Below are 111,807 nucleotides of genomic sequence, written 5' to 3'. Positions count from 1 at the left end.
AGGCGACGATCGCGTGATCGCGTCGGGCGTCGACTACGTGATCCTGCGCCCCGGCCCGCTCACGGACGATCCGGGTGTCGGCAAGATCGCGCTCACCGACGCATGGTTCGATGGCGCCCCACCCGTGTCGCGCCAGGATGTCGCCTGGGCCGCGATCGAGGCGATCAAGCTGGGCATCTCGCGCAAGATCGTCGGCTTCGTCGGCGGCAGCGTGCCGATCGAGCAGGCATTGCGCGCCTAGCGGCCTCTCGCGCCGCCGCTCGGGCGGGCGCGTTGCTCCGTACCGGCGGCCCGCAGGACGGGCCGCTTTGCCGTGCGGGCCGCCCGATTACTGCTTCGGATGCGCGTCAGCCCACGCCTTCACGGCGGCGAGCGTGTTCTCGACGTGCTTGTCGGGCGACATGCTCGTGTATTCGTAGAGCACCTTCCCTTCCGGCGAAATCACGTAGGACACGCGGTTCGCCTTGTCGATCGCCGGCAGCTTCGCATCATATTCCCGGATGATCTTCGCATCCGGATCGGCCGCGACCGGGAACTTGCTCCGGCACTCGCTCACCGAGAACTTCGTCAGCGTGTCGATCTTGTCGGCCGAGACGCCGATCACCGTCGCGCCGTAAGCCTTGTAACGGTCGACCGCGTCCGCGAACGCGTGCGCCTCGATCGTGCAGCCCTTCGTGAACGCGGCCGGATAGAAATACAGCACGACCGGCCCCTGCTTCAGCGCGTCCGCGAGCGAGTACGTGTAAGTCTTGCCGCCCAGCGACGCCTGCGTCGTGAAATCGGGCGCCGCGGCACCCGGCTTCAATTCCGCCTGCGCCATCAGCGCATGGCCGGCCACCAGCGCCGCCAAGGCGGCGCCCAGCAACAGTTTTCGCTTCATCTGCGTCCTCATTTCTTATAAAGTCAGCCTCGATGTAGGCCCCGCCGGCGTTCGCCTGTCGAACACCCGCGTGGCCGATCCGGTCCAGCGGCAACGCCATCCGCGGCCGGTCCGTTAAAGATTCCGCACAGTCTGCCGTTATTCCTTCCGGACAACCGGTTCCAGCCCTTCACGTCAGCGAGAAACATGGAAGCCAACAGGAAACAGACGTCACGCAAGGGCTCCTGGCGCAGCGCCTTGCATACGCTGCGCCGCTTCGCCTGGTCGGGCGGCGCGCTGATGCCCGCGCGCGCCGGTGCGCCGCGACGCGACGACTCCGTGCGCAACTGGCTGGAACAGACGGTCGGCACGGTGGATTTCCTCGCCCATGTCGACCGCGAACTGCGCTTTCTGTACGTGTCCGATGCGAGCCTGCGCTTCATCGGCTACCACCGCGACTACCTGCACACGCTGACGTTGCGCGACCTGATCGCCGAACAGGATACCGCGGCGCTCGAAGGCCTGCTTGCACGCGCCGCGCGTTCCGGCCAGGTCGAGAAGGCGACGATGTGCATCGTCAAGTCGCTCACCTACCCGCTGGACGTCGAGATCCGCGCGTTCAAGAGCCGTCACCACGGCGTCGACGGGTTCGCGATCGCGGCGTTCGACGTGTCGTCGTGGCGCGCGCTCGAGGCGCGCCTGACTTACGAGATGCACCACGACCCGATGACGGGGCTCGACAACCTGTCCGCGCTCGTGCCCGCGCTGATGCGCGCGCAGCAGGCCGCCGACGGGGACGGCTCCTGCGCGGCGCTGCTGCTGCTCGACCTCGACGACTACCAGCGGATCAACCGCGCGCTCGGCTACGACGCGGGCGACACGCTGCTGCGCGAGACCGCGCAGCGGCTGAAGGCGCTCGTCACGCCGAACGAGCAGCTCGCGCGCGTCGCGAGCGACAAGTTCGCGGTCGTGCTCGGCGCGCCGAACCGCACGCAGGCGAGCAATGCGGCGGACGCACTCGCACGCCGGCTGCAGGCCGCGGTGCGCGAGCCCTACGTGTACCAGGGGCAGACCGTGCACCTGTCCGCGAGCATCGGCATCGCGCTCTACCCTGACGAGCGCTCGGCGCCGCACCGCGCGCAGCACCACAGCCCGCTGCTGCGCCGCGCCGACCACGCGCTCGCGCAGGCGAAGGCGTCGGGCGGCAATGCGCTCGCGTTCCACGCCCCCGTCGACGATCCGGCCGACGCCGAACGGCTGAAGCTCGAGGCCGACCTGTACGACGGCGTGCGCAACGGCGAGTTTTCGCTCCATTTCCAGCCGATCACGCGCAGCCAGTCGGGCGCGGTGGTCGGGGTCGAGGCGCTGATCCGCTGGCGCCATCCGGTGCACGGCCTCGTGCCGCCGGCGACCTTCATTCCGCTCGCCGAATCGATCGGCCTGATCAACTATCTCGGCAACTGGGTGCTCAAGGCCGCGTGCATGCAGCTCGTCGCCTGGGACCGTCAGGGGCTCGCGCTGCAGTACGTGGCGGTCAACGTGTCGCCGCAGCAGTTCCGCGACCCGCGCTTCACGCAAAGCGTGCGCGAGGCGATCGCGCTGACGGGCATCGACCCGCGCCGCATCGTGCTCGAGATCACCGAAAGCCTGCTGATGCACGATCCCGCGCAGGCCAAGGGGCTGCTCGAGGAGCTGACCGATCTCGGCATCCGCTTCGCGATCGACGATTTCGGCACCGGCTATTCGAGCCTCGCATACCTGCAGCGCTTCCCGCTCGCGAAGCTGAAGATCGACCGCAGTTTCGTCGAGAACCTGCTGACCTCGCGCAATGACCGCGCGATCGTGTCGGCGGTGGTCGGCCTCGCGCAGACGCTCGATCTCGAACTCGTCGCCGAAGGCGTCGAGACCGAGGCGCAGCGCGAATTGCTGACGGAGATGGGCTGCAACCATATCCAGGGCTGGCTCGTCTGCCAGGCGCTGCCGTCCGAGGAGCTCGCGCGGCGCTTCGAGGCGCAGCAGCTGCACCTGCACGCCGCCGCCTGACGCGCGCGGCGAACCGGACAGATCCGTATGTCAATCACCGAACACCTGCCCCGCACCGCATTGCTCGACAAGCTGTGGGCCCGGATGAACGAACGGGGCGATTTCCCGCTGCTGTCGGAATCGCTGCGCGCGACGATGGCCGCGATGAAGAACGACGACCTCGACTTCACCGCGCTCGTGCGCGTCGTGCTGTCGGACTTCGCGCTCACGCAGAAAGTGCTGCGGCTCGCGAACTCCGCGATGTACATGGCGTTCGGCGGCAACATCACGACCGTGACCCGCGCCCTGATGGTGCTCGGCATGGACGCCGTCGGCCACCTCGTCGTCGGGCTCAAGCTCGTCGACCATTTCCACCACAGTACGCCGCGGCGCATCGACGCGAAGCTCGAGCTGAACCGGGCGCTGCTGTCCGGCTGCGTCGCACGCAAGCTCACCGAGCGCGCCGAGCTGCGCGCGGGCGAGGAAGCCGTCGTCTGCACGCTGATGCGCCAGGTCGGCAAGCTGCTCGTGGTCTGCTATCTCGACAGCGAATGGGACCGGATCCGCCGTCGCGCGGCCGAGCTGAACGGCGACGAAGCGGCCGCCTGCATCGACGTGCTCGGCGTCGGCTTCGACGAGATCGGGCTCGAGGCCGCCGCGCGCTGGCGCTTGCCCGACGTGATCCGCGCGGGGATGGCCGATCGTGACCACGTGGTCCATGCCGACGCGTTCGGCAACGACGATGACGATCACGACGCGGGCCGTGCGACCGATGACGGCCCGGCCGACCGCGTCCGCTGGCTGCGCGCGATCAGCCGCTGCTCGACCGACGTCGCGGGCGCGCTGGTGATGCCCGCGAGCCCGCAGCGCGACGCGCGCATCGCGGCGCTCGCGCAGCACTACGGTGCGGAGCTCGACATGGAATCCGACGCGCTCGTCGAGATCGCCGAGCGGCTCGCGCGCGAGGAAGCGAGCGACACCGTGATGCGCGAGATCGTCGAGCTGCGCGCGAACGCCGATGCGATCGCGCGCGCGCAGGCCGCGCCCGAGGCGTGCCTCGAAGCCGGCCTCGCGGACCTGCGTGCGCTGCCGTCCGAGCACGTGCTGACGCCGGTGCTCGCGCTCGCGTCGGAAAGCCTGCTGGCCGGCCTCGCGTTCACGCGCACCGTGATGTTCGTGCGCCACGACGACGGCATGTTCGCCGCGCGCCTCGGCTTCGGCCCCGGCGTCGATACGACGCTCGACCGGCTGCGCTTCGACGAGCGCTTCGAGCCGGACGTGTTTCATCTCGCGATCTCGAACTCGGTCGGCATCTTCATCGAGCAGGCGCAGGAGCCGAAGATGCTCAAGCGCCTGCCCGCGTGGTATCTCGACGCATTCGACGACACGCGCGCGTTCGTGCTGCTGCCGGTGCGCGTCGGCACGACGACCGTCGCGCTGCTGTACGGCGACTGGGCCGGCGCGCAGCCCGCGCGCAAGATCACGCAGCAGGAGATGGCCGTGCTCAACGAGCTGGCGCGCGAACTGGGCCGGTTCTTTCCGGCCTGACGCCACCGCCGGCCGCTGCCGCGCGGGTTCCCGTCCGCGGTTTCCCGTCGTCCGCGGTTTTTCGTCATTTCCCGCCCCCAAAAACAAACCGGCCGCATCAGCGGCCGGTTTGCTTGCATCGTGCGATCGAGCGCAGCGCTTACTTGAGCGTCACGGGCACGCTGAAGTACTTCTTCGCGAGGTTGTCGATCGTGCCGTCGGCCTTCAGTTCCTTCAGCGCCTGATCGAGCGCGGTCTTCAGCGCCGCGTCGTTCTTGCGCAGGCCGAAGCCGACGCCCGAGCCGAGGATCTCGGCGTCGCTCACGGTACCGCCCGCGAACGCGAAGCCCTGGCCTTGCGGCTTCGTCAGGAAGCCCTTCGAGCCGGCTTCCGCGTCCTGGAACGTCGCGTCGAGACGGCCCGACTTCAGGTCGGCGTAGGCCAGGTCCTGCGTCTGGTACGGCACGACTTCGACGCCGGCCGGCGCCCACTTCTTCTTCGCGTACGCTTCCTGGATCGTGCCCTGCAGCACGCCCACGCGCTTGCCCTTCAGCGATTGCGGGGTCGGCAGCAGGCCGCTGCCCTGCTTCGCGATCAGCTGGTTCGGGATCGTGTAGATCGCATCGGTGAACGCGATCGCGTGCTTGCGCTGGTCGGTGATCGTCATGTCCGAGTTGATCGCGTCGAACTTGCGCGCCTGCAGCGCCGGGATCAGGCCGTCGAAGTCGTTCTCGACCCACACGCACTTCGTCTTCAGCTTCGCGCACACCGCGTTGCCGATATCGATGTCGAAGCCGGTCAGCTTGCCGTCGGGCGTCTTGTATTCGAACGGCGCGTACGAGGCTTCGACGCCGAAACGGATCTCTTTCAGATCCGCTGCCATCGCGCTGCCTGCCGCCACGGCCGATGCCGCCACCACCGCATGCGCGGCCACTTTACGCCAATCCAACTTCATCAGGTGTTCTCCTCGATACTCGAATGTTCCGGAACTACGGGCGCATGCATCATTGCAGGGTCGGATGACCACGGCAATGCTGTCGCCGCGCCGTGATGCGGCGCAACAGCCGCAAGGCCGCGATTGTACCAATCCGCGCGGCCCGATATGGCAAAGCAGCCGCCGGCACATGATGCTGCGCTGCGGGCGCCGACGTCAGCCGGGCGGCCCGTCGAACTTGCAAGACGATGTCGCAAATACGCAAGCGCGGCCCGCGGGCCTTCTGCGCGGCGGGTAGGCATTATCTCGAAACAGGAATGGTGGCCGGGCGATGCGCGGGCCGCGGGCTGCCACGGCCACGCGCAGTCGGGCACCGTCAGACGAGCGCGGCGACCGTCTCGCGGGTCGTATCGACGACGAGCAGGCCCGCGCGCAAACCCGGCTTCACCGATGGATTCGGGAACACGATGCGCTCCTCGTCGTGCGTCACCGTGTAGCGGTAATCGCCGTCCTGCGCGAGCACCGTGCCGCGTGCGAAGGCGGTGAAGTTCGCGACGTCGGCCGCGACGAACAGCTCGAGCGCGTCGCTCTGCTTCGTGATCTGGTCGATCACCGTGAAGACGCGCGGCAACGGCGCGTCGGCCTCGCAAGCGGCGCCCGACACGAGCTTGCGCACCGCGCGGTCGGCCGGCGCGAAGCGCGCCAGGTCGTTCTGGCCGAACGGGCGCACCTTGCCGAGTTCCAGCGTGCACGCGAGCGCGCCGCAATGCTCGGCCGTGAAATGCGAATACGTGTTGCCCTTCGCGGTATGCAGCAGCACGGCCGCGATCCGCGCGTCGCCGAGCCATTCGAACATCGTGCGTGTCGGCGGCATGCCCGTGTGCGGCAGCAGCGCGAACTGCTCGAACACCGACGCGCGGATCGCCGTGTGCATGTCGATGTGCCAGCGCGCGGCGCCGGCCGGCGCGGCCGCGAAGAATGCAGCGGCGGCCGCTTCGAGCTGCGCGGCGCGCGGCGCTTCGCGGCTGTCGGGCACCTGCGCGTGACGGCCGCTGAACAGGCGGTTCAGGTCGTCGTCGAGATAGCGTTCGCCGGCGCGCATCGCCGGCACGTTGCCGAGCACGACGAGCAGCCGGCACGCGAGCGGCAGCGCGCCCGATGCGAGATCGCGCACGAGCATCGACAGCAGCTCGATCGGCGCCGTCTCGTCACCGTGCACGCCGGCCGACACGAGCACGCTCGCGCGCGCCGCGCCGGCGGCCTCGGCCGCCACCGGTTCGAGCGCGAGCAGCCCGTCGGCGCGCCATTGCCAGCGCACGGCGCCGGCCGCGCAGGTGCCGTCCGTCGCGGACGGTGCGCCGCCGGTCAGCGTGAACGCGAGGAAGTCGTCGAGCAGCGCGCCGGCCATGCGGGAATCAGCGCTGGAAGTCATACAGCGAACCGACGCGCAGGATCTGCGTGAGCTCGTCGAGCGCGGTGCGCGATTCGTCGAGCAGCGCCGGATCGGCGAGGTCTTCCGGTGCGAGGCGGTCGCGATAGTGCCGGTCGATCCACGTGTCGAGCGACGCGAACAGCGTGTCGTTGATCCACACGTTCGACGTGACGGCCGCGCGCTCCGCTTCGTTCAGCACGACGCGCAGGCGCAGGCACGCTGGGCCGCCGCCGTTCTTCATGCTTTCGCGCAGGTCGAACACGAGCACGTCGTGAATCGGGCCGTTGCCGGCCGCGAGTTCGTCGAGATAGGCCGCGACGTTGCCGTTCTCGCGGCATTCCTGCGGCACGACGAGCACCTGCGAGCCGTCCGCGCGCGACAGCAGCTGGCTGTTGAACAGGTACGACGTCACCGCGTCGTTCACGCTCACGGCGGCCTCGGGCACCTCGATCACGTTCAGGCGCGCCCCGCGTGCGTCGAGCGCGGCGGTCAGCGTGTCGTAGATCGCCTGCTTGTTGACGAACGCGCGCTCGTGCGTGAACAGTGTGTCGCGGTTGCCGACCGAGATCACGTCGTTGTGGAACACGCCCGCGTCGATCACGTCCGGATCCTGCTGCGCATAGACCGTCGCTTCTTCGTCGAGGCCGTGGCGATGCGCGACCGCGCGGCTCGCCTCGAAGGTCTGGCGCGCCGGGAAGCGCTTCGGCTCGGGGCCGCGGCGGTACTCCGCGCGGCCGTACACGAAGAACTCGATGCCCGGCTTGCCGTATTCGGCGCAAAAGCGCGTGTGGTTCGCCGCGCCTTCGTCGCCGAGTGCCGGCGTGCCGGTCAGCGCTTCATGCACCGCGAAATGCGCGGGATCGGCGAACAGCGTCGACAGCGTGCGGCGCGTCGCTTCGTGCTCGATCGCGCGATGCAGCTTGCTGCACAGGTTCGCCGGCGTGAAGTGCACGCGGCCGTCGCTCGTATCGGCCGACGGGCTGACGGTGGCTGCGTTCGCGGTCCACATCGCCGATGCCGAGCTCGCCGCGGCGAGCAGTTCGGGCGCCTGCTTCGCGGCCTTCGCGATCACGTCCGCGTCCTTGCCGGAGAAGCCGAGCTCGCGCAAGAGGCGCAGCGACGGCCGCTCCTGCGGCGGCAGCACGCCTTGCGCGAAGCCGAGATCCGCGAGCTGCTTCATCTTGCGCAGCCCTTGCTTCGCGGCGGCTTTCGGATTCGCGGCCGACTTTTCGTTGTTGAGCGACGCCACGTTGCCGAACGACAGCCCGGCGTAGTTGTGGGTCGGGCCGACGAGCCCGTCGAAATTGGCTTCTTGTGCGTTCATCGTCGTTCCCTCGATCAGAAATGCAGGCCCGGCGACAGGCTCGCGGGCAAGGTCAGTTGCGTGCTTTCCACCGACGCCATCGGATACGCGCAATAGTCGGCCGCGTAGTACGCGCTCGGACGATGGTTGCCCGAGCGGCCGGTGCCGCCGAACGGCGCGGCGGACGACGCGCCGTTGGTCGGCCGGTTCCAGTTGACGATCCCGGCGCGGATCGTGCGGCGGAAGTGTTCCCACACCTTCGCGTCGTCGGAGAGCAGGCCGGCGGACAGGCCGAACGCCGTGTCGTTCGCGCGCTCGATCGCTTCGTCGAACGTCGCGTAGCGGACGATCTGCGCGAGCGGGCCGAAGTGCTCTTCGTCCGGCAGGTTCGCGACGCCCGTCACGTCGACGATCGCCGCGTTCACGAAGCCGAGGCGCGGATCGCGCTGCGTCATCGCGATGATCGGCTTCGCGCCCTGCTCGATCAGGCGCGACTGTGCGTCGACGAGCTTCGCCGCCGCGCGTGCCGAGATCACCGCGCCCATGAACGGCTGCGGATCGGCGTCGAACACGTCGGCCGTGATCTTCGACGTCACGTCGGCGAAACGCGCGAGGAAGCGGTCGCCGAACGCGCCCTGCGGCACGAAGATGCGGCGCGCGCACGTGCAGCGCTGGCCGGCCGACAGGAACGCCGACTGGATCGTGTGATGGACGGCCGCGTCGATATCCTCGACTTCGCCGATCACGAGCGGGTTGTTGCCGCCCATCTCGAGCGCGAGCACGATTTCCGGACGGCCGCCGAACTGCTTGTGCAGCAGCGTGCCGGTATCCGAGCTGCCGGTGAAGAACAGCCCGTCGATCTGCCGATGGTTCGCGAGCGCGATGCCGGTGTCCTTCTCGCCCTGCACGAGGTTCAGCACGCCGTCCGGCAGGCCGGCGTCCTTCCACACCTCGACCGTCGCGCGCGCGACGCCCGGTGCGAGCTCCGACGGCTTGAACACGACCGCATTGCCGGCGATCAGCGCGGGAACGATATGGCCGTTCGGCAAGTGGCCGGGGAAGTTGTACGGGCCGAACACCGCGACGACACCGTGCGGGCGATGGCGCAGCACCGCGACGCCGTCAGCCATGTCCTGGCGCTTCTCGCCGGTGCGTTCCTGATAGGCCTGGATCGAGATGCCGACCTTCGCGGCCATCGACGCGACTTCCGTGCGTGCTTCCCACAGCGGCTTGCCCGTCTCGCGGCCGATCGCGGTCGCGATCGCTTCCTTGCGTTCGTTGAGCAGCGCGGCGAAACGCTTGACGATCGCGCAGCGCGATTCGAAGTCGAGCGCCGACCAGCCGGCGAAGGCGCGGCGCGCGCTTGCGACCGCACGATCGACGTCGGCTGCCGACGCGCTTTCACCTTGCCACGCGATCTCGTCGGTGCCGGGGTTGCGCGAAGCGAACACGGGGCCCGAGCCTGCGACCCAGGCGCCGTCGATGAAGAGTTCCGTCATGATTCGTTTATCCCTGTTTGACTTTGAGCGGCAGCACGCGCACCGGATCGCCGGCCTTCACGTCGAGCGCGACGGCATCGTCGGCCGACAGCACGAACGAGCCGTTCGCGACCACGCCCGGCGCGACGCCGACGCGGAAGTCGGTGAGCGACGTGTTCGACACGAGCGACTTCGGGGCGTCTTCCCGCGCATCCGGCACACCGATCGCGACCGGCACGACGACGCTCTCGCGCACCGTGCGCAGGTCGTTGACGTGGCATTCGAGCACGGGGCCCGCGTCGAAGATGTCGACGTGATTCTGGTAACGCAGCCCTTCCGCCTCGAGCATCTTGCGGGCCGGCAGCGTATCGCGGTGCGTGAGGCCGACCGCGTCCTGCGCGTCCTGCGGCAGCAGGTCGACGTACACCGGATAGCGCGGCATCAGTTCCGCGAGGAACGACTTGCGGCCGTGCGAGCTGAGATAGTCGGCCGCGTTGAAATCGATCTGGTAGAAGTGCGAACCGACTGCGCGCCAGAACGGCGACGTGCCGTCGTCGTCGAAGTGGCCGCGCAGTTCCGCGCAGATGCGTTCCGGAAAGCGCTCGCGGAACTGCGCGATGAACATGAAGCGCGAGCGCGACAGCAGCCCGCCCACGCCGCCCGTGCGATAGCGCGGGCTCAGGAACAGCGAGCACACTTCCGCGTAACCGGTCAGGTCGTGCGAGATGTTCAGCGCGGACATCCGCGTCCACACGCCGAGCTCCTGGCTCGCGTGCACGACCGTGCTCACGCGGTAGTTGTAAAATGGCTGTTCGAGGCCGACCTGCGTCTCGATCCCGCACACGCCCGCGATGTCGCCCGTCTTCGACTCTTCCATCACGAAGAAGTAGCCGGCCTCGCCGGCCGCCGCCTCGCCCGCGAGCGTGCGGCGCGTGCGCTCGATGCGCGCGGCGAGCGCGTCGCGATCGGGCTTGAACGTGGTCAGGCCCGGCCCGGTTTCCTTCGCGAGCGACACGAGCGCGTCGACGTCGCCCGTTTGTACGACCCGAACGACGATCATGCTGCGTCTCCCTTCAAATCTTCATCGTCGCGGCGGTGCAGCGGCACGCAGCGCACGACATCGCCATCCTTCACATCGAGCGCCGCGCGCACGTCGCCGGCCAGCGGCGCGTCATCCGTCTCGCCCGGCAGCTCGGCCAGCACGCAGCGGAACGATTCGCCGCTGCCCGTCGACACCATGTAGGCGACATCGCCCTGCTGGTGCGCGGCCTCGCGCACGGTGCGCTCGGCGCCGTGCTTCACGCACGCGGTGCGGTCGACTTGCGCGGTCAGCACCGGGCCCGCGTCGAAGATGTCGACGAAGCGGTCGGGCTCGAAGCCTTCCTCGAGATGGATGTCATAGGCGAGCAGCGCCGATTCGTTCGGCTCGCCGAGCACGCGCTGCGCGGCTTCCGGCAGCAGCGGCACGTAGAGCGGATACGCCGGCATCACTTCCGCGATGAAGGTACGGCTGCGGCCGCCCGACGCGATGTCGACGTCGGTGAAGTCGCGGCCGAAGAACTTGCGGCCCACCGCTTCCCAGAACGGCGATGCGCCGGTGCCGTCGCTCACGCCGAGCAGCAGCGTGAACACTTCCGGCGTGAAGCGGCGGCGGTTCGCGGCGATGTACATCATCCGCGCACGCGAGATCAGGTGCGCGGCCGCGTCGCCGCGCAGCGACGGATCGACGTAGAAGCCCGCCAGCCGGCTCTTGCCGGTCAGCTCGTGCGACATCGTGAGCGCGTGGATCTTGCGGTTCACGTGCAGCTCGCGCGACGCGTGGATCAAGGCGTCGTTGCGGAACGCGTAGAACGGTTCCGAGTAGCCGGCCGCGGCCACGATGCTCGCCGTGCCGAGCAGCTTGCCGGTCGACGAATCCTCGAGCACGAAGAGGTAGAACTCCTCGCCGGCGAAGTCGACGTCCGCGCGAAACGAATCCTCGGAGAGCGCCACACGCGCTTCGAGCGCCGCGCGGTCGTGCGGCAGCGAGTGCAGGACCGGCTGCGCGGTGCGCGCCATGTGCGCGAGCGCATCGAGATCCGTGAGTTTGCCGGGGCGAACAAATAGCATCGTCGTTCCTGTCTGCGATGGGTGCGCCGATCAGCGCGCGGTGGCTTCCTGGGCGGCGAGCACTTGCTCGACTGCCTTCTCGAAGCGCTTCATGCCTTCGTCGAGCAGGTCGAACGGGATCACCAGCGACGGCACGAAGCGCAGCACGTTCGGGCCGGCGATCAGCATGATCAGGCCGTTTTCCGCGGCGGCGGTGACGAAGTCCTTCGCGCGGCCGTCGAATGCCGCGGTGAGTTCCGCGCCGACGAGCAGGCCCTTGCCGCGTACGTCCTTGAAGATGCCGAAGCGCGCGTTGATGCGCTCGAGCGCGCCTTTCAGGCGCACGCTGCGTTCGCGCACGCCTTCGAGCAGCGCCGGGTCGCTGATCAGTTCGACGACCTTGTCGGCGATTGCCGAGGCAAGCGGGTTGCCGCCGTACGTCGTGCCGTGCACGCCGACCTTGAAGTGCGCAGCGAGTTCGTTCGTCGTCAGCATCGCGCCGATCGGGAAGCCGTTGCCGAGCGCCTTGGCGGTCGTCAGGATGTCCGGCGTGACGCCGGTATCCATGTAAGCGTAGAACTGGCCGGTGCGGCCGACGCCCGTTTGCACTTCGTCGAAAATCAGCAGCGCGCCGTGCGCGTCGCACGCTTCGCGCAGTGCCTTCAGGAAGGCCGGATCGGCCGGGATCACGCCGCCTTCGCCTTGCACGGGTTCGACGATCACCGCGCAGGTTTGCGGGCCGATCGCGGCCTTGGCGGCTTCGATGTCGTTGTACGGCAGGTGCTTGATGCCTTCCGGCACGGGGCCGAAGCCTTCCGAGTACTTCGGCTGGCCGCCGACGCTGACCGTGAAGAACGTGCGGCCGTGGAACGACTGCACGAACGAGATGATTTCGGCTTTATCGGCGCCGTGGCGATCGAATGCGACGCGGCGCGCGAGTTTCAGGGCGGCTTCGTTCGCTTCCGCGCCGGAGTTCGCGAAGAACGCGCGGTCGGCGAAAGTCAGCGATTCGAGGCGCTTCGCGAGGCGCAGCACCGGCTCGTTCGTGTAGCCGTTGCCGATGTGCCAGAGCTTGCGGCCTTGTTCGTCCAGGACTTTCAGCAGTTCCGGGTGGCCGTGGCCCAGCGACGTCACCGCGATGCCGCACGCGAAGTCGATGTACTCGCGGCCGGCCGTATCCCACACGCGGGAGCCCTCTGCGCGATCCGGCACGAACGGCGCGGGGGAAAATACCGGCACCATCACTTCATCGAATGTCTGGCGGGTCACGGTCGAGGTCGTCATGGTCGTTCCTTTCGGTTTCGTAAGAGGGTTCAACAGGATCAAGTTTAGGTAAGGGTGACGCAAGCGTCTTGCGGAATTGCGACGGGTTCTATCGGAAGCGGATAGTGCGGTTTGTTTTTGCCCTTCCAGGCGGGGGCTTCGGTTTTGGTGGGCGTATTTTGAGGCTTTTTGGGCGGTTCGCTTGCGGTTGGCGTGAAGCACCTGTTGTCTTAGCGGTCTATTAGCGTCGCCCCTGCGCGGGGCGGCGGTTACTTTTCTTTGTCTTGCCAAAGAAAAGTAACCAAAAGAAAGGCGCTATGAGAACGCAAGACCTCCCGGTGCCGTGGCACTCGGAGTGGATCGCGCCTAAGTGTCCGCGCCAGTCTAGAGCGCGGAGTGGTTCGAGCAATGGTTCTGACACCTCCCACCACCCTACAGAGCGGTATACCGCCCGCTAGCTCCGCCCTCGCTTCGCTCGGCCGACAGGGACACCCCCTCCAGTAACATCTGAGGCCAATCAGCTCCAGCAATCACATGCGAGCACCCCGGACTCAGCGAATCAAGGCTACCCTCATTCGTCAGGAAAAAGGGACGCAGCATGCACTCTACGTGCCCATACCGTTATCCAACACTCACCGATGGCAAGCAGTCCGATCGGTACGAATGGTGTGAGAAAAGAGGGTTGCGTGCTTTGCTGATGCTGCGCCGGCACAAGCAGGGAGCGCATGCAACGCGACGTGAAGTACCTTGCAGCCGAGCGTAGCGAGGATGGAGCTGGCGGGCGGTATACCGCTCTGTTGGGTAGTGGAGGATGTCAGAACCATTGCTCGAACCACTCCGCGTTCTGGACTGGCGCGGACACTTAGGCGCGGTCCACTCCGCGCACTACGGCACCGGGAGGTCTTGCGTTCTCACAGCGCCTTTCTTTTGGTTACTTTTCTTTGGCAAGACAAAGAAAAGTAACCGCCGCCCCGCGCAGGGGCGACGCTAATAGACCGACAAGACAGCAGGTGCTTCACGAAAACCGCAAGCGAACCACCAAAAGAACAAAATCACCCCTTATCCCCGCGCTCGACAAGCGCGCCCCCACGAGGCTCGCCGCCGCCCCCGGTCTGCTTCTCGAGCCAGGCTCGCCGATCCTCCCGAGGCGTGACTCCAAACCTTTCGCGGTAAGCGTTAGAAAAGTGCGCAGCAGAAGAGAACCCACAGGCGAGAGAAACTTGAACAACCGACTTGCTAGTCCGCTGCAACTGAGTCCGAGCCTTGAGCAACCGAAGATTGAGGTAATACTTGGAGGGCATCGCCCCGAGATACTGTCGAAAGAGCCGTTCCAGTTGCCGGCGTGACACGCCAACGAGCTCGGCGATTTCATCGGTGGTCAACGGATCCTCGACATTGGCTTCCATCAAAAGCAAAGCGTCATTCAACCGAGGATGCCGCTCGCCCGGCGCAGTCACAAAAGGAATCCGCTGCCGCTCCTCGCCGCTCCGCAAAGTCCCGGCGCCGAGCGCATCGGCGATCCTTTCCGCGAGATCCGGCCCATGTTCCCGGCCAATCATGGCCAGCATGAAGTCAACGGTGGCTTGCCCACCCGCACAGGTAGCCCGATCGCGATCGATCTCGAAGATCTGCTGCGTGACGATCGACCGCTCGAACTGTTCGGCGAACTGCTGATACGTCTCCCAGTTCACGCTCACGCGATACCCGGAAAGCTGCCCGGCCATGGCCAGCCACCAAACGCCATGATGAATGCCGGTCACGACAGGCGTGCGCTGCCCCACCCTCGCGAGACTCGCGAGAAACAACCGATAGTCGGCAAACTGCTGAAACCGCTCCGACACGACGATGACCCAGTCACACGCGATCGCATCGTTGAACGCCGCATCGGCATGCCACTGCGCGCCGCCGGCGAGCGGCACCGGCCGCCCGTCCCACGAACACACCTGCCAGCGATACAGCAGCCGCCCGTCGATCTCGTTCGCGAGATTCAGCGCATCGACGATCGGACCCACGCCCGACATCGACACGGGCGGCAATGCAACGATCGCCACCTGCGTCGTGCGGGTGGCGCCTGCGGGACGAGACACCGGTACCACGGTCGAAACCTGCCCTGTCGCGTTACTTGAGACTGCCCGACAGGAACTGCTTCAGCCGCTCGCTCTGCGGGCGGACCAGCACTTCCTTCGGATCGCCCTCTTCCTCGGTCCGCCCCTGATGCAGGAACATCACGTGGTTCGACACGTTGCGCGCGAAACCCATCTCGTGCGTGACGACGATCATCGTGCGGCCTTCCTCGGCGAGCTTCTGCATCACCTTCAGCACTTCGCCCACCAGCTCCGGGTCGAGCGCCGACGTCGGCTCGTCGAACAGCATCACGTCCGGATGCATCGCCAGCGCCCGTGCAATCGCCACGCGCTGCTGCTGGCCGCCCGACAGATGCGACGGATACTGCTTCTCGACGCGCGGCGGCAAGCCGACCTTCTCCAGGTACTCGCGCGCCCGCTCCTCGGCTTCCTTCTTCGAAATGCCGAGCACGTGCACCGGCGCTTCCATCACGTTCTCGAGCACGTTCATGTGCGCCCAGAGATTGAAGTGCTGGAACACCATCGCGAGCTTCGTGCGGATGCGCTGCAGCTGCTTGTGATCGGCGACTTCGAGCGCACCGGCGCGGTCGGTCTTCGTGCGCACGGCCTCGCCGTCGACGACGATCTGCCCCGCATTCGGCCGCTCGAGAAAATTGATGCAGCGCAGGAACGTGCTCTTGCCCGAGCCGCTCGCGCCGATGATGCTGATGACGTCGCCGGCCTTCGCGTTCAGCGACACGCCCTTGAGCACTTCGTTGTCACCGTAGCGCTTGTGAATGTCGACCGCAGCAAGCTTGGTGGAAGCGGCAGCGCTCGTTTGAGTGATCTCGGCCAACTGGCTCTCCTCGAAGTGATTCAATGACGGGCGGCCGCGAGATACGCAAGCCAGTGGCGCTCCGCGCGGCGAAACGCCGCGACGAGTGCGAACGATACCGCAAGATAGATCAGCGCGGCGATCCCGAACGACTGGAACGCCATGTAGGTCGCGGAATTCGCGTCACGCGCGACCTTCAGGATGTCCGGCACGGTCGCGGTGAACGCGACAGTCGTCGCGTGCAGCATCAGGATCACCTCGTTGCTGTACAGCGGCAGCGCGCGGCGCAGCGCCGACGGCAGGATCACGCGGCGATACATCGTGAACGGCGACATCCCGTACGCCCGTGCAGCCTCCACTTCACCGTGCGGAATCGCGCGGATCGCACCCGCGAAGATCTCCGTGGTGTACGCGCAGGTATTCAGCGCGAACGCGAGAATCGCGCAGTTGAAGCCGCTGCGGAAGAACGCGTCGAGCAGCGAGTGCGTACGCACGAACTCGAGGCTGTACATGCCCGTGTACAGCAGCAGCAACTGCACGTAGAGCGGCGTGCCGCGGAACACGTACGTGTAGAACCGCACCGGCGTCGACACCCACTTGTTCTTCGACACGCGTGCAACCGCGAGCGGCACCGCGCACACGAAGCCGAGCGAAATCGATGCGACGAGCAGCCACAGCGTCACCGCGAGGCCGGAGAGGCGCTGGCCGTCCCAGTAAAGGAACGCCTGGCCGAATTCCTGGAGAATTTCGATCATAGATCTGCGTGCCGCACGCCCATGGAATAACGCTTCTCGAGCTGGATCAGCACGAGGTTGGAAACGGTCGTGATCGCGAGATAGATCAGCGCCGCGACGAGGATGAAGAAGAACATGTTGAACGTGCTCTTGCCGGCGTCCTGCGCGGCCTTCACGACGTCCGCGAGGCCGATGATCGACACCAGCGCGGTGGCCTTCACGAGCACCTGCCAGTTGTTCCCGATCCCCGGCAGCGCGAAGCGCATCATCTGCGGAAACATGATCCGCGCGAACACGCGCGCGCCGCTCATCCCGTACGCCGCGCCGGCTTCGAGCTGGCCGCGCGGCACCGACAGGAACGCACCGCGGAACGTCTCGGTGAAGTACGCGCCATAGATGAAGCCGAGCGTCAGCACGCCGGCCACGAACGGGTCGATGTCGATCTGGTCCCAGCCGACGAAGTCGGTGAACTGGTTCAGCCAGATCTGGATGCTGTAGAACAACAGCAGCATCAGGACGAGATCGGGCACCGAGCGGATCAGCGTCGTATAGCCGGTCGCGATCGCTCGCAGCACCCGGTTGTGCGACAGCTTCGCCACCGCGCCGATCAGCCCCAGCGCCACCGCAGTGGCGAGCGACAGCACCGACAGCTCGATGGTCTGCACGGTGCCGGCCCAGAGGACAGGACCAAAGCCGTAAAGGAACACGCGCGTCTCCAGAGTTGGAATGGATGCCGACGCGTCTGCCTGTCCCGCGCCGGGCTGACGCGGATAGTCGCAAGCGAAATTGATTGCCTCAAACCACCTTGCGCGTGATTGCTGCGTCGCAACAATCCGTCCCATCATTTGCAACCACGGCGTACGCCGCTGTTTCAAAAGGAAAAAAGCCGCTTCCTGACAACCGGATAACCGGCGGGGAAGCGGACTTTTTGCAATTTTCCGGTCGCTTTTTCGATATAGCGCCGAAGGAGGCTGCGGCTACGCCTATCGCCCCTTCAGGATGTCGGAGCGCGAAGTCGTATAGACAAGCCCGTCCGGGCCGAAATGGACGTTGAAGAATGCGTCGGTGTTGACGCCGTCCTCGAGCCAGCGCCAGCTCCAGACGATCTCGGGCTTGAGCGGATACTGCGCGATGTCGCCGGGCTTGCCGAGCAGGCGCCGCACCTCGTCCTCGTTCATCCCGGGGCGCACCTTCGCGAAATTCTCGGCGGTCAGCACCTGCGTCGCGCCCGTGTAGCGGCCGTTCGCATCGAGATCGACGAACCACGTCTGGTTGCCCATCGGGCCGCGCGGGTATTCGAGCCGCTTCGAGCCGTCGGTGAAGTCGCGCTCGGTCTCGGGCTTGCCCATCGTGCCGCGCACGTCGGCCTCGGTCGATTCGCCGACCTTCAGCCCCTTCAGCAGCAGCGGCGCGGGCTTGATCGCGTTGAAGAAATCCCTGATACGTTGCACGTCGAGATTGCCTTGCTTGTCGTCGCAGCCGGTCAGCGCCAGCGCGGCGGCCAGCATCGTCACGGGAAGCAGCCGGAAACGGAAATTCATCGGAAGAAATGCGCGTCGAGAAAACACGCGGCAAGGATACCCGCGCAGCGCCAAAAGCGCGAGACGGGCGCGCGGCCCGTCTCGCGTTCAATGCATCGTTTCGGTTTCGGTATCGGCCCGGGTCGTGCGGCTCGTCGCTTGCGGCGCCCGTGGCACGGCCGGCGGCACGTCGATACGGCGCCGCGTGCGCATGAGTTCGGCCAGTTGCCACGAACCGAGCGCCAGGCAGCCGAACAGCACCTCGCGGCCGCGCTTGACCAGCGCGAGCGACAGCGCCGTCTCGCGGTCGACGCCGAACATCTGCGCGAGCAGCACGACGGTCGCCTCCTGTACGCCGAGGCCGCCCGGCACCATGAATGCCGCATGGCGCACGGCCTGCGCCATCGCCTCGATCGCGATCGCGCCGCCGATCGACACCGGATGGCCGAGCAGCGCGAGCGCCCAGTAGATCTCGAGCGCGCCGAGCACGTAGCCGGCCAGCTGCCAGAAGAATGCGCTGAACAGCAGGCCCGTGCGCGACATCAGCCCATCGATGTCGGCGTCGAGCCGCTTGCCGTCGACGCCCTGCAGCAGCCGGTGCGAATCGCCGAGCAGGCGGCCCGCGAAACGCTCGATCGCATGGAAGATGCCGCCACGGCGCATCAGCACGACGCCGAGCACCGGCAGCGGCAGCGTGAGCAGCAACGCGAGACCGATCGTGCCGCCGCCCATGCTGTCCGTCGTCGCGAGCAGCAGCACGAGACCGAGCGCGGCGAACGCATACTGGACGACGATCGTCACGAGCAACTCGACGATCACCGATGCCGTCACGCGGCTCGCGTCGGGCACCTGCCAGCGCGCGAGGCGGATGCCGACGATCTCGCCGCCGATCCCGACCACCGGCAGCAGCCGGTTCACGGCCTCGCGCACGGTCGCGATCCACCACAGGAACGGCAGCGACGAGCGCTTGTCGAGCAGCAGGTGCCACGCGTAGGCGTCGAGCAGCAGCGGCAGCGCATGAAACGGCACGAGCCACAGCAACGCGTAACCGGCGCGCGCGAGCATCTGCGACACGTCGCCGATGCCTTCGTGCAGCCCCAGCGCGAGCAGGATGCCGATGCCGAGCGGCCAGCCGAGCCATTTGATCCACTTGGTCATGACGGCTGCGCTCCCGGTGCGCGCGACGCCGGCGCGGCGCGCCGTGCGGCGGGCTGGCCGAACACGTCGGCAAAGCCGCCGGTCGCGACGCCCGCCGCCTTCAACGCGGCCGCGACGCGCGGCGACAGCAGCGCATCGAGTTCGTCCGCCGGACGGTAGCCGGCCATCGTCGGCGTGATCGGGCCGTCGCCGGCTTCGGCCGGATGGCAGTAGATCTCGCCGACACCCGGCGGCAGCTTGGCGAGCGCATCGAGCAGCACGGCCTCGTCCATCGCGCCCGTATGCTCGATGCCGACCACGTAGTCGTTGTGCGCGAGCCCCGCGCGGTCGAGCCGCGCGCGCACGAGCGCGATCCACGGCTTGAGCAGCGCGGGCGCGCTCGTCTCGTACGGCAGCCGCACCGCGCGCAACCCGTAGTCGCGGCCGATCTCGATGATCAGCGACAGGACGGTCGGATGCAGATGGAAATGCTTGTGCGCGTTCACGTGGTCGAGCGGCAAGCCGCTCGCCGCGAACGCGTCGAACTGCGCGCGAATCTCGCGGCGCAGCTGCGCCCGCACGTGCGGCAGGAAGAAGAAGCGGCAGCCGTCCTTCGCCATCGCATCGCCGAACCGCCCGTCGGGGCCGACGAGCGCGGGAATCTCACGTGCGGGCAGCGTGGCCGGCCCGTCCGCGAGGACGAGATGCAGGCCGACCGCGAGCGACGGCAGCCGCCGCGCGCGCTCGATCGCATCGTGCGCGGCGGGCGCGCCGACCATCAGGCTGGCGGCATTCAGCACGCCGTCGCGGTGCGCGCGCTCGACCGCCGCGTTGACACGCGGGTGCAGCCCGAAGTCGTCCGCGGTGAAGATCAGCGCCCGCGCCGCCGGCTGCGTCGCCATGAATCAGGCCTCGTGTGCGCGCAGGAAGCGGAAGAACTCGACACCTTCGCGCAGGCGGCGCTTCATCATGTCCCAGCTCGTCAGCATCTCGCGGACGATCTCCCAGATCTTCGACGGGCGGAAGTAGAACTGGCGATAGAACTGCTCGAGGTGGTGATAGATCTCGTCGCGCGACAGGTGCGCATAGCCGATCGCCGCGAGCTGCACACCTTCCTTGCTCACCAGGTTGATGGTCTTGTTCTCTTCCATCCAGCCGTTTTCCACGGCCTGCTTGTAGAGCGTCGTGCCCGGATACGGTGCGGCGAGCGAGACCTGGATCGTATGCGGATTGATTTCCTTCGCGTACTCGATCGTCTTCTTGATGGTCTCCTGCGTCTCGCCCGGCAGGCCGAGGATGAAGGTGCCGTGGATCTTGATGCCGAGCTTCTTGCAGTCCGCGCTGAAGCGGCGCGCGAAATCGGTGCGCACGCCCTTCTTGATGTTCACGAGGATCTGGTCGTCGCCGGATTCGAAGCCGACCAGCAGCAGGCGCAGGCCGTTTTCCTTCATGACCTTCAACGTCTTGTACGGCACGTTCGCCTTCGCGTTGCACGACCACGTGATGCCGAGCTTGCCCAGGCCGATGGCGATGGCTTCAGCGCGCGGCAGGTCGTCGGTGAAGGTGTCGTCGTCGAACATCAGTTCCTTCACTTCCGGCATGTTGTCGCGGATCCACTTCGCTTCCGCGAGCACGTTCTCGACCGAGCGCGTGCGGTAGCGATGGCCGCTGACCGTCTGCGGCCACAGGCAGAAGGTGCAGCGCGACTTGCAGCCGCGGCCCGTGTAGATCGACACGTACGGATAGTTGAGGTAGCCGATGAAGTAGTTGTCGATCTTCAGGTCGCGTTTGTAGACGGGCGCGACGAACGGCAGTTCGTCCATGTTCTCGAGGATCGGACGCGCTTCGTTGTGCTCGATCGAGCCGTCCTTCGCGCGCCAGCTCAAGCCCTTGATCTCGGGGAACGGCTTGCCTTCGGCGATTTCCTTGCAGGTGTAGTCGAATTCCTCGCGGCACACGAAGTCGATTGCGTCACTCGCCGTGAGCGAGTTGTGCGGATCGACCATCACCTTCGCGCCGACCATGCCGACCAGCATCGACGGCTTCATCTTCTTCAGGTCCTGCGCGAACATCGCGTCGGTCGGGAACGACGGCGTGCTCGTGTGGATGATCACGAGGTCGTAGTCGTTGGCGATCTTCAGCGTTTCCTCGACCGACAGGCCGTCGGCCGGTGCGTCGACGACGCGGCTGCCCGGCACGAGCGCGGCCGGCTGCGCGAGCCACGTCGGATACCAGAAGGAACGGATTTCGCGCTTCGCCTGATAGCGCGACCCGGCTCCGCCGTCGAAGCCGTCATACGAAGGGGCCTGCAAGAACAGCGTTTTCATGAATGCTCCGGTAGCCTGCATAGTTCGATTCGTCACAACGATTCAGTCAAAAAACCGCGGGCCGCCCTGCCGGCGCCCGCCTCTCTGTCATGTCGCGCCGCGCGGCCTCGCCGCGCAGCGCGTCTCGGCCCTCGGGCCGGGTTCGGTCGGAACGGCCCTAGCGGCCGTCCACTGCTTCCACCGCCGCCGTCGCGCGTTCGCCACCGACGACCGTCATCCTCGCGCCGCGCCACACCACGTGCGTGCCGAACACGGCCGCGAGCCACTCGAGCGCGAGCAGCGTGTCGCGCACCGCGACGAGCGGCAGGTCGCGCCAGAACGCGCGCCAGCCATCTTCACCGCGGGCGTGCAGCACGAGCCGCCCGAACGCGCCCACCACGGCCGCCCAGCCCGCCAGCGCGCCGGCGAAGGTGCCGTCGAGGCGCAGCGCGAGCGCCGCGCCGATCGCGAGCCACGGCACGGTAAACGTAATGAACAGGAACGCGAAGCCGGCCGGGTTCAGCGAACGGATCGTGCGCAGCCAGCGCGTCTCGCGGTGCCACAGCGGCCCGAACGACGGTTCGATCACGTCGGTCGCGACCTCGACCTCCGACAGCACGGTGCGTCGCCCGAGCCGGCGCGGCAGCTCGGCCAGCCAGAAATCGTCGGCCAGTTCGTCCTTCAGCGCGGGAAAGCCGCCGATCCGGTCGAGCGTGTCGCGCGTCAGCGCGAGCGTCGCGCCGAAGCCGAAGCGGCTCGAGCGGCCGAGGTGCGTGATCCGGACCGACGGGGCGAACCATGCGTCGACGAACTGCGCGCCGATCCGCGTCCAGAACCCGCCGACGCTGCGCGCATGATACAGGCACGTGACGACACCGACCGACACGTCGGCGAGCGGCGCCGTCACGCACTCCAGATAGTCGGGCTTCACCGCGATGTCGCTGTCCGCGATCACGATGCGGCCGTACTTCGCGCGCTCGGCGAGGTTGATCAGGTTGCTGACCTTCAGGTTCTTGCCGTGCACGCGCGCGTCGATCACGAGCGTGATGTCGCACTCCGGATAATCGGCGCGCAGCCGTTCGACCACGGCAATCGCCGGATCGGCCGCCGACGCGACGCCGAACAGCACTTCATACCGCGGATGGCGCTGCTCACAGAACGTCGCGAGGTTTTCGTACAGGTGCGGCTCCGCGCCGCACAGCGGCTTGAGCACGCTGACCGGCTCGAAGCCGTCGCGCACGGCCGTGCGCGGCGTACGCGGCCGCGGTGCGAACGCGGCGACGAGCGCATAGCCGGCCGCGGCCAGCGTGAAGACGATCAGGAGCCAGTCGAGCATCGTTGCGGTTGCCGTCATGCGCGACGCCTCCCGGCGACCTGAACGCCATGGAGAACGCTTGAGCATGATTGAGCGTGATTCGGTATTCCGACAACGACGAACGCGGGCACGACCCGACTCCTTGTTCCAGCAGCGCCTGTATATGGGGGAGGCTCGACCCATCCTTCGGATACGGCCATGCCCGGCTTCGCGTGGTGTATCTCCGCGCGACGCCCGGACGGGATGCGGGAAGATTCGTATGGCTACCTTCGGCACAACATGGGTAGGCGCCGGATTTTAGCAGCCTGCGGCACCCCGCGCTCGGCGCTACGAGAAACGGACTGGTGCAATTCCGGCAAAGCTGCGCAGTCGGCGAACCATTTGGGCGCACCCGCGTTCACGTTAGCGTAAGCGGTTTGCAGGCGTATTGCAGTCTTGAAAAGACTACGTTTCGTGCAAATTTGTACGTCGATGCGGATTCACATCCAATCGCCGTAAAGAACGGTAATTAATCGGCGATTAGATTGATTTTTGCAACGACCGCCGAATTCGACCCTGCACCCCTGAACCGCGCATGGGTATCGGGCCGCCGCCAGCACGTTCCGGAACCCTTTGGCAAAATCCTTGGCATTTGTTGCGTCAGCGCATCACCGCGCGCGCCCCTTTCGAAGGCCATCCGATGACTCCGTTTTCCGTACTCGATCTCGCCCCCATTCCGGCCGGCGCCGACGCCTCCCAGGCATTCCGCAACACCGTCGATCTCGCGCAGCACGCGGAGCGCTGGGGTTACCAGCGCTACTGGCTCGCCGAGCATCACAACATGCCCGGCATCGCGAGCGCGGCAACGGCCGTCGTGATCGGCCATGTCGCGGGCGCCACGCGGACGATCCGGGTCGGGTCGGGCGGCATCATGCTGCCGAACCACGCGCCGCTGGTGATCGCCGAGCAGTTCGGCACGCTCGCGTCGCTGTATCCGGGGCGCATCGACCTCGGCCTCGGCCGCGCGCCCGGCACCGACCAGACCACGTCGCGCGCGCTGCGCCGCGACCTGATCGGCAGCGCCGACTCGTTTCCGGATGATGTCGCCGAGCTGCAGCGCTACTTCGCGGAGCCGGTGCCCGGCCAGCGCGTGCGCGCGGTGCCCGGCGCAGGGCTCGACGTGCCCGTGTGGCTGCTCGGCTCGAGCCTGTTCAGCGCCCAGCTCGCCGCGATGCTCGGGCTGCCGTTCGCGTTCGCGTCGCACTTCGCGCCCGATTACCTGATGCGCGCGCTCGAGATCTATCGTGCGCAGTACCGGCCGTCGGCCGCATGGCCGAAGCCGCATGCGATGGTCGGCGTCAACGTGTTCGTCGCCGATACCGACGACGAGGCGCGGCGCCTGTTCACGTCGCTGCAGCAGCAGTTCATCAATCTGCGGCGCGGCACGCCGGGCAAGCTGCCGCCGCCGGTCGACGTGCTCGAGGCAAACGAGCTCGAACTCGCGACCGTTGCGCATTCGCTGTCGTTCGCGGCGGTCGGCTCGCGCGACACGGTGCGCGACAAGCTGCGCGACCGCATCGCGCAGACGGGAGCCGACGAGCTGATCGTCACCGCGCAGATCTACGATCATGCGGCACGGCTGCGCTCGTTCGAATTGACCGCGCAGATCCGCGACGAGCTCGCGAGCGAAGCGCGCTGACGGCGCGCGCCCGGGCCGCCTGCGGCCGGCCCCGCATCACTGCGGGTGCACGGCCTCCAGCCCGTCGAGCAGCGCCTTGTGGAACGCGTCCGGATCCTGGATCTGCGGCGCGTGGCCGAGCGCCGGGAACTCGACGAGCTGCGCGCCGGGGATCGCCGCCTGCGTGCGCTTCGCGAGTTCCGGGTAGCGGCCGAGCTTCGCATGCACGTCGGGCGGCGAGACGTCCTTGCCGATCGCGGTCGTGTCCTTGTCGCCGATCATCAGCAGCGTCGGCACGCGGATCGCGCCGAGTTCATAGACCACCGGTTGCGTGAGGATCATGTCGTAGATCAGCGCGGAGTTCCATGCGACCGCGTCGCGACCGACGCCACGGTACATCCCGGCCAGCATCTGCACCCAGCGCTCGTACGACGGCGACCACTTGCCCGCGTAGTACGTGCCCTGCTCGTAGCGGCGAATGCCGTCGGCCGTGGTCTTCAGCTCGCGCGCATACCAGTAGTCGACCGGCAGCGGCGGCACGCCGAGCGCCTTCCAGTCCTCGAGGCCGATCGGGTTCACGAGCACGAGCTGGTCGGTCGCCTTCGGATACATCAGCGCGTAGCGCATCGCGAGCATCCCGCCCGTCGAGTGGCCGACGATCGTCGCCGACTTCACCCCCACCGATTCGAGCAGCGCATGCGTATTGCGTGCGAGCTGCTGGAAGCTGTACTGGTAACGATCGGGCTTCGACGACTTGCAGAAACCGATCTGGTCCGGCGCGATCACGCGATAGCCGGCGCGGCTCAGCACGCCGATCGTGTCCTCCCAGGTCGCCGCGCAGAAGTTCTTCCCGTGCAGCAGCACGACGGTGCGGCCGTTCGGGTGGGCCGGCTGCACATCGAGGTAGGCCATCTCGAGGGTTTCGCGCTGCGACACGAACGTGTAGAGATGCACGGGCGCCGGATAGGCGAACCCTTCCAGGCGCGGGCCATACACGGGCCCGTCGTTGCCGGCGGGCGATGCGGCGGCCGCCATGGCAGGCACGGCGCACGCGACGGCGACACCCGCGCCGAGCACGGCGGCGCGCGCGGCAAACAACATCTTGCGAATCGAAAGCATGGCGATCACGGTGATTGGAGACGCACGCGGGCGGCCGGGCCGTTCTCGCGCCCCGCGATTCTACGCGGTCGCGCTGACGACGGCGCGCAACACTCCGGCGCCGCGCGACTTCCGCGCCCGCGACGAACTCGGGTATCGTGTGACGTGACCCTGAAACGCGTGCAGGCGCTTCCCATGAAAAACGTCCTCAGCATTCAGTCGCACGTCATCTACGGCCATGCCGGCAACAGTGCGGCCGTGTTCCCGATGCAGCGCCTCGGCGTCAACGTCTGGCCGCTCAATACCGTCCAGTTGTCGAATCACATGCAGTACGGTCACTGGGCCGGCAGCGCGATCGATGCCGCGAAGATGGAGCAGCTCGTCGACGGCATCGCGGCGATCGGCGCACTCAAGCGCTGCGACGCCGTGCTGTCCGGCTTCCTCGGTTCGCCGCCGCAGGCGCGTGCGGCTATCGAGATCGTCCGCTCGGTGAAGGCGATGAATCCGAACGCGTGGTACTTCTGCGATCCGGCGATGGGCCAGACGGGCGGCATCCGGCCCGAGCCCGGCGTCGAGGAATTCATGGTCCAGGAGGTGCCGGCGCTCGCGGACGGCATGTCGCCGAACCACACCGAACTGCAGAAGCTCGCCGGGCGGCGCATCGAAACCGTCGCCGAAGCCGTCGAAGCCTGCCGCTCGCTGATCCGTCGCGGCCCGCAGATCATCCTCGTCAAGCACCTGCACGACCGCAACAGCCCCGCCGATCGTTTCAACATGCTCGCGGTCACCGAAACCGAAGCGTGGATCGGCCAGCGCCCCCTGTACGCGTTTCCGCGCCATCCGGTCGGCGTCGGCGACCTGACCAGCGCGATTTTCGTCGCCTGCCGGCTGCGCGGCGACTCCGTGCGCGCGGCATTCGAGCACACGCTCGCGGCCGTGCACGCGGTCGTGAAGGCCACCTACGATGCGCGCCGCTACGAGCTCGAACTCGTCGCCGCGCAGGACGAAATCGCGCGCCCGAGCGAATGGTTCGGCGCGTGGGTCACGGACGCCTGACACGCCGGCATCGCCCTGCGCTTCACCGGCGCGCATCCAGCGCCACATCGCTTTCCCGCCTCATCCCTGCCGCACCGCGACCGCTGGCGACATTCGCCCGACGCCGCTTCGATATCGCTTCGACGCGGATGCAAACGTTTCCGGACTTCACATGAATGACACCGATTTCTCGCTATGCTCGCGGCGGCACCACCCGGCGCAGCCGCATCCTGCGACCCGGGCGCGCCCTTCCAGCAGGTCCTGCCAATCGGCTCCCCCCTTTACCGCACGATAACGACCATGACCCGATCGAACCGTCGTGACTTCCTGCGCGTCGCTGCCGGCACCGCCGGCGCCGCCGCGCTGAACCTGTTCCCCCCCGTGATTCGCGATGCGCTTGCGATTCCTGCGAACCGCCGCACCGGCACCATCCGCGATATCGAACACATCGTGATCCTGATGCAGGAGAACCGCTCGTTCGACCACTACTTCGGCACGATGCGCGGTGTCCGCGGCTTCGGTGACCCGCGTCCGCTGCGCCTCGCGAACGGCAAGTCGGTGTTCCACCAGCCGGTCGGCCCGGCCGAGCTGCTGCCGTTCCACCCGGGCGCGGACAAGCTCGGCCTGCAGTTCCTGCAGGACCTGCCGCACGGCTGGCAGGACATGCACGCCGCCTGGAACAAGGGCCGCTACGACCAGTGGGTGCCGAACAAGGGCACCACGACGATGGCGTACCTGAAGCGCGACGACATCCCGTTCCACTACCAGCTCGCCGACGCGTTCACGATCTGCGACGCGTACCACTGCGCGATCCCGAGCTCGACCGACCCGAACCGCTACTACATGTGGACGGGCTACGTCGGCAACGACGGCATGGGCGGTGGCCCCGTGCTCGGCAACGAGGAAGCGGGCTACGGCTGGACGACCTATCCGGAAGTGCTCGAGAACGCCGGCGTGTCGTGGAAGATCTACCAGGACGTCGGCACCGGCCTGAACGCCGCCGGGTCGTGGGGCTGGACGCAGAACCCGTACATCGGCAACTACGGCGACAACTCGCTGCTCTACTTCAACCAGTACCGCACCGCGCTGCCCGGCACGCCGCTGTACGACAAGGCGCGCACCGGCACCAACATCAGCGCGGGCGGCACGCTGTTCGACATCCTGCAGCAGGACGTGAAGAACGGCACGCTGCCGCAGGTGTCGTGGATCTGCGCGCCGGAAGCGTATTCCGAGCACCCGAACTGGCCGGCGAACTACGGCGCGTGGTACATCGAGCAGGTGCTGAAGGCGCTCGTGTCGAACCCGGAGGTATGGAGCAAGACCGCGCTCTTCATCACGTACGACGAAAACGACGGCTTCTTCGACCACGTGCAGCCGCCGTTCGCGCCGCAGTCGCGCGACAACGGGCTGTCGACGGTCGCGCCGCAGTCGCGCGACAACGGGCTGTCGACGGTCGCGACGACCAACGAGGTGTTCCCCGGCGACGCATCGCACATGGCCGGCCCGTACGGGCTCGGGCCGCGCGTGCCGATGCTCGTCGTGTCGCCGTGGACGAAGGGCGGCTGGGTCTGCTCGCAGACCTACGATCACACGTCGCTGCTGCAATTCATCGAGGCACGTTTCGGCGCGCAATACCCGGTCAAGGCCGGCAACATCTCGCCGTGGCGCCGCGCGGTGTGCGGCGACCTGACCGCCGCGTTCGATTTCGCCACGGCCGATGCCGGCTGGCCGACGTTGCCGGATACGAGCAGCTATGCGCCGCCCGACCGCCTGCGCCATCCCGACTACATCCCCGTGCCGCCGGTGCTGCAGAAGCTGCCGAAGCAGGAGGCCGGGCTGCGTCCGGCGCGCGCGCTGCCGTACGAGCTGTTCGTGCACGGCCGCGTCGAATCGGTGAACGGGCTGTTCCGGCTGACCTTCGCGAACACGGGCCGGGCAGGCGCCGCGTTCCAGGTACAGTCGCGCAATCGCCTCGACGGCCCGTGGGCGTACACGGTCGAAGCCGGCAAGCGGATCGCCGACACGTGGAGCGCCGCGGCGTCGCTCGGCCTGTACGACCTCGACGTGTACGGCCCGAACGGCTTCTACTGCCATTTCCGCGGCCCGTTCGCGACCGGCGTCGGCAGCGCGAACGTGAACCCCGAGGTGATCTACGGCTACGACGTCGCGAACGGCAACATCACGCTGCGCCTGATGAACCGCGGCCACAAGGCCGTGCGGCTCAAGGTCACGAACGCGTACGGCCACGGCCGCGCGCGCACGTTCGACCTCGCACCGGGCCAGCACGTCGACGACTACTGGGATCTGCGCGGCAGCCACGGCTGGTACGACCTGACCGTCAGCGACGGCCGTCTGCTCGGCTTCCTGCGCCGCTTCGCGGGGCACGTCGAAACCGGCCGCCCGAGCACCAGTGATCCCCTGATCCGCACGCACGCATCGCACGACGATGCCGAAGCCGCATCGGACGCCCTGTCCGACTGACGGCGTCGCGTGCGCGGCGCGGCCCCGGCGGGCCGCGCCGCCTTCCTGTCTCCCCCTCCTCTCCGCCCGCTCCGTTCGCGACGGGAAACTCCCGATACCGGCTGCCGCCGCACGCGCGGAAGCTATGCGCAAATCCGCACCGAATGCGCGGCGAATTGCCAAGACCCGGGCATATCGGCGACCTATATATCGAGGCGATCGGGGCGCTTCTTCGCAGAGCCTGACGGGAGATTCTTCCGAGGATAACGATGCCGACCTCCCCGCCCGATTCCGAGAAGCGGTCGAACCGCCCGCCCGTCGCACGCGTCCGGCCCGCCCGGGCGCATGCGGTACTCACTCGCAGGTGTCGAACAAGAGGAACAACATGAAATTCCGTCATTCCCTGCTGTCGGTGTCGATTGCATCCGCGCTTGCTCTCCTCTCGCAACAGGCCGCCCAGGCCGCCGATACGACCGACGTGAAGGTCGGCTTCGCCGCGCCGCTCACCGGTGTGAACGCCGGTTACGGCAAGGATCTGCAGAACGGCGTGCAGCTTGCACTCGACGATGCCGCCGCGCAGAAAGTGCAGATCGCCGGCAAGCCTGTCCACTTCAACCTCGTCGTGCAGGACGACCAGGCCGACCCGCGCATCGGCGTGCAGGCCGCGCAGGCGCTCGTCGACCAGAACGTGTCGGTCGTGGTCGGCCACTTCAACTCGGGGACGACGATTCCGGCATCGGTCGTCTACGACAAGGCCGGCATCCCGGTGATCGATCCGGCCGCGACCAACCCGACGCTCACCGCGCGCGGGCTCGCGAACATGTTCATGGTGATCGCGACCGACGGCCAGAACGCGGGCAACGCGGGCAAGTACGCGGTCGACGTGACGAAGGCGAAGCGCATCGCGATCATCGACGACCGCACCGCGTTCGGCCAGGGCGAGGCCGACGAGTTCGAGAAGGCCGTGAAGGCGGCGGGCGGGAACCTCATCGGCCGCGAATTCACCAGCAACCAGGCGGTCGACTTCCGCGCGCAGATCACGAGCCTGAAGGCGAAGAATCCCGACCTGATCTTCTTCGGCGGCCTCGATTCGCTCGCCGCGAACTTCATCAAGCAGATGCGCCAGCTCGGGCTGAACGCGCAGTTCGTCGGCGGCGGCGGCGTGAAGGACAACGAGTTCATCAAGATCGCGGGCCCGGCCGCCGAAGGGGCGATGGCGTGGGAATACGGCCGGCCGCTCGACGAGTTGCCGCAAGGGAAGGATTTCGAGGCGCGTTTCAAGAAGCGCTTCGGCGTCGACGTGCTGTCGTACGCGCAGTTCGGCTACGACGCGGCGTGGGCGGCGATCAAGGCGATGCAGGCGGCCGGCTCGACCGACCCGAAGGTCTATCGCCCGGCGCTGAAGAAGATCGACTTCGAAGGCGTGACCGGCCGCATCTCGTTCGCGAACGACGGCTCGCTGAAGAGCGGGATGTCGACGCTGTACCAGGTGAAGAGCGGCGCGTGGAAGACGATCACGACGAAGGGAGGCTGATCGGCAGTGCCGGCGGCCGGCGGCGGCAACGCCGCCCGGCCCCGGCGATCAATGAAGGGAGATCGATCTTGTATGACGACTGATGTTGAGGCGATTCGACCGGCCGGCGGCACCGTGGGCCGCGCCGCCCGGTGCGTCAGCCGGCCTCGGCTTCGGCCGCCTCGTGCGCGCGGCGCAGCCGTTCGCGGCTGTTGGTGAGGTGCGTGCGCATCGCCGCACGTGCCGCTTCCGGGTCGTGGCGCGCGATCGCCTCGTAGATATCCTCGTGCTCGTGGTTCAGCCGGCCGACGTAGCGCTCCAGATCGTCGCCGGCAAAGCGGGCCGAATTCACGCGCGTGCGCGGAATGATCGACGTGCCGAGCTGCGTCATGATGTCGACGAAATAGCGGTTGCCGGTGGACTGCGCGATCTGCAGGTGGAACTGGAAGTCGAGCTGCGCCGTGTCGCGGCCGCCGCCCGCCCCCGATGCGATCGCGTCGAGCGCGCGCCGCAGCGCGGCCAGGTCGGTATCGTTCGCGCGTTGCGCGGCAAGGCTCGCGCATTCGCTCTCGAGGCTGATGCGCAGTTCCAGCACCGCGAGCACGTCGCGCAGCGTCGTGATCGTCGCCGGGTCGATGCCGAGCGTCTGGCGGCGCGACGGCTCCAGCACGAAGCTGCCGATGCCGTGGCGCGTCTCGATGAGGCCGCTCGCCTGCATCCGCGAGATCGCCTCGCGCACGACCGTCCGGCTCACCCCCTGCGCCGCCATGACTTCGGTTTCGGTCGGCAGCTTGTCGCCGGGACGCAGCGTGCCGTTTTCGATCTGCGCGGTCAGCGCGTCGACGACATCTTGTGCGAGGCTGCGTGCGCGACGGCGCGGCGCTGCGGGAAGCGTAGGCACGGACATGAGGCCGGTTCCTTTTTGAATGATCGTAATGTGAGCCGAGGGTTTACGCGGGGTTTGAGCGAAAGCCGATGATTCATTATACTGCGTCACAAGTCATCCGACGACTGATGATCGAAACACGGATCTCCTGTCGACTCAAGCGAGCACTCCTGCGCCGCCTGGTCCCATGTCTTACGATCAGCCAGCGTTCGCGTTCTGCGCTCCGCTGGTCAGGTTGTCGCTCCCACCCCGTTTCGGGTTGCGTCGACCTGCGGGGCTTGCGCGCCGCGCATGTCGGTTGTCGAATGATCGCACCTCCCGTCGCGCGCGGCAAAGCTTTTGCCGCACGGCATTGCCCACCCTTTCGCCATCGCCGCCCATGAACGCCGTCACTGCCTCGCCCTCCCACGACACGCCGCGTATCGTCGACCTGCAAGCGATTCCGGTCGCCGGCCACGACAGCATGCTGCTCAACCTGAGCGGCGCACACGGCCCGTTCTTCACCCGCAACCTCGTGATCCTGAAGGACAGCGCGGGCCGCACCGGCGTCGGCGAAGTCCCGGGCGGCGAAAGTATCCGACGCACGCTCGACGATGCGCGCGCACTCGTCGTCGGCCAGCCGGTCGGCAATTACCACGCGGTGCTCAACGACGTGCGGCGCACCTTCGCCGACCGCGACGCGAGCGGCCGCGGGCTGCAGACCTTCGACCTGCGCACGACGATCCACGCGGTCACCGCGCTCGAAGCCGCGCTGCTCGACCTGCTCGGCCAGCATCTCGGCGTGCCGGTCGCCGCGCTGCTCGGCGAGGGCCAGCAACGCGAGCGCGTCGAAATGCTCGGCTACCTGTTCTACATCGGCGATCGCACGAAGACCGCACTCGCCTACCGCGACGGCAGCGGCGCGACCGACGACTGGACGCGCGTGCGCGACGAAGCCGCGCTGACGCCCGAGGCCGTCGTGCGGCTGGCCGAGGCCGCGCATGCGCGCTACGGCTTCAACGACTTCAAGCTGAAGGGCGGCGTATTCGAAGGCGCGAGCGAGATCGAGGCCGTGACGGCGCTCGCCGAGCGCTTCCCCGACGCGCGCGTGACGCTCGACCCGAACGGTGCGTGGTCGCTCGACGAGGCCGTGCGGCTGTGCCGCGACCAGCATCACGTGCTCGCGTACGCGGAAGATCCATGCGGCGCGGAGAACGGCTACTCGGGCCGCGAGGTGATGGCCGAATTCCGCCGCGCGACGGGGCTACCGACCGCCACCAACATGATTGCGACCGACTGGCGGCAAATGGGTCACGCGGTGCAGTTGCAGGCCGTCGACATCCCGCTCGCCGACCCGCACTTCTGGACGATGCAGGGTTCGGTGCGCGTCGCGCAGATGTGCCGCGACTGGGGCCTCACGTGGGGCTCGCATTCGAACAACCATTTCGACGTGTCGCTCGCGATGTTCACGCACGTCGCGGCCGCCGCGCCGGGCCAGGTCACCGCGATCGACACGCACTGGATCTGGCAGGACGGCGAGCGGCTGACGCGCGAACCGCTGAAGATCGAGAACGGGCTGGTGGAAGTGCCGAAACGGCCGGGGCTCGGCATCGATATCGACATGGATGCCGTCGCGGTCGCGCACGAGTTGTACAAGCAGCACGGGCTCGGTGCCCGTGACGACGCGGCGGCGATGCAGTATTTGATTCCGGGCTGGACCTTCAACAACAAGCGCCCCTGCCTCGTGCGCTGAGTGCGGGTGCCGCCGGGCGGCAGGGTCGCCCGGTCGAGCTGGGGCCGGCCCTACCCGGCCGCACCTACCCAGCCAGGCCTAGCCGGCCGCCCCAATCCCCCGCGCCATCCCCGACGCGGCGAACACGATGACGATCACGAGCACCGCCTGCCAATGGCCGATCCGCACATAGGTGCGCGCACGGCCAAGATCGGGCATCTGCTGCTGCCGCGCGGCGATGCGCCACCGGATCAGCCCGAGCATCGGCACGACCTCGAGCAGCAGGATCAGCACGAGCGCGGTCATCTTCAGGTGAAAGAGCGGTTCGTGCAGGTAGTACGCGGCGCCTTTCTCGAAACCGCCGAACGCGCGCATCATGCCCGTCGCGATCAGCACGAGCGCCGATAGCCCCCACGCGGCATCCGCCTTGAATACGCCGGGCAAGTCGGCCGCCTGCGCCGACGCGATGAGCCGGCGCAACGCGCGGTTACGCCCCGCAATCGCGGCAAACGCGACGCCGAACGCACTCAGGTGAACGGCAGCCAGCAACCAACGGACGATCATCTCGCCTCCTTGTCGCCCGCACGCCGTGCGCGGGCCTTGTCAGACGATCTGCTTGAGCGCGGCGTCGAGCGCGAGCACCGCGACGCGGTCGCCTTCGGTCGCGAGCGGCGCGCGCATGACGATCTGCCGGTTATGGCCGACGGCCGCCGGCGAATCCCACAGCAGTTCGACCTTCGGCCGATTGAACAGGCTGCCGCGGCGCGGCGGCACGACGGCCGGCTGCGCGTCCGCGGCACCGTCGCCTGCGGCAGGCGCCGCCCGGCCGGGCCAGCGCACCGACAGTTCGCGCGCATCGTATTGGCCAACCTTGCGGCTTTCCATCCACACGATCGCGGTGCGCGTCAGCACGTCGAGCGAAATCGCATAACGGCCGACCGCGAAGCGGCGCGCGGCCACGTTGGTCCGCCACAGCGGCCGCGGGCGGCAGATCCAGACGATCGCCGCATAAAGCGCCGGTGCGGCAACGAGCCAGCCGTTGGTCGCCGTCACCGCCTGCAGCGCGAGGCGCCAGCCGTCAACCCAGACGAACATGCCGATCGACCAGACCGCGAACAGCAAACCGATCAGCGCGAACACGCGCAGCGCCTGGCGCAGCCATTGCGGCAGCGGATGGAACGGCCGTTCGGCGCGCGCGACGGCGCCCGGCAGCGCGAGCAGCAGGAAGATCAGGAGAAGGTAGATGAACGCCCAGGGTGACGACACCATCGCCGACAGCGACGAGCGATAGCCCATCTGGGACATCGAGAACAGCCAGCGCGCGAGCAGCACGAGACCGATCGCACGCAACGCGAAGATCACACCGGCGCCGGGGGCCGGCGCTGCGCGCGTGGATTTCGTTCTCGCCAAGACTGCTCTCCTCTGGTTATTCGTGCGGGGCCGGATTTCACGGCACGGCCATTATAGGGACATTACCGTCTGGACAGACGGACGGATGCCCTGCCGGGCCGCTTCGGGGGCCGTTCGCAGCGTCGGGCGCGGCGAGAATACAACAGATCCGCGCCGTGGATGTGACAACGCCCCGCCGGGAACCCGGACGGGGCGTCGATGGCAAGCCGCGCGCCGCAGCGCGGCGGCGGCCCGCAATCAGCTTGCGTTGACTTCGCGCAGCACCGTGCGACGCTTCTGGCGCAGCAGTTCCTCGTAGCCTTTCACGTAGTTCTGCGCCATCACCTTCGACGAGAAGCGGGCTTCGAACGCGGCGCGGACCTTCTCGCGCGGCAGCGTATCGAGGCGCTTGAGCGCGGCAACGGCCGACAGCTCGTCTTCGACGACGAAGCCCGACACGCCGTTGTCGATCACTTCCGGCACCGAGCCGCGCTTGAACGCGATCACCGGCGTGCCGCAGGCCATCGCCTCGATCATCACCAGGCCGAAGGGCTCCGGCCAGTCGATCGGGAACAGCAGCGCATGCGCGTTGCCGAGGAATTCGGTCTTTTCCGACTCGCTGATTTCGCCGATGTACTCGACGTGCGGCAGCGCGAACAGCGGCTTGATCTTCTCTTCGTAGTACGCGCGGTCAGCCTTGTCGAGCTTCGCGGCGATCTTGATCGGCAGGCCGGCCTGCTCGGCGATGCGGATCGCCGTGTCGACGCGCTTCTCCGGCGAGATGCGGCCCAGGAACGCGAGGTAGCTCGGCTTCACGTTCGGGATCGGCGTCAGCAGGTTTTCCGGCAGGCCGTGGTAGACGGTCGACAGCCAGTTCGCCTGCGGCAGCGGGATGCGCTGGTTGTCGGAGATCGACACGACCGGCACGTCGCTGAATGCGTTGAAGATCGGCTGCAGTTCCGGCAGGTCGAGACGGCCGTGCATCGTCGTCAGATGCGGGACCGGCTGGCGCGAGAACAGCGAGAACGGGTAGTAGTCGATGTGGCAGTGCAGGACATCGAACTCTTCCGCGCGGCGGCGCACCTGCTCGAGCAGCAGCATGTGCGGGGCCATCACGTCGCGGATCGTCGGGTCGAGGCGCAGCGCCTGCGGCCAGCAGGCTTCGAGCTTCGCGGAGGTTTGCGAATCGCCGCTCGCGAAGAGCGTGACGTCATGCCCCATCTCGACAAGTGCTTCGGTGAGGTAGGACACCACTCGCTCGGTGCCGCCGTACAGTTTCGGGGGCACCGCTTCGTGCAACGGAGCGATTTGGGCGATTCGCATGCGTAACTCCTAAAAAATCGGCTAAAAACCAGGTATGGGTCGGCAACCTGCCGGCGGTCCGGGCTGGATGCAGGTCGTCCGAAGATCGGACGAATCAGCCTGCCGGGGGCGTCGAACCCGCGCTGCTCAAGGAGCGTCGGCGACGCGACAGGCATAGAACGTTTGAAACGAAGACCCGTTGACAGGGGTTCGTAAAAAACCTGGAATCGAACCCGGAGCCGATTATCTAGGGTTAATCCCGATACGGCGCACAACATTTCAAACACTTTACTTTGTTACAAAGGTGCAACACTTTGCAACCCGCGGACTTGGGCGTCCGTTCTAGAGTGGAAGGCCCTTTTGGCATTCCTTGACCCCGTGACCGCCGGCAGCGTGATTCCGGCACATGAGGCAGGACGGGATGCCGGATTTTATCTCAAAATCGACCGCGAGCCCCTGGCCAAGGCAAGATTCGCGCAGCGCGACACGCGGGCTTGTTTACAATGCCGGATTATTCAGTCCGGGCGAACGCCGGCCTGCGATCCAGCCGCCACGCTCACTCACCGAATCACCGCACGCATATTTTGGAATCTCTCACCCCTGCCCAGCGCAACGCCCACAACGCGAAGCTGTCGAGCTACGCGCATCGACCGATCGCGTTCCTGTTCCGCTACATCCGCCTGCATCCCGTCGCCCACCTGATCGTGCTCGGCAGCGTGCTGGCCGCCGTCGGCTGCGCGCTCGGCTCGCAATACGCGATCAAGCACCTGATCGACGTGCTGGCGACCGGGCGGCATCACCCCGGCCCGCTGTGGAGCGCGTTCGCGCTGCTCGTCGGGCTGATCGCGGCCGACAACCTGCTGTGGCGCGTCGGCGGCTGGTTCGCCGCGCACACGTTCGTCGCGGTCACCGGCGACCTGCGGCGCGACCTGTTCCAGTACCTGATCGGCCATTCGCCCACCTACTACGCCGAAAAGCAGCCCGGCACGCTGGCGAGCCGCATCACGGCCACGTCGAACGCGGTCTACACGTCGGAGAACACGATGGCGTGGAACGTGCTGCCGCCGTGCATCGCGGTGATGGGCGCGATCCTGATGATCATCGTCGTCAATCCGATGATGGCGGCCGGCCTGCTCGGCTGTTCGGCCGTGCTGTCCGTCATCCTGTTCAAGCTCGCCGGGCGCGGCTCGGCCCGCCACCACGCGTTCGCGGCGAAGGCCGCGGCGGTCGACGGCGAGCTCGTCGACGTGATCGGCAACATGGGCCTCGTGCGTGCGTTCGGGATGACGCTGCGCGAGCAGAAGCGCTTCGGTGCGACGGTCAAGGCCGAGATGGATGCGCGCCAGCAGAGCCTGCTCTATCTCGAGAAGCTGCGCCTGCTGCACGCGGTGATCACCGCGATGCTGTCCGCCGGCCTGCTCGGCTGGGCGCTGTGGCTGTGGGATCAGGGCCGCGCGACGTCGGGCGACATCGTGCTCGTCAGCTCGCTCGGCTTCACGATCCTGCACGGCACACGCGATCTCGCGGTCGCGCTCGTCGACGTCACGCAGCACATCGCGCGCCTGTCCGAGGCGGTCAAGACGCTGCTCGAGCCGCACGGGATGCCGGACAGCTCCGACGCGCAGCCGCTGTCGGCCAAGGGCGGCCGCGTCGATTTCGAGCGCGTGACGTTCGCGTATCCGCACCGCCGCGCGATCCTCGACCACTTCGAACTCCATATCGAGCCGGGCCAGCGCGTCGGCCTGATCGGCAAGTCGGGCGCCGGCAAGTCGACCGTGCTTGCGCTGCTGCAGCGCTTCTACGACACGCAGGACGGCGCCGTGAAGGTCGACGGCCAGGACGTGAAGACGATTACGCAGGACAGCCTGCGCCACGCGATCGCGCTCGTGCCGCAAGACATCTCGCTGCTGCACCGGACGATCTACGACAACATCGCGTACGGCCGCCCCGACGCGACTCGCGAGGAAGTGCTCGCCGCCGCGCGCGACGCCCGCTGCGCGGAGTTCATCGAAGCGATGCCGGAAGGCTATGACACGATCGTCGGCGACCGCGGCGTCAAGCTGTCGGGCGGCCAGCGCCAGCGTATCGCGATCGCGCGCGCGATCCTGAAGGATGCGCCGATCCTGCTGCTCGACGAAGCGACGTCCGCGCTCGACAGCGCATCCGAGGAAGCGATCCAGAGCGCGCTCGACCGCCTGATGGTCGGCCGCACGGTGATCGCGATCGCCCACCGCCTGTCGACGCTGCGCAACTTCGACCGGATCATCGTGATGAACAACGGCAAGGTGATCGACGACGGCCCGCCCGACGTGCTGCGCAACCGTCCGGGCCTGTACCGCGACCTGCTCGCGAAACAGCACGGCCGCCACCACCCGGCCCCCGACGGCAGCACGCCGACCGGCGAACGCGTGGCCTGACACACCGGCCCGCAGCCGACAAAAAAGCCGCAGTGCGCGTCGCACTGCGGCTTTTTCATTGCTCGATGAACCGCCGGTTACGCGTGCTGCAGATCGCGCAGGAAGTTGTCGCGCCACACCGACACGTTGTTCTCGCGCAGCTGCGCGATCATGTCCGTATAACGCGCGCGCCGCTCGGCGAGCGGCATCGTCAGCGCCTGCGACAGCGCATCGGCCATCCCGTCGATATCGATCGGATTGACGATCAGCGCCCCGGTCAGCTCGCGTGCGGCACCGGCGAAGCGCGACAGCACGAGCACGCCCGGATCGTCCGGATTCTGCGCGGACACGTACTCCTTCGCGACGAGGTTCATCCCGTCGCGCAGCGGCGTCACGTAGCCGACCCGCGCGAGCCGGTACAGCGCGGCGAGCAGCTGGCGGTCGTACTGGCGATGGATATAGAGGATCGGCGCCCAGTCGAGCTCGGCGAAGCGTCCGTTGATGCGCCCCGACTCCCCTTCGAGCTGCAGGCGGATGTCCTGGTACGCGCGCAGTTCCGCGCGGGTCGACGGCGCGATCTGCAGGAACGACACGCGATTGCGATGCGACGGCTCGTGCTCGAGCAGCTTTTCGAACGCGCGAAAGCGCTCGACGAGCCCCTTCGAGTAATCGAGCCGGTCGACGCTCATGATCAGCTTGCGGCCGCGCAGCGACGTCGCGAGCGTGCGCACTGCCTTGCCGTGCTCGCCGGCCTGCGCGAGCGACGCGATCTCGTCCGGATGCACGCCAATCGGATAGGCGGCCGCGCGCAGCGTCCGGCCGAATGCGTGCACCGTCGCCAGGTGGCCGTCGCGCTCGATCGCGCCGTCCGCTTCCGACTCGACGTAGTCGCAGAACGCGCGCAGGTCGGGTTCGGTCTGGAAGCCGAGCAGGTCGAACGCGCACAGCGACTCGACGAGGTCGCGATGCGGCGGCACGCTGACGAGCACCTGCGCAGCCGGAAACGGGATGTGCAGGAAGAAGCCGATGCGGTTCTTCACGCCGGCCGCGCGCAGTGCGCGCGCGAACGGGATCAGGTGATAGTCGTGCACCCAGATCACGTCGTCGTCCTGCAGCAGCGGCACGAGCTGCTGGGCGAGCCACACGTTCACGCGGCCATAGCCTTCGAACTCATGACGGTCGTACTGGATCAGGTCGGTGCGGTAGTGAAACGCGGGCCACAGCGTCGCGTTCGAGAAGCCGCGGTAATACTGGTCGTAGTCGCGCCGCGACAGGCCGATGGTCGCGAACGTGACCGGCCCGTGCTCCTCGACGCGGATCTGCGGCGCACCGGACGCGACGACCTCGCCGCTCCAGCCGAACCACATGCCGCCCGTCTCCTTCAGCGCATCGTAGACGCCGATCGCCAGACCGCCCGCTGCCGGTTCGCCTTCCGAAATCGGCGCGACGCGGTTTGAAACAATGATGAGGCGACTCATGCGTCCGGCTGCTCCGCACCGAGCCAGCGCGCGATCTGCTCATGCAGCGCGTCGACCGAATCGAGCCGCGTGCGGGCAGACGTCTCGCCCGCGCCGACCTTGATCGACAGGCCGCCGCGCGCGTTGACCACCGCGAAGCCCTTCTCGTCGGTCAGGTCGTCGCCCGCGAACACCGGCACGCGCCCCGCGAACGGCGGCTCGTCGAGGAACGCAGCGAGCGCGCGCCCCTTGTCGACGCCTTTCGGCTTGATCTCGAACACCATCTTGCCGGGCTGCAGCACATACGCATCGGCATAGTCGGCGACGAGGCGCTCGGTGGCCGCGCGTGCCGCCGCCTCGCGCTCGGGCGCGTTGCGGTAGTGCAGCGCGACGGCCGCGCCCTTGATTTCGAGCAGCATGCCCGGATGACGGTCGACGACGGCCGCCAGCTCGCGCTCGATGCGCAGCAGGCGTTCGTCGTTGAAGCCGATGCGCTGCGTGTCGCCGTTCGCATCGCGGCGCTCCGCGCCGTGCAGGCCGGCGATCGGCATGCCGGGCATCTTCAGGAACGTGTCGATGTTGTCGATGCCGCGCCCGGACACGATCGCGACCGCGCCGTGCGAGCGGCGCCGCAGCTCGTCGAGCAGCGTCAGCAGCGACGGCGGAACATGAATGCTGTCGGGCGTCGGCGCCAGTTCGACGAGCGTGCCGTCGAAGTCGAAGAAGAACGCGGTATCGGTCAGAGACAGGGAAGCCGGAACGGATTGCATCGATTCGATAGTGTGAGGGCCGGCCGGCAAACGCCGGGCGGCCGCTGCGCGAATGGAATTGTGCGCATCTTACCGCGCCTGCGCATCGAGATGGGCGAAACCGGTGCGGCGCCGGCATCGCGCCGCGGCATGCGTCAACTGCGACATATTGCCCCGCTCGCCCGCGGCGTACGGGTTTCGAAAGGACGCGGGCGCGCGAATTGCGCTACAGTCGCAACCGCCTGCCGCGCGACGCATGGCGCCGCGCCGGCCGGCCAACCTTCCGTCCGATCGAGCCCCAGGATGTCGTCTGCCTGCACCACGCCGCACCGGCGCTTCTCCCGCCTCATCCGCACGGCCGCGGCCCTCGCCGCCGCCGTGGCGCTCGCCGCGTGCACGCACGACGAGCCGCGCTGGAACCTGACCAACGTTACCGGCCACCTGCCCGACCTGTCGTTCACGCTGACGGGCGGCGACGGCCATCCCGTCGACGCCGACGCGTTCCACGGCCAGGTCGCGCTCGTCTACTTCGGCTACACGCACTGCCCCGATGTCTGCCCCGAAACGATGGCGCGGCTGATGGAAGTGCTGGCGAAGCTTGGCCCGCAGGCCAACAACGTGCGCATCCTGTTCGTCTCGGTCGACCCTGCACGCGACACGCCGCAGGCAATGCAATCGTATGTCGCCGCGTTCGACGCCGCGCATGCGCGCGGCCTGACCGGCACCGACCGCCAGATCGAATCGCTCGCGAAGCGCTATCGCGTCGCGTACCAGATGGAAAAGCGCGATCCGTCCGGCGGCTACGAAGTCACGCACAGCTCGGCCGTCTACATCTTCGACGCGAGCGGCCGCGCCCGCCTGCTGGCGACCGACCGCGACTCGCCCGACGCCATCGCCGCCGATCTGCGCCGGATCATCGACACCGCCTCCACGACCTGAATGCATCCCGACATGAAAACGAAAACGACCCTCAAGACACTCGCCCTCCTCGCCGCGCTGTGCGCCGGCGCCCACGCGTATGCCGCCGGCGCGGTCACCGCGCAGAACGCCTGGGTGCGCTGGCTGCCGAACAAGCTGCCGGCCGGCGGCTACGTGACGCTCGTGAACACGAGCGACAAGCCGGTCGATCTCGTCGACGTCGACAGCCCCGACTACGGGATGGCGATGCTGCACCAGACCGTCTCGAACGGCTCGACGCAGAAAATGGAAATGGTCGACAAGCTGACGATCCCCGCGCGCGGCAAGGTCGATATCGCGCCGGGCGGCTACCACTTCATGCTCGAGGAGCCGAAGCACGCGATCAAGCCGGGCGACACCGTGCACCTGCGCCTGAAATTCTCCGACGGCGCAACGGTCGATGCGCCGTTCGCCGTGAAATCGCCGGCCCAGGCGAAGTGATGCGCGCGCGATGAACCTCCTGTACTGGCTCGATCCGTGGGAACCGTCGCCCACCGTGGTGATCGCGGTGCTGACCGCCGCCGTGCTGTTCGCACGCGGCGTGAAGAAGGCGAAGGTGTCGCCGCTGCGGCAGTTCTCGTTCTGGTTCGGGCTAACGGCGCTCTACATCGCGCTGCATACGCGGCTCGACTATTTCTTCGAGCACGAGTTCTTCCTGCACCGCGCGCAGCACCTCGTGCTGCACCACCTCGGGCCGTTCTTCATCGCGCTGTCCTATCCGGGCGCGGCGATGCGCGCGGGCATCCCGTTTCGCTGGCGGCAGCGTTTCGTGCGCCCCGCGCTCGCGTGGGCGCCCGTGCGCGCGACGCTCGACGTGGTGTTCCATCCCGTCGTCGCGGTCGTGCTGTTCGTCGGGCTGATCTATTTCTGGCTGCTGTCGCCGATCCATTTCATCGCGATGCTCGACTGGCGTCTCTATCGCGTGATGAACTGGAGCATGGTGATCGACGGGCTGCTGTTCTGGTGGCTCGTCGTCGATCCGCGTCCCGCGCCGCCCGCGCGGTTGTCGCCGGGCCGCCGGATCCTGATCGTCGTCGCGGCGATCCCGCCGCAGATCGCGCTCGGCGCGCTGATCTTCTTCACGCCGCACGAGCTGTATCCGATCTATTCGATTTGCGGCCGTGCGTTCACGTGGCTGAGCCCGCTGCGTGACCAGCAGATCGGCGGCCTGCTGCTGTGGATTCCCGGCTCGATGATGAGCGTGATCGGCGCGCTGATCGCGCTGCGCCACTGGCTGCGGCTGTCCGCGCGCGGCCGCCTGATCGATGAACGTGCCGCGCAGCGCGCGAACCGGCCGCCGGTGGCGCACGCCGCGCACTGACTGCTGCGCGGCGCAGCGCGCATTACGCGCGTGCGCTGCTCATCCACACGTGCGGGATGCCGTCCTCGTCGTGCACGTCCGAACTCGGCGTGAAGCCGAATGCGCCGTAAAAACGCTGCAAGTGGGCCTGCGCATGCAGGCTCACCGGCGTCTCCGGCCACTGCGCGCGGATATGCTCGAGCGCGCGCGACAGCAGCCCGTTGCCGAGGCCCGCGCCGCGAAACGCGGCGGTCGTCAGCACGCGGCCGATGCGTACGTCGGTGTTCTGCGCATCGGGCAGCAGCACCCGCAGATAGCCGGCCAGGCGGCCTGCCGGATCGAAGGCGGCCAGGTGCCATGCAGCCTGGTCCGCATCGTCGATGTCGCGATACACGCAGTTCTGCTCGACGACGAACACCGCGCTGCGTGCTTCGAGGATCGAATAGACTTCACGCGCCGTCAGCGCGTCGAAGGATTTCCAGCGCCAGTCGAGATCGGCGGCGCTCGGGGATGCAGCGGATGCGTTCATGGTCGGTCCTGATTCGGGCGCGCCGGCCGGCGCGCGGCAATCGACGATTATGCCTCGAAGCGCACGCGCCGCGCGACCGACTGCCCGCGCATAAAAACAGGCCCCGCATTGCGCGGGGCCTGTCCGTCATGCCGGCATCTGGCCGAAGCGGCCGCTGTTGAAGTCCTCGATCGCGGTACGAATCTCCGCTTGCGAGTTCATCACGAACGGCCCGTAACCGACGACGGGTTCGTCGATCGGTTCGCCGCTCAGGATCAGCAGCTTCGCATCGCCGTTCGCTTCGATCTCGACGTCGCTGCCGTCGCGGCCGAGCTGCACGAACTGCGCTTCGCGGGCGACCGTTTCGCCGTTCACCTGCACGGTACCGCTCAGCACGACCACCGCGAGCGTGCGCCCTTCGGCGACCGGGAACCGCGCATGGCCGCCGGCCACGAGCCGCACGTCCCACACGTCGATCGGCGTATGCGTGCGGGCCGGCCCGCGCCGCCCGTCGAGTTCACCCGCGATGATCCGCGCGCGCCCCGCGCCGTCCGGCAGCTCCACCACGGGGATGTCGGCGTTCAGCAGCGTCTGGTAGCCGGGCGCCCCCATCTTGTCCGCGGCGGGCAGGTTCACCCACAGCTGCACCATCTCGAGCGGGCCGCCCCGCTGCGTGAACCCTTCCGAGTGGAATTCCTCATGCAGGATCCCGCTCGCGGCCGTCATCCACTGCACGTCGCCCGGGCCGATCACGCCACCCGCGCCGGTCGAGTCGCGGTGTGCGACCTCGCCGTCATAGACGATCGTCACCGTTTCGAACCCGCGGTGCGGATGCTGGCCGACACCGCGCGGTGCCGAGGCCGAGCCCGGCTCGAACGTGGTCGGGCCGGCGTAATCGAGCAGCAGGAACGGGCTCAGGTGCGCGCCGTGGGACTGGTAGCTGAACATCGAACGCACCGGGAAACCGTCGCCGACCCAATGGCCGCGCGGCGCACTGTACACACCCTGGATCTTCTTCATTGCCTTCTCCGAATTGCGGCGAAACACGTGTTTCGCATCCTGGGTAGAAATATAGTGGTGGAACGATCGATCCGGTAGACTGCCAAAATCGCACGCAGCGTTCCATTTCATGAACGATAAAGCGCGGGATCTGAACGATCTCTATTACTTCGTACAAGTCGTCGAACACGGCGGCTTCGCACCGGCCGGGCGGGCGCTGGACATGCCGAAATCGAAGCTGAGCCGCCGCATCGCGCTGCTCGAGGCGCGGCTCGGGATGCGGCTGATCCAGCGCTCGACGCGCCGCTTCACGGTCACCGACGTCGGACAGACCTATTACGCGCATTGCCGCGCGATGCTCGTCGAGGCCGATGCCGCCGACGAGGCGATCGCGCTGCTGCACGAGGAGCCGCGCGGCATCGTGCGCGTCAGTTGCCCGATCGTGCTGCTCGATTCGCTGGTCGGCACGATGATCTCCGCGTTCATGGTCGCGTGCCCGCGCGTCGAAATTCACCTTGAAGCGACCAACCGGCGCGTCGACGTGGTCGGTGAAGGAATCGACGTCGCGATCCGCGTGCGCCCGCCGCCGCTCGAAGACAGCGATCTCGCGCTGCGCGTGCTGGCCGAGCGCGGCCAGTGCCTCGTCGCAAGCCCGGCGCTGCTGCGCGAGTACGGCGCCCCGGCCGTTCCCGCCGATCTCGCGCGCCTGCCGAGCCTCGATCACGGCGCCCCGCAGTCCGCGCACGTGTGGCGGCTGCGCGGGCCCGACGGCGCTCACGCGGAAATTCATCACCAGCCGCGCTTCGTGACGGGCGGCATGCTCGCGCTGCGCGCGGCAGCCGTCGCGGGCGTCGGCATCGTGCAGTTGCCGACGATGATGGTGCGCGATGAGGTCGCGCGCGGCGAGCTGGTGACCCTGCTGCCCGACTGGGCGCCGCGTCGAGAAATCGTGCATGCGGTGTTCGCGTCGCGCCGGGGATTGCTGCCCGCGGTGCGCGCCCTGCTCGATTTTCTCGCGGAGCGGTTTGCTGAACTCGAACCTGATTGAGCGCGCCGCTTCACGCGTGACCGGGCGCTGCAAACCCTGCGCGCGTGCCGTAGACTGCGGTACGCGCATCGCGCATTCCACAACCCTGATCGCTTTCCCGCCATGTTCACGCTGTCCAACGACCCCAACGCCTCCAAGGCCGATCAATACGCGACGCTCGTCGAGCAGGCACGCGCGCTCGTCGAGTCCGAACGCGACCTGACCGCGAACGCGGCCAACTTCTCCGCGCTGGTCTACCACTCGCTCGACCGTCTCAACTGGGCCGGCTTCTACTTCTTCGATGGAACGGAACTCGTGGTCGGGCCGTTCCAGGGCAAGCCCGCCTGCGTGCGGATCGCGCTCGGCAAGGGCGTGTGCGGCACGGCCGCGCAGACGCGCGAGACGCAGGTCGTGCGCGATGTGCATGACTTCCCCGGCCATATCGCGTGCGACGCCGCCTCGGAATCGGAAATCGTCGTGCCGCTGGTGGCCGCCGACGGCACGCTGATCGGCGTGTGGGACGTCGACAGCCCGGTCGCCGCGCGCTTCGACGACGAAGACCGCAAGGGGATGGAAGCGCTGTGCCGCGTGTTCGTTGAATCCGCATGGCAGAAGGCGCGCAGTTGAGCGGCGGCCGGGCCGCGCTCCGCCACCAAGCAACCGTTCGCCGCGTTCGCGCGTAAATCGCGCCGCGCTTCGCGACCTCGAACGAAAACGAAACGGGCCCCGCAAAGGGGCCCGTTCCACTGTGCCACCGCACCACCCTTCGTGGCGCACTGCATGCGTCAGGCGGCGTGCGTGCCCGACAGCGCCGGGAACGCCTGCGGCTTCGCGTCCTCGGTCAGCACCTCGAAGCCCGTTTCCGTCACGACGACCATGTGCTCCCATTGTGCCGACAGCGAATGGTCCTTCGTGACCACCGTCCAGCCGTCCGCCAGCATGCGCGTGTCTCGCTTGCCCGCGTTGAGCATCGGCTCGATCGTGAAGATCATCCCCGGCCGGAGCGGCACGCCGGTGCCCGGGCGGCCGTAGTGCAGCACCTGCGGCTCGTCGTGATAGACGTCGCCGATGCCGTGCCCGCAGTACTCGCGAACCACGCTGAATCCTTCACGATGCGCGACCTGCTGGATCGCGTAGCCGACGTCGCCGAGCGTCGCACCCGGACGCACCGCGCGAATGCCCGCGTGCATCGCCTCATAGGTCGTCGCGACGAGGCGCCGCGCGAGCTCGTTCGGTTCGCCGACGAAATACATGCGGCTCGTATCGCCGAACCAGCCGTCCTTGATCACCGCGATGTCGAGGTTCACGATGTCGCCGTCGCGCAGCGGCCGCGACGTCGGAATGCCGTGACACACGACGTGATTGACCGACGCGCACACGGTTTTCGGAAAGCCGTGATAGCCGATGTTCGCCGGTATCGCGCCGAGCACGTCGACGATGTAGTTGCGGCAGAGCGCGTCCAGCTCGTCGGTGGTGACACCCGGCTTCACATGCTCGGTAATCATCGTCAGCACCTGCGACGCGAGCTTCGCGGCTTCACGCGACTTGGCGATTTCCGCGGCGCCGCGGATCGGGATTTCTCGTTTCGCCATTACGCCACCTGCTCGATGCCGTGCTCGACCGGTTCCGCCGGCCCCGTCTCACCGCCCCGCGCTTCGGCCTCGATCAGCATCCGGCAGATATCGCCGTAGGACAGCGCCGGATTGAGTTCCGACAGCATCCCGACGCGCAGCCAGTGTTCGGCCTGCGCGTTGATCGAGCGGCTCAGCGCCGTGCTGGTCGAGCGCAGCCGCTCGTGCATGTGCTCGGAAATCTTGATGATGCCCATATATCCCCAATTAAACGAAACGTAGTCGATTCGTATATTACGCCGCGCACGACTGCCGAGCAAGCCGTTCGAGTTCCGTCGAGCCGCCTGAGGTCGACCCCGTTGACATCGAATTCCAGTTTGCTGGAAAATAAATCCATCATGAAAGAATCAGCAACCGCCGTTGCCGACGACACCGGCATCAACGAACGCATCGCCCGGCGCGTACGCGACCTGCGCACCGTGCGAGGCTACACGCTCGATGCGCTGGCCGCGCGCTCCGGCGTCAGTCGTTCGATGATCTCGCTCATCGAACGCGCTTCGGCCAGCCCGACGGCCGTCGTGCTCGACAAGCTCGCGGCCGGCCTCGGCGTATCGCTGGCCGGCCTGTTCGGCGGCGACCAGGACGACACGCCCGCGCAGCCGCTGGCCCGCCGCGCGCAGCAGGCCGAATGGCGAGATCCGGCGTCCGGCTATGTGCGCCGCAACCTCTCCCCGGCCGGCTGGCCGTCGCCGATCCAGCTCGTCGAGGTGGATTTCCCGCCCGGTGCACGCGTCGCGTACGACAGCGGCGGACGTGAAAGCGCGCTGCATCAGCAGGTGTGGGTCATCAGTGGCCGCGTCGACGTCACGTTCGGCGACGCACTTCACGAACTTCACGAAGGCGACTGCCTGGCCATGCGGCTCGACCAGCCGCTGATTTTCAGCAATCCGTCGTCGCATGCCGCGCGCTATGTCGTCGCGATCTGCGATGCGTCTGCCGCCGCCGGCGTGCGGAACCCCTGATGAGCGCGTCGTCGCAGCAGCGATGCGCGCGCCCTATTTATTGCCTACAGGAGCCGGTATGAATTCCCCGAAACAGCGCGACGACGTCCGCCTGATCGATTGCAGCGAGGCCGAGCATGCGCCGGCCATCCTCGAGATCCTGAACGACGCGATCGCGAACTCGACCGCGCTGTACGACTACAAGCCGCGTCCGCCGGAAGCGATGGTCGCGTGGTTCGCGGCGAAGCGCGCGGGCGGCTTCCCGGTCATCGGCGCGGTCGACGCGTCGGGCACGCTGCTGGGCTTTGCGAGCTGGGGCACGTTCCGCGCGTTTCCCGCCTTCAAGTACACGGTCGAACACAGTGTGTACGTGCATCGCGACCAGCGCGGCCGCGGGCTGGGCGAGGTGCTGCTGCGCGAGGTAGTCCGGCGCGCGCGCGAAGCGCAGGTGCACGTGGTGGTCGGCTGTATCGATGCGACCAATGCGGGAAGCATCGCACTGCATACGAAGCTCGGATTCGCGCACTCGGGCACGATCACGCAGGCGGGATTCAAGTTCGGCCGGTGGCTCGACGCGGCGTTCTATCAGCTGACGCTCGACACGCCGGCGCAGCCGGTGGATGGTTGATCGCCCGCAGGCCGTCGCATGCACCATGCACGACGGCCGCAAGCGATGCAGAAAAAAGAAAAGCCCCGCCGAAGCGGGGCTTTTTCTCTTTCTACCTGGAGGCGCGAGCCGGAGTCGAACCGGCCTAAACGGCTTTGCAGGCCGCTGCATAACCGCTTTGCTATCGCGCCAAAAGCGGACTGTGCGAATGCCGTGAGGCAAGCGACAGATTTCTATTCGAGGACTGAAAGTCCATCAAATAAAAAGGGAAGCGTGGCTTCCCCATTACTTGGAGCGGGAGACGAGTCTCGAACTCGCGACCTCAACCTTGGCAAGGTTGCGCTCTACCAACTGAGCTACTCCCGCATTGTCCTGCATCTGCAGCGCTTCGCCGTACAACACGCTGCCAGAAAAATCTGGAGCGGGAGACGAGTCTCGAACTCGCGACCTCAACCTTGGCAAGGTTGCGCTCTACCAACTGAGCTACTCCCGCATGTGTCCTGCATCTGCAGCGCTTTGCCGTACAACACGCTGCCAGAAAAAATCTGGAGCGGGAGACGAGTCTCGAACTCGCGACCTCAACCTTGGCAAGGTTGCGCTCTACCAACTGAGCTACTCCCGCGTATTGCTGCGCTACTGCTTCCCCGTCACACACTTACTTCGTCGTGCAGCGGAGAAGCGAGATTATGTCGAAGGCACATTCGTGTGTCAAGGGCTTTTCCAGCCCTTTTTACAAAAACCTGCTCGACCGGACGCATCACGCGCCGCCGCGCTCGCGAATCTGCGGCCATGCAAGCTTCATGTAGTACAGCATCGACCAGATCGTCAGCACCGCCGCGAGATACATCAGCCATTCGCCCCACACGCGCGTGTCGATCGTTGCGACGCCGAGCGGCAGCGGCCCGTAGAACAGCAGCATCGGAATCGCGACCATCTGGCATGCGGTCTTGAACTTGCCGAGCTGGTTCACCGCGACGCTCTTCGACGCGCCGATCTGCGCCATCCACTCGCGCAGCGCCGAAATCGCGATCTCGCGGCCGACGATCACGAGCGCGATCGCCGCGTCGACCCGCGAAATCTGCACGAGGATCAGCAGCGCGGCCGTCACCATCAGCTTGTCCGCCACCGGATCGAGAAATGCGCCGAACGACGACGTCTGGTTCCACTTTCGTGCCAGATAGCCGTCGAACCAGTCCGTCAGCGCCGCAAGAATGAAGATCGCCGCCGCCGCGAGATTGCGGTGCGCGCCGCCCATCACCGTGTCCGGCAGATAGAACACGCCGACGACGAGCGGAATCAGCACGATCCGTACCCACGTCAGGAAAATCGGGAAATTGAACGGCATGGCATGCGGGACAGTAAAGGATTCGCAATTGTGCCGTGTCGACCGGCCTGCCACAAGAACGCTGGCAAGGCGGCCGGCCGCACGGCCGCGTCAGTGAAGCTGCTTGTAGATCTGCTCGGCGAGCGCGTGCGAGATGCCCTCCACGCTCGCGAGTTCCTCGACGCTCGCGGCAACCACGCCGCGCAACCCGCCGAACCGCGCGAGCAGCCGCTGCCGGCGCTTCGCGCCGACGCCCTCGAGTTCCTCGAGCCGCGATGTCTGGCGAGCCTTGGCCCGCTTGGCACGCATACCGGTGATCGCGAAGCGGTGCGCCTCGTCGCGGATCTGCGCGACGAGCATCAGCGCGGCGCTTTCCTTGCCGAGTTCGAGCGGCGTGCGGCCGTCCGCGAACACGAGCGTCTCGAGGCCGACCTTGCGCCCCTCGCCTTTCGCGACGCCGACCAGCATCGACGTGTCGAGGCCGAGCTCGGTGAACACCTGGCGCGCGATTTCGACCTGACCCTTGCCGCCGTCGATCAGCACGATGTTCGGCAGCAGGCTCGACGCCTCGGCCTGGCGCGTCGACTCGCCGTCGATGCCGGCCGCATCGTCGGCGGCAGCCGCCTGCGCGGCCTGCTCGACCATCTTCTCGTAGCGGCGCGTGAGCACCTGCCGCATCGCCGCGTAGTCGTCGCCCGGCGTGATCCCGGTGATGTTGTAGCGGCGGTATTCGCCCGACTGCATCTTGTGATGGTGGTAGACCACGCACGACGCCTGCGTCGCCTCGCCCATCGTATGGCTGATGTCGAAGCATTCGATCCGCAGCGTCGCGAGATCGTCGCATTCGTAGCTGAGCGTCTCCGCGAGCGCACGCGTGCGCGCCTGCTGCGAGCCCTGCTCGGACAGCAGCCGCATGAGCGCGATCTGCGCATTCTGCTCGGCCATCGACAGCCACGCGCGCCGCTGCCCCTGCGGCTGCCGCACCAGCGACACCTTGTGGCCGGCCTGCTCGGACAGCAACTCGAGCAGGTCGCGGCTCGCGGGCGCATGGCTCACGACCAGCACCGGCGGCACGCGGTTGCCGAGATAGTGCTGCGCGATGAACGCGTCGAGCACTTCGGCCTCGACCGACGCCACCGCGTCACCGCGCGTGCGGCCGGGTTCTTCCGCGGGCAGGTCGGGCAATACATCGGCGGACGCATCGGCCGCCTCCGCCAGCTCGGACCCGTCGCCGATCCCGCCCTCGGCGAGCGTCAGCGCGCTTTCGACGTGCGTCGGGAAATACGCCTTGTCGCCGAGATGCCGGCCGCCGCGCACCATCGCGAGGTTCACGCACACGCGCCCGCCTTGCGCGACGACGGCCAGGATGTCGACGTCGCTGTCGCTGCCGACCTCGATCGCCTGCTGGTGCAGCACCGTCGCGAGCGAGCTCATCTGGTTGCGCACGGCCGCCGCCTGCTCGAATTTCAGTTCGGCCGCGAACGCGTGCATCTTCTGCTCGAGCTCCTTCATCACTTCGGACTGCCGGCCGAGCAGGAAACGCGCGGCATTCGATACGTCGATCGCGTAATCCTCGTCGGAGATCGCACCGACGCACGGCGCCGTGCAGCGCCCGATCTGGTGCAGCAGGCACGGTCGCGTGCGGTTGTTGAAGACCGAATCCTCGCAGGTGCGCAGCTGGAACACGCGCTGCAGGATCTGGATGCTCTCGCGCACGGCCCAGGCACTCGGGAACGGCCCGAAATATTGGTTCTGCTTGTCGACCGAGCCGCGGTAGTAGGCCATCCGCGGAAAACGGTGCGCGGTGAGCTTCAGGTACGGATACGACTTGTCGTCGCGAAACAGGATGTTGTAGCGCGGCGCGAGCGCCTTGATCAGGTTGTTCTCGAGCAGCAGCGCCTCGGCCTCCGAGCGCGTGACGGTCGTCTCGATGCGCGCGATGCGCGTGACCATCATCGCGATGCGCGGCGACAGCTGCGTCTTCGTGAAATAGCTCGATACGCGCTTCTTCAGGTCGCGCGCCTTGCCGACATAGAGCACGGCGCCCGCCGTGTCGTAATAGCGATAGACGCCCGGCATGTGCGGCAATTGCGCAAGGATCTTCTTCGGTTCGAACGGGGTATCGGAAGCTTCAGGGGATGTCATGCGTGATCCGGGCGCCTTGTAACGCGGAACGGGTCTATTAGAATCGCCAGTTTAGAGCATTCACCGGCCCGCTTCGATGCCCCGCACCACCGCTGCCCCCCTGCCCGCCACGCCGCTCGCGCCGGGCGAACCGATTGCCTGCGACCTCTTCTGTACGGTGATCGACAATTTCGGCGACATCGGCGTCTGCTGGCGCGTCGCGCGCCAGCTCGCGCACGAGCACGGCTGGCAGGTTCGCCTGTTCGTCGACGACCTGCGCACATTCGCGCGCCTGCTGCCCGGGGTCGATCCCGACGCGGGGCGGCAGACGGTCGACGCGATCGTGATCGAGCACTGGCATGCGCAAGCCGGCGACGCGCTGGAGATCGCCGATGTCGTGATCGAAGCGTTCGCGTGCGAGCTGCCCGGCGCGTATCTCGCGGCGATGGCGCGACGCGAACGGCGCCCGGTGTGGATCAACCTCGAATACCTGAGCGCCGAAGACTGGGTCGCCGATTTCCATCTGCGGCCGTCGCCGCATCCGCGCTACCCGCTGCTGAAGACGTTTTTCTTCCCCGGCCTGTCGGCCGGCACCGGCGGCGTTCTGAAGGAGCATGACCTCGATGCGCGCCGCACGGCCTTCGAAGCCGACGCGGCGGCGCGCGATGCCTGGTGGCAGCGCGCGACCGGCGGCGCGCCGCCGGCCGCCGGCACGACGGTCGTCAGCCTGTTCGCGTACGAGAATCCGGCCGTCGACACGCTGCTCGCGCAGTGGCGCGACGGCCCGACGCCGGTCGTCGCACTCGTGCCGGCCGGCCGCGTGTCGCCTGCCGTCGCCCGTTTTTTCGGGGTCGAGTCGTTCGGCGCGGGCACGCATGCGCGCAGCGGCAACCTGACTGCTCACGGGCTCGCGTTCGTCCCCCAGGCCGACTACGATCCGTTGCTGTGGGTGGCCGACGTCAATTTCGTGCGCGGCGAGGATTCGTTCGTCCGGGCGCAGTGGGCCCGCAAACCGTTCGTGTGGCACATCTACCCGCAGGCCGACGACGTCCACCTGCCGAAGCTCGACGCGGCGCTCGCGCACCTGTCGGCCGGCCTCGCCGACGCGCCGCGCGCGGCGCTCGAGCGGTTCTGGCATGCATGGAACGGCGTCGGCACGCCCGACTGGGCCGATTTCTGGCAGCACCGCGCCGCACTGGACGCCAACGCGGCCCGCTGGGCCGATGCGCTCGCGGCCGTCGGCGATCTCGCCGGAAAGCTGGCGGAATACGCAAAATCTCAGTTAAAATAAGCGGTTATCCGACGGCTGACCAGGCAAGCGCTCGCTTTTGGCGTCCACCGGAATGCACCGCTTGGCGCCTCACCCGTTGCGCAACGCTCAGGCACCTATTTATTTGATTTGATCAGGACAGTTTTTTATGAAAACCGCACAGGAACTCCGCGTAGGCAACGTCGTGCAGATCGGCAGCGACGCATGGGTCATCGCCAAGGCTGAATACAACAAGTCGGGCCGTAACTCCGCCGTCGTCAAGATGAAGATGAAGAACCTGCTGACGAACGCAGGCCAGGAAGCGGTCTACAAGGCTGACGACAAGTTCGACGTCGTCGTGCTCGACCGCAAGGAAGTGACGTACTCGTACTTCGCCGATCCGATGTACGTGTTCATGGACGCCGACTACAACCAGTTCGAAGTCGAAGCGGAAATGATGGGCGAAGCGCTGAACTACCTCGAAGACGGCATGGCTTGCGAAGTCGTGTTCTACAACGAGAAGGCAATCTCGGTCGAACTGCCGACGGTCCTGGTTCGCGAGATCACCTACACGGAACCGGCAGTCAAGGGCGACACGTCGTCGGGCAAGGTGCTGAAGAACGCCAAGCTCGCAACGGGCTTCGAACTGCAAGTGCCGCTGTTCTGCAACACCGGCGACAAGATCGAAATCGATACGCGTACGAACGAATACCGCAGCCGCGCGTAATCGCCAGCGATACCCGCATCGAACAAAGCGCCCTTCGGGGCGCTTTTTGTTTGTCCGGCACCAACAACCGGGCGAGAGTCAGGCTCATGTAAAGCACAAAAGCCACCGGTAAAGATATTCAATTTGTATCATCGGTAACTGTTTTATAGCGCCGGAGAAATATTGCTCGTTACGCGTTCAGCGGGGCATAAAATCAGTCTTTAATCTGACATGCGGCTGCGGCCACGATGACCGACAGCCCGCCTCTCTTGACTCGACTTGCGTCCACCATGCCACACGCCCTGATTGTCGAAGACGATCCCAACAGTCTGTCCGGCCTCACCGCGCTGCTCGCCGCGGACGGCTTCTCGGTCGACACGGCCACGTCGCTCGCAGAAGCGCGCACGGCGCTCGGCCGCTCGATTCCCGATGTCGTCCTGGTCGACCTGAACCTGCCGGACGGCAGCGGGTTCGACCTGCTCCAGCACCTGCCGCAGCAACAGCCGAACGGTTCGCTGCCCGTGATCGTGCTGACCGGCAATGCGACGGTCGAGAGCGCCATCGAGGGGCTGCGTCACGGCATCTGGGACTACCTGCTGAAGCCGATCAACATTCCGCGCCTGCGCAGCCTGCTCGCGCGGATCCCGCGTCCGTACGAACTGATCGACGAAGTGCAGTCGTTGCGCGCGTCGCTGCGCCATCTCGGCCGCTTCGGCGCGCTGGTCGGCCGCAGCGACGCGATGCAGCACGTGTACGACATGATCGAGCACAACGCGCGCACCGAAACGGCGGTGCTGTTCTCGGGCGAAGCGGGTACCGGCAAGAAGCTGGCCGCGCGCACGCTGCACGACCTGAGCCGGCGCCGCAAGGGGCCGTTCGTATCGTTCGACTGCCGGACGATCGCACAGGCCGGCCGGCACGGTGCGTCGCTCGACAGCGTGCTGTTCGGCCATGAGCGCGGTGCGTTCGATGGCGCCGAGCGCCGCGAATCGGGCCTGTTCGAACAGGCCGGCGGCGGCACGCTGTTCCTCGACGAAATCACCGCACTGCCGCTCGTGCTGCAGGAAGCGCTGCTGCATGCGCTCGATTCGCAGAACTTCATGCGGATCGGCGGCACGAGCTCGATCACGAGCGATTTCCGGCTGATCGCGACCACGCGCCGCCCGGCGCGCGAAGCGGTCGCGAACGGCACGCTGCGCGAGGATCTGTGGCTGCGCCTCGATGCGGCATCGATCACGATGCCGCCGCTGCGCGAGCGCGACGGCGATGCGCTCGCGATCGCGGATGCGCTGATCGACGAACTGAACCGCGACGCGCGCGCAACCGGCCGCAGCACGACCGACAAGCGCGCGGCGCCGGGCTTCGTCCGTGAATGCCTGTCCTACGAATGGCCGGGCAACGTGCGCGAGTTGCAGGAACGCGTGCGCTTCGCGTACGACGCATCGGGCGATTTCATCGAGACGCTGCGCGCGGGCGAGCCGAGCTTCTCGGCCGGCGCCTCATTGAACGGCAGCAGCGTGCAGATCAAGGTCGGCACGCCGCTGTCCGATGTCGAGGATCTGCTGATCCGCGCGACGCTCGACGCCGTCGGCGGCACGCGCCACCGTGCGGCAACGTTGCTCGGCATCAGTCCGAAGACGCTGTACAACAAGCTGCAGCGGATGAAGGTGAACTGAGCAGGCGGCGATGCTCGAGGGTACTGCATGGCTTGACCGTTAGTTGCGCTGAAACTCACTACGTCGACCTGCCTGATTCCTGAAGCTGCCCGGTTCGCACCAGCAGTAATCCATGAAAAAGCCGCGCGATTGCGCGGCTTTTTGTTTCGGTAACCGGAACGGCGCGGGGCGCGCCATCCCCTCCCCGCTCAGGCCAGTGCGCTGCTCAACAGCGCCTGCGCCTGCAGATACTCGGGCTGCGCGATCAGCTTGTCCCACTTGAGCGCCTTGCCGCGCCCACGCATCCGCTTGATACGTCGCACCGACTCGTCCGTGGCCCGCGCTTTCAGCCCGTTCAGCACGACCTCGGCCGCGTCCGGCTGGTTGCAGACGAGCACCATGTCGCAACCGGCCGCGAGCGCGGCGTCGGCCGCCTGCGTGAGCGTGCCGCCTTCGCGCGCGGCTTCCATCGACAGGTCGTCGCTGAAGATCGCGCCCGTGAAGCCGAGCCGTCCGCGCAGGATGTCCTGCAGCCACACGCGCGAGAAACCGGCCGGCCGCTTGTCGACCTGCGTGTAGATCACGTGTGCGGGAATCACCGCGGACAGCGACAAACCGAGCCAGTCGTACGGTGCGACGTCCTGCTTGAGGATCGCGTCGAGCGTACGGTCGTCGGTCGGCAACGCGACGTGCGAGTCGGCCTCCGCGAAGCCGTGCCCCGGGAAATGCTTGCCGCAGTTCGCCATCCCGGCGAGCGACAGCCCGTGGTTCAGGCTCTTCGCGAGCAGCGTGACGACGCGTGGATCGCGATGGAACGCGCGATCGCCGATCACTTTCGAGTGCCCGTAGTCGAGGTCGAGCACGGGTGTGAAGCTCATGTCGATCCCGCACGCGCGCAGCTCGGCGGCCAGGACGTAGCCGACGGCCGTGGCGACCTTCGTCGCGAGCAGCACGTCGCGATCCCACAGCTCGCCCAGGCGGCGCATCGCGGGCAGCACCGTGAAGCCGTCGGTGCGGAAACGCTGCACGCGCCCGCCTTCGTGATCGACGGCGATCAGGATGTCTTCGCGCACCGCGCGGATCGAGTCGGTCAGCGCGGTCAGTTGCGCGCGGTTCTGGAAGTGCCGCGCGAACAGGATCACGCCGCCGGTATTCGGATGCGCGAGGCGCCGCGCATCGTCGCGCGACAGGGCCGTGCCGACGACGTCGAGCATGACCGGGCCGGGAGTCGTTTTCATCGAATCGGGTATTCCGTCAGGAGGAGGTTCGGGAAACAGGTGCAGGCGCGGCGTCCGTCTCGGCGACCACGAACGACACCGCATAGTCGCGTTCGTCGCTGACCGTCACGCGCGCCGTGATGCCACGGGCCGCCAGCCAGTCGGCCAGCTCGCCCGATGCGACCACGTACGGCTCGCCGCTCGGGTGGTTGAGGGTCTGCAGCGCACGCCACGTCATCGGCCAGTGCATGCCGAGGCCGATCGCCTTCGAGAACGCTTCCTTCGCGGAAAAGCGCGTCGCGAGGAACGCGATGCCGCGCGCCTCGGAGCGGGCGCGGCGCGCATGGAACACGCGCAGCTCGTCCGGGCCCAGCACCTTCTCGGCAAACCGGCCGCCCGTGCGTTCGAGCACGGCCGCGATGCGGCTCACCTGGGCGATGTCGGTACCGATGCCGTAGATCGCCATGTCAGTACGCGCCGGTACGACCCGGCCGGGCCGGGTCAGGCATGACGCGCGACGCGCGGTGGCATGTCATCTTCAGCGCGCGCCGCCATGCAGCGCGGCAACGCGTGCGGCGACCATGATCGCCTTCATTTCGCGCACCGCGTTGTCCCAGCCCGCGAAAATCGCGTGCGCGACGATCGCGTGGCCGATGTTCAGTTCGACGATGCCGTCGATCGCGGCGATCTGCTGCACGTTCGTGTAGTGCAGGCCGTGACCGGCATTGACCTTCAGGCCGAGCTGCGCGCCCGCCTGAACGCCCGCGACGATGCGTTCGTATTCGCGCTGCTGCTCGGCTTCGTCGTGCGCTTCCGCGTAACGGCCCGTATGCAGCTCGATCACCGGCGCGCCCGCTTCGTGTGCGGCACGGATCTGCGTCTCGTCCGGGTCGATGAACAGCGACACGCGCACACCCACGTCGGCAAGCTGCTTGCATGCCGCACGCACGGCCTCGAAGTGGCCGGCGACATCGAGACCGCCTTCGGTCGTCAGTTCCTCGCGCTTCTCGGGCACGAGGCACGCGTCGTGCGGACGCACTTCGCAGGCGATATCGAGCATCTCGGCCGTCACCGCGCATTCGAGATTCATGCGCGTCTTCAGCAGCGGACGCAGCTTGCGCACATCCGCATCGACGATGTGGCGGCGATCCTCGCGCAGGTGCAGCGTGATCGCATCCGCACCGGCTTCTTCGGCGGCGAGCGCCGCGCGGATCGGATCGGGATAGGTCGTGCCGCGCACATTGCGCAGCGTCGCGACGTGGTCGATGTTGACGCCGAGGTCGATGGCGGTGGGCGTTGTCAGGAAGAAACTCATAGGTTTTGCAGGTCGATCAGGATCTGACGCGTGGCAAGCGGCGTACCGCCGAGATAGGTGTTCAGCAGGAAGCGCATCAGCGTCTTGCTTTGCGCAACCGTCTGGGCTCGATGGTAATCGTCCTGCTCCATGTCGAGCAACGTCTGTCCGGAAATGACCGGCCAATGCGACGGGACTTCGTCGTCCGCGTTGCGCACGCCACGCTCGGGATCGAACACGTAGCGACGATCGGGCTCGACCGCGCGGCGCGCGACCGTGCGGTTCAGCGCCATCGCGTAGCCGGTCTCGCGCAGCAGCACGCGCTCGAACGAGCGCAGCACCTGCACCGCGGGTTCGCCGTGCGCGAGGCGCGTGAGGGTCAGCACGTAATGATTGAAGAGCGGCGGCTGGGGATCTTCGCGTGCGCAGAATTTCACGAGCAGCTCGTTCGCGTAGAAGCCGCACAAGAGCCCGTCGCCGCCGAGCGGCAGCATCCCGCCGACCCACTCGGCGCCCGTCAGCGTGCGCACCTCGGATTTGCCGGACCAGGACAGCAGCAGCGGCTGGAAGGTCTGCAGTACGCCGCGCAGCGCGGAGTGCGGGCGCTTCGCGCCCTTCGCGACGAGCGCAAGCCGGCCATGATCACGCGTCAGCACGTCGATGATCAGGCTCGTTTCCCGATACGGATAACTGTGCAGCACGTATGCCGGCTGCTCCGCGACGCGGAAATCGGACGTGCGTGACGTCGCGCGCCGCGCCTTGCGCGGCGGTTCAGGCGGTGCCGGCAGCGGCGCGTCGTTCGCGCCGGCCGTCACCGCGTCTTCAGTCGACGTCAGCGCGTCATTCGTACCCATAGGCGCGCAGCCCTGCCTCGTTGTCGGCCCAGCCGCTCTTCACCTTCACGAAGGTCTCGAGATACACCGGGCCGTCGAACAGCTTCTCCATGTCCATCCGCGCCTCGGTGCTGATCTGCTTGAGCTTCTCGCCCTTCTTGCCGATCACCATCGCCTTGTGCGAATCGCGCTCGACGAGGATCGTCGCGAAGATGCGCTTCAGGCGCCCTTCCTCCTCGAACTTGTCGATCAGCACGGTGCTCGTGTACGGCAGTTCGTCGCCGGTCCAGCGGAACACCTTCTCGCGCAGGATTTCAGCTGCGAGAAAACGCGAGCTGCGGTCGGTCAGCTCGTCCTCGCCGTAGATCGGCTCGCCTTCCGGCAGGTATGGCTTGATCGTGTCCAGCAGGCGCTTGATGTCTTCCGGTTTCTGCGCCGACAGCGGCACGAGCTCGGTGAATTCGCGCAGCTCGCTCACCTCCTGCATGAACGGGAACAGCGTGGCCTTGTCGTTCACGCGGTCGATCTTGTTCGCGATCAGCAGCGTCGGCATGCCAGGCGGAATCAGGTCGAGCACCTTCTGGTCGTCGGGGCCGAAGCGGCCGGCCTCGATCACGAACAGGATCACGTCGACCGACGTCAGCGTCGACGTGACCGCGCGGTTCAGCGAACGGTTCAGCGCGGTGCTGTGGCGGGTCTGGAAACCCGGCGTGTCGACGAACACGAATTGCGCGTCGTCGAACGTATTGATGCCGGTAATGCGGTGGCGGGTCGTCTGCGCCTTGCGCGACGTGATGCTGATCTTCTGGCCGACGAGTGCGTTCATCAACGTCGACTTGCCGACGTTCGGGCGGCCCACGATCGCGATCATGCCGCAACGGAAACCGGTAGGAGCGGGAGTGTTCATATCGTTTGGGAGACAGGTTCGGAAACGGCCGCGCGGCGCGCGGCACGATCGATGGGCAATTCAGTGGTCGGCATCGGCCACGCGCGCCTGCGCAGCGGCGAGGCTCGCGCCGCCCGGCGGCGTCTCGGAATCCGGTGCCGCGGCGTCGCGTGTGCGCGCAGCCGCACGCGAAGCGGGGTCGGTACCGGCGGAAGACTTGTCGGCGGACGACGATGCCGGATCGGCGGACTGGCCAGCCGGCTTGTCGGCTGCGCGTGCAGCGGGCACGGCTTCCGCGGGCTTCTCCGCGGCCTTGTCGGCTCGCTCGGCCGGCTTGTCGCCAGGCTTGTCGGCCGCCGGCTTCGCCGCCCGTTCGCCCTTTTCCGCAGCCGCGTCGACATGCGCCGCGCGAATCGCGGCCATCGGCGCCGCGGCCGGCTCGGTACCGGTCGCAGCGGTGGCCGCAGGCGCCGCACCGGCCGCCCTCGCCTCGCGCGCCGCCGCGCGTTCCTTCCGCTCCGGCGAGCGCAGGTCGAGCGCTTCCTGCACGCCCTTCACGCCCGGCACGATTTCGGGTTCGACATGCTTCGACCCGCGCGCGTTTTTCGAGCGCTTCGGCTTCGCGGCCAGCATCGGCGCGGCCGCCATCACTTCATCGAGCGCCTTCTTCGCGGCAGCCTGCTCGGCTGCGCGCCGGCTCGCACCGGAGCCCGACACCTTCACGTCGAGCTTCGGCACCGTGCATTCGACTTCGAATTGCTGATTGTGCGCCGCACCATGCGTCGCCACCACCGTGTAGGTCGGCAGCGCGATCTTGTGCCCCTGCAGGTATTCCTGCAGCAGCGTCTTCGCGTCCTTGCCGAGCGTGCGCGGATCGATGTGGTCGAGAATCGGGATATAGAGGCGCTTGATGACCCCTTGGGCGGCTTCGAAGCCGCCATCGAGGAACACGGCCCCGATGATGGCTTCGAACGCGTCCGCGAGGATCGACGGGCGGCGGAACCCGCCGCTGCGCAGCTCGCCCTCGCCGAGCCGCAGTCCGTCCGAGATATTCAGGGCCTGAGCAATTTCGTACAGCGACTGCTGTTTGACGAGGTTGGCGCGTACGCGCGACAGATCGCCTTCGTCCAGCTTGCCGAAACGCTGGAACAAAAGGGCGGCCACCGCGCAATTCAGAACGGAGTCGCCGAGAAACTCGAGCCGTTCGTTGTGCGTGGCACTGTGACTGCGATGGGTCAAAGCCTGGCGCAACAATTCCGCATTGCGAAATTCGTAGCGCAGCCGGCTTTCCAACTGGGATGAGGGCATGTGCAGGAGTATAACGCGGGCGCCCGGTCGGGCCGAAACGGCACGGCCGGACGCGAAAAGGCGTGACGAGGCGGTGTTACCGCCGGTTCTTAAAGTAGTTCGGCAATACGCGACGCGGCCCGTGCGTCGCGTAGTGCGAGTGAGTCGATTGCGATCAGTTGAAGGAACCGATGCGCTTCAGGTCGCTGAAGTTCATCCAGATGAAGAACGCGCGGCCGACGATGTTCTGGTCCGGCACGAAACCCCAGTAGCGGCTGTCCGCACTGTTGTCGCGGTTGTCGCCCATCATGAAGTAGTGACCGGGCGGCACCTTGCAGATCACACCGCGGCTGTTGTACGTGCAGTTGTCGCGAAACGGATAGTCGTATGCGCCCATCACGAACGGCGGCACGGCCGGGTTGTTGAGGATCGCGTTCTTCTTGTTGCCGATCGTTTCCTCGAACTGCTTCGCGTAATTCTGGCGCTCGTCGTCGAAGAAATCGGGCAGCGGCGTTTCGGGCACCGGCTGGCCATTGATCGTGAGCTGCTTGTCCTGGTACGCGACGGTATCGCCCGGCAGGCCGATCACGCGCTTGATGTAGTCGACCGACTCGTCCTTCGGATAACGGAACACGACGACGTCGCCGCGCGACAGCGGGCTGCCCTGCGTGATCTTCGTGTTCGTGACCGGCAGGCGCAGCCCGTATTCGAACTTGTTGACGAGGATGAAATCGCCGACGAGCAGCGTCGGCACCATCGAGCCCGACGGAATCTTGAACGGCTCGACGACGAACGAACGCACGACGAACACCGCCAGGATCACCGGGAAGAAGCTCGCCGTGTACTCGAGCCACCACGGCTGGCGCAACTTCTCGTCACGCAGCTTCGAACGCGTCTGCACCGCGTTTTCATCCGCGAAGCGCTTGTCGATGCGCGACTGCTGGCGATCGAACTCCTCGATCGCCGAGTCGGCCGCCTTGCGACGCTGCGGCAGGAACACCAGTTTGTCCAGCACCCACGCTACGCCCGTCAAGATGACGAGCACAAAAAGAATCAGCGCAAAATTCATAAAAGGATCAGTCCTGTTATTTGTCTTCGACGCGCAAGATCGCAAGGAACGCTTCCTGCGGGATCTCGACCGAACCCACCTGCTTCATTCGTTTCTTGCCTTCCTTCTGCTTTTCGAGCAGCTTCTTCTTTCGCGTGATGTCACCGCCGTAGCACTTCGCGAGCACGTTCTTGCGCAGCGCCTTGATGTTCTCGCGCGCGACGATGTGCGCGCCGATCGCGGCCTGAATCGCCACGTCGTACATCTGGCGCGGGATGATCTCGCGCATCTTCGCGGCCACTTCGCGGCCGCGATATTGCGACTGCGAACGGTGCACGATGACCGACAGCGCATCGACCTTGTCGCCGTTGATCAGCATGTCGACCTTCACGACGTCCGACGAACGGTATTCCTTGAACTCGTAGTCCATCGACGCATAGCCGCGCGACACCGACTTCAGGCGATCGAAAAAGTCGAGCACGATCTCGGCCATCGGGATCTCGTACGTGAGCTGCACCTGGCGGCCGTGATACTGCATGTTGATCTGCGAGCCGCGCTTCTGCTCGCACAGCGTGATCACCGAGCCCACGTAATCCTGCGGCATGTACAGGTTCACGGTGACGATCGGCTCGCGGACTTCGGCGATACGGCCGGGCTCCGGCATCTTCGCCGGGTTCTCGACCTTGATCGTCGAGCCGTCGCTCTGCACGACCTCGTAGACGACCGTCGGTGCGGTCGTGATGAGATCCATGTCGAACTCGCGCTCGAGCCGCTCCTGCACGATTTCCATGTGCAGCAACCCGAGGAAGCCGCAGCGGAAACCGAAGCCGAGCGCCTGCGACACTTCCGGCTCGTACTGCAGCGATGCGTCGTTCAGCTTCAGCTTCTCGAGCGATTCGCGCAGCGCGTCGTACTGGTTCGCCTCGACCGGATACAGCCCCGCGAACACCTGCGGCTTCACTTCCTTGAAGCCCGGCAGCGGCTCGGTGGCGGCCTTGGACACGTGGGTGACGGTATCGCCGACCTTCGCGGCCGTCAGTTCCTTGATGCCCGCGATGATGAAGCCCACCTGCCCCGCCGACAGCGATTCGAGGTTGCGCGACTTCGGCGTGAACACGCCGATGTGCTCGACCGGATACTGCGCGCCGGTCGCCATCATCTTGATCTTGTCCTTCGGGCGCAGCGTGCCGTTGACGATACGCACCAGCATCACGACGCCGACGTAGTTGTCGAACCACGAGTCGATGATGAGCGCCTGCAGCGGCGCGGCCGGGTCGCCCTTCGGCGGCGGCACCTTCGCGATCAGCGACTCGAGCACGTCCTCGACGCCGAGGCCCGTCTTCGCGCTGCAACGCGTCGCGTCGGTCGCGTCGATGCCGATCACGTCCTCGATCTCCTCGATCGCGTTCTCGGGGTTCGCGGCCGGCAGGTCGATCTTGTTCAGCACCGGAACGACCTCGACGCCGAGCTCGATCGCCGTGTAGCAGTTCGCGACGGTTTGCGCCTCGACGCCCTGGCTCGCATCGACGACCAGCAACGCGCCTTCGCACGCGGACAGCGAACGGCTGACTTCGTACGAGAAGTCGACATGCCCCGGCGTGTCGATCAGGTTCAGGTTGTAGACCTTGCCGTCGCGCGCGCGATAGGACAGCGCGGCAGTCTGCGCCTTGATCGTGATGCCGCGCTCGCGCTCGATATCCATCGAGTCGAGCACCTGCGCTTCCATTTCACGGTCGGCGAGGCCGCCGCATACCTGGATGATGCGATCCGCGAGCGTCGACTTGCCATGGTCGATGTGCGCGATGATCGAGAAATTGCGAATATGATCCATTCAGTGCCGATCAAGCGAAAAAGGCGCGCTCGACGACTGCAGAGCACGCCTTGTGTAAGTCGGTGAAAAAACAGCTTATTTTAGCCGAAAAGGCCTTTGCCGGGCGGTATTTCCTACGCCGGGCCGGGCGGTGGTCGCCGGGGGGGGCGCCCGGCGGGCCAAGCCCCGTGCGAAACGACGCGCACCCGCGGCAGGTCAGGCTCGGCGCCGGGCCGCCAGCGCGTCGCGCACCCGCGCGTCGTCGAACCGGTGGCGGCATACCTCCGCCCCGTCCAGCAACAGCACGGGCACGTCCTCGTCGTAGCGGGCGACGAGCGCCGCATCGGTGTCGATGTCGACGTAATCGACCGCGACGCCGAATTCGGCCGCCACCGGCGCCAGTGCGTCGCGCATGTCGTCGCACAGGTGGCACCAGCCGCGGCCGTAAAGCGTGAACATCGGCGCGTTACTTCTGGCGCGGCCGCACGGGCACGAATTGCGTGTTGTCGCCACGCCGCACGAGCACCGCGACCGCCTTCTGCGGATCGAGCTGCGCGGTCACGTCGGCGAACTGCTTCGCGTTCGTGATGTCGGTGTCGCCGACGCGCAGCACGATGTCACCGCGCTGCAGGCCCGCACGGGCGGCCGGGCCGTCGACGCCGTCGATCTGCACGCCGTTCTTCAGCTTCAGCGTCTTCATCTGCTCCGCCGTCAGGTCGCTGACCGTCAGACCGAGCGAATTGGTCTGGCGCGGCTTCTGCGGCGCGTTCTTGCGCTGCTCGGCCTTTGCCGTCGTTTCGGCCGGTGTTTCCGCGATCGTGATCGGCAGATCGCGTGCCTGACCCTTGCGCCATACGCTGACCGTCGCCTTCGTGCCGGGCTTCGTGTCACCGACCATGCGCGGCAGATCCGACGCCGCGTCGACCGAACGACCATTGAACTTCAGGATGATGTCGCCCGGCTGGATACCCGCCTTGTCGGCCGGGCCACCCGGCTCGACGCTGCTGACGAGCGCGCCCTCGGCCTTCGGCAACCCGATCGAATCGGCCACGTCCTTCGTCACCTCGCCGATCGCCACCGCGATCCGGCCGCGCGTGACCTTGCCCGTCGCCTTCAACTGGTCGGCCACGCGCATCGCCTCGTCGATCGGAATCGCGAACGAGATGCCCATGAAGCCGCCGGTACGACTGTAGATCTGCGAGTTGATGCCGATCACCTCGCCCTGCATGTTGATGAGCGGGCCGCCCGAGTTGCCGGGGTTCACGGCAACGTCGGTCTGGATGAACGGCAGGTAGTCACCCGTATTGCGGCTCTTCGAGCTGACGATGCCGGCCGTGACCGTGTTGTCGAGGCCGAACGGCGAACCGATCGCGACGACCCACTCGCCGACGCGCACCTTGTTCGAATCGCCGATCGCGACGACCGGCAGGTTCGACGCCTGGATCTTGACGACCGCGACGTCCGTGCGATCGTCGACGCCGATCAGCTTCGCCTTGAATTCGCGCTTGTCGGTCAGCGTCACGTAGATGGTGTCCGCATCGTCGACGACGTGCGCATTGGTCATCACGTAGCCGTCGGCCGACACGATGAAGCCCGAGCCGACGCCGCGATTCTGTTCGGTGTCGGGCGGATTGTCCGGCGTCGGCGCGTTCTTCGGATTGCCGCCGCCATTGCCGCTACCGTTGCCCGGCGCCTGCGGCAGCGGAATGCCGAAAAAGCGGCGGAAGAATTCCGACATGTCGCCGTTGTCGAAGCCCGGCGGAAGCACGCCGCGCGGGCCGGGTACCGGCACGTTCGCGGTGGTCCGGATGTTCACGACCGCAGGGCCGACCTTTTCGACGAGATCGGCGAAATCGGGAAGGCTGGCAGCGGGAGGCGTGACAGCGACCGCGGTTTGCGGGACGAGCGGCAGGCAGGCACACAGCGCCGCCGCCGCGAGCACTTTGCGCAGCGTGAGTTTCGTCATGTCGGAAGCCGTAGCGTTACTTGGAAGCCTTGTATTCTATGGCAGACGCGAACTGCTGCAACGTAGCCGGCGGCACTTCTCCGAGTACGGTGATCCAGTAGTCGCCACGGCGCTTCACGAGAACGTTCGTTGCACCGGTGCTGCCCGCGCCTTCCTTGCGCGTATTCTTTTCGGCCGGCTCGATGAACACCGAGATCGTCGCGAGACCGTCGGTGAAGACGGCCTGATCGACCGGGATCGGCGGCTCGCCCGCGTCGCGCGCGGCCATCGGCCGGCGCACTTCACGAATCTTCTGGAAACCGGCCACGCTCGGGGCGAGCTGCCAGCCCTGCGCTTCCATGTCGACCGTCGCGACCGGCGGCCGCACGACCGTCCAGCCGTTCAGGTTGCGCATGCCGGCCGCGATCGCGGCCTTGTCGCCGCTTGCGCCGCCCGTCTGCAGTTGCGAGAACGCGATCTGCTCGAGCACGTGATCGTTCGCATCGAGCGTCTGCGAGCGCAGCAGCAGCCCCGTGCGCGCGTCGGCCCACAGCTTGTACGTGAAGCGGTACGCATCCTTCGGCACGAGTTCGACGACCTGCGCGTCGATCCCTGCCACGCGGTCCTTGCCGAGCGACTTCGCGTCGTAGACGGACATCACGTGCTCGCCGCTCGCGCCGAGCAGCGCGGGGAACGAGTCGCGCGTCTGACGGCGCTCGACCACGCACAGCTTGCGCTCGGGCACGAACGTGTACAGCTCGTCGTTATGTCGCAGAAGCCTGCGCGGCTTGCCGTCGAGCGTCTCGATGCGCTCGAACTCGCCGTCGCGGGACGCGACGTGCGCGATGCGCGACGACTGCACATACCCGCCGCGCTGGTAGACGAACGTGCCTTCGTAACTCTGCTGCTGCGCCGCTTGCTGGACACGGTCGAGCCAGTCGGCGGCACCCTTGCGGGTCGCGACGGGATCGTCCGGTTGCTGGGCGCTGGCAGGAAGGGATTGAACGGACAACAGGGCGGCTGCGCAAAGCAGGAGGGCCGGCAGCCGCTTCCATCCGGAGATGGCGTGATTCAACTGCAATGTCCGCATCGGGTTTATTGGCCTGGCGTGGTGGTCACGGCAGCGCGGATCAGCGGCATCGAACCCGTGACGACGGGCTGCTGCGCGAATTGCTGGTGCGCTTCAAGGTATTGGTCGAGGCTGGCGTCGCGAATGATGTTGACGTCCTGCAGGCCCGGCTGGGCCGATGCCTGCGCAACCGTCACGCGCTGCAGGTTGCCGCCTTGCGGCGCACCGGCCGACGCGACCTGGACGGCGCCCGGGGCCCCGGCCGTCTGCATTTGCGGGACGACGATCCACGTCAGCGTGGCCGCCGCGGCAGCAACCGCGAACGCGGGCACGACGCGCCGGCGCAGCGACAGCAGCTTGCGCGCGACGGGCGCGGCCGCCGGCGCGAGCAGGTGCGGCTCGCTTTCGAGCGCAGCCGACATGCGCGCCGTGAACGCCACGCTCAGCGCGGGCGACAGCGCGAGCTCGTCCGAGCGCAGCGCATCGCCGATCAGGTGGTAATGGGCCCACGCAGCGCGATCCGCGCGGTTGAGCTCAGCCAGAAACTGCCCGTTGTCCGGGCCCTCGAACATTTCGCCGTCGACCAGCGCGGAAAGGCGCTCGCCGCGCGAGCACGCTTGCGACTGCGTATTGACCGACCCCATGATGCTCCCCATCTTGCACACCCCGTCGTGACTTCACGACTCTAACCGTAACTAGACCCCGACCCGCGTCGCTCCGCCCATCGCGCTTACCAGCGCTTGCCTTCGGGCGTATCGAGCAGCGGACGCAATTTGGCAGCGATTGCCTCGCGTGCGCGGAAGATCCGCGACCGGACCGTCCCGATCGGACAGCCCATCATTTCCGCGATCTCTTCGTAGCTCAGGCCCTCGATCTCGCGCAGCGTAATTGCCTGGCGCAGTTCTTCGGGCAGCAGAGCCATGGCAGCGTTGACCGTCTCGGCAATCTGCTTGCTCATCAACATCGACTCAGGCGTGTTGATATCCCTTAGTTGGTCTGCGTCGGAGAAAGTTTCCGCTTCCTCCGCATCGGCCTCCGTCGAGGTCGGCGCCCGGCGGCCTTGCGTCGCAAGGTAGTTCTTCGCCGTGTTGACGGCAATTCGGTACAACCACGTATAGAACGCCGACTCGCCGCGGAATTGCGGCAGCGCACGATACGCCTTGATGAACGCGTCCTGGGCCACATCCTCGACCTCGGCGGGATCCCGCACGAGGCGCGAAATCAGCCGAATGATCTTGCGGTGGTATTTGGAGACCAGGAGTTCGAACGCTGCCTTGTCGCCCTTCTGTACGCGCTCGACCAGAGCCTGATCGATTTCTTTTTCACTCACCTGACAAATCCGTTAACTAGGGATGCAACGCGGAGCGCTATTGTAGCGTTCCCGCGCCGGCCGCTGGTTACGGTAGGTAACCGTGCCGCCGTCAAACCCGCCCCGCCGCGCCCGCCGTTCTCGCCAGCACGGACAGCGCGCTGAACGATGCGGCGTCGAGCGCATCGGCCGGAATCAGCAGCGGCCGGGCCCGCCGGGCGCCCTGCCCGACCGACAGCACCAGCAGCAGGCTGCTCCAGTGCGCATGCCCCGTCACGCGGCCGCGTGCCAGCAGGCGCCCGGTGCGGCCAAACGCCGCGATTTCCCCGAATGCGTCGATCTGCAACTCGGCCGGCAGCCGGCGGGCACAGGCCCGCGCAGCGCACACGGCCAGCAGCGCGGCCGTCACGGCTGACACGCCTGCACCGGCGGCCGCGCCCGCGCGCGGCGCCCAGAACAGATAGGCCGACGCGGTAGCCGACGCGACGAACACGGCCAGCACGAAATACGACACGGCCGAGGCCCGCAACGCAAAACGTTGCGGGCGCCCGGCCGGAGCATCGAATGGACTCGTCAAGCGATTACGGCGTCAGACGCGCTTGAACACCAGCGTGCCGTTCGTACCGCCGAAGCCGAAGTTGTTCTTCACGGCAACGTCGATCTTCATGTCACGCGCGGTGTTCGCGCAGTAGTCGAGATCGCACTCCGGGTCCTGGTTGAAGATGTTGATGGTCGGCGGCGACACGTTGTTGTGCAGCGCCAGCACCGTGAACACCGATTCGAGGCCGCCCGCGCCGCCCAGCAGGTGGCCCGTCATCGACTTCGTCGAGTTCACGACGATCTTGTACGCATGCTCGCCGAAGGCCGCCTTCACCGCGTCGGACTCGTTCTTGTCGCCCAGCGGCGTCGACGTGCCGTGCGCGTTCAAGTACTGGACCTCGTCCGCGTTCATGCCGGCGTCGCGCAGTGCCGCGACCATGCAGCGGCGCGGGCCGTCCATGTTCGGCGCGGTCATGTGGTACGCGTCGCCCGTCATGCCGAAGCCCGAGACTTCCGCGTAGATCTTCGCGCCGCGTGCCTTCGCCGCTTCGTACTCCTCGAGCACCATCACGCCGGCACCCTCGCCCAGCACGAAGCCGTCGCGGTCCCTGTCCCACGGACGGGATGCGCTGGCCGGATCGTCGTTGCGGGTCGACAGCGCACGCGCTGCCGCGAAACCGCCGATGCCGAGCGGCGACACCGTCGATTCGGCGCCGCCCGCAACCATCACGTCGGCGTCGCCGGCCTGGATCAGGCGCGCGGCGAGGCCGATGCTGTGCAGGCCGGTCGTGCAGGCCGTCACGGCCGCGAGGTTCGGGCCCTTCAGGCCGAACATGATGCTCAGGTGACCCGAGATCATGTTGATGATCGAACCCGGCACGAAGAATGGCGAAATCCGGCGCGGACCACGATCGACGTAGGTCTGGTGCGTATCTTCGATCATCGGCAGGCCGCCGATGCCGGAACCGACCATCACGCCGATGCGCTCCGCATTGGCTTCGTTCACTTCCAGCCCGCTGTCCTTGATGGCCTGGACGCCGGCGGCGATGCCGTAATGGATGAACGTATCCATGCTCCGGGCTTCCTTCGCCGGGATGTACTCCTCGGCGCTGAAGCCCTTCACTTCGCCCGCGAAATGGCAGGCGAGGTTCGACGCATCGAACTTCGTGACGGTGGCGATACCGGACTTGCCGGCGACGAGATTGGCCCAGCCGTCGGCAACATTATTGCCAACAGGCGAAATCAGCCCCAGGCCTGTAACAACAACACGACGGCGGCTCACGGTAACCTCTTTTCCATTATTGGATGACAAAAACAAAAGCCACAGTGGCCACAGGAACCAGCCCTGCGAGCCCTGTGGCTGTTAGTCCGTCCGGCGCGAAGCCGGCAGGATGGCGCGTCAATCGCGAAGATCGCGGCGACGTGGCGGACAAGCGCGAAAGGCGCTTACGCCTTGACGTTTGCGCGAGCGTAGTCGATCGCTTGCTGAACGGTCGTGATCTTCTCTGCTTCTTCGTCCGGGATTTCCATGCCGAACTCGTCTTCCAGAGCCATCACCAGTTCGACCGTGTCGAGCGAGTCGGCGCCCAGGTCGTTCACGAACGAAGCTTCGTTCTTGATCTCGGCTTCCGCGACGCCCAGTTGTTCAGCGACGATCTTCTTGACACGTTGTTCGATGTTGTCCATTACCCCTCCGAGGGAAAGTTCAGATTTACAAGTGCGCGCATTTTATCAGGTTTGCTGACGCCAAAACGCGCGTTGGCTTGATGGTCGATCAAGCGCCGGTCCGCCTGAAAAACGGGATACGGCGCGGATGGTAAACGAAAATCGTTACGACATGTACATGCCGCCGTTCACGTGCAGCGTCGTACCGGTGATGTAACCGGCTTGCGGCGATGCGAGGAACGCGACGGCATGGGCGATGTCTTCCGGGCTGCCGAGGCGGCCGAGCGGAATCTGGGTCTTGAGCGCGGCCTGCTGTTCTTCCGGCAGCGTCTTCGTCATGTCGGTGTCGATGAAGCCCGGCGCCACGCAGTTCACGGTGATGCCGCGGCTGCCGATTTCACGTGCAAGCGCACGCGTCATGCCCGCCACGCCGGCCTTCGCAGCCGCGTAGTTGACCTGACCCGGGTTGCCGGCCGAGCCGACCACCGACGTGATGTTGATGATGCGGCCGCCACGCGCCTTCATCATCGGGCGCAGCACCGCGCGCGACAGGCGGAACACCGACTTCAGGTTGGTGTCGATCACCGCGTCCCAGTCCTCGTCCTTCATCCGCATCGCGAGCTGGTCCTGCGTGATGCCCGCGTTGTTGACGAGCACGTTCAGCGCGCCGAATTCCTTCACGGTCGCGTCGATCAGCGCCTCGGCGGCTGCCGCGTCGTTGACGTTCAGCACCGCGCCGCGGCCCGTGACGCCCGCCTCCGCGAACGCCGCGGTAATCGCAGCGGCGCCCGATTCGCTCGTCGCCGTGCCGATCACCGTCGCACCCAGGCGCGCGAGCTCGAGCGCGATCGAACGGCCGATGCCGCGCGATGCGCCGGTGACGATCGCAACCTGTTTATCGAGAGTCTTGTCCATGAATCGAATATCCGTCTCTTGAGAAAAGGCGCCGCGTCAGGCGGTCACCAGCTTGAGTGCTTCGTCGAGCGAAGCCGGATCGAATACCGACGCGCCCGTCAGGTTGCCGTCGATGCGCTTCGTCAGGCCGGCGAGCACCTTGCCCGGGCCGCATTCGATCACGTGCGTGACGCCCGTGCCGGCGATGTGCTGCACGCATTCGACCCAGCGCACCGGGCCCGCGGCCTGGCGCACCAGCGCATCCTTGATCGCAGCCGGATCGCTGACCACGGCGACGTCGATGTTGTTGACGACCGGAATTTGCGGCGCCTTGACGTCGACGTTCGCAAGATAGTCGCGCAGTTGGTCCGACGCCGGCTTGAGCAGCGACGAATGGAACGGCGCCGACACCGGCAGCGGCAGTGCGCGCTTCGCGCCCTTCGCCTTCGCGATCTCGCAGGCCTTTTCGACCGCGGCCTTGTTGCCTGCGATAACGACCTGCGCGGGTGCATTGAAGTTCACCGCTTCGACGACGCCCGCTTCCGCGGCTTCGGCGCAGACCGCGCGCACCGTGTCGTCATCGAGGCCCAGGATCGCGGCCATGCCGCCCTGGCCGACCGGCACGGCCGTCTGCATCGCCTGCGCACGGAAGCGCACGAGCGGCACCGCGTCCTTGAACGCGAGCGCGCCGGCAGCGACGAGCGCCGTGTATTCGCCGAGGCTGTGGCCGGCGACGATCGACGGCGCCGGGCCGCCTGCCTGCTGCCACGCGCGATAGCACGCATAGGCTGCGGTCAGCATCACGGGCTGCGTGTTGGTGGTGAGGTTCAGCTCTTCGGCCGGGCCTTCGGCGATCAGCTTGCCGAGATCCTGATTGAGTGCATCGGACGCTTCCTGGAGCGTCTCGCGCACGACGGCCAGATCGGCGAATGCGTTGAGCATGCCGACCGCCTGCGAGCCCTGCCCCGGAAATACGAATGCAAATTTCATATCGTCCCCAATTGAATCGATTCGGACGGCGCGCACGAATGGCGCGCCGATGGGATCCGCGCGCAGCAGTCGCGCACCGCGGATCAGTAGCGGAAGACCGACGCGCCCCAGGTAAAGCCGCCGCCGACGCCTTCGATCAGCACGTGCTGGCCGCGCTGGATGCGGCCGTCGCGCACCGCGGTATCGAGCGCCAGCGGGATCGACGCGGCCGATGTGTTGCCGTGCTGGTCGACCGTCACGACCATGCGCTCCTGCGGCAGGCCGAGCTTGCGGCAGGTGCTGGTCATGATGCGGATGTTGGCCTGGTGCGGAATCAGCCAGTCGATCTGCTCGGGCGCGAGATTCGCCTTCGCGAGCGCCTCGATCGCGACCTTCTCGAGCACGTTGACCGCGAGCTTGAACACGGCCTGCCCGTCCATGTACAGGAACGCGCTGCCTTCGATCACGCCGCGGTTGACGTTGCCCGGCGTGCAGAGGATGTGCGAATAGCTGCCGTCCGCGTGCAGCGCGCTGCCGAGCACGCCCGGCTCTTCCGACGCGGACAGGATCACCGCGCCCGCGCCGTCGCCGAACAGCACGCAGGTCGTGCGGTCCTTGAAGTCGAGAATGCGCGAGAACGTCTCCGCGCCGACGACGAGCGCCGTGCGGTGCTGGCCGCTGCGGATGAAGCTGTCGGCCGTCGCCATCGCGTACGCGAAGCCCGAGCACACGGCCTGCACGTCGAATGCCGCGCCGCCGTTCTTGATGCCGAGCTTGTTCTGCAGCAGGCACGCGGTGCTCGGGAACACGAAATCGGGGGTCGAAGTCGCGACGATGATCAGGTCGATCGACTGCGGATCGATGCCGGCGGCCTCGATCGCGCGACGCGACGCCTCGAGCGCGAGATCGCTGGTCGTGACGTCGGGTGCGGCGAAATGGCGCGCATGGATACCCGTGCGCGCAACGATCCATTCATCGCTCGTCTCGATGCCTTCCTTCGCAAGGCGATCGGTCAACTGCTGGTTCGTGACGCGGTCAGGCGGCAGGTAGCTGCCCGTGCCGAGCACGCGGGAATAGAGAGTCGATTGGGCCATTTATGCTTTAGAGGATTGCGCAGCGGAAGGGTCGGCGTGATGGCCTGCGGCAGGGCTTGCATGGCCCGCACCGCCCGCGTCGTGCTCGCCTTCGCCGAGCGACACTGAATTATCCGCCATCGCGCGCGCGAGGCGCTCCAGCACGCCGTTTTTGACGGCATCATACCCGCGTTTGATCGCCCACTCAAACGCGTAGGCATCGGCCGAACCGTGGCTCTTGATCACGAGGCTTTTCAGCCCCAGCAGCGCCGCGCCGTTGTACTGGCGGTGGTCGACGCGCTTCTTGAAACGCATCAGGACTGGCAGCGCGAGCAGCGCCATCAGCTTCGACATCAGCGAACGGCCGAACTCCTCGCGGATGATGTCCGACAGCATCTGCGCGAGCCCCTCGGACGTCTTCAGCGCGACGTTGCCGACGAAGCCGTCGCACACGATCACGTCGACCGTGCCCTTGTAGATGTCGTTGCCTTCGACGTTGCCGCGGAAATTGAGCGTGCTGGCACGCAGCAGTTCGCCTGCGCGCTTGATCGTCTCGTTGCCCTTGATCACCTCTTCGCCGATGTTCAGCAGGCCGATCGTCGGACGCTCCTTGCCTTCGAGCGCCGCCACGAGTGCGTGCCCCATTTCCGCGAACTGCAGCAGGTGCTGCGGCTCGCAGTCGACGTTCGCGCCGAGGTCCAGCATCATCGTGTAGCCGGTCGGGTTCGGCAGCGCGAACGCGATCGCGGGCCGCTCGATGCCGGGCAGCGTCTTGAGTACGTAACGGGAAACGGCCATCAGCGCGCCGGTATTGCCGGCGGAGATGCAGGCCTGCGCCGCGCCTTCCTTGACGTGGTTGAGTGCGACGCGCATCGAAGAATCCTTCTTCTTGCGCAACGCCACTTCGACAGGGTCGTCCATCGCCACGACTTCGGTGGCGGGAACGATGGTCAGCGCGGGATCGTCGAGGGCTTTCAGCTTTTTCAGCTGAGCGCGGATCGCGCTTTCGATGCCGACGAGCATCAGGTGCGCATCGGGATGCGCGCGGACGAACTTGACTGCCGCGGGAACGGTCACGGACGGGCCGTGGTCGCCTCCCATGCAATCGATTGTGAGCTTTACGGTCATGGAATGCGACGAATTTCAGGCACAAAAAAGCGGCAGTTGAATGCCGCCTTTTTGTTGAGCCAGGAAAGTGTCAAGCGAACCAGTTGTCACGCGAACGGCAAGCGTAGCGCGCAACGCGTGACTTGACGCTTAGTCGTTCTTCGTCTTGACGACTTTCTTGCCGCGGTAGTAGCCGTTCGGGCTGACGTGGTGACGCAGATGCACTTCACCCGTGCTCGGCTCGACTGCCAGCGGCGCTGCCGTCAGGAAATCGTGCGAACGATGCATGCCGCGCTTCGACGGCGACTTCTTGTTTTGCTGGACTGCCATGACTAACTCCTAAATAATTTTCCGGATTCTAACACAGCCCGATCCGGCGCTTAACTACCCTGGCCCAAAGCCTTTACGCCTTCCCGCGCCACAACTGCTTAGTGTTTCTTGGTGCCGTCACCGTCCTTCTTCAGCGCTTGCAGCGCTGCGAACGGATTCGGCCGTTTGCCTTCGTCCCCGGTTTCGTCGGACTCTTCGTCCGCCGCTTCCGCGGGACCGCTCGCACCCGACACGAGGCTTTCGTGAACTGCCGGGCAAACCTCGTGCTTGGGCACGAGCGGCAACGAAAGCAGTAATTCCTCTTCGATCAAGTCGACGAGATCGAACTGGCGTGAGCCCACGATCACATCGGCTTCATCGTCGTCGAGCGGAAATTCTTCAGCTTCTTCTTCGGTCGCGACGATCCGGTACGTCATGTCGACGTCGAACGCCTGGTCGTACGGGGCCATGCAGCGCTGGCACGTGAGCCACGCATGGCCGTGCACCGCAAGTCGCAGATACGGCTGCTGCCCGTCGGCGCCGTCGTCCTGCAATTCCTTCTGGGTGAACCCTTCCGCCTGCCATGTGAAGACCGTGTCGCGATCTGGCGCGTCCGCGGGCACTTCGTTTAACATGCGCGGCAGTTGCGAGAGGCGCACCGCACCAGATGCCTGCCGCCCGCTGCGGGCGAACTCGAACAGGTCGATTGCATGCGGATCAAGCGCCGCAGCCGGTTTGCCAGAAGAAGTATTCATGTGCGCTCCTGCCTACAGGCTGACTTGCGAATCCGGCTTGGTACCGCTCGCGTACGGCTCATCCACGGATGACGTACTTTACTTCCGAAGACCCGGCAGGCGCCACCACACGGAAGCCTGCCGACGAAAAGCGGGAAAGCATACCTGTTTTACCTTTTGCGGTCAATCACTTAAGCTTGCGTCCGCGCAACGCCGCACAACACCTGACGACTCACCGATCCAACCGACCATGCCGGATACCGTTTGCCGCCCGCCGCGGCTGATTCTTGCCTCCAGTTCACGCTACCGCCGCGCGCTCCTCGAGCGCCTCGGCATCCCCTTCGACGTCGTGTCGCCCGACCTCGACGAAACCCCGCACGACGGCGAAACGCCGGCCGCGACCGCCCTGCGGCTCGCCGGCGCGAAAGCGCGCGCCGTCGCCGCGACGATCGACGCGCCCGACGGCGTGCTCGTGATCGGGTCGGATCAGGTCGCGACCTTCGACGGGCTCCAGATCGGCAAGCCCGGCACCCATGAGCGCGCGCTCGCGCAACTCGTGTCGATGCAGGGCCGCGAAGTCGAATTCCACAGCGCGCTGTGCCTGTACGACAGCCGGACGGGTGAAGCGCAGGTCGAGGACATCGTCACGCACGTCCGCTTCCGCTCGCTGCCCGAGGCCGAACTCGATGCGTACCTGCGCGCCGAAACGCCGTACGACGTCGCCGGCAGCGCGAAGTCCGAAGGGCTCGGCATCGCGCTGCTCGACGCGATCGACTCGAATGACCCGACCGCGCTCGTCGGCCTGCCGCTGATCGCGCTCACGCGCATGCTGCGCGCCGCCGACTATCCGTTGTTTGCAACCACCCGTGGAGACCGCGCATGACCGCCGGCACGCTTTACCTCGTCCCGAACACGCTCGGCGAAGGCGACGAATCGATGCTCGCGGCCGTCCTGCCCGCGGCCGTGCAGGCGCGCGCCGGCACGCTCGGCTATTACATCGGCGAGAACGCGAAGACGACGCGTGCATTTCTGAAGAAGATCGGCACGACGCGCCCGATCCAGGAAATCGAGATCAGTGAACTGAACGTCAACACGCCGGCCGGCGCCATCGACCGGCTGCTCGCGCCCGTACTGGCCGGTGCGGACGCCGGCCTCGTGTCCGAAGCCGGCTGCCCGGCCGTCGCCGACCCCGGTGCGTTGCTGGTGCGCCGCGCGCACGAGCGCGGCGTGAAGGTGGTGCCGCTCGTCGGGCCGAGTTCGATCCTGCTCGCCCTGATGGCATCGGGCCTGAATGGCCAGAGCTTCGCATTCAACGGCTACCTGCCGGTCGACGCGGCCGCGCGCGCGAAACGCCTGCGCGAACTCGAACAACTGTCACGCAAGGCGCGCCAGACGCAGATCTTCATCGAAACGCCGTACCGGAATCAGGCGATGCTCGACACGCTCGTCGCGACCTGCGCGCCGTCGACGCAGATCTGCGTCGCGGCCGACCTGACCCTCGCGACCGAGACGATCGCGAGTCGTACCGTCGCGGACTGGAAAAAGGCGCCTGCGCCGAATCTGCACAAGCGCCCTGCGATCTTCCTGCTGCTGGCGAACTGAACGCGGCAGGCGCTCCGCCAGGTGAACGGCGGGGCATCGCGGCCCGCCCGCCTCCGGTCAGCGCAGGCTGACCGACGCGCCGCCGGCCGTCAGCGCCTTCATCGCGGCGCCGCCGACGGCCGCACCGAACTTGCGCGCGACGCGGTTCGTCAGGCTTTCCTTCACCGTATAGTCGACAAGATCCGGCGCCTTCAGCACGTCGCGCGCGACCGTGTCGGTCGTGCCGTAACCGTCCGCCAGCCCGAGCTCGACGCTCTTCTCGCCGGTCCAGAACAGTCCCGAGAACATGTCGGGTGTCTCGTGCAGCCGCTTGCCGCGGCCATCCTTCACGGCCTTGATGAACTGCGCGTGCACCTGGTCGAGCAATGCCTGCGCATGCGCGTCCATCTTCGGCGTTTCCGGCGAGAACGGGTCGTAGAAGCCCTTGTTTTCACCCGACGTATGCAGGCGCCGCTCGACGCCGAGCTTGCCCATCAGCCCGGTAAAGCCGAACCCGTCCATCAGCACGCCGATCGACCCGACGATGCTCGCCTTGTCGACGAAGATCTTGTCGGCCGCGGACGCGATGTAATAGCCGCCCGATGCGCACATGTCGGTCACGACGACATACAACGGCTTGTCCGGATGCTTCGCGCGCAGCCGGCGGATCTCGTCGTAGACCATCCCCGCCTGCACCGGGCTGCCGCCCGGGCTGTTGATCCGCAGCACGACACCGGCCGTGCCGTCGTCGTCGAACGCGGCGTCGAGCGCCGTGTTGATGTCCTCGGCATTTGCGTTGACGCCGGCCGCGATCTCGCCGTCGATCGTCACGAGCGCCGTATGCCGCCCGCTCGACGAGAACTTCGAATCGCTCGAGAAATCGATCAGCGCGAACGCGAACAGCACGAATACGGCGAGGAACGCGAAGCGGAAGAAGATCTTCCAGCGCCGCGCCGCGCGCTGCTCCTTGACGGCCGCGAGCGCGATCCGCTCGAGCGCCGCACGCTCCCAGTTCGGTTCACGGCTATCGGAACGGGGGGAGGAATCAGGGGAATTCGGTTGGTCGGCCATGCAGGGTTGTCGTTAGTCGGTCGTGGCGGGAACAGCGGGACGCAGGTCGGCGTCGGGCACCCAGAATACCGCACGCCCGTCGGACGTGTCGCGCTCGTCGACCTCGACCGGCCGCAGGCGGCCGCCGCGGCACGGGCCGCCGACGCACTTGCCGGTGTTCGGCTCGTAGATCGCGCCATGCGTCGCGCACATCAGGTAGAGGCCCGACGATTCGAAGAACTGCCCTTCGGCCCAGTCGAGCTCCATCGGCACATGCGCGCAGCGATTCAGGTAGCCGTATGCGTGGCCCTCGTAGCGCACGAAGAACACGACGGCCTGCTCGCCGCGCAGCGTCGCATCGACGCGCACGCCGGCGCCGCCGTCGGCCAGCGCATCCGATGCGCACACGCGCACGGCGTCCGGCGCCGCGCTCATGCGTGCTCCCGCAGCCACGCGGCCAGCGCGCCGACGTCCGGCGCGACGAAGCGCGGCGCGAGCGCGGCCAGTGCGTCGGCCGTGTGCGCGCCGTACGCGACGCCGACGCCGGCGGCCCCGGCACTCGCGGCCATCTGCAGGTCGTGGGTCGTGTCGCCGATCATCACGGTGCGCGACAGGTCCTGCCCCAATTCCCGGGACAGTTCGTGCAGCATCGCCGGATGCGGTTTCGAGAAGGTTTCGTCGGCGCAGCGCGTCGCATCGAACAGGCTCGTCAGCTTCGACTGGTCGAGCACGCGGTTCAACCCGACCCGACCCTTGCCGGTTGCAACGGCGAGCAGATAGCCCGTGTCGCGCAACTCGGCCAGCAGTTCGCGCACGCCGGCGAACAACTCGATGCGCTGGTCGTCGAGCAGATAGTGATAGCGGTAGCGCTCGGCGAGCCGCGAATAGTCGGACGGATCGAGGGTCGGAGCCGTAATCTGCAGCGCATCGCGCAAGCCGAGGCCGATCACGTAGCGTGACGCCTCGTCGGACGGCGTGGGCAAGCCGAGATCGCGGCATGCGGCCTGGATGCTGTGCGCGATGTGCGCAGTCGAATCCATCAGCGTGCCGTCCCAGTCGAATACGATCAGGTCAAATTGCTGTCGAGCCATGCAGTTCAGGCGGTATCGCGCAGTGCGCTGAGTTGATCGAGGAAGCGCCGGCATTCGTCCGGCAGCGGCGCATCGAACTGCAGTGCCTCGCCGGTCAGCGGGTGGGCGAGGCGCAGCCGGTACGCATGCAGGAACATCCGTTTCAACGACGGCTGCGCATTCGCGCGCGCCAGCGCCTTGTTCAGTGCGAAATCGCCGTACTTGGCGTCGCCGGCGATCGGCAGGCCGAGATGCGCGAGGTGCACACGGATCTGATGGGTCCGACCCGTTTTGAGTTCCGCCTCGAGAAGCGCGTACTCGGGCCACAGGTCGACGAGGTTGAACACCGTATGCGACGGCAGCCCGTCGTCCTGCACCCGCACGCGGCGCTCCCCTTCCGGGGTCGAATACTTGAACAGCGGCGCCTTCACCGCGCGGCGACGCCCCCAGTCGGACTGCCATTCACCGTGGACGCACGCGAAGTAGCGCTTGTCCATCCTGTTCTCGCGAATCTGTTCGTGCAGGCCCACCAGCGCCGTACGCTTCTTCGCGAGCATCAGGATCCCGGACGTCTCGCGGTCGAGCCGGTGCACGAGTTCGAGGAATTTCGCGCGCGGGCGCGCCTGGCGCATCTGCTCGATCACGCCGAACGCGACGCCGCTGCCGCCGTGGACCGCCACCCCGGCCGGCTTGTTGATGACGAGCATCGCGTCGTCCTCGAACAGCACGTCGAAGTGCGCGGGCGGCACGATGGTGGCTTCGGCACGCGCGAGGTCGGCGGCGGCCACGCGCACGGGCGGCACGCGGACGATGTCGCCGAACGCGAGCCGGTACTGCGCATCGACCCGACCCTTGTTCACGCGCACTTCGCCGCTGCGCAGGATCCGGTAAATATGGCTTTTCGGCACGCCTTTACAGACGCGCAACAGGAAGTTGTCGATACGCTGACCGGCCGAGTTTTCATCGATCTCGATCATCGATACCTGGCCGCTTGCGACCGAATTCTGGGATATTTTGCCTAACTCGTTCATACTGAATATAATTTTGCCCAGCCTGACGTTGCGGGCGGCCTCACCGGCCGGCCCGGACCAACCGGGCAAGGCGCAAGCGCAAACCGTTATTTTACTTGCGCCGGGGGTCTGCTGCTCGCCCCTAATCAAAGAGATGCAGCAAGTTGCACGCACGGCGCCGCCCGTCGGCAAGGATCGCGCCCACAGGCGGATTCGGTCGGCAAGGCGCCGCGGTAACGGAAAGTTGGTTGAAAAGAATTTGATCGGCAGCCCGACGGCGCGAAGTGCGTCCGCGCAGGCTGCCGGTTGCGAAAATTACGGCGTTGCGCCCGATTTGGCTCCGCGAAGCGTGCGGGGCCTGGCGACGTCAAACCAGGGAAGTACACCCCAGGCGGGAAAGTCGGGCTGGATTCGATACTCCCCGCTGCGGCCCGAGCCGCAGCATCTGCCGCCCGTTGGCACGCGCGTCGCATGGCGACGCGCCCCGCGGCAGTGCCCGGCCTCAGGCTTAGCGCGCTTTGACAGCGTGCGGTGTGTGGACGCCGTGCTTTGAAGCCGTGTTCGCAGGTGCCCTATGGCCGCCGGCCCCGTCTTTCGGGCCCAAGCGCCTCTTCAGGCAATTCTCCCCGCCATCGTTCCCGCTCCAGCGTGCTCGTGACAACACAACAAGGTGCGGCCTGCCGTCGTTCCCGCCCTCGCGACTGACAACCGCGAGGCGCCGCCAGCAGAGCCGCCTGGAGTCGTTCATGAAACGCATGCTGTTCAATGCGACGCAGCAGGAGGAGCTGCGCGTCGCCATCGTCGATGGGCAAAAGCTCATCGACATCGACATCGAGACAGCCGGGCGCGAACAGCGCAAAGGCAATATCTATAAAGGTGTCATCACCCGTATCGAGCCGTCGCTCGAAGCGTGCTTCGTCAACTACGGCGAGGACCGCCACGGCTTCCTGCCGTTCAAGGAAGTCGCCCGCCAGTACTTCAAGGAAGGCATCGACATGCGCTCCGCGCGCATCCAGGATGCCCTGCGTGAAGGCCAGGAACTGATCGTCCAGGTCGAGAAGGAAGAGCGCGGCAACAAGGGCGCCGCCCTCACCACGTTCATCTCGCTCGCCGGCCGCTACCTGGTGCTGATGCCGAACAATCCGCGCGGCGGCGGCGTGTCGCGCCGGATCGAAGGCGACGAGCGTCAGGAACTGCGCGAGACGATGGCGCAACTGCTGATCCCGGACGGCATGAGCATGATCGCCCGTACCGCGGGCATCGGCCGCAGCGCCGAGGAACTGCAGTGGGACCTGAACTACCTGCTGCAACTGTGGCGCGCGATCGAAGCGGCGTCGCAAAGCGGCAACCCCGGCCAGCCGATGCTGATCTATCTGGAATCGAGCCTCGTGATCCGCGCGATCCGGGACTATTTCCAGCCCGATATCGGCGAAATCCTGATCGATACGAACGAAATCCACGATCAGGCCCGCGCCTTCATGGACATCGTGATGCCGGACAACGTCGCGAAGGTGAAGCGCTACCACGACGACGTGCCGCTGTTCTCCCGCTTCCAGATCGAACACCAGATCGAAACCGCGTATTCGCGCACGGTACCGCTGCCGTCGGGTGGCGCGATCGTGATCGACCACACCGAAGCGCTCGTCGCGATCGACGTGAACTCGGCGCGTGCGACCAAGGGCGCGGACATCGAGGAAACGGCGACCCGCACGAACCTCGAAGCGGCCGACGAAGTCGCCCGCCAGCTCCGCCTGCGTGACCTCGGCGGCCTGATCGTGATCGATTTCATCGACATGGAATCGGCGAAGAGCCAGCGCGAAGTCGAGCAGCGCCTGAAAGACGCGCTCAAGCATGACCGCGCGCGCGTCCAGATGGGCAAGATCTCCCGCTTCGGCCTGATGGAACTGTCGCGCCAGCGCCTGCGTCCGGCCCTGTCGGAAGGCAGCCACGTGACCTGCCCGCGTTGTAACGGCACCGGTCACATCCGCGATACCGAATCGTCCGCGCTGCAGGTCCTGCGGATCATTCAGGAAGAAGCGATGAAGGAAAACACCGCGGCGATCCACTGCCAGGTGCCGGTCGAGGTGACCGCCTTCCTGCTCAACGAAAAGCGTCAGGAAATCAACAAGATCGAGTCGCGCTTCAAGGTCGGCATCGTGCTGATCCCGAACAAGCACCTCGATACGCCGCACTACAAGCTCGAGCGCCTGCGCCACGACGACGCCCGTCTCGACGACCCGCGCGCGTCCTGGAAGATGGCCGAGGAAGCCGCCCGCGAACTCGAGTCGGAAACTGGCTACAGCAAGCGCGCGGCGGAAGTGAAGCCGAAGCAGGAAGCCGCGGTCAAGGGCATCACGCCCGAGCGTCCGGCCCCGAGCCCGGCACCGCAGCGCCCGGTCGAACCCGTTGCAGCGCCCGCGCCTGTCGCGCCGGCAACCGGCGGCTTCATCGGCTGGCTGAAGGGTCTGTTCGGCGTATCGCCGGCGCCCGCACCCGCACCGGTTGCTCCGGCCCCGGCGAAGGAGCAGGCAGCCCGTCCGGCTCGCGGCGAACGCGCCGAGAAGTCCGAGCAACGCGGCGAACGCGGTGGCGATCGCAACCGCAACCGTCGCGGCGGCGCCCAGCAGGCGCAAGGCGGCCGCGACCAGGTCGCGGCAGGCCGTGGCCAGCCGCAACGCCAGGAGCGCGAAGGCAAGGAAGTGCGCGAACCGCGTGAGGCTCGTGAGCCGCGTGAAGGCCGCGAACCGCGCGAGGGTCGTGAACCGCGTGAAGGTCGCGAGAACCGCGAAGGTCGCGAGGGCCGCAGCCCGCGCGAAGGCCGCGAGCCGCGTGAAAGCCGTGAGCCGCGCGAACCGCGTGAGAACCGCGAACCGCGTGAACCGCGCGAGCGTGTCGAGCAGCCGGAAGGCGTTGAAGCTGCGGGTCGTGGCGAGCGCCAGGAACGTCGCGAGCGCCGCAAGCCGACTCAGCATGCGGCCACGCTGGAAACCGTCACCCGCGGCGAAACCCATCCGGACGCGGAAGCCGACAAGGCCGTCGCGGAAGCCCTGCCCGGCGCCGAGCTGGCAGCCGATGCGGAAGCCGGCGCGCGTGATGGCGAGGAACGTCGCCGTCGCCGTCGCGGCCGCCGCGGCGGTCGTCGCGAGCGCGAGGAAGACGGCGCAGTCGTCGACCACGCCGAGCAAGGTGCAGAAGGCGAAGTGACGGTGCAAGCCGTGACGCCGGAAGCACCGGCTGCTGCCGAACCGGCCCACCCGGCCGCACCGGCAGTCGTCGTGGCAGCCGCCGCGGCAAGCGCCGTCGTCGCCGAAGCCGTGGTCGAGCACCATGCCGAACCGGCAGCAGCGGCCGCTGTCGAGCCGCAGCCGGCACCGGTACACGTCGAGGCAGCACCGGTCGAAGCAGCCGTGGTCGCCCAGGCAGCAGAACCGGTACCGGTCGCACCGGCCGTCGATACGGAAGCCGGTCCGGCTCCGGTCGCGGTTTCGCCGACCGACGCGTTCGAAGTGCCGGCAGCGCCCGTCGCCGTCGAGGCGCCTCAGCAGGCCCCCGTCGAGCAAGCCGCACCGGCCGTGACGACCGAAGCCGCTCCGGTGGTTGCGGAGCCGGCCCATGTCGAAGCCGCGCCGGTCGAGGCCGTCGCCGCACCGGCACCGGCACCGACTCCGGCCCCCGCCCAACCGGCAGCCGCGCCCGCTTCGACGAGCCTGGATACCGTGCTGGAGCAGGCTGGTCTCGTCTGGGTGAACACGGACGCCGGCAAGTTCGCCGCTGCGCAGGAAGCCGCGTCGCGCCTCCCGCGTCCGGCTCGCGTGCCGCGCGAACGCAAGGCGCTGCCGCCGGTCGATACGGCCCCGATGCAGCAGGTCGAAACGACGCATCACTGATCGACGTATCGTCCGACCAGGAAAAGCCCGCCTCCGGCGGGCTTTTTCATGTCCGCGCTGCGGGTTTCCGCCCACCGGACCGACCGGCCGCTTGCGGCTAAAATAGAGGTCTGGTTCGCACTTCTTTCAACATGTCCCGACGCATCATTCCTCTCGCCGACGTCAGCGGGATGCCGGACGTCTCCGGCGTCGCGCACGCCCCGGACGGCACGCTGGCCGACACGTTCGCCAGGCCGCTGCGCGACCTGCGCATTTCGGTGACGGATCGCTGCAACTTCCGCTGCGTGTACTGCATGCCGCGCGCCGTCTTCGACAAGGACTACCCGTTCCTGCCGCACAGCGCGCTGCTCACGCACGAGGAAATCGAACGCGTGGCGCGACTCTTTGTCGCACACGGCGTCGAGAAGATCCGCATCACGGGCGGCGAGCCGCTGCTGCGCAAGAATCTCGAATTCCTGATCGAGCGCCTCGCCCGCCTGACCACGCATGACGGCCGCCCGCTCGACCTGACGCTCACGACCAACGGTTCGTTGCTCGCACGCAAGGCGCGCGCACTGAAGGACGCCGGGCTCACGCGCGTGACGGTCAGCCTCGACGCACTCGACGATATGTTGTTCAAGCGCATGAACGACGCCGAGTTCGCGAGCGCCGACGTGCTCGACGGCATCTTCGCGGCCCAGGCCGTGGGCCTCGCGCCGGTCAAGGTCAACATGGTCGTGAAGCGCGGCACCAACGACAGCGAGATCCTGCCGATGGCCGAGCGTTTCCGCGGTACCGGCGTGATCCTGCGCTTCATCGAATACATGGACGTCGGCACGTCGAACGGCTGGAACATGACCGAGGTGCTGCCATCGGCCGACGTCATCGCCCGGATCGCCGAACACTTCCCGCTCGTACCGCTCGATCCGCACACGGCGGCCGAAACCGCGCAGCGCTGGGGCTATGCGGACGGCGGCGGCGAGATCGGCGTGATTTCCAGCGTCACGCAGGCCTTCTGCGGCGACTGCACGCGCGCGCGGCTGTCGACCGAAGGCAAGCTGTACCTGTGCCTGTTCGCGTCGACCGGCCACGATCTGCGCGCGCTCGTGCGCGGCGGCGCGAGCGACGCCGAGATCGCGACCGCGATCGCCCGCATCTGGCAGGCCCGCACCGACCGTTATTCGCAACTGCGCGGCAGCGCATCGGCCGACGCCGTGCCCGACGGCGCCGGCAAGCGGGTCGAGATGTCGTATATCGGCGGCTGACGCACGCCGCCCATCCCGCCCTCTTACCATGCCCGCTTCCGCCTCTCCCACGATCGCCGGCCTGCTGCTCGCAGGCGGGCGCGCCACACGCATGGATGGCGTCGACAAGGGCCTGCAGTTGCTCGACGGCATGCCGCTCGCGCTGCACGTGCTGCGCCGGCTCTCGCCGCAGGTCGACGAGACGCTGATCAGCGCGAATCGCCATGCCGATCGCTATGCCGAACTCGGCGCGCCATTCGACGCGCGCATCGTCGCGGACGAAACACCCGACTTCCCCGGCCCGCTCGCGGGCCTGCTCGCCGGCATGCGGGCGGCACGCGCGCCGCTCGTCGCGTGTTCGCCATGCGATACACCCTATCTGCCGGCCGACCTCGTCGCACGGTTGCAAGCGGCGCTCGACGCGCGGCAGGCCGACATCGCCATGGCGGTGACCGTCGATGCACAACAAGTGCGCTCGCCGCAGCCGACGTTCGCGCTGCTGCGCACGTCGCTGGCCGACGATCTCGCCGCCCGGCTCGCCGCCGGCGACCGCAAGGTGCGTGCGTGGTACGCACGCCACAAGACGGTCGAAGTCGAGTTTCACGACGAGCGTGCGTTTTACAATGCCAACTCCTGGCAGGAACTCGCCGCGCTGGCCCGCCGCTGACGGCACCCGCGCGGTTCCCGCCCGCCGCACGCGCAACCCGCGCCCAGGCACCCTCCTCGCGCCACCGGCCACGAACCCGATACGCCTTGCGGCGCAGTCCGACTGATGATCACGCAATCCTCGCCCGCCCCCCGAACCGCACCCGATTCCGATGCCCCGCTGTCGCTCGCCGACGCGCAGGCGCTCGCGTGCCGCTTCGCGGTGCCGGTCGACGCGTGTGACACGGTGACGCTGCGCGATGCACTCGACCGCGTGCTCGCGGCCGACGTGAACGCCCCGTTCGACATTCCCGCGTACGACAACTCGGCGATGGACGGCTATGCGTTCGACGGCAGCACGGACACGCACGCATCGCCGCAAGCGGAGGTCGCGCTGACGATCGCCGGCACCGCGCTCGCCGGCCATCCGTTCGACGGCGCCGTGGCCGCGGGATCATGCGTGCGCATCATGACGGGCGCGCCGATGCCGGCCGGCTGCGACACGGTGATTCCGCAGGAACGCGTGCGCGTCGACGGCGACACGATCCACTTCGCCGCGCACGACATCGCGCGCGGCGCGAACTGCCGCAAGGCCGGCGAGGACCTCGCGCGCGGCGCGTGCGCGCTTGCCGCAGGCCGCATCCTGCGGCCGTCCGATCTCGGCCTGCTCGCGTCGTTCGGTTTCCCCGAAGTTGCGGTGCGCCGGCGCGTGCGCGTCGCCGTGTTCTCCACCGGCGACGAACTGCGCGAGCCCGGCGAGCCGCTCGGCCCCGGCGCCCTGTACGACAGCAACCGCGGGATGCTGATCGCGATGCTCGAAAGGCTGCATGTCGACGCGGTCGATCTCGGGATCGTCCGCGACGACCCGGCCGCGCTCGAAGCCGCCTTGCGCAGCGCGGTCGCCGCGCAGGCCGATGCGGTGATCACGTCGGGCGGCGTATCGGTCGGCGAAGCCGACTTCACGCGCGACGTCATGGCACGGCTCGGCGACGTAACGTTCGCCAGCCTCGCGCTGCGTCCCGGCCGGCCGCTCGCGTGCGGCACGCTCGCACGCGCCGCCGACGGCGCCGGTCACACGCTGTTCTTCGGCCTGCCCGGCAACCCGGTCGCGTCTGCCGTGACGTTCTACGCGATCGTGCGCCCCGCGCTGCTGACGCTGGCCGGCGCGCAGGCCCAGCCGCCGGCGATGCATACCGCACTCAGCACGCAAGCGCTGAAGACGCGCCCGGGCCGCACCGACTACCTGCGCGGCGTCGCGACGCGCGCCGCCGACGGCCGCTGGCACGTCGCACCGGCCGGCTCGCAGAGTTCCGCGTCGCTGAGCGGCCTCGCGGCCGCCAACTGTTTCATCGTCCTGGGCCACGATACCGCGGCAGTCGACGCGGGCACCCCGGTCGACATCCTGCCGCTCGACGGCCTGATCTGAATTCCACTATCGGTATATCTCTACGGGGGCAATCCGCACATGAAGAAACAAATTTCGTCGATCGCCGCGGGGCAGACCGCAAAAGCGCTGATCCTCGTCTACCTGACGTTCAGCGTGCCGATCGTGCTGCTCGGCATTCTCGTCGCGTACGTTCGCTACGGGATGGTCGAACTGAGCACGATCCTGAGCGCGCTGCTGCTGAACGCCATCCTCGGCTTCGTACTGCTGTGGATCGCATGCCACGCGTACAACTGGGTCGCATCGCGCTTCGGCGGCATCGAGATCGTGCTGTCCGACCCGCCGGAAGAAGCGTGAGCGGCACACCGCTGATCCGCGCGGCCCAGGCACGCGACGTCGGCGCGATCCTCGCGCTGATGCGCGAGCTGGCCGAGTTCGAGAAACTTGCGCACCTGTTCGTCGCGACCGAGGCCGATCTCGCCGACGCGCTGTTCGGCGAGCAGCCTGCCGCCGAGGCAAGGGTGGCCGAGCACGACGGCGCGATCGTCGCGTATGCGCTGTTCTTCCACAATTATTCGACGTTCCTCGGCCGTCGCGGCCTCTATCTCGAGGACCTGTACGTGCAGCCGTCGCAGCGCGGCACGGGCCTCGGCACCGCGATGCTGCGTCACCTCGCTGCCTTGGCCGTCGAGCGCCGTTGCGGACGCTTCGAATGGTCGGTCCTCGACTGGAACCAGCCGGCGATCGATTTCTACGAAAAGATGGGCGCAACCGTGCTGCCCGACTGGCGCATCGTTCGCGTCACGGGCGACGCACTGGATACGCTCGCCGGGCATTGACCGCGAGCCGGCCACGCCGGCCATCGCGTCAAAAGAAAACGGGCGCCGCGGCGCCCGTTTTTGCTTTCCAGCCGATGTCGGCCATGTGCGTCATGCGTCGTCCGCATCGGCACCGTCGGCCCCTTCCGCACCCAGCAGCCCTGCCGCCGTATCGCCCGGCAGCGCCTCGACCTGCTTGAGCTTGCGGTTCATCACGCGGGTGCGCTGCTCGGCGGCCTCGATCGAGCGCGTGACCGTTTCGAGCTGCGACTTCGTGCGCGCGAGCACGTCGCCGAACTTGCCGAACTCCGTCTTCACCGCCCCGAGCACCTGCCACACCTCGCTCGACCGCTGCTCGATCGCGAGCGTGCGGAAACCCATCTGCAGGCTGTTCAACAATGCGGTGAGCGTCGTCGGGCCGGCGACCGTCACGCGATAGTCGCGCTGCAGCAGGTCGGTCAGCCCCGGGCGGCGCAGGATCTCCGCATAGAGCCCCTCGGTCGGCAGGAACAGCAGCGCGAAATCGGTCGTGTGCGGCGGCGCGACATACTTCTCGGCGATCGTGCGCGCCTCCAGCCGCACGCGTGCCTCGAGCGCGCGGGCCGCCGCCTCCACCGCCACCGCATCGGCGCGCTCCTGCGCGTCGATCAGCCGCTCGTAGTCCTCGCGCGGAAATTTCGCGTCGATCGGCAGCCACACGGGCGACGCGTCGCTCGTGCCGGCCTCGCGCCCCGGCAGCCGGATCGCGAACTCGACGCGCTCGCTGCTCTTCGGCACCGTCGCGACGTTCTTCGCGTACTGCTCGGGCGTCAGCATCTGTTCGAGCAGCGCCTCGAGCTGCACTTCGCCCCAGGTGCCGCGCGTCTTCACGTTGGTCAGCACCTTCTTCAGGTCGCCAACGCCCGCCGCGAGCGTCTGCATCTCGCCGAGCCCGCGATGCACCTGCTCGAGCCGGTCCGACACGAGCTTGAACGATTCGCCGAGCCGCTGCTCGAGCGTCGCGTGCAGTTTCTCGTCGACGGTGCGGCGCATCTCCTCGAGCTTCGCCGCGTTGTTCGTCTCGATTTCCTTCAGCCGCTGTTCGAGCGTCGCGCGCACCTCGCCGATCCGGCGGTCGTTCGCTTCGGTCAATTGCGTGAGCTGCCGGTTCAGCGTGTCGCCGAACAGCCTGAGCGCGCCCGTCTGCTCCTCGCGCGCCTGCTGCGCCTGCCGCTGCACGCTCTCGCGCATCGCGTCGAACTGCTGCGCGTTGCCGGCGACGAGCTTGCCGAGCTGCTGTGCAAAACCCTCGATCTGGTTGTTCTGCACGGTCGCGACGCTCGTCAGTTGCGCGGCGAGCGTCTGCTGAAGCTGCGCGAAGCTGCCGGCCAGCTCGGTGCGCGAACCGCGCGCGTTCTCGACGATCTCGCCGCGCAATTCGCGCTCGAGCCGCTCGACTGCGCGCGCCTGCGCATGCGCGGCGTCCTCGATCTGGTCGCCGAGTATCGCCGCGTCGTCGTGGCGGCCACCGCCACGCACGAGCGCGACGATCGCCACCGCAAGCGCGACGGCCAGCACGACGACCGCCGCAAGCAACAACGTCATCGTCATGCGCGCGGCTTCCCGATCACGTCAGGGTTGATCGGATTCGGCGGTTGCCCTGCGCGCGGCCCCTCGCCCAGCGCCGCGATCAGGTTGTCGGCGGCGAGGTTCGCCATCGCGCGGCGCGTCTTTTCGGTCGCACTCGCGATATGCGGCGTCAGCACGACGTTCGGCACCTCGAGCAGTGCCGGATGGACCGTCGGCTCGCCTTCGTACACGTCGAGGCCGGCCGCGGCGATCGTCCCGGCGCGCAGCGCGACGGCCAGCGCCGCGTCGTCGACGATCCCGCCGCGCGCGATGTTGGTCAGCGTCGCGGTGGGCTTCATCTTCGCGAGTTCGGCCGCGCCGATCGTGTGATGGTTCTCCTTCGTATACGGCAGCACGAGCACGACGTGATCGGCACGGGCGAGCAACGCGTCCTTCGACACGTATTCGGCATTGAGCTCGGCCTCGATCTCGGGCGCGACCCGCGACCGGTTGTGATAGATCACCTGCATCCCGAAGCCGCGCGCGCGGCGCGCGAGCGCCTGGCCGATGCGCCCCATCCCGATGACGCCGAGCGTCGAGCCGTAGATGTCGCTGCCGAGGAAACCGTCGTACGCCCACTTCTGCCAGTGGCCGGCCCGCAGCCAGTGCTCGGATTCGGCGATCCGGCGGGCCGCGGCCATCATCAGCGCCCAGCCGAAATCGGCGGTCGACTCGTTCAGCACGTCGGGGGTGTTGGTGCCGAGCACGTTCGCCGCGTTGAACGCGGCCATGTCGAAATTGTTGTAGCCGACCGCCATGTTCGCCACGACGCGCAGGCGCGGCGCCGCCGCGAGCTCGGCCGCACCGACCGGATCGCCGGCCGTCAGCGCGCCGTCCTTGTCGGCCAGACGCGCGGCGAGCGCGTCGGGCGCGAGTGCGTCGCCGTTGTTCCAGTCGACGTCGAAATACTGCTTGAGCCGCTCGATCACGTCCGGAAAGATCGGACGCGCGACCAGGATCTTCTGCATCGCCATCTCCGCATGCCGCGGGCGGATCGCTGCGCGCCGTGCGCCACTGGAACCACCCGCTCTAGGTTGAAAATCGTCAGCTTACGCCGTGAAGAAGATCCACGACGTAAGCAGGAATACCGGTATCAGCACGATCAGCGCCCAGCCGAGATAAGCGAAGAAGCTCGGCATCTTCACGCCGCGCGATTCGGCGATCGCCTTCACCATGAAGTTCGGCGCGTTGCCGATATAGCTGTTCGCACCCATGAACACCGCACCTGCGGAAATCGCGGCCAGCGTCGACGCGCCGGTCGTCATCAGCGACTGCGCATCACCGCCCGCGAGGTTGAAGAACACGAGATAGGTCGGCGCATTGTCGAGGAACGACGACAGGATGCCGGTCGCCCAGAAGTACATCGCGTCGATCGGCTTGCCGTCCGGCCCCGTGACGAGATGGACGATCTGCGCGAATGCGCCGTCGGCACCGGCGCGCAGGATCACGATCACCGGCGCGATCGTCACGAAGATCCCCGCGAACAGCTTCGCGACTTCCTCGATCGGCGCCCAGTTGAACGCGTTGCCCTCGCGCGCGGAACGCGGCGTCAGCGCGAGCGAGGCGAGCGTCACGCCCACGAGCGCGACGTCGCGCACGAGATTCTGCAGCGCGACGTGCGTGCCCCACACGTCGAACGTGATGCCCGGCTTCCAGATGCCGCTCATCAGCACCAGGCCGATCACGGCCGCGAGCAGCACGAAATTGATCTTGCCGTCGATCGACAGCCGGGCACTGTCGGGTGTCGGGTCGAGTGCGGCGGGCCGCTCCTCGCCGCCCTTCCGGTAGAAGTACGTATCGAGCGCGAAGAACAGCGTCAGCAGCACCACGCAGATGAACAGCATCGGCAGTGCGAGGTGCGTGGTCGTCCAGAAGAAGCTCACGCCATTCAGGAAACCGAGGAACAGCGGCGGATCGCCGAGCGGCGACAGCGAGCCGCCCGCGTTCGCGACCAGGAAGATGAAGAAGATCACGACGTGCACGACATGCTTGCGATTGTCGTTGGCGCGCAGCAGCGGCCGGATCAGCAGCATCGCGGCGCCCGTCGTGCCCATCACGCTCGCGAGCAGCGTGCCGAGCGCGAGGATCGCGGTGTTCAGCTTCGGCGTGCCGTGCAGGTTGCCGTTCACGCAGATGCCGCCCGCGACCGTATAGAGCGCGGTGAGCAGCACGATGAACGGGATGTATTCCTCGAGCAGCGCATGCACGAGCGTGCCGAACGCGGTGCCCGCGCCGAACGCGAACGCGAACGGGACCAGGAACACGACCGCCCACCCGGCCGCGATCTTGCCGAAGTGGTGATGCCAGAACACGGGGGCGACGAGCGGGAACAGTGCGATGGACAACAGGATCCCGGCGAACGGGATGCCCCAGAGAGCGGACAGCGTGGCACCGTCGAGCGTTGCGGCCGATGCAAGCGCGGGGACGGCGCCAAGCGCGATCCCCGACGCCATGCCCGCCCAGGCGGCATGTCGTTTCATGCAGAACTTCCTTGTTCGAGTGGTAGTGGATGCAGCGGGCGCGTCATGCGCCCCGTACGACGATCACGTGCACGCGGTACGGGCCGTGCGCGCCCAGTACGATGGTCTGCTCGATATCGCCCGTGCGCGACGGGCCCGACACGAAGTTGACCGCGCGCGGCAATTCGCCGCGCTCCGAGCGGATCAGCGCAAAGGCGTCTTCATGACCGGCGACGATCCGCGACGCGGGAACGATCGCGATGTGCGTTTCCGGCAGCAGGCCGGCCGACGCATAGGTGTCCGGGCCGGACAGCAGCACCAGCGAGCCCGTTTCGGCCGTCGCGCAAAAGCAGCCGGTGAGGCCGACCAGATCGCCGTCGCGCGGCTTGCGGCATTCGACCGACAGGCCTGCGCCCGCCCAGTCGAAATCGGCCAGCGTGCGCCACGCGACGGCCTGCGTCGGCAGGCCGTGAGCGGAAAGGTAGCGAGCCGCGGCGGCCGGTACGTCGGCAAGCGTCGCGACTTCGTCGACCGTCGTCGACAGGCGTACCGCTTCGTCGACGAAGGCAGCGACGAGATCGGCCGGCGCCGGCGGGCGCGGGCCTTCCGGATGACGGGCGAGATAATCGGCAACGCCGTCGCGCTCGGCCGCATCGGGTTCGGCCGCACGCCCCTGCGCCGCGCGAATGCGCGCGAGGATCTGGCGACGGGCAGCGGAAGTGTCCATGAACGGTCCTCGTGACGTTGGCGGGCGATACCGTCGGATTATACCGGCCGACCCCGCCGCCACGCAGTTTTGGCCGTTCGGCCGACGCTTACTTCGACGCGTCTTCCTCGACCGGCTGCGCGATGCCGAACACCTGGCGCAGGTACGCGAGATACGCCTTGTCGTCGCACATGCTCTTGCCCGGCGAATCCGACAGCTTCGCGACCGGCTGGCCGTTGCAGCGGACCATCTTGATCACGATCTGCAGCGGCACGTAGCCGAGATCGTTGGTAAGGTTCGTGCCGACGCCGAACGCGAGCTTGCAGCGGCCGCGGAAACGTTCGTACAACTGCATGACCTTCGGGATGTCGAGTGCGTCCGAGAACACGAGCACCTTGGTCCGCGGGTCGCAACGGTTCATCTCGTAATGACGCAGCATCCGCTCGCCCCATTCGAACGGATCGCCCGAATCGTGGCGCGCGCCGTCGAACAGCTTGCAGAAGTACATGTCGAAGTCGTTCAGGAATGCATCCATCCCGTAGACGTCCGACAGCGCGATCCCGAGGTCGCCGCGATATTCCTTCGCCCACATCTCGAAGCCGTAGATCTGCGAATCGCGCAGCCGCGGGCCGAGCGCCTGGCAGGCCTGCAGGTACTCGTGCGCCATCGTGCCGAGCGGCGTGATGCCGTGCTTCATCGCATACAGCACGTTGCTGGTGCCCGCGAACTGCGGGCCGAGGCCGTCGCGCAGCGTGAGCGCGACCTCCTCGTGCCAGACCTTCGAGAAGCGTCGGCGCGTACCGTAGTCGGCGATCTTGCAGTCGGCGAATTCGGGCTTCGCACCGAGCAGCTTGATCTTCTCGCGCAGCCGCTCGCGGCCTTCGCGATAGTCGGGCTCGCGCTGGGTATTGCGGAAATACACTTCGTTGACGATCGCGAGCACCGGGATCTCGAACAGGATCGTGTGCAGCCACGGCCCCGTGATCTCGATGTCGATTTCACCGTTGCCCTTCGGCGACGGCGTGATCGAGATGTACTTCTCGTTCAGGTGGAACAGCGCGAGGAAGTCGACGAAATCGCTCTTGATGAAGCGCATCCGCCGCAGGTAGTCGAGTTCGACGTCGGAAAAACGCAGCGCGCACAGGCCGCGCACCTCGTCGCGGATCTCGTCGATGTACGGCACGAGATCGACGCCGGGCGTGCGGCACCGGAAACGGTATTCGACGCTTGCAGCGGGAAAGTGATGCAGGACGACCTGCATCATCGTGAACTTGTAGAGATCCGTGTCGAGCAGCGAAGTGATGATCATGATGACGGCACCGCCAATATCGTGACCGGGCCCCGGCGCACCGCGCGCCGCCCGGTCTGTCGGCCATGTTACCCGAATGCGGGCCCGACCATCGTGAAACCGCCTGCCGCCCTGCTCCGGCCGCACTGCCCGTTCCGGCGTATGGGGCACGCACTGCCGCTGGTGCGTCCCTTCAGCGCCCCTTTGGGGAGCCCATAAACTAATCACGAAACGATATAAGCCGGATAGCCGACCACGCCATGCGGGTTTTGCGCTTCAGTTACAATGCCGGTTTTGGCGCAAACGCCACCCCATATATACCGCCAAGCAGGAGCGTTTTAATGACTCACGTTGTGACCGAAGGCTGCATCAAGTGCAAATACACGGACTGCGTGGATGTGTGCCCGGTGGATTGCTTCCGTGAAGGTCCCAACTTTCTCGCCATCGATCCGGACGAGTGCATCGACTGCGCCGTATGCGTCGCCGAGTGCCCGACCAATGCGATCTATGCCGAAGAAGACGTTCCGGGCGACCAGCAGCAGTTCACCGCGCTGAACGCCGAGCTGGCGAAGGACTGGCCGTCGATCACGAAGACCAAGCCGGCACCCGCCGACGCGGACGAGTGGAAGGACGTGCAGGACAAGCTGCACCTGCTCGAGCGCTGATCGCGCAGCCGCCGCAGAAATTTTTTTGTGCACCGCGGCTCAAAAGTGTTGACGACCTGATCAACGCTCCATATAATCCCGTTTCTCTGCTGTTGTTGTTTGTTCCCCGATAGCTCAGTCGGTAGAGCGCCGGACTGTTAATCCGTAGGTCCCTGGTTCGAGCCCAGGTCGGGGAGCCAAAAACGCAAAGGCCCGTTGAAAGTGGACGGGCTTTTTGCTGGTAGACAAACACGCATGCAGATGTACCGATTTATTCCCCGATAGCTCAGTCGGTAGAGCGCCGGACTGTTAATCCGTAGGTCCCTGGTTCGAGCCCAGGTCGGGGAGCCAAATAGAGAAAGGCCCGTCATTCGACGGGCCTTTTGTTTTTCCGGCCTGCCATTCGGCTTTCATCGTCCGGTCGCGCGCATGCTAGAGTCTCTGTCCCGCATTCGCATCCGGTTCCATCGATGAAGCACCGCCTCCTCCGCTTAGCCCCCTTCGCCCTCCTGCTTTCCGCGTTCGCCGCGGCGCCGCTCGCGCACGCGGAGGAAGTCGGCAGCGTCAACACCCATTTCCGCGTCACGGGCTCCGATCGCGTGGTCGTCGAGGCGTATGACGATCCGATCGTGAACGGCGTGACCTGCTACGTGTCACGCGCCCGCACCGGCGGGATCAAGGGCACGCTCGGCGTCGCCGAGGATCCGAGCGAGGCGTCGATCGCATGCCGGCAGGTCGGCCCGATCAGCTTCAAGGAGCCGCTCAAGCAGCAGACCGACGTGTTCAGCGAGCGCATGTCGTTCATCTTCAAGACCCTGCACGTCGTGCGCGTGGTCGACACCAAGCGCAACACGATCGTCTACCTGACCTACAGCGACCGCATCGTGAGCGGCAGCCCGAAGAACGCCGTCACCGCGGTACCGATGCCGGCCGGCACGACGATTCCGGTCAAGTAAAGCCCGCGCCTGCCGGGCGCGCGAGCGATACACTGTCGATTCGACCGCTCCCGCGCCCGATCATGTCCGCCACCCGCCTTCCCGACTCCGCACGCTACTGGCGCACGCCGCTGCTGCCGGATGCGGACCTCCTCACGGCCACCTATCGCGATCATGCGTTCGCCCCCCACTGGCACGACGCGTACACGATCCCCGTGATTCTCGAAGGAGCGGAGCGCTTCACCTATCGCGGCAGCGGCTATGTCGCCGAAACCGGCTCCGTGCCCGTCATCAATCCCGGTGAGGTGCATACGGGGTCGCGCGCGGCCGATGAAGGCTGGTGCTATCGCGTCAGCTACATGCCGGTCGAATTCATCCGCGAACTCACCTGTTCGATCGCCGGCCGCCCGCAGGACGCGCCGTGGTTTGCGCCCGACGTGATTCGCGACGCCGATCTTGCGGCCCGGCTCACGCTCGCGCACCGAATGATGGAGGCCGGCAGCGAGCGCGCACTGCCGTTGCAGGCACACGGGCAGCCGGCGCATGATCCGGCGACCGGCGCACCGCGCGCCTACGATCCGCTCGCCGCCGAAACGGCGATGCTCGATGCGTTGTCGACGCTGATCGTGCGCCATGCCGACGCACAGCCGCGACCGGCGCCGCTCGCAGCGGACGAACCGCGCGTCGACGTCATGCGCGAGCGGCTCGCCGCCGACCTCGTGTGCACGGTGACGCTCGACGAAGTCGCGCAGGCGGCCGGCCTGTCGCCGTTCCACGCGGCGCGCCTGTTCACCCGCACGACCGGCATGCCGCCGCATGCGTGGCGCAACCAGTTGCGCTTGCAGCGCGCGCTGGCGCCGCTGCGCGCGGGCGTGCCCGTCGCCGACGTCGCGGCGGCCAGCGGCTTCGTCGACCAAAGCCACTTCACCCGGCATTTCAAACGCATGTTCGGCGTGCCGCCCGGGCGCTGGCAGGCGAGCTGACGCGCAGCGTCCCGCCCGCCACCGCGATACCGCCCGACCCCGCAAGCGCAAGAACATACAAGCCGGCACACCCCCTGCCCGCTATCCTCCCGTTCATGGAGGAGCACCCTTTGAATCCGATACCCGCATCGCCTGCCCGCCGTCCATTGAACGAATGGCTCGACGGTGCGCGCGACACGATCCCGATGATGATCGGCGCCGCGCCGTTCGGCGTGATTTTCGGCACGCTCGTGGGCGGCGGCCCGCTCGCCGCCTGGCATGGCGCACTGATGTCGCTCGCCGTGTTCGCGGGCTCCGCGCAGTTCATCGCGCTCGGCCTGATCGCGGGCAGCGCGAGCTTCGTCGTCGTGCTCGCGACCACGCTGATCGTGAACCTGCGTCACCTGCTGTACAGCGCGACGCTCGCGCCCTATGTCGCCCACCTGCCGCTGCGCTGGCGCGCGACGCTCGGCGCACTGATGACCGACGAGGTGTTCGCGGTCGCCTATGCGCACTACCGGCATTTCCCGCCGGGCGCGATCGGCCCCCACTACTTCTTCGGCTCGGGGCTCGCGATGTACCTGAACTGGCAGGTCTGGACGCTCGCGGGCATCGGCTTCGGCGCGGCATTCCCGGGCCTGCAGTCGCTTGGCCTCGATTTCGCGATGGCGGCGACCTTCATCGCGATCGTCGTCCCCCAACTCGGCACGCTGCGCTATTTCGCGGCAGCCGTGACGGCCGGCACGCTCGCGTACTTCTGGCAGGGCTGGCCGTACAAGCTCGGGCTGCTCGGCGCGGTCGCCGCCGGCGTCGCGGTCGGCGTCGCGCTCACGTTGCGGCACGAACGCACGCGCGCCGGCTCGCGCACGGAGGCCGCATCGTGAGCTACGCGCTGCTGATCCTCGGGATGGCCGTCATCACGTACGCGATCCGCTCGACGCTGTTCCTGTTCGGCGAACGGCTGACCTTCCCGCCGCTCGTGCGGACCGCGCTCGGCTTCGTGCCCGTCACCGTGCTGACCGCGATCATCGTGCCGATGGTCGTCTCGCCGCACGGCGGCACGGCCGAGCTGACCTGGCGCAATCCACAGCTCGTCGGCGCGCTCGCCGCCGTGCTCGTGTCGGCCGCCACCCGCCGCCCGCTCGTGACGATCGCGGTGGGGCTCGCGGTGTTCTTTTTCTGGCAAGGGGTCGTGCTGCCCCACTGGCTACCCGCCTGAGTACACACTCGGTCATTCGTACTCAAGTTTCCGCCCGGCGCGCCGATATAGGGAATGAATACCCGCCACCGGCCTCGGCGCGCACCGGTCAGTCGACGCTGCGCCCGTCCCGGTGCGCCGTGCCGGCCGCCGGCTGGCACGGGCCGCCATCGAGACGATTCATGGGCCAGATCACCCTTTCCCTCAAGGACGACACGCTCGAGTCCCTGCGCAAGGACTACGACGCGTTCGTCCGCGTGTCGCTGAAACTCGACCCGCAGTTCGCGACGCCGTCGTTCGAGGATTTCCTGCGCGCCAAGCTGCTCGACAACATGGTGCCGCTGACCGAACACGCGGTGCAGCGGATGCTGCAGGGCGGCCAGTACGCGTGGGCAAAACGCACGCTCGACAAGGAATTTCCGGACGTCGTCGCGATCCTGATGCGACAGGCCGGCGAATTCGGCTTCGGCTTCGCGTCGCGCTCCGAATGGACCCCCGACGAACTCGCGAAGGCTTGCCGTGACTGGGCGAAAGCGATCGTCGCCGAAGCGCAGGGCGACCCGTCGCTGATCGATCCGCTCGCCTCGCAGATCAAGGGAGCCGCGCAAGACATCCAGACGCTCGAGGAACTGATGCAGACGCCTGCGTGGCGGCTCGCGGAATCGCTGCGACAACGGGTCTACGAGGCCAAGCTCGCGTGCGAGATGAGCATAGGCAGCACCGCGCGCGACAAGCTCGGCGAACTGCGCGGGCTGCTGCGGCTCGGGCTCGCGCACGGTTCGTTCCAGAAGCAGGAAGCACAGCAGATCATGGAATACCTGCGGCTGCTGAAGCCGGAGATCTTCGTCGAGGAACCGTACGACGTCTTCGCCCGGCTCGCCGCATGGTTGCGCAGCGTATTCACGCCGACGGCCGCGCGGCCGGCGCAGGGTCAGCCGGGCCAAGGGCAGAGCCAACGGCGGCCCTAACGGCGCGCCCGAACCCATCGACAAATGAAAGCGGCCCGGTTCGCGCAACGCGAACCGGGCCTTCGGATGGCCGCCGTCGCGACGCGTCGTCGAGGGCGAGCGTCGCGCGGCGCCTGGCACCGCTTACTGCGTGGCGCCCTGGGCCGATGCACCGCCCTCTGCGCCGACCGACGCACCGCCTTCGGTTGCTTCGCCGGCCTTCGCCTTGGCCGAGCCGACATGGCTCTTGGCCGACTTCGCGGCATGCTTCGTATGCTTCTTGGCCGAGTGGACGGCCGACGACGTCGAGTCCTTCGCGCCATCGGCTGCCGCGCCGACTGCATCGGTTGCACCGCCTGCCGCATTGCCCGACGCATTCGCGCCCGCACCGCCCTGCATGCCGGCACCGGCGCCCGCCGCCGGCGTCTGCGCCTGAACGCCGGCACCGGCTGCGCCCTGCACCGCCGTACCCGTCTGGGCAAATGCGGCCGAAGTGGCGAACGCCGTCAACGCGGCACCGATCAGCATCGTACGAATCTTGGACATGGCAATTCTCCTCAGGAAGTTGTGCGCCCGAACCGCAGCGATGCGGTCCGTTGCGTCCCCCGCCGCAACACGCAGCAGGTACGACAGAAGACCCGCAGCCCGCGCGGCCAGTTCTCGAATCTCTCAGACTGTTACCCACCGTTTCATTTGCTGACGAATGGCTCACACTCCCTAACAACTGCGGGCGGCGGCCGGCCGCGCTCGCGCGCCGGCCCGCGGTGCCGTATGATGCGAGGCGATTCCTCCCGCGCTTTGCGCACCTTCTTCGTCATGCCCAATCTGGATTTCACGCTGACCGGCGAATACGTCGAGCTGCACAACCTTCTCAAGATCGCCGGCCTCGCGGACAGCGGCGGCACCGCGAAGCTGATCGTCGCGTCCGGCGCGGTGAAAGTCGACGGCGCGGTCGAGTTGCGCAAGACCTGCAAGATCCGCGCGGGCCAGGTCGTCCTGCTCGGCGACACGCGCATTGCCGTGCGCGAAGCCTAGGGCCGACGGTTCCCCCTGCCTGCGACATGGCCATCGGCGCGCGCGTTCGACACCGTTCGAATAAAGCCGTAAGCTAGCCGTCTCTCAAAATAAATACATATAGCGCGGGCCCGCACCCGCGCGAGCGCCCATTCCATGTCGCATTCCGGTCTTACGCGGACGGCCGCCGCGCCGCCGTCCCTGTCCAGTCATGCCGCCGATACCGCGCGCCTTGCCGCGCCGCTCGCGATCGCGCAGCTCTCGCAGATGGCAATGAGCGTCACCGACACGGTGCTGCTCGGCTCGCTCGGCCCCGATTCGCTCGCGGCGGGCGGCCTCGGCGCGAACTTCTTCTTCGTCATCGTGACCGTGCTGCAAGGCGTGCTGTCGTCGGTCAGCGTCAGCGTCGCGCATGCGCGCGGCGCCAAGGCCGACGAGCGCGTCCCGCACATCTACTGGACCGGCTTCGCGCTGTCCGTGCTGCTCGCGATTCCGGCCATCATCGCGCTGTCGCTGTCCGAACCGATCCTGCTGATGTTCCACGAGCCGCCGCTGCTCGCCCATCACGTCGGCGAATACACCGGCATCCTGCGCTTCGCCGCGCTCGGCAGCCTGATCGGCGTCGGGCTGATGCGCGCGTTCCTGCCGGCGATCGGCGCGGCGCGCCGGCTGCTGTGGGTGTCGATCGGCGGCGTCGGCGTCAATGCCGTGCTGAACTACGGGCTGATCCACGGCGCGTTCGGACTGCCGCGCCTCGGCTTCCTCGGCTCGGCGGTCGCAACGACGATCACGATCTGGCTCACCGCATTCGCCCTGATCTGGCTGCTGCACGGCCGGCAGCGCTTCCGTCATTTCGTCACCGCCGCCCGCCCGAAGCTGCCGATGATGGGCGAACTGATCGGCATCGGCTGGCCCGTCGCGATCACGTACGGGGTCGAGTCGACACTGTTCCTCGCGACCGGCCTGACGATCGGCGTGCTCGGCGCGACGTCGCTGGCCGCGCACCAGATCGCGCTGAACGTCGCATCGGTGGCGTTCATGGTGCCGCTCGCGATCGGCCAGGCCGCCAACGTGCGGGTCGGTTACTGGGTCGGCGCAGGGGCGCCCGTCGCCGCGCGGCATGCCGGCTTCGTCGCACTCGGCCTCGGTGTGGCGTTCATGACGCTGTCGGGCATCGTGCTGATCGTCGCGCCGCATGCGATCGTCGGCCTGTACCTGAACCTCGACGATCCGGCCAACGCAGCCACCGTGTCGCTCGCCGCGTCGCTGCTCGGCATCGCCGCGGTGTTCCAGATCGTCGACGGCGCGCAGACCGTCGGGTCGGGTGCGCTGCGCGGCCTGAAGGACACGCGCATCCCGATGCTCGCAGCCACCCTCGGCTACTGGGGCATCGGTTTTCCGACCGGCTACTGGTTCGCGTTCCACGTGGGCCTCGGCGCCCGCGGCCTCTGGTGGGGCCTCGCGGCCGGCCTCGCCAGCGTGGCCGTGCTGATGGCGTGGCGCTTCCATCTGAAGAGCGCGTCGCTCGTGACGTCGCCGCACTGAGCGCGACAAGACGCGAAATCCGCGCCGGCGCTATGCTAGTCGGCTGAAGATCTCGAGACGCCGCGCGAGCGGCGCGACTGCCTCACGATACGTCTGATTACGTCTGATGCCGCGCGACCACGCGCGGCCTTTCCCCTTTCCTGGAGGAGTGGATCATGAACGAAGCAGTTCGGATGGAACGCGATACGTTCGGCGAGATCGCCGTGCCGGCCGACCGGCTCTGGGGCGCGCAAACCGAGCGCTCGCTGCAGAATTTCCGGATCTCGACCGAGAAGCAGTCGCCCGAGCTGATCCACGCGCTCGCGATCGTCAAGCGCGCCGCGGCGGCCGTGAACCAGTCGCTCGGCGTGCTGGCCGACGACAAGGCGCGCGCGATCATCGACGCGGCCGACGAGATCATCGCCGGCAAGCATCCGCGCGAATTCCCGCTCGCCGTGTGGCAGACGGGCTCCGGCACGCAGACCAACATGAACCTCAACGAGGTGATCGCGAATCGCGCGAGCGAACTGATGGGCGGCGAGCGCGGCGAAGCGCGCAAGATTCATCCGAACGACGACGTGAACCGCGGCCAGTCGTCGAACGACGTCTTTCCCACCGCGATGCACGTCGCGGCCGCGTACGCGATCGTCAACCACCTGCTGCCGGCGCTGCGCACGCTGCGCACGACGCTCGACGCGAAATCGAAGGCATTCGCCGACATCGTGAAGATCGGCCGCACGCACCTGCAGGACGCGACGCCGCTCACGCTCGGCCAGGAGTTTTCCGGTTACGTCGCGCAGCTCGACCAGGGCATCCGTCACGTCGAATCGGCATTGCCGCACCTGTACGAACTCGCGCTCGGCGGCACCGCGGTCGGTACGGGGCTGAACGCGCATCCGGAGTTCGCGGTGCGCGTCGCCGATGAAATCGGCCGGCTTGCGAAGCTGCCGTTCGTGACGGCGCCGAGCAAGTTCGAGGTAATGGCGGCGGCCGATGCGCTGGTGTTCGCACACGGCGCGCTGAAGACGGTCGCGGCCGGCCTGATGAAGATCGCGAACGATGTCCGCTGGCTCGCAAGCGGGCCGCGCTGCGGGCTCGGCGAACTGTCGATTCCTGAAAACGAGCCGGGCAGCTCGATCATGCCGGGCAAGGTGAACCCGACGCAGTCCGAAGCCGTGACGATGCTGTGCTGCCAGGTGTTCGGCAACGACGTCGCGGTCAACGTCGGCGGCGCGAGCGGCAATTTCGAGCTGAACGTGTTCCGGCCGATGATCGCGCACAACGTGCTGCAGTCGGTGCGGCTGCTCGCCGACGGCGCGCAGAGCTTCAACGATCACTGCGCGGTGGGCATCGAGCCGAACCGCTCGCGGATCGACCTGCTGCTGAACGAATCGCTGATGCTGGTGACGGCGCTCAATCCGCATATCGGCTACGACAAGTCGGCGCAGATCGCGAAGAAGGCGCACAAGGAAGGCACGACGCTGAAGGCGGCCGCGCTCGCGCTCGGCTACCTGACCGAGGCGGAATTCGATGCGTGGGTACGTCCCGAGCAGATGATCGGGTCGCAGTAACGGCAGGAAGAGGCAGGATGACGGGCGCGGCGCGATGCGCGGCGCCCGCAGCGGTCAGACCGCGCCCTTCGCGACCTCTTCCGGCTTCATCTCGACGATCTTGTCGAGCGCGGCCCGCACGTCGGCCGCATATTTCGCGAGCACCTTCTGCTCGTCGGTCTCGGGCACGAACGGCGGCACCGGCACCGGGTTGCCGTTCTCGTCGACCGCGACGAACACGACGAGGCAATCGGTCGTCTGGCGCAGCATGCCGCCCTTCGGATCGCCGGCATGCACGGACACATGGATGTGCATGCTGGTGCGGCCCGTCGCGACGACGCGCGCCTTCAGCTCGACCAGATTGCCGACCATGATCGGACGCTGGAAACGGATGTTGCCGACGCTGACCGTCACGCAATAGCGGCTCGACCAGACGGCCGCGCACGCATACGCAACCTCGTCGATCCACTTCATCAGCGCGCCGCCGTGCACCTTGCCGCCGAAGTTCACGGACGACGGCTCGGCGAGGAAGCGGAATACGGTTTCGGTGCGGTCGAGGGCGGCCGGTACGGGGGACGGTTGGGACATCTTGTTGGCTCCAGGCGGCAGGGGCGCTGTAATCGGGCCATTATACGTTGCACTGCGGCAACGCGTCGCGGGGCGCCCCGTATGGCGCGGCTGCCGGGGATTGGCCCGGCGCGCGCTCGGCCGGCACCGGTCAGCGGCGCACCGTGATGCCCTGATCGATGGTTCCGTACATCTCGATGCTGCCGCCGCGCTCGCCGGACGCACCCGCACCGCCCTGCGCACAGGCCGCGCAGACGAGCGCGGCCGCCAGCAAACAGAAAATCGTCTTCATCATTGCATCGTGTCACGTGCGGCCGCCCGCTGCGGCCGCTTTCAGCCATTCTACGCGCGCGCCGCAAGCGGCCGCAGCCCGGCTCCGCCGCATCGACGACGCCCGCGCCAGTGCATCCGACATTTCAGCCAAAAGCGAAACATCGAATGCGCACGCCCACTACACTGAAGCTCATCCCGCCTGACGAGACACGACGATGACCGACCAAGACGACCACCACTTCCCGGGCCTGAGCCGCATCGGCTCGCTGATCGCCGACCCGGGGCGCGCCGCGATGCTGTGGGTGCTGATGGACGGCAGCGCGCGACCGGCAGGCGAGCTGACGATGATCGCGGGGCTGTCGCCGTCCGCTGCAAGCGCCCATCTCGCGCGCTTGACCGAGGGCGGCCTGCTCGCGCTCGACGTGCGCGGCCGGCACCGCTACTACCGGATCGCGTCGGCCGACATCGCGGCCTCGCTCGAGGCGCTCGCGAACGTCGCCCGCGCAGCCGCGCCGCATCGCCCGGTTCCGGCGCCGTCCCGCACGGTCCCGGCCGAGTTGCGCTATGCGCGCACCTGCTACGACCACATGGCCGGCGAACTCGCGGTGCGCATCTTCGACGGGCTCACCGCGCGCGGCTGGCTGCTTGCCGACGGCGATGCGATCGAGACCACCGAACTCGGCACCCAGGCGCTCGCGCAATGGGGCATCGACGTCGCGCAGCAGCGCACGCGCCGGCGCCGCTTCGCATGCGGCTGCCTCGACTGGAGCGAACGGCGCTCGCATCTCGGCGGCGCACTCGGTGCGGCGCTGCTCGATAGCTTCTGCGCGCACGGCTGGATCGAACGCGCCGCACGGCCGCGCGTGCTGCGCGTCACGGTGCCCGGACAGCAGGTTTTCGACGAGTGGCTTACGTCCGCTTGACGCCTGGATTGCGTCTGCACGACAACGGCGCGCGATCGACAGGTTTTGTTACATCGCGTGCCATTCGACTTACAAAACACCGAGCATTGAAACAGGCCGAGCGGATATTGTGAACTCAACGGCACGAATCGACGCGCCGCGATAATGACGAAGACGCTCACCATGGCCACCCTGTTCACGCTCAAGCGAACCGCCCGCTGCACGCTGGTCGCGTTCGTCGCGCTTGCGGCACTGCCCCCCGCATTCGCGCAATCGGCCGGCGCGCCGCCCTATGCGGCCGCAGCACGGCAACCGGGCGGCGATCCACCCAGCCGGGTCGCGCGGCTCAATTACCTGTCGGGTGCCGTGACGACCGAACCGGCCGGCACCGATACGTGGTCGTATGCCGCCGTGAACCGGCCGCTGACGACCGGGGACCAGCTCTGGAACGATGCCGGTGCGCGCTCGGAGCTGCACATCGGCTCGACCGCGGTGCGGCTGGGCGAGTCGACGAACCTGTCGGTGCTGAACCTCGACGACACGACGACCCAGCTGAAAGTGGGGCTCGGCACCGTATCGACACACGTGCGCGATCTGCCGGCCGGCGGATCGTACGAAATCGACACGCCTAATCTCGCGCTCGGCATCACGGGCCCCGGCGACTATCGCGTCGACGTCGCGCCGAACGGTGCGAGCACGACGGTCACGGTGCGCAGCGGCAGTGCGACCGTCTACGGCAGCAACGGCCAGTACCCGCTGTCGCCCGGGCAGCAGGTCGTGTTCACGGGCACCGACCTGCAGGTCGCGCAGCAATCCGCCGCCCCGGGCCCCGATCCGCTCGACCAGTGGGCCGCCAGCCGCGACGCGGCCGAGGAGCGCTCGGTATCGGCCCGCTATGTGTCCCGCGACATCCCCGGCTACCAGGATCTCGACGCGAACGGCACGTGGCGCGAAACCCCGAACTACGGCCAGGTCTGGGTGCCGAACGATACGCCGGCCGACTGGGCGCCGTATCACGACGGCCACTGGATCTGGCAGGCACCATGGGGCTGGACGTGGGTCGACGACGCCCCGTGGGGTTTCGCGCCGTATCACTACGGCCGCTGGGCATACGTGGACGATAGCTGGGCCTGGGTACCGGGCCCGATGGTCGTCAGCCAGCCGCCGGTCTATGCGCCGGCACTCGTCGCGTTCGTCGGCGGTGGCGGCGGCCCCGACTGGAGTGTCGCGCTCACGGTGGGCGGCGTCGCCGCGGCCGGCTGCGCGTGGTTCGCGCTCGGCCCGGGCGAACCGTGGCATCCGGGCTGGGGCGGCTGGAGCCCGCACTACTACGACCGCGTGAACCGCAACATCGTGGTGAACAACGTCAACGTGAACAAGACCGTGAACGTGACGAACATCACCAATATCACCAACATCAACAAGACGTACGTGAACTTCCGCGCGCCGCACGCGATCACGGCCGTACCGGCCTCCGCGTTCGTCCACGGCCAGCCGGTCGCGCACTTCTCGCAGCACGTCGATCCGCAACAATGGCGCAACGCGCACGTCACGCCGGGGACACCGGGGATTGCGCCGGTGCGCCAGAGCTTCACGGGCGGGCTGCGCAATGCGAGCTACCGTCCGCCTGCAGCGATTGCCCAGCACCCGTACGTCGCGACGCGCAATCCCGCCGTGCCGGCCGCGTATCGCGACCACGCGGCGGCCCACCTCGCGCAGCAAGGCGGGCGCGTACCGGGTGCCGGCGCACCTGTCGTGAAGACGAACGTGCCGGCCGACTACACGGCTCGCCCGGTCCGCGTTCCGGGCAAGCCGGACGGCGGCGCATGGGCGATGCACAACGTGCAGCTCGTGAATCCGCACGGCCCCGTCGTGCAACCGGCTCGCGCGCCTCGCGAAGGCCAGCCGGCCGCCGGGCAGGCCGGGCGGCCGGGCACACCGATGCCGGGCATGCCGAATGTCGCGCGGCCGGCGAACGGCGAAACCCCCAACGCAGCGCGTTTCGCCAACGGCGGCATGCCGCAGGCGCCCGGCAACCCGGTGCCGCATCAGGCATTCGGGCCCGGCAACGGCGTCCCGCATCCGCCGGTCGCGAACAACGGTCCGGCGGGCATCGGCAATGCACATGCGGCCGAGACGCCGTCACCCGCGTGGATGCAGCCGCACACACCGATGGAACGTCAACGCCCCGCGCCGCCGACCGCGCTCCACGCGGCGGGACAGAATGCGCTGCCGCCCGTGCGAAGCGCGTCGGTACCACATCCGGAAGGCGTGCCGACTCCGCAGGGCGCGCAGCCCGGCAGCCGGAACGAAGCGCCGCGCGCCCTGCCGCAACCGCGGCTCGACAACACGGCGCAGATTCCGCAGCCGCGTCCGCGCCCCGATTTCCAGTCGCCGGCGCAGCATGGGCAATCGCAACCTGAACGGGCCGCACCTGCGCCGCAACCGCACGCCGAATTCGCGCAACCGGCACCGCATCGCGAAGTCGCGCCGCCCCGTGTGAACGAGTACCGTCCGCCGGCCCCCGCCGTGCATGACATGCCGCGCCAGCAACCGCAGGCGCCGCGCATGGAGCCTCGGCCGCAACCTGCACCGCGTATGGAGCCGCGACCGCAGCCGGCGCCACGCATGGAACCGCGTCCGTCGATGCCCGCTCCGCACATGGAACCGCGGCCGCAACCGGCGCCGCACGTCGAGGCACCTCACCCGAGCAACCCGCCGCCGCAAGGCGGTCACGAAGAGCGGCATCGCCAGTAAGCGCCGCAAACGTGAAACAAAATGGCCCGACCGGGATCAGCCGGTCGGGCCATTTTTCTACGGGGCGCGGCGCGATGCATCCGCGCGCCCCGGCTTGCTCGATCAGACCGCCATCGGTGCGGTCAGCGGCTCATGATGGCGGTAGCCGACGAGCGAGAAATCGGACGGCTCGATCTGTTCCAGCCACTCGGGCGCGTAGACGCCCGTCTTCGCGTATTCCGGCACGCGCTCGGCAATCTCGAGCCGCGGGCTGTCGTAAGGCTCGCGCGTGAGCTGGCGCTGCAGCATGTCGAGCTGGTTCTCGTAGATGTGCGCGTCGCCGATGAAGTACGTGAACCAGCGCGGCGTGTAGCCCGTCAGCCGGCCGACGAGTTCCAGCAGCGCCGCCCCTTCCGTCAGGTTGAACGGCGTACCGAGGCCGACGTCGTTGCTGCGGATGTACAGGCACAGCGAGATTTCACGCTTCGTCGCATTCGGCAGGAACTGGTAAAGCAGGTGGCATGCGGGCAGCGCGATCTGGTCGAGTACGGCCGGATTCCACGCGTGAAACAGGATGCGGCGGTCGGACGGATTCTCCATGATCGTGTCCAGGCACTGGCGCAACTGGTCGATCGCCTTGTACAGCAGCACCTTCGGCGCACCGTCTTCGTCGAAACGCGTGACGATCCGGAAGCCGCGGCGCGTCGCATCGGCGATCTGCGCGTCGGCGCCCGCGTCGAGCACCTTGTAGCCCGGCCACTGGCGCCATTGCACGCCGTACACGTCGCCGAGATCGTCGACGCCCTGGCGATACGGGTTCGCGAGCCATTGCGCGTTCTCGTTCGCGTTCGCATCCCACACCTTGCAGCCGAGCGCGCGGAAATCGGCCGCGCTGCGCGTCGCGCGCAGGAAGCCGACCAGTTCGCCGATCGCCGACTTGAAGGCCAGCTTCTTGGTCGTCACGGCCGGGAAGCCTTGCTGCAGGTCGAAGCGCAGCATCGCGCCCGGCATGCTGATGGTGCGGATCCCCGTGCGGTTCTCCTGCCAGGTGCCGGTATCGAGAATGGTACGAACGAGATCGAGATACTGTTTCATGCGGGTTCCTTCGGCCGCGAGGGCGGCCGTACCCGCCAATTTTAGCAAGCGTGGCGAGGAAGCTCCGGCAACGGCGCCGAAAACCCTGCCAGCGTGTCGCCGCGATCGCGCATGCCGTGTGCGCACATCAGCCGGTACAGCGTGACGCGCGACACACCGAGTTCGCGTGCGGCATCCGCGAAACGGCCGCGATGCCGCAACAGCGCCTGCTCGATCGCCTGCCGTTCGGCCGCCTCGCGCGCCTCCAGCAGCGACACGGGCGCAAGCGTCGCGAAGTCGTTCAGCTCGAGATCGGCCGCGGTGATCAGCCGGCCTTCCGACATGACGATCGCGCGGCGCACGCGATTGATCAGCTCGCGCACGTTGCCCGGCCACGAATAGCCGTACAGCGACGCGACCGCGTCAGGGGAAAAGCCGCGCAGGCGACGATGCGCGTCGCCCTTGAAACGCTCGAGCATGTGGCGCGCGAGCACCTCGATGTCCTTGCCGCGCGCGCGCAGCGGCGGCTCCTCGATCTTCAGCACGCACAGGCGATGGAACAGATCCTCGCGGAACCGCCCTTCGCGCAGCGCCGCTTCCATGTCCACGTGCGTCGCGCAGATCACGCGCACGTCGACGGGCACCGACACATGGGCACCCAACCGCTCGATCTTGCCTTCCTGCAGGAAGCGCAGCAGGCTCGCCTGGCTTTCGAGCGGCAAGTCGCCGATTTCGTCGAGAAACAGCGTGCCGCCGTTGGCAGCCTCGACGCGGCCGATCTTGCGCTGGTTCGCGCCGGTGAACGCGCCGCGCTCATAGCCGAACAGTTCGGCCTGCAGCAGCGTCGACGGAATCGCACCGCAATTGATCGCGATGAAAGGCGCCTGCGCGCGCGACGAACGTTCATGAATCGCGACCGCCGTCAGTTCCTTGCCGGTACCCGATTCGCCGGAGATGAACACCGGCGCGTCGGTCGCCGCGACACGGCGTATCGTCCTGAAGAGCCCGAGCATCGCATCGCAGGTCCCGACCATTTCGCCTTCGCTGCGTCCGGCGCCGACGGGCGGCGCAACGGTTTCGGTCAGCGCGATCATTCCGTGTGCATGGCCAACAGTCTCGACGATCCGCGCCGTTTCGTACGGCATCGTCACGTAGTCGAAACAGTAGTCGCGAATGAGATGGCGCAGCGTAGCGTCCTGCAACTGGCCGCGGCGCGTCGCCGCGATCCAGCCGATGTGCTGAATGCTCAGACAGGATTCGAGTTCGCGCAGGTCGGAAGGCTTGAAGCCCGGCGAAAAATCGAGCAGCCCGGCCGTTGCGACACCATGCTGCACGACGCGCCGTACGTCTCGCACGGTCTCCGCGAGATCGACACGCCAACCGCATTCGTCAAAATGGCCGCGCAACGCGTCGTTCGGTTCGCGCGAATAGTAGATCACGTGCCGCTGATCGGCGCCCATAGCTCACCCCGTTCATCAACCGTCTAACGATTGCCGTGCACGCCAGGTCACGTGCGAAAAGGATCGAATCGGGTCAGCCGAAGGCGGCTCGATTCGCCATGCCGATGCGTGGCGACGACAAAGCCTCGCATGATGGCGCTTATCTCGCGTCCAGTTATTTTGATCAAGACAGCTTAGTTATAGGCACTGAATACGACAATCCAATTTCAGCGCGGTGGGCGATGCGGCCGTATCGCTCAGGAGGTCGATGCATGTCAATCGTCTGCACATAGCCCCGGCGCAGCGATACGCTCTGTCATCAACACTTGCGACGATTTTCATCCTTGCGGCGTATCGATTGAATCAGCAGTATTCCCAAGCCCCCTCGTTTCACGCCTGAAACATTTTCAGCCGTTTTCCGACACAATTCGCAACGCTTGAGCACGAATCGCAGTCTCGACAACGGTCCCGGCGCGATGGCATGCATTTCGCTGAACATGGAAACCGTCGGAGACAGCGACCATGCGAAAACATCTTTTTCTTTCTTTCGTGCCGCTGACCATTGCGGTCGCGGCCGCCGGCCCGCCCACGCCCGTACACGCAGACGAAGGCACGAATCCGGGTCGCGCCATGCTGCTTGCGGAAAACACGCCGAGCATGCAGCACGGCAACGGGTTCGGCATCGTGACCGTGTCGTCACCGCAACCGCTGCCGACCGGCAGGACGTCGGTGACCCTGTGGGACGAGATCCCGCCACCACCGCAATTGCCGATGCCGCTTCCGGCACCGCAGCCGGGCGACGTGCAGCACGTGATGGAAGGCACCACGCACGGCAGTACCCATCAGTGATGGCACGAGTCGAACCACTTGATCAGGATGACGTATTGATTTGTACGAGCCGGACAGCATCGACCCGATGCTGGCATCGTCGCGCTCGCAACACGAAACGGTTTTTGTGCTCCGTCCCCCGGCGGGCACTCTTTTTATTCATTCCGTCGCCGCGACGCATTGCCTCGGGCGTCGCGGCGCGCAGTGCGGAAAGGCGGATGCGCATACCCGGAACCGGCGCAGGCCGCCGTTCCGGTAAAATCGGCGCCATTCCGGTTTTCCTTTCCCCCGACCTTCATGACGACGTTGACCCTGATCGTCGCGCGTGCCCGCAACGGCATCATCGGCCGCGACAACCAGTTGCCCTGGAAACTTCCCGAGGATCTCGCCTTCTTCAAGCGCACGACGATGGGCGCACCGATCGTGATGGGCCGCAAGACCCACGAGTCGATCGGCCGGCCGCTGCCTGGCCGCCGCAATATCGTGGTCACGCGCGACGCGACGCGTCGGTTCGACGGCTGCGACACGGTCACGTCGCTCGCCGATGCGCTGACGCTCGCCGCGCGCGACGGCGTGCCCGAAGCGTTCCTGATCGGCGGCGCGCAGCTCTACACGGAAGGTCTCGCACTCGCCGACAGGCTGGTCGTCACCGAGATCGATGCCGACTTCGACGGTGACGCCTCGTTCCCTGCACCCGACGCCGCGCAGTGGCAGGAAGTGTCGCGCGATGCGCACCAGGCGGCCGCACCGAATACGTTCGGCTATGCGTTCGTCGTCTACGAGCGCAAGCGCGGCTGACGCGTCAGCACGATGAAAAAAGCCCGACCGGCGCGATGAACTGACCCCGTAAAGTTGGACGGGTTATGACGGCTAGGGCTGAGTTCTGTATTGCACGGGACTCAGCCCTTTTAGTTTCAGTTTGATGCGGTCGTGATTGTAGTAGTGGATGTAGCTTGCCAAGCCGGTTTGCAGTTCGTCCAGGTTGCGGAACCGATTCAG

General features: G+C 67.1%; 107 protein-coding genes and 6 tRNA genes (1 of these 113 only partly in view). 42 read left to right on the top strand and 71 right to left on the bottom strand.

What is annotated here, in order from left to right; genetic code table 11:
* A protein-coding gene (locus tag QZM35_RS22435) for an NAD(P)H-binding protein (protein WP_089472438.1) crosses the window boundary here: on the top strand, positions 1-241 show its final stretch. The gene continues 389 nt to the left of window position 1, outside the view; the window shows 241 of its 630 coding nt (coding positions 390-630); the start codon falls outside the window, past its left edge; it ends in the stop codon at positions 239-241.
* Between the two features lie 87 nt (positions 242-328).
* Here QZM35_RS22435 and QZM35_RS22430 read toward each other — a convergent pair whose 3' ends face one another.
* Complete coding sequence (locus QZM35_RS22430) at positions 329-880, bottom strand: peroxiredoxin (RefSeq protein ID WP_089424892.1); 552 nt, start codon at positions 878-880, stop codon at positions 329-331.
* Between the two features lie 279 nt (positions 881-1,159).
* On the opposite strand from QZM35_RS22430, the gene cdpA reads away from it, so the two are divergent.
* Entirely contained in the window at positions 1,160-2,902 is a 1,743-nt protein-coding gene (gene cdpA / locus QZM35_RS22425; RefSeq protein ID WP_206150870.1) for a bifunctional diguanylate cyclase/phosphodiesterase, read from the top strand.
* Between the two features lie 27 nt (positions 2,903-2,929).
* Positions 2,930-4,429: an HDOD domain-containing protein gene (locus tag QZM35_RS22420; RefSeq protein WP_089424890.1), complete on the top strand. Its 1,500-nt coding sequence runs from the start codon at positions 2,930-2,932 to the stop codon at positions 4,427-4,429.
* Positions 4,430-4,568: 139 nt separating this feature from the next.
* On the opposite strand, the gene QZM35_RS22415 is transcribed toward QZM35_RS22420, so the two are convergent.
* The 16 genes from QZM35_RS22415 to hpnI all read right to left on the bottom strand — a co-directional run bounded on the left by QZM35_RS22415 (position 4,569) and on the right by hpnI (position 22,855).
* Positions 4,569-5,363 carry an ABC transporter substrate-binding protein gene (locus QZM35_RS22415; protein WP_043182082.1) on the bottom strand — a complete coding sequence of 265 codons (795 nt, stop codon included), beginning with the start codon at positions 5,361-5,363 and terminating at the stop codon, positions 4,569-4,571.
* Positions 5,364-5,718: 355 nt separating this feature from the next.
* Entirely contained in the window at positions 5,719-6,774 is a 1,056-nt protein-coding gene (gene astE, locus QZM35_RS22410) for a succinylglutamate desuccinylase (protein ID WP_301776777.1), read from the bottom strand.
* Positions 6,758-8,098, bottom strand: a complete 1,341-nt coding sequence (astB, locus tag QZM35_RS22405) for an N-succinylarginine dihydrolase (protein WP_089424888.1) — start codon at positions 8,096-8,098, stop codon at positions 6,758-6,760. Before astB ends, astE begins: the two co-directional genes overlap by 17 nt.
* 14 nt (positions 8,099-8,112) lie before the next feature.
* Positions 8,113-9,576 (bottom strand): succinylglutamate-semialdehyde dehydrogenase, encoded by a 1,464-nt coding sequence (gene astD, locus QZM35_RS22400; RefSeq protein ID WP_301776776.1) that lies wholly within the window; start codon positions 9,574-9,576, stop codon positions 8,113-8,115.
* 7 nt (positions 9,577-9,583) lie between these two features.
* The gene (astA, locus tag QZM35_RS22395; RefSeq protein ID WP_089424886.1) at positions 9,584-10,615 is read right to left on the bottom strand and encodes an arginine N-succinyltransferase; all 1,032 of its coding nucleotides are present in this window, start codon (positions 10,613-10,615) and stop codon (positions 9,584-9,586) included.
* A complete protein-coding gene (gene aruF / locus QZM35_RS22390; protein WP_089424885.1) occupies positions 10,612-11,664 on the bottom strand; it encodes an arginine/ornithine succinyltransferase subunit alpha in 1,053 nt (350 codons plus the stop codon). Before aruF ends, astA begins: the two co-directional genes overlap by 4 nt.
* 30 nt (positions 11,665-11,694) lie before the next feature.
* Positions 11,695-12,927 carry an aspartate aminotransferase family protein gene (locus QZM35_RS22385; RefSeq protein WP_089430799.1) on the bottom strand — a complete coding sequence of 411 codons (1,233 nt, stop codon included), beginning with the start codon at positions 12,925-12,927 and terminating at the stop codon, positions 11,695-11,697.
* 1,031 nt (positions 12,928-13,958) lie between these two features.
* Complete coding sequence (locus QZM35_RS22380; RefSeq protein ID WP_089424883.1) at positions 13,959-15,002, bottom strand: GlxA family transcriptional regulator; 1,044 nt, start codon at positions 15,000-15,002, stop codon at positions 13,959-13,961.
* A gap of 22 nt (positions 15,003-15,024) precedes the next feature.
* The gene (locus QZM35_RS22375) at positions 15,025-15,825 is read right to left on the bottom strand and encodes an ABC transporter ATP-binding protein (protein WP_039348269.1); all 801 of its coding nucleotides are present in this window, start codon (positions 15,823-15,825) and stop codon (positions 15,025-15,027) included.
* Positions 15,826-15,845: 20 nt separating this feature from the next.
* A complete protein-coding gene (locus tag QZM35_RS22370) occupies positions 15,846-16,559 on the bottom strand; it encodes an ABC transporter permease (RefSeq protein ID WP_059815752.1) in 714 nt (237 codons plus the stop codon).
* Entirely contained in the window at positions 16,556-17,245 is a 690-nt protein-coding gene (locus tag QZM35_RS22365) for an ABC transporter permease (protein WP_011351455.1), read from the bottom strand. Before QZM35_RS22365 ends, QZM35_RS22370 begins: the two co-directional genes overlap by 4 nt.
* A gap of 276 nt (positions 17,246-17,521) precedes the next feature.
* Positions 17,522-18,079, bottom strand: a complete 558-nt coding sequence (locus tag QZM35_RS22360) for a hypothetical protein (protein WP_011351454.1) — start codon at positions 18,077-18,079, stop codon at positions 17,522-17,524.
* Positions 18,080-18,166: 87 nt separating this feature from the next.
* Entirely contained in the window at positions 18,167-19,216 is a 1,050-nt protein-coding gene (locus QZM35_RS22355; protein WP_301776775.1) for an HpnL family protein, read from the bottom strand.
* Entirely contained in the window at positions 19,213-20,097 is an 885-nt protein-coding gene (gene hpnK, locus QZM35_RS22350) for a hopanoid biosynthesis-associated protein HpnK (protein ID WP_089424880.1), read from the bottom strand. Before hpnK ends, QZM35_RS22355 begins: the two co-directional genes overlap by 4 nt.
* Positions 20,098-20,100: 3 nt before the next feature.
* On the bottom strand, positions 20,101-21,543 hold the full coding sequence (gene hpnJ, locus QZM35_RS22345) for a hopanoid biosynthesis associated radical SAM protein HpnJ (RefSeq protein ID WP_306426918.1): 1,443 nt from the start codon (positions 21,541-21,543) through the stop codon (positions 20,101-20,103).
* 136 nt (positions 21,544-21,679) lie between these two features.
* Positions 21,680-22,855, bottom strand: a complete 1,176-nt coding sequence (gene hpnI / locus QZM35_RS22340; RefSeq protein WP_089424878.1) for a bacteriohopanetetrol glucosamine biosynthesis glycosyltransferase HpnI — start codon at positions 22,853-22,855, stop codon at positions 21,680-21,682.
* A 640-nt stretch (positions 22,856-23,495) separates the two neighbouring features.
* On the opposite strand from hpnI, the gene QZM35_RS22335 reads away from it, so the two are divergent.
* Positions 23,496-24,494, top strand: coding sequence for an LLM class flavin-dependent oxidoreductase (locus QZM35_RS22335; protein ID WP_089425872.1), 999 nt, complete (start codon positions 23,496-23,498; stop codon positions 24,492-24,494).
* A 36-nt stretch (positions 24,495-24,530) separates the two neighbouring features.
* Here QZM35_RS22335 and QZM35_RS22330 read toward each other — a convergent pair whose 3' ends face one another.
* On the bottom strand, positions 24,531-25,592 hold the full coding sequence (locus tag QZM35_RS22330) for an alpha/beta fold hydrolase (protein WP_089424877.1): 1,062 nt from the start codon (positions 25,590-25,592) through the stop codon (positions 24,531-24,533).
* A 174-nt stretch (positions 25,593-25,766) separates the two neighbouring features.
* Between QZM35_RS22330 and pdxY the strand changes: the two genes are divergently transcribed.
* From pdxY to QZM35_RS22315, 3 genes are all read left to right on the top strand, one after another.
* On the top strand, positions 25,767-26,627 hold the full coding sequence (gene pdxY, locus QZM35_RS22325) for a pyridoxal kinase PdxY (RefSeq protein WP_069249245.1): 861 nt from the start codon (positions 25,767-25,769) through the stop codon (positions 26,625-26,627).
* A 279-nt stretch (positions 26,628-26,906) separates the two neighbouring features.
* Positions 26,907-29,087, top strand: a complete 2,181-nt coding sequence (locus tag QZM35_RS22320; protein WP_301776774.1) for a phosphocholine-specific phospholipase C — start codon at positions 26,907-26,909, stop codon at positions 29,085-29,087.
* Positions 29,088-29,451: 364 nt separating this feature from the next.
* On the top strand, positions 29,452-30,600 hold the full coding sequence (locus QZM35_RS22315; RefSeq protein ID WP_089424875.1) for a branched-chain amino acid ABC transporter substrate-binding protein: 1,149 nt from the start codon (positions 29,452-29,454) through the stop codon (positions 30,598-30,600).
* 136 nt (positions 30,601-30,736) lie between these two features.
* Here the strand turns inward: QZM35_RS22315 and QZM35_RS22310 are convergent, their stop codons facing one another.
* Positions 30,737-31,486 (bottom strand): FadR/GntR family transcriptional regulator, encoded by a 750-nt coding sequence (locus tag QZM35_RS22310; protein WP_069247513.1) that lies wholly within the window; start codon positions 31,484-31,486, stop codon positions 30,737-30,739.
* Between the two features lie 358 nt (positions 31,487-31,844).
* On the opposite strand from QZM35_RS22310, the gene gudD reads away from it, so the two are divergent.
* A complete protein-coding gene (gene gudD, locus QZM35_RS22305) occupies positions 31,845-33,197 on the top strand; it encodes a glucarate dehydratase (protein WP_039348297.1) in 1,353 nt (450 codons plus the stop codon).
* A gap of 78 nt (positions 33,198-33,275) precedes the next feature.
* Here gudD and QZM35_RS22300 read toward each other — a convergent pair whose 3' ends face one another.
* From QZM35_RS22300 to QZM35_RS22290, 3 genes are all read right to left on the bottom strand, one after another.
* Positions 33,276-33,740 carry a DUF2214 family protein gene (locus QZM35_RS22300; RefSeq protein ID WP_301776773.1) on the bottom strand — a complete coding sequence of 155 codons (465 nt, stop codon included), beginning with the start codon at positions 33,738-33,740 and terminating at the stop codon, positions 33,276-33,278.
* A 39-nt stretch (positions 33,741-33,779) separates the two neighbouring features.
* The gene (locus QZM35_RS22295) at positions 33,780-34,586 is read right to left on the bottom strand and encodes a hypothetical protein (protein WP_089424872.1); all 807 of its coding nucleotides are present in this window, start codon (positions 34,584-34,586) and stop codon (positions 33,780-33,782) included.
* Positions 34,587-34,823: 237 nt separating this feature from the next.
* Complete coding sequence (locus QZM35_RS22290; RefSeq protein WP_006476459.1) at positions 34,824-35,888, bottom strand: glycosyltransferase family 4 protein; 1,065 nt, start codon at positions 35,886-35,888, stop codon at positions 34,824-34,826.
* A gap of 563 nt (positions 35,889-36,451) precedes the next feature.
* Between QZM35_RS22290 and QZM35_RS22285 the strand changes: the two genes are divergently transcribed.
* Complete coding sequence (locus QZM35_RS22285; RefSeq protein WP_089424871.1) at positions 36,452-38,284, top strand: ABC transporter ATP-binding protein; 1,833 nt, start codon at positions 36,452-36,454, stop codon at positions 38,282-38,284.
* Between the two features lie 77 nt (positions 38,285-38,361).
* Here QZM35_RS22285 and otsA read toward each other — a convergent pair whose 3' ends face one another.
* Both otsA and otsB read right to left on the bottom strand, forming a co-directional pair.
* A complete protein-coding gene (otsA, locus tag QZM35_RS22280) occupies positions 38,362-39,741 on the bottom strand; it encodes an alpha,alpha-trehalose-phosphate synthase (UDP-forming) (protein WP_089424870.1) in 1,380 nt (459 codons plus the stop codon).
* Positions 39,738-40,490 carry a trehalose-phosphatase gene (gene otsB, locus QZM35_RS22275; RefSeq protein ID WP_089424869.1) on the bottom strand — a complete coding sequence of 251 codons (753 nt, stop codon included), beginning with the start codon at positions 40,488-40,490 and terminating at the stop codon, positions 39,738-39,740. The genes otsA and otsB overlap by 4 nt, the downstream gene beginning before the upstream one ends.
* A gap of 282 nt (positions 40,491-40,772) precedes the next feature.
* Between otsB and QZM35_RS22270 the strand changes: the two genes are divergently transcribed.
* Genes QZM35_RS22270 through QZM35_RS22260 form a run of 3 tightly spaced genes read left to right on the top strand, consistent with a single transcriptional unit; the run spans position 40,773 to position 42,747 of the window.
* On the top strand, positions 40,773-41,408 hold the full coding sequence (locus QZM35_RS22270) for an SCO family protein (protein ID WP_089424868.1): 636 nt from the start codon (positions 40,773-40,775) through the stop codon (positions 41,406-41,408).
* 12 nt (positions 41,409-41,420) lie between these two features.
* A complete protein-coding gene (locus QZM35_RS22265; protein WP_089431369.1) occupies positions 41,421-41,867 on the top strand; it encodes a copper chaperone PCu(A)C in 447 nt (148 codons plus the stop codon).
* Positions 41,868-41,877: 10 nt separating this feature from the next.
* Positions 41,878-42,747 (top strand): cytochrome c oxidase assembly protein, encoded by an 870-nt coding sequence (locus tag QZM35_RS22260; protein WP_089424867.1) that lies wholly within the window; start codon positions 41,878-41,880, stop codon positions 42,745-42,747.
* 22 nt (positions 42,748-42,769) lie between these two features.
* On the opposite strand, the gene QZM35_RS22255 is transcribed toward QZM35_RS22260, so the two are convergent.
* Positions 42,770-43,255 carry a GNAT family N-acetyltransferase gene (locus QZM35_RS22255; protein WP_089424866.1) on the bottom strand — a complete coding sequence of 162 codons (486 nt, stop codon included), beginning with the start codon at positions 43,253-43,255 and terminating at the stop codon, positions 42,770-42,772.
* A 126-nt stretch (positions 43,256-43,381) separates the two neighbouring features.
* A complete protein-coding gene (locus QZM35_RS22250; protein ID WP_301776772.1) occupies positions 43,382-44,254 on the bottom strand; it encodes a pirin family protein in 873 nt (290 codons plus the stop codon).
* A 109-nt stretch (positions 44,255-44,363) separates the two neighbouring features.
* Here QZM35_RS22250 and QZM35_RS22245 point away from each other — a divergent pair, with 109 nt between their 5' ends.
* A complete protein-coding gene (locus QZM35_RS22245; protein WP_301776771.1) occupies positions 44,364-45,281 on the top strand; it encodes a LysR family transcriptional regulator in 918 nt (305 codons plus the stop codon).
* Between the two features lie 102 nt (positions 45,282-45,383).
* On the top strand, positions 45,384-45,887 hold the full coding sequence (locus QZM35_RS22240) for a GAF domain-containing protein (RefSeq protein ID WP_301776770.1): 504 nt from the start codon (positions 45,384-45,386) through the stop codon (positions 45,885-45,887).
* Between the two features lie 158 nt (positions 45,888-46,045).
* Here QZM35_RS22240 and map read toward each other — a convergent pair whose 3' ends face one another.
* Positions 46,046-46,852: a type I methionyl aminopeptidase gene (gene map, locus QZM35_RS22235; RefSeq protein ID WP_089424863.1), complete on the bottom strand. Its 807-nt coding sequence runs from the start codon at positions 46,850-46,852 to the stop codon at positions 46,046-46,048.
* On the bottom strand, positions 46,852-47,088 hold the full coding sequence (locus tag QZM35_RS22230) for a ParD-like family protein (RefSeq protein WP_069247499.1): 237 nt from the start codon (positions 47,086-47,088) through the stop codon (positions 46,852-46,854). The genes map and QZM35_RS22230 overlap by 1 nt, the downstream gene beginning before the upstream one ends.
* Positions 47,089-47,229: 141 nt before the next feature.
* On the opposite strand from QZM35_RS22230, the gene QZM35_RS22225 reads away from it, so the two are divergent.
* Both QZM35_RS22225 and QZM35_RS22220 read left to right on the top strand, forming a co-directional pair.
* Positions 47,230-47,853: a helix-turn-helix domain-containing protein gene (locus tag QZM35_RS22225; protein WP_089424862.1), complete on the top strand. Its 624-nt coding sequence runs from the start codon at positions 47,230-47,232 to the stop codon at positions 47,851-47,853.
* Positions 47,854-47,911: 58 nt separating this feature from the next.
* On the top strand, positions 47,912-48,460 hold the full coding sequence (locus tag QZM35_RS22220) for a GNAT family N-acetyltransferase (protein ID WP_089424861.1): 549 nt from the start codon (positions 47,912-47,914) through the stop codon (positions 48,458-48,460).
* Between the two features lie 96 nt (positions 48,461-48,556).
* Here QZM35_RS22220 and QZM35_RS22215 read toward each other — a convergent pair.
* From QZM35_RS22215 to uvrC, 6 genes are all read right to left on the bottom strand, one after another.
* Positions 48,557-48,630 (bottom strand) — tRNA-Cys (locus QZM35_RS22215).
* Positions 48,631-48,729: 99 nt separating this feature from the next.
* A tRNA-Gly gene (locus QZM35_RS22210) sits at positions 48,730-48,805 on the bottom strand.
* A 51-nt stretch (positions 48,806-48,856) separates the two neighbouring features.
* Positions 48,857-48,932, bottom strand: a tRNA-Gly gene (locus tag QZM35_RS22205).
* Between the two features lie 53 nt (positions 48,933-48,985).
* A tRNA-Gly gene (locus QZM35_RS22200) sits at positions 48,986-49,061 on the bottom strand.
* Positions 49,062-49,196: 135 nt separating this feature from the next.
* On the bottom strand, positions 49,197-49,784 hold the full coding sequence (pgsA, locus tag QZM35_RS22195) for a CDP-diacylglycerol--glycerol-3-phosphate 3-phosphatidyltransferase (RefSeq protein ID WP_011351424.1): 588 nt from the start codon (positions 49,782-49,784) through the stop codon (positions 49,197-49,199).
* A gap of 90 nt (positions 49,785-49,874) precedes the next feature.
* The gene (uvrC, locus tag QZM35_RS22190) at positions 49,875-51,908 is read right to left on the bottom strand and encodes an excinuclease ABC subunit UvrC (protein ID WP_301776769.1); all 2,034 of its coding nucleotides are present in this window, start codon (positions 51,906-51,908) and stop codon (positions 49,875-49,877) included.
* Positions 51,909-51,984: 76 nt separating this feature from the next.
* Here uvrC and earP point away from each other — a divergent pair, with 76 nt between their 5' ends.
* From earP to QZM35_RS22175, 3 genes are all read left to right on the top strand, one after another.
* Positions 51,985-53,178 carry an elongation factor P maturation arginine rhamnosyltransferase EarP gene (gene earP, locus QZM35_RS22185; protein ID WP_174974922.1) on the top strand — a complete coding sequence of 398 codons (1,194 nt, stop codon included), beginning with the start codon at positions 51,985-51,987 and terminating at the stop codon, positions 53,176-53,178.
* A 127-nt stretch (positions 53,179-53,305) separates the two neighbouring features.
* Entirely contained in the window at positions 53,306-53,863 is a 558-nt protein-coding gene (gene efp, locus QZM35_RS22180) for an elongation factor P (protein WP_011351421.1), read from the top strand.
* A 269-nt stretch (positions 53,864-54,132) separates the two neighbouring features.
* Positions 54,133-55,518, top strand: coding sequence for a sigma-54 dependent transcriptional regulator (locus QZM35_RS22175; RefSeq protein WP_089424858.1), 1,386 nt, complete (start codon positions 54,133-54,135; stop codon positions 55,516-55,518).
* 188 nt (positions 55,519-55,706) lie between these two features.
* On the opposite strand, the gene nagZ is transcribed toward QZM35_RS22175, so the two are convergent.
* From nagZ to QZM35_RS22065, 22 genes are all read right to left on the bottom strand, one after another.
* Positions 55,707-56,735 (bottom strand): beta-N-acetylhexosaminidase, encoded by a 1,029-nt coding sequence (gene nagZ, locus QZM35_RS22170; protein WP_174974920.1) that lies wholly within the window; start codon positions 56,733-56,735, stop codon positions 55,707-55,709.
* 16 nt (positions 56,736-56,751) lie between these two features.
* Positions 56,752-57,180, bottom strand: a complete 429-nt coding sequence (gene acpS / locus QZM35_RS22165; RefSeq protein WP_011351418.1) for a holo-ACP synthase — start codon at positions 57,178-57,180, stop codon at positions 56,752-56,754.
* A gap of 72 nt (positions 57,181-57,252) precedes the next feature.
* Positions 57,253-58,029: a pyridoxine 5'-phosphate synthase gene (pdxJ, locus tag QZM35_RS22160; RefSeq protein WP_046545252.1), complete on the bottom strand. Its 777-nt coding sequence runs from the start codon at positions 58,027-58,029 to the stop codon at positions 57,253-57,255.
* Complete coding sequence (gene recO / locus QZM35_RS22155) at positions 58,026-58,862, bottom strand: DNA repair protein RecO (protein ID WP_011351416.1); 837 nt, start codon at positions 58,860-58,862, stop codon at positions 58,026-58,028. The genes pdxJ and recO overlap by 4 nt, the downstream gene beginning before the upstream one ends.
* Positions 58,849-59,748, bottom strand: a complete 900-nt coding sequence (era, locus tag QZM35_RS22150; RefSeq protein ID WP_089424856.1) for a GTPase Era — start codon at positions 59,746-59,748, stop codon at positions 58,849-58,851. The genes recO and era overlap by 14 nt, the downstream gene beginning before the upstream one ends.
* A gap of 60 nt (positions 59,749-59,808) precedes the next feature.
* Entirely contained in the window at positions 59,809-61,035 is a 1,227-nt protein-coding gene (rnc, locus tag QZM35_RS22145) for a ribonuclease III (RefSeq protein ID WP_089424855.1), read from the bottom strand.
* Between the two features lie 154 nt (positions 61,036-61,189).
* Entirely contained in the window at positions 61,190-62,083 is an 894-nt protein-coding gene (gene lepB, locus QZM35_RS22140; RefSeq protein WP_027788005.1) for a signal peptidase I, read from the bottom strand.
* Positions 62,084-62,099: 16 nt separating this feature from the next.
* The gene (gene lepA / locus QZM35_RS22135; protein WP_089424854.1) at positions 62,100-63,893 is read right to left on the bottom strand and encodes a translation elongation factor 4; all 1,794 of its coding nucleotides are present in this window, start codon (positions 63,891-63,893) and stop codon (positions 62,100-62,102) included.
* A 195-nt stretch (positions 63,894-64,088) separates the two neighbouring features.
* Positions 64,089-64,331 carry a glutaredoxin family protein gene (locus QZM35_RS22130; RefSeq protein ID WP_089424853.1) on the bottom strand — a complete coding sequence of 81 codons (243 nt, stop codon included), beginning with the start codon at positions 64,329-64,331 and terminating at the stop codon, positions 64,089-64,091.
* A 7-nt stretch (positions 64,332-64,338) separates the two neighbouring features.
* Entirely contained in the window at positions 64,339-65,838 is a 1,500-nt protein-coding gene (locus tag QZM35_RS22125; protein ID WP_089424852.1) for a DegQ family serine endoprotease, read from the bottom strand.
* A gap of 16 nt (positions 65,839-65,854) precedes the next feature.
* Positions 65,855-66,907 carry a MucB/RseB C-terminal domain-containing protein gene (locus QZM35_RS22120; RefSeq protein ID WP_174974916.1) on the bottom strand — a complete coding sequence of 351 codons (1,053 nt, stop codon included), beginning with the start codon at positions 66,905-66,907 and terminating at the stop codon, positions 65,855-65,857.
* A gap of 5 nt (positions 66,908-66,912) precedes the next feature.
* Positions 66,913-67,530 (bottom strand): sigma-E factor negative regulatory protein, encoded by a 618-nt coding sequence (locus QZM35_RS22115; protein ID WP_089424851.1) that lies wholly within the window; start codon positions 67,528-67,530, stop codon positions 66,913-66,915.
* Positions 67,531-67,616: 86 nt separating this feature from the next.
* Positions 67,617-68,216: an RNA polymerase sigma factor RpoE gene (gene rpoE, locus QZM35_RS22110; RefSeq protein ID WP_006490873.1), complete on the bottom strand. Its 600-nt coding sequence runs from the start codon at positions 68,214-68,216 to the stop codon at positions 67,617-67,619.
* Positions 68,217-68,307: 91 nt separating this feature from the next.
* Positions 68,308-68,772 carry a hypothetical protein gene (locus QZM35_RS22105; RefSeq protein WP_301776768.1) on the bottom strand — a complete coding sequence of 155 codons (465 nt, stop codon included), beginning with the start codon at positions 68,770-68,772 and terminating at the stop codon, positions 68,308-68,310.
* 12 nt (positions 68,773-68,784) lie between these two features.
* Positions 68,785-70,017 carry a beta-ketoacyl-ACP synthase II gene (gene fabF, locus QZM35_RS22100; RefSeq protein ID WP_089424849.1) on the bottom strand — a complete coding sequence of 411 codons (1,233 nt, stop codon included), beginning with the start codon at positions 70,015-70,017 and terminating at the stop codon, positions 68,785-68,787.
* A 164-nt stretch (positions 70,018-70,181) separates the two neighbouring features.
* Positions 70,182-70,421, bottom strand: coding sequence for an acyl carrier protein (acpP, locus tag QZM35_RS22095; protein ID WP_004197638.1), 240 nt, complete (start codon positions 70,419-70,421; stop codon positions 70,182-70,184).
* Between the two features lie 144 nt (positions 70,422-70,565).
* The gene (fabG, locus tag QZM35_RS22090; RefSeq protein ID WP_006476504.1) at positions 70,566-71,315 is read right to left on the bottom strand and encodes a 3-oxoacyl-ACP reductase FabG; all 750 of its coding nucleotides are present in this window, start codon (positions 71,313-71,315) and stop codon (positions 70,566-70,568) included.
* Between the two features lie 36 nt (positions 71,316-71,351).
* Complete coding sequence (fabD, locus tag QZM35_RS22085) at positions 71,352-72,284, bottom strand: ACP S-malonyltransferase (protein WP_059695440.1); 933 nt, start codon at positions 72,282-72,284, stop codon at positions 71,352-71,354.
* Between the two features lie 83 nt (positions 72,285-72,367).
* Positions 72,368-73,357 carry a beta-ketoacyl-ACP synthase III gene (locus tag QZM35_RS22080; RefSeq protein ID WP_027788011.1) on the bottom strand — a complete coding sequence of 330 codons (990 nt, stop codon included), beginning with the start codon at positions 73,355-73,357 and terminating at the stop codon, positions 72,368-72,370.
* Complete coding sequence (gene plsX, locus QZM35_RS22075) at positions 73,358-74,464, bottom strand: phosphate acyltransferase PlsX (protein ID WP_089424847.1); 1,107 nt, start codon at positions 74,462-74,464, stop codon at positions 73,358-73,360. It abuts the gene before it with no gap.
* Between the two features lie 129 nt (positions 74,465-74,593).
* Entirely contained in the window at positions 74,594-74,773 is a 180-nt protein-coding gene (rpmF, locus tag QZM35_RS22070; protein WP_006051932.1) for a 50S ribosomal protein L32, read from the bottom strand.
* A gap of 98 nt (positions 74,774-74,871) precedes the next feature.
* Positions 74,872-75,507: a DUF177 domain-containing protein gene (locus QZM35_RS22065; RefSeq protein WP_301776767.1), complete on the bottom strand. Its 636-nt coding sequence runs from the start codon at positions 75,505-75,507 to the stop codon at positions 74,872-74,874.
* Between the two features lie 229 nt (positions 75,508-75,736).
* Between QZM35_RS22065 and QZM35_RS22060 the strand changes: the two genes are divergently transcribed.
* Positions 75,737-76,369, top strand: coding sequence for a Maf-like protein (locus QZM35_RS22060; protein WP_089424845.1), 633 nt, complete (start codon positions 75,737-75,739; stop codon positions 76,367-76,369).
* The gene (locus QZM35_RS22055) at positions 76,366-77,088 is read left to right on the top strand and encodes an SAM-dependent methyltransferase (protein WP_089424844.1); all 723 of its coding nucleotides are present in this window, start codon (positions 76,366-76,368) and stop codon (positions 77,086-77,088) included. Before QZM35_RS22060 ends, QZM35_RS22055 begins: the two co-directional genes overlap by 4 nt.
* Positions 77,089-77,145: 57 nt before the next feature.
* Here QZM35_RS22055 and QZM35_RS22050 read toward each other — a convergent pair whose 3' ends face one another.
* The 4 genes from QZM35_RS22050 to QZM35_RS22035 are packed head-to-tail and all read right to left on the bottom strand — an operon-like array spanning position 77,146 to position 80,218.
* The gene (locus QZM35_RS22050; RefSeq protein ID WP_089424843.1) at positions 77,146-78,138 is read right to left on the bottom strand and encodes a S49 family peptidase; all 993 of its coding nucleotides are present in this window, start codon (positions 78,136-78,138) and stop codon (positions 77,146-77,148) included.
* A gap of 12 nt (positions 78,139-78,150) precedes the next feature.
* A complete protein-coding gene (locus QZM35_RS22045) occupies positions 78,151-78,552 on the bottom strand; it encodes a Rieske 2Fe-2S domain-containing protein (RefSeq protein WP_089424842.1) in 402 nt (133 codons plus the stop codon).
* Positions 78,549-79,208 (bottom strand): HAD-IA family hydrolase, encoded by a 660-nt coding sequence (locus QZM35_RS22040; RefSeq protein WP_043181953.1) that lies wholly within the window; start codon positions 79,206-79,208, stop codon positions 78,549-78,551. Before QZM35_RS22040 ends, QZM35_RS22045 begins: the two co-directional genes overlap by 4 nt.
* 5 nt (positions 79,209-79,213) lie before the next feature.
* Positions 79,214-80,218 (bottom strand): RluA family pseudouridine synthase, encoded by a 1,005-nt coding sequence (locus QZM35_RS22035; RefSeq protein ID WP_089424841.1) that lies wholly within the window; start codon positions 80,216-80,218, stop codon positions 79,214-79,216.
* Positions 80,219-80,943: 725 nt separating this feature from the next.
* Between QZM35_RS22035 and QZM35_RS22030 the strand changes: the two genes are divergently transcribed.
* From QZM35_RS22030 to QZM35_RS22005, 6 genes are all read left to right on the top strand, one after another.
* The gene (locus QZM35_RS22030) at positions 80,944-84,084 is read left to right on the top strand and encodes an Rne/Rng family ribonuclease (protein WP_301776766.1); all 3,141 of its coding nucleotides are present in this window, start codon (positions 80,944-80,946) and stop codon (positions 84,082-84,084) included.
* Positions 84,085-84,215: 131 nt separating this feature from the next.
* On the top strand, positions 84,216-85,328 hold the full coding sequence (gene moaA / locus QZM35_RS22025) for a GTP 3',8-cyclase MoaA (RefSeq protein ID WP_301776765.1): 1,113 nt from the start codon (positions 84,216-84,218) through the stop codon (positions 85,326-85,328).
* 28 nt (positions 85,329-85,356) lie between these two features.
* Positions 85,357-85,974 carry a molybdenum cofactor guanylyltransferase MobA gene (mobA, locus tag QZM35_RS22020; protein ID WP_089430780.1) on the top strand — a complete coding sequence of 206 codons (618 nt, stop codon included), beginning with the start codon at positions 85,357-85,359 and terminating at the stop codon, positions 85,972-85,974.
* Between the two features lie 105 nt (positions 85,975-86,079).
* Positions 86,080-87,378 carry a gephyrin-like molybdotransferase Glp gene (gene glp / locus QZM35_RS22015; RefSeq protein ID WP_301776764.1) on the top strand — a complete coding sequence of 433 codons (1,299 nt, stop codon included), beginning with the start codon at positions 86,080-86,082 and terminating at the stop codon, positions 87,376-87,378.
* Between the two features lie 39 nt (positions 87,379-87,417).
* Positions 87,418-87,693, top strand: coding sequence for a hypothetical protein (locus QZM35_RS22010; protein ID WP_006401288.1), 276 nt, complete (start codon positions 87,418-87,420; stop codon positions 87,691-87,693).
* Positions 87,690-88,175: a GNAT family N-acetyltransferase gene (locus tag QZM35_RS22005; protein WP_089424836.1), complete on the top strand. Its 486-nt coding sequence runs from the start codon at positions 87,690-87,692 to the stop codon at positions 88,173-88,175. The genes QZM35_RS22010 and QZM35_RS22005 overlap by 4 nt, the downstream gene beginning before the upstream one ends.
* Before the next feature lie 90 nt (positions 88,176-88,265).
* On the opposite strand, the gene rmuC is transcribed toward QZM35_RS22005, so the two are convergent.
* The 5 genes from rmuC to pncB form a co-directional block, all read right to left on the bottom strand.
* Entirely contained in the window at positions 88,266-89,744 is a 1,479-nt protein-coding gene (gene rmuC / locus QZM35_RS22000) for a DNA recombination protein RmuC (protein ID WP_301776763.1), read from the bottom strand.
* Positions 89,741-90,730, bottom strand: a complete 990-nt coding sequence (locus QZM35_RS21995) for a D-glycerate dehydrogenase (protein WP_089425869.1) — start codon at positions 90,728-90,730, stop codon at positions 89,741-89,743. Before QZM35_RS21995 ends, rmuC begins: the two co-directional genes overlap by 4 nt.
* An 81-nt stretch (positions 90,731-90,811) precedes the next feature.
* A complete protein-coding gene (locus QZM35_RS21990; RefSeq protein ID WP_089424834.1) occupies positions 90,812-92,242 on the bottom strand; it encodes a sodium:proton antiporter in 1,431 nt (476 codons plus the stop codon).
* Positions 92,243-92,285: 43 nt separating this feature from the next.
* Positions 92,286-92,948, bottom strand: coding sequence for a lactate utilization protein C (locus tag QZM35_RS21985; RefSeq protein WP_089424833.1), 663 nt, complete (start codon positions 92,946-92,948; stop codon positions 92,286-92,288).
* 88 nt (positions 92,949-93,036) lie between these two features.
* Entirely contained in the window at positions 93,037-94,236 is a 1,200-nt protein-coding gene (pncB, locus tag QZM35_RS21980; protein WP_089424832.1) for a nicotinate phosphoribosyltransferase, read from the bottom strand.
* A 320-nt stretch (positions 94,237-94,556) separates the two neighbouring features.
* On the opposite strand from pncB, the gene fdxA reads away from it, so the two are divergent.
* From fdxA to QZM35_RS21940, 8 genes are all read left to right on the top strand, one after another.
* On the top strand, positions 94,557-94,880 hold the full coding sequence (gene fdxA / locus QZM35_RS21975) for a ferredoxin FdxA (RefSeq protein ID WP_011351384.1): 324 nt from the start codon (positions 94,557-94,559) through the stop codon (positions 94,878-94,880).
* 103 nt (positions 94,881-94,983) lie between these two features.
* Positions 94,984-95,059 (top strand) — tRNA-Asn (locus tag QZM35_RS21970).
* A gap of 75 nt (positions 95,060-95,134) precedes the next feature.
* Positions 95,135-95,210 (top strand) — tRNA-Asn (locus tag QZM35_RS21965).
* 119 nt (positions 95,211-95,329) lie between these two features.
* Positions 95,330-95,815, top strand: coding sequence for a CreA family protein (locus QZM35_RS21960; protein ID WP_089424831.1), 486 nt, complete (start codon positions 95,330-95,332; stop codon positions 95,813-95,815).
* A gap of 62 nt (positions 95,816-95,877) precedes the next feature.
* Positions 95,878-96,777 (top strand): AraC family transcriptional regulator, encoded by a 900-nt coding sequence (locus QZM35_RS21955; protein WP_089424830.1) that lies wholly within the window; start codon positions 95,878-95,880, stop codon positions 96,775-96,777.
* A 95-nt stretch (positions 96,778-96,872) separates the two neighbouring features.
* Positions 96,873-97,640, top strand: coding sequence for an AzlC family ABC transporter permease (locus QZM35_RS21950; protein WP_089424829.1), 768 nt, complete (start codon positions 96,873-96,875; stop codon positions 97,638-97,640).
* Positions 97,637-97,975, top strand: a complete 339-nt coding sequence (locus QZM35_RS21945) for an AzlD domain-containing protein (RefSeq protein ID WP_089424828.1) — start codon at positions 97,637-97,639, stop codon at positions 97,973-97,975. The genes QZM35_RS21950 and QZM35_RS21945 overlap by 4 nt, the downstream gene beginning before the upstream one ends.
* Before the next feature lie 161 nt (positions 97,976-98,136).
* Complete coding sequence (locus QZM35_RS21940; protein WP_089424827.1) at positions 98,137-98,922, top strand: DUF4088 family protein; 786 nt, start codon at positions 98,137-98,139, stop codon at positions 98,920-98,922.
* A gap of 123 nt (positions 98,923-99,045) precedes the next feature.
* Here the strand turns inward: QZM35_RS21940 and QZM35_RS21935 are convergent, their stop codons facing one another.
* Positions 99,046-99,447: a hypothetical protein gene (locus QZM35_RS21935; RefSeq protein ID WP_089424826.1), complete on the bottom strand. Its 402-nt coding sequence runs from the start codon at positions 99,445-99,447 to the stop codon at positions 99,046-99,048.
* A gap of 270 nt (positions 99,448-99,717) precedes the next feature.
* Here QZM35_RS21935 and QZM35_RS21930 point away from each other — a divergent pair, with 270 nt between their 5' ends.
* The 3 genes from QZM35_RS21930 (at position 99,718) to fumC (ending at position 103,010) form a co-directional block, all read left to right on the top strand.
* Positions 99,718-99,936 (top strand): RNA-binding S4 domain-containing protein, encoded by a 219-nt coding sequence (locus tag QZM35_RS21930; protein ID WP_301776762.1) that lies wholly within the window; start codon positions 99,718-99,720, stop codon positions 99,934-99,936.
* Positions 99,937-100,071: 135 nt separating this feature from the next.
* Positions 100,072-101,460, top strand: a complete 1,389-nt coding sequence (norM, locus tag QZM35_RS21925) for a multidrug efflux MATE transporter NorM (protein ID WP_174974902.1) — start codon at positions 100,072-100,074, stop codon at positions 101,458-101,460.
* A gap of 155 nt (positions 101,461-101,615) precedes the next feature.
* Positions 101,616-103,010 carry a class II fumarate hydratase gene (gene fumC, locus QZM35_RS21920; RefSeq protein WP_301776761.1) on the top strand — a complete coding sequence of 465 codons (1,395 nt, stop codon included), beginning with the start codon at positions 101,616-101,618 and terminating at the stop codon, positions 103,008-103,010.
* A 54-nt stretch (positions 103,011-103,064) separates the two neighbouring features.
* Here fumC and QZM35_RS21915 read toward each other — a convergent pair whose 3' ends face one another.
* A complete protein-coding gene (locus QZM35_RS21915) occupies positions 103,065-103,577 on the bottom strand; it encodes an acyl-CoA thioesterase (RefSeq protein ID WP_039370920.1) in 513 nt (170 codons plus the stop codon).
* 130 nt (positions 103,578-103,707) lie between these two features.
* On the bottom strand, positions 103,708-103,848 hold the full coding sequence (locus tag QZM35_RS21910) for a hypothetical protein (protein WP_164991999.1): 141 nt from the start codon (positions 103,846-103,848) through the stop codon (positions 103,708-103,710).
* A gap of 196 nt (positions 103,849-104,044) precedes the next feature.
* Between QZM35_RS21910 and QZM35_RS21905 the strand changes: the two genes are divergently transcribed.
* The gene (locus QZM35_RS21905) at positions 104,045-104,752 is read left to right on the top strand and encodes a helix-turn-helix transcriptional regulator (protein WP_089424824.1); all 708 of its coding nucleotides are present in this window, start codon (positions 104,045-104,047) and stop codon (positions 104,750-104,752) included.
* Between the two features lie 162 nt (positions 104,753-104,914).
* The gene (locus QZM35_RS21900) at positions 104,915-107,488 is read left to right on the top strand and encodes a DUF6600 domain-containing protein (protein WP_301776760.1); all 2,574 of its coding nucleotides are present in this window, start codon (positions 104,915-104,917) and stop codon (positions 107,486-107,488) included.
* Between the two features lie 102 nt (positions 107,489-107,590).
* On the opposite strand, the gene QZM35_RS21895 is transcribed toward QZM35_RS21900, so the two are convergent.
* Positions 107,591-108,562, bottom strand: coding sequence for a thymidylate synthase (locus QZM35_RS21895; RefSeq protein WP_039370925.1), 972 nt, complete (start codon positions 108,560-108,562; stop codon positions 107,591-107,593).
* A 41-nt stretch (positions 108,563-108,603) separates the two neighbouring features.
* Positions 108,604-110,001 carry a sigma-54 dependent transcriptional regulator gene (locus tag QZM35_RS21890; protein WP_089424823.1) on the bottom strand — a complete coding sequence of 466 codons (1,398 nt, stop codon included), beginning with the start codon at positions 109,999-110,001 and terminating at the stop codon, positions 108,604-108,606.
* A gap of 501 nt (positions 110,002-110,502) precedes the next feature.
* Between QZM35_RS21890 and QZM35_RS21885 the strand changes: the two genes are divergently transcribed.
* Both QZM35_RS21885 and QZM35_RS21880 read left to right on the top strand, forming a co-directional pair.
* Positions 110,503-110,829 carry a hypothetical protein gene (locus QZM35_RS21885; RefSeq protein ID WP_089424821.1) on the top strand — a complete coding sequence of 109 codons (327 nt, stop codon included), beginning with the start codon at positions 110,503-110,505 and terminating at the stop codon, positions 110,827-110,829.
* A 276-nt stretch (positions 110,830-111,105) separates the two neighbouring features.
* Complete coding sequence (locus QZM35_RS21880) at positions 111,106-111,606, top strand: dihydrofolate reductase (RefSeq protein WP_089424820.1); 501 nt, start codon at positions 111,106-111,108, stop codon at positions 111,604-111,606.
* A 72-nt stretch (positions 111,607-111,678) separates the two neighbouring features.
* Here QZM35_RS21880 and QZM35_RS21875 read toward each other — a convergent pair.
* The coding region (locus QZM35_RS21875; RefSeq protein ID WP_301776935.1) for an IS3 family transposase at positions 111,679-111,807 on the bottom strand (129 nt) is incomplete at its 5' end.

The organism is Burkholderia sp. AU45274 (assembly GCF_030482505.1).
Taxonomy (GTDB): domain Bacteria; phylum Pseudomonadota; class Gammaproteobacteria; order Burkholderiales; family Burkholderiaceae; genus Burkholderia.
The sequence above is the reverse complement of the archived record's forward strand: the minus strand, read 5'-3'. Positions and strand labels throughout refer to the sequence as shown.

Excerpts from the sequence above, each read along its gene's own strand:
- QZM35_RS22430 (WP_089424892.1), bottom strand. The coding sequence starts at position 880 with ATGAAGCGAAAACTGTTGCTGGGCGCCGCCTTGGCGGCGCTGGTGGCC.
- cdpA (WP_206150870.1), top strand. The coding sequence starts at position 1,160 with ATGCCCGCGCGCGCCGGTGCGCCGCGACGCGACGACTCCGTGCGCAAC.
- QZM35_RS22420 (WP_089424890.1), top strand. The coding sequence starts at position 2,930 with ATGTCAATCACCGAACACCTGCCCCGCACCGCATTGCTCGACAAGCTG.
- QZM35_RS22415 (WP_043182082.1), bottom strand. The coding sequence starts at position 5,363 with ATGAAGTTGGATTGGCGTAAAGTGGCCGCGCATGCGGTGGTGGCGGCA.
- astE (WP_301776777.1), bottom strand. The coding sequence starts at position 6,774 with ATGACTTCCAGCGCTGATTCCCGCATGGCCGGCGCGCTGCTCGACGAC.
- astB (WP_089424888.1), bottom strand. The coding sequence starts at position 8,098 with ATGAACGCACAAGAAGCCAATTTCGACGGGCTCGTCGGCCCGACCCAC.
- astD (WP_301776776.1), bottom strand. The coding sequence starts at position 9,576 with ATGACGGAACTCTTCATCGACGGCGCCTGGGTCGCAGGCTCGGGCCCC.
- astA (WP_089424886.1), bottom strand. The coding sequence starts at position 10,615 with ATGATCGTCGTTCGGGTCGTACAAACGGGCGACGTCGACGCGCTCGTG.
- aruF (WP_089424885.1), bottom strand. The coding sequence starts at position 11,664 with ATGCTATTTGTTCGCCCCGGCAAACTCACGGATCTCGATGCGCTCGCG.
- QZM35_RS22385 (WP_089430799.1), bottom strand. The coding sequence starts at position 12,927 with ATGACGACCTCGACCGTGACCCGCCAGACATTCGATGAAGTGATGGTG.
- QZM35_RS22370 (WP_059815752.1), bottom strand. The coding sequence starts at position 16,559 with ATGATCGAAATTCTCCAGGAATTCGGCCAGGCGTTCCTTTACTGGGAC.
- QZM35_RS22360 (WP_011351454.1), bottom strand. The coding sequence starts at position 18,079 with ATGAATTTCCGTTTCCGGCTGCTTCCCGTGACGATGCTGGCCGCCGCG.
- QZM35_RS22355 (WP_301776775.1), bottom strand. The coding sequence starts at position 19,216 with ATGACCAAGTGGATCAAATGGCTCGGCTGGCCGCTCGGCATCGGCATC.
- hpnK (WP_089424880.1), bottom strand. The coding sequence starts at position 20,097 with ATGGCGACGCAGCCGGCGGCGCGGGCGCTGATCTTCACCGCGGACGAC.
- hpnJ (WP_306426918.1), bottom strand. The coding sequence starts at position 21,543 with ATGCAGGCTACCGGAGCATTCATGAAAACGCTGTTCTTGCAGGCCCCT.
- hpnI (WP_089424878.1), bottom strand. The coding sequence starts at position 22,855 with ATGACGGCAACCGCAACGATGCTCGACTGGCTCCTGATCGTCTTCACG.
- QZM35_RS22335 (WP_089425872.1), top strand. The coding sequence starts at position 23,496 with ATGACTCCGTTTTCCGTACTCGATCTCGCCCCCATTCCGGCCGGCGCC.
- QZM35_RS22330 (WP_089424877.1), bottom strand. The coding sequence starts at position 25,592 with ATGCTTTCGATTCGCAAGATGTTGTTTGCCGCGCGCGCCGCCGTGCTC.
- pdxY (WP_069249245.1), top strand. The coding sequence starts at position 25,767 with ATGAAAAACGTCCTCAGCATTCAGTCGCACGTCATCTACGGCCATGCC.
- QZM35_RS22320 (WP_301776774.1), top strand. The coding sequence starts at position 26,907 with ATGACCCGATCGAACCGTCGTGACTTCCTGCGCGTCGCTGCCGGCACC.
- QZM35_RS22315 (WP_089424875.1), top strand. The coding sequence starts at position 29,452 with ATGAAATTCCGTCATTCCCTGCTGTCGGTGTCGATTGCATCCGCGCTT.
- QZM35_RS22310 (WP_069247513.1), bottom strand. The coding sequence starts at position 31,486 with ATGTCCGTGCCTACGCTTCCCGCAGCGCCGCGCCGTCGCGCACGCAGC.
- gudD (WP_039348297.1), top strand. The coding sequence starts at position 31,845 with ATGAACGCCGTCACTGCCTCGCCCTCCCACGACACGCCGCGTATCGTC.
- QZM35_RS22300 (WP_301776773.1), bottom strand. The coding sequence starts at position 33,740 with ATGATCGTCCGTTGGTTGCTGGCTGCCGTTCACCTGAGTGCGTTCGGC.
- QZM35_RS22290 (WP_006476459.1), bottom strand. The coding sequence starts at position 35,888 with ATGCGAATCGCCCAAATCGCTCCGTTGCACGAAGCGGTGCCCCCGAAA.
- otsA (WP_089424870.1), bottom strand. The coding sequence starts at position 39,741 with ATGAGTCGCCTCATCATTGTTTCAAACCGCGTCGCGCCGATTTCGGAA.
- otsB (WP_089424869.1), bottom strand. The coding sequence starts at position 40,490 with ATGCAATCCGTTCCGGCTTCCCTGTCTCTGACCGATACCGCGTTCTTC.
- QZM35_RS22270 (WP_089424868.1), top strand. The coding sequence starts at position 40,773 with ATGTCGTCTGCCTGCACCACGCCGCACCGGCGCTTCTCCCGCCTCATC.
- QZM35_RS22265 (WP_089431369.1), top strand. The coding sequence starts at position 41,421 with ATGAAAACGAAAACGACCCTCAAGACACTCGCCCTCCTCGCCGCGCTG.
- QZM35_RS22260 (WP_089424867.1), top strand. The coding sequence starts at position 41,878 with ATGAACCTCCTGTACTGGCTCGATCCGTGGGAACCGTCGCCCACCGTG.
- QZM35_RS22255 (WP_089424866.1), bottom strand. The coding sequence starts at position 43,255 with ATGAACGCATCCGCTGCATCCCCGAGCGCCGCCGATCTCGACTGGCGC.
- QZM35_RS22250 (WP_301776772.1), bottom strand. The coding sequence starts at position 44,254 with ATGAAGAAGATCCAGGGTGTGTACAGTGCGCCGCGCGGCCATTGGGTC.
- QZM35_RS22245 (WP_301776771.1), top strand. The coding sequence starts at position 44,364 with ATGAACGATAAAGCGCGGGATCTGAACGATCTCTATTACTTCGTACAA.
- QZM35_RS22240 (WP_301776770.1), top strand. The coding sequence starts at position 45,384 with ATGTTCACGCTGTCCAACGACCCCAACGCCTCCAAGGCCGATCAATAC.
- map (WP_089424863.1), bottom strand. The coding sequence starts at position 46,852 with ATGGCGAAACGAGAAATCCCGATCCGCGGCGCCGCGGAAATCGCCAAG.
- QZM35_RS22230 (WP_069247499.1), bottom strand. The coding sequence starts at position 47,088 with ATGGGCATCATCAAGATTTCCGAGCACATGCACGAGCGGCTGCGCTCG.
- QZM35_RS22225 (WP_089424862.1), top strand. The coding sequence starts at position 47,230 with ATGAAAGAATCAGCAACCGCCGTTGCCGACGACACCGGCATCAACGAA.
- QZM35_RS22220 (WP_089424861.1), top strand. The coding sequence starts at position 47,912 with ATGAATTCCCCGAAACAGCGCGACGACGTCCGCCTGATCGATTGCAGC.
- pgsA (WP_011351424.1), bottom strand. The coding sequence starts at position 49,784 with ATGCCGTTCAATTTCCCGATTTTCCTGACGTGGGTACGGATCGTGCTG.
- uvrC (WP_301776769.1), bottom strand. The coding sequence starts at position 51,908 with ATGACATCCCCTGAAGCTTCCGATACCCCGTTCGAACCGAAGAAGATC.
- earP (WP_174974922.1), top strand. The coding sequence starts at position 51,985 with ATGCCCCGCACCACCGCTGCCCCCCTGCCCGCCACGCCGCTCGCGCCG.
- efp (WP_011351421.1), top strand. The coding sequence starts at position 53,306 with ATGAAAACCGCACAGGAACTCCGCGTAGGCAACGTCGTGCAGATCGGC.
- QZM35_RS22175 (WP_089424858.1), top strand. The coding sequence starts at position 54,133 with ATGCCACACGCCCTGATTGTCGAAGACGATCCCAACAGTCTGTCCGGC.
- nagZ (WP_174974920.1), bottom strand. The coding sequence starts at position 56,735 with ATGAAAACGACTCCCGGCCCGGTCATGCTCGACGTCGTCGGCACGGCC.
- acpS (WP_011351418.1), bottom strand. The coding sequence starts at position 57,180 with ATGGCGATCTACGGCATCGGTACCGACATCGCCCAGGTGAGCCGCATC.
- pdxJ (WP_046545252.1), bottom strand. The coding sequence starts at position 58,029 with ATGAGTTTCTTCCTGACAACGCCCACCGCCATCGACCTCGGCGTCAAC.
- recO (WP_011351416.1), bottom strand. The coding sequence starts at position 58,862 with ATGGGTACGAATGACGCGCTGACGTCGACTGAAGACGCGGTGACGGCC.
- era (WP_089424856.1), bottom strand. The coding sequence starts at position 59,748 with ATGAACACTCCCGCTCCTACCGGTTTCCGTTGCGGCATGATCGCGATC.
- rnc (WP_089424855.1), bottom strand. The coding sequence starts at position 61,035 with ATGCCCTCATCCCAGTTGGAAAGCCGGCTGCGCTACGAATTTCGCAAT.
- lepB (WP_027788005.1), bottom strand. The coding sequence starts at position 62,083 with ATGAATTTTGCGCTGATTCTTTTTGTGCTCGTCATCTTGACGGGCGTA.
- lepA (WP_089424854.1), bottom strand. The coding sequence starts at position 63,893 with ATGGATCATATTCGCAATTTCTCGATCATCGCGCACATCGACCATGGC.
- QZM35_RS22130 (WP_089424853.1), bottom strand. The coding sequence starts at position 64,331 with ATGTTCACGCTTTACGGCCGCGGCTGGTGCCACCTGTGCGACGACATG.
- QZM35_RS22125 (WP_089424852.1), bottom strand. The coding sequence starts at position 65,838 with ATGACGAAACTCACGCTGCGCAAAGTGCTCGCGGCGGCGGCGCTGTGT.
- QZM35_RS22120 (WP_174974916.1), bottom strand. The coding sequence starts at position 66,907 with ATGCGGACATTGCAGTTGAATCACGCCATCTCCGGATGGAAGCGGCTG.
- QZM35_RS22115 (WP_089424851.1), bottom strand. The coding sequence starts at position 67,530 with ATGGGGTCGGTCAATACGCAGTCGCAAGCGTGCTCGCGCGGCGAGCGC.
- acpP (WP_004197638.1), bottom strand. The coding sequence starts at position 70,421 with ATGGACAACATCGAACAACGTGTCAAGAAGATCGTCGCTGAACAACTG.
- fabG (WP_006476504.1), bottom strand. The coding sequence starts at position 71,315 with ATGGACAAGACTCTCGATAAACAGGTTGCGATCGTCACCGGCGCATCG.
- fabD (WP_059695440.1), bottom strand. The coding sequence starts at position 72,284 with ATGAAATTTGCATTCGTATTTCCGGGGCAGGGCTCGCAGGCGGTCGGC.
- QZM35_RS22080 (WP_027788011.1), bottom strand. The coding sequence starts at position 73,357 with ATGGCCCAATCGACTCTCTATTCCCGCGTGCTCGGCACGGGCAGCTAC.
- plsX (WP_089424847.1), bottom strand. The coding sequence starts at position 74,464 with ATGACCGTAAAGCTCACAATCGATTGCATGGGAGGCGACCACGGCCCG.
- rpmF (WP_006051932.1), bottom strand. The coding sequence starts at position 74,773 with ATGGCAGTCCAGCAAAACAAGAAGTCGCCGTCGAAGCGCGGCATGCAT.
- QZM35_RS22065 (WP_301776767.1), bottom strand. The coding sequence starts at position 75,507 with ATGAATACTTCTTCTGGCAAACCGGCTGCGGCGCTTGATCCGCATGCA.
- QZM35_RS22060 (WP_089424845.1), top strand. The coding sequence starts at position 75,737 with ATGCCGGATACCGTTTGCCGCCCGCCGCGGCTGATTCTTGCCTCCAGT.
- QZM35_RS22055 (WP_089424844.1), top strand. The coding sequence starts at position 76,366 with ATGACCGCCGGCACGCTTTACCTCGTCCCGAACACGCTCGGCGAAGGC.
- QZM35_RS22050 (WP_089424843.1), bottom strand. The coding sequence starts at position 78,138 with ATGGCCGACCAACCGAATTCCCCTGATTCCTCCCCCCGTTCCGATAGC.
- QZM35_RS22045 (WP_089424842.1), bottom strand. The coding sequence starts at position 78,552 with ATGAGCGCGGCGCCGGACGCCGTGCGCGTGTGCGCATCGGATGCGCTG.
- QZM35_RS22040 (WP_043181953.1), bottom strand. The coding sequence starts at position 79,208 with ATGGCTCGACAGCAATTTGACCTGATCGTATTCGACTGGGACGGCACG.
- QZM35_RS22035 (WP_089424841.1), bottom strand. The coding sequence starts at position 80,218 with ATGAACGAGTTAGGCAAAATATCCCAGAATTCGGTCGCAAGCGGCCAG.
- QZM35_RS22030 (WP_301776766.1), top strand. The coding sequence starts at position 80,944 with ATGAAACGCATGCTGTTCAATGCGACGCAGCAGGAGGAGCTGCGCGTC.
- moaA (WP_301776765.1), top strand. The coding sequence starts at position 84,216 with ATGTCCCGACGCATCATTCCTCTCGCCGACGTCAGCGGGATGCCGGAC.
- mobA (WP_089430780.1), top strand. The coding sequence starts at position 85,357 with ATGCCCGCTTCCGCCTCTCCCACGATCGCCGGCCTGCTGCTCGCAGGC.
- glp (WP_301776764.1), top strand. The coding sequence starts at position 86,080 with ATGATCACGCAATCCTCGCCCGCCCCCCGAACCGCACCCGATTCCGAT.
- QZM35_RS22010 (WP_006401288.1), top strand. The coding sequence starts at position 87,418 with ATGAAGAAACAAATTTCGTCGATCGCCGCGGGGCAGACCGCAAAAGCG.
- rmuC (WP_301776763.1), bottom strand. The coding sequence starts at position 89,744 with ATGACGATGACGTTGTTGCTTGCGGCGGTCGTCGTGCTGGCCGTCGCG.
- QZM35_RS21995 (WP_089425869.1), bottom strand. The coding sequence starts at position 90,730 with ATGCAGAAGATCCTGGTCGCGCGTCCGATCTTTCCGGACGTGATCGAG.
- QZM35_RS21990 (WP_089424834.1), bottom strand. The coding sequence starts at position 92,242 with ATGAAACGACATGCCGCCTGGGCGGGCATGGCGTCGGGGATCGCGCTT.
- QZM35_RS21985 (WP_089424833.1), bottom strand. The coding sequence starts at position 92,948 with ATGGACACTTCCGCTGCCCGTCGCCAGATCCTCGCGCGCATTCGCGCG.
- pncB (WP_089424832.1), bottom strand. The coding sequence starts at position 94,236 with ATGATCATCACTTCGCTGCTCGACACGGATCTCTACAAGTTCACGATG.
- fdxA (WP_011351384.1), top strand. The coding sequence starts at position 94,557 with ATGACTCACGTTGTGACCGAAGGCTGCATCAAGTGCAAATACACGGAC.
- QZM35_RS21960 (WP_089424831.1), top strand. The coding sequence starts at position 95,330 with ATGAAGCACCGCCTCCTCCGCTTAGCCCCCTTCGCCCTCCTGCTTTCC.
- QZM35_RS21955 (WP_089424830.1), top strand. The coding sequence starts at position 95,878 with ATGTCCGCCACCCGCCTTCCCGACTCCGCACGCTACTGGCGCACGCCG.
- QZM35_RS21950 (WP_089424829.1), top strand. The coding sequence starts at position 96,873 with ATGGAGGAGCACCCTTTGAATCCGATACCCGCATCGCCTGCCCGCCGT.
- QZM35_RS21940 (WP_089424827.1), top strand. The coding sequence starts at position 98,137 with ATGGGCCAGATCACCCTTTCCCTCAAGGACGACACGCTCGAGTCCCTG.
- QZM35_RS21935 (WP_089424826.1), bottom strand. The coding sequence starts at position 99,447 with ATGTCCAAGATTCGTACGATGCTGATCGGTGCCGCGTTGACGGCGTTC.
- QZM35_RS21930 (WP_301776762.1), top strand. The coding sequence starts at position 99,718 with ATGCCCAATCTGGATTTCACGCTGACCGGCGAATACGTCGAGCTGCAC.
- norM (WP_174974902.1), top strand. The coding sequence starts at position 100,072 with ATGTCGCATTCCGGTCTTACGCGGACGGCCGCCGCGCCGCCGTCCCTG.
- fumC (WP_301776761.1), top strand. The coding sequence starts at position 101,616 with ATGAACGAAGCAGTTCGGATGGAACGCGATACGTTCGGCGAGATCGCC.
- QZM35_RS21915 (WP_039370920.1), bottom strand. The coding sequence starts at position 103,577 with ATGTCCCAACCGTCCCCCGTACCGGCCGCCCTCGACCGCACCGAAACC.
- QZM35_RS21910 (WP_164991999.1), bottom strand. The coding sequence starts at position 103,848 with ATGAAGACGATTTTCTGTTTGCTGGCGGCCGCGCTCGTCTGCGCGGCC.
- QZM35_RS21905 (WP_089424824.1), top strand. The coding sequence starts at position 104,045 with ATGACCGACCAAGACGACCACCACTTCCCGGGCCTGAGCCGCATCGGC.
- QZM35_RS21900 (WP_301776760.1), top strand. The coding sequence starts at position 104,915 with ATGGCCACCCTGTTCACGCTCAAGCGAACCGCCCGCTGCACGCTGGTC.
- QZM35_RS21895 (WP_039370925.1), bottom strand. The coding sequence starts at position 108,562 with ATGAAACAGTATCTCGATCTCGTTCGTACCATTCTCGATACCGGCACC.
- QZM35_RS21890 (WP_089424823.1), bottom strand. The coding sequence starts at position 110,001 with ATGGGCGCCGATCAGCGGCACGTGATCTACTATTCGCGCGAACCGAAC.
- QZM35_RS21885 (WP_089424821.1), top strand. The coding sequence starts at position 110,503 with ATGCGAAAACATCTTTTTCTTTCTTTCGTGCCGCTGACCATTGCGGTC.
- QZM35_RS21880 (WP_089424820.1), top strand. The coding sequence starts at position 111,106 with ATGACGACGTTGACCCTGATCGTCGCGCGTGCCCGCAACGGCATCATC.